Source organism: Arthrobacter sp. DMZ02-1R, assembly GCF_057747935.1.
Map to the genome: position 1 here is coordinate 3405084 of NZ_CM173230.1, position 115343 is coordinate 3520426.

The 115343-nt window shown below is 63.8% G+C and carries 93 protein-coding genes, 1 tRNA gene and 1 pseudogene (2 of these 95 cut by a window edge); 41 read left to right on the forward strand and 54 right to left on the reverse strand.

The annotated features are described in order from the left end of the window. Together AC3ANQ_RS16315 and AC3ANQ_RS16320 are read left to right on the forward strand one after the other, a co-directional pair. On the forward strand, positions 1 to 185 hold the final stretch of the coding sequence (locus AC3ANQ_RS16315; RefSeq protein ID WP_488301999.1) for a glycoside hydrolase family 32 protein. It extends 664 nt beyond the left edge of the window; only the last 185 of its 849 coding nucleotides appear in the window; the start codon falls outside the window, past its left edge; the stop codon is at positions 183 to 185. Positions 186 to 450: 265 nt separating this feature from the next. After that, the gene (locus AC3ANQ_RS16320; RefSeq protein WP_488302000.1) at positions 451 to 2199 is read left to right on the forward strand and encodes a phospho-sugar mutase; all 1749 of its coding nucleotides are present in this window, start codon (positions 451 to 453) and stop codon (positions 2197 to 2199) included. A 16-nt stretch (positions 2200 to 2215) separates the two neighbouring features. On the opposite strand, the gene nirD is transcribed toward AC3ANQ_RS16320, so the two are convergent. Then, positions 2216 to 2587, reverse strand: a complete 372-nt coding sequence (gene nirD / locus AC3ANQ_RS16325; RefSeq protein WP_488302001.1) for a nitrite reductase small subunit NirD — start codon at positions 2585 to 2587, stop codon at positions 2216 to 2218. A gap of 289 nt (positions 2588 to 2876) precedes the next feature. Here nirD and nirB point away from each other — a divergent pair, with 289 nt between their 5' ends. The 3 genes from nirB to AC3ANQ_RS16340 are packed head-to-tail and all read left to right on the forward strand — an operon-like array spanning position 2877 to position 7739. After that, positions 2877 to 5528, forward strand: coding sequence for a nitrite reductase large subunit NirB (gene nirB / locus AC3ANQ_RS16330; protein WP_488302002.1), 2652 nt, complete (start codon positions 2877 to 2879; stop codon positions 5526 to 5528). A 5-nt stretch (positions 5529 to 5533) separates the two neighbouring features. Continuing rightward, entirely contained in the window at positions 5534 to 6568 is a 1035-nt protein-coding gene (cobA, locus tag AC3ANQ_RS16335) for a uroporphyrinogen-III C-methyltransferase (protein ID WP_488305349.1), read from the forward strand. 10 nt (positions 6569 to 6578) lie between these two features. Then, positions 6579 to 7739: a uroporphyrinogen-III synthase gene (locus AC3ANQ_RS16340; protein WP_488302003.1), complete on the forward strand. Its 1161-nt coding sequence runs from the start codon at positions 6579 to 6581 to the stop codon at positions 7737 to 7739. Here AC3ANQ_RS16340 and AC3ANQ_RS16345 read toward each other — a convergent pair. Next, positions 7736 to 7903, reverse strand: coding sequence for a hypothetical protein (locus AC3ANQ_RS16345; protein WP_488305408.1), 168 nt, complete (start codon positions 7901 to 7903; stop codon positions 7736 to 7738). The genes AC3ANQ_RS16340 and AC3ANQ_RS16345 overlap by 4 nt on opposite strands. Positions 7904 to 7938: 35 nt before the next feature. Here AC3ANQ_RS16345 and AC3ANQ_RS16350 point away from each other — a divergent pair, with 35 nt between their 5' ends. From AC3ANQ_RS16350 to AC3ANQ_RS16365, 4 genes are all read left to right on the forward strand, one after another. Further along, positions 7939 to 8886 carry an acetoacetate decarboxylase family protein gene (locus AC3ANQ_RS16350; protein ID WP_488302004.1) on the forward strand — a complete coding sequence of 316 codons (948 nt, stop codon included), beginning with the start codon at positions 7939 to 7941 and terminating at the stop codon, positions 8884 to 8886. Between the two features lie 175 nt (positions 8887 to 9061). Further along, entirely contained in the window at positions 9062 to 9955 is an 894-nt protein-coding gene (locus tag AC3ANQ_RS16355; RefSeq protein ID WP_488302005.1) for an FAD-dependent oxidoreductase, read from the forward strand. Positions 9956 to 10089: 134 nt separating this feature from the next. Next, a complete protein-coding gene (gene deoC / locus AC3ANQ_RS16360) occupies positions 10090 to 10794 on the forward strand; it encodes a deoxyribose-phosphate aldolase (RefSeq protein ID WP_488302006.1) in 705 nt (234 codons plus the stop codon). 70 nt (positions 10795 to 10864) lie between these two features. Beyond that, positions 10865 to 11089 (forward strand): hypothetical protein, encoded by a 225-nt coding sequence (locus tag AC3ANQ_RS16365; RefSeq protein ID WP_488302007.1) that lies wholly within the window; start codon positions 10865 to 10867, stop codon positions 11087 to 11089. 150 nt (positions 11090 to 11239) lie between these two features. On the opposite strand, the gene AC3ANQ_RS16370 is transcribed toward AC3ANQ_RS16365, so the two are convergent. Continuing rightward, complete coding sequence (locus tag AC3ANQ_RS16370) at positions 11240 to 12472, reverse strand: multidrug effflux MFS transporter (protein ID WP_488302008.1); 1233 nt, start codon at positions 12470 to 12472, stop codon at positions 11240 to 11242. Positions 12473 to 12632: 160 nt separating this feature from the next. On the opposite strand from AC3ANQ_RS16370, the gene AC3ANQ_RS16375 reads away from it, so the two are divergent. The 5 genes from AC3ANQ_RS16375 to AC3ANQ_RS16395 all read left to right on the forward strand — a co-directional run bounded on the left by AC3ANQ_RS16375 (position 12633) and on the right by AC3ANQ_RS16395 (position 17208). Continuing rightward, on the forward strand, positions 12633 to 13532 hold the full coding sequence (locus AC3ANQ_RS16375; protein WP_488302009.1) for a helix-turn-helix transcriptional regulator: 900 nt from the start codon (positions 12633 to 12635) through the stop codon (positions 13530 to 13532). Positions 13533 to 13760: 228 nt separating this feature from the next. After that, positions 13761 to 14249: a hypothetical protein gene (locus tag AC3ANQ_RS16380; RefSeq protein ID WP_488302010.1), complete on the forward strand. Its 489-nt coding sequence runs from the start codon at positions 13761 to 13763 to the stop codon at positions 14247 to 14249. Positions 14250 to 14334: 85 nt separating this feature from the next. Next, positions 14335 to 15180: a COG1470 family protein gene (locus tag AC3ANQ_RS16385; protein WP_488302011.1), complete on the forward strand. Its 846-nt coding sequence runs from the start codon at positions 14335 to 14337 to the stop codon at positions 15178 to 15180. 16 nt (positions 15181 to 15196) lie between these two features. Further along, on the forward strand, positions 15197 to 15706 hold the full coding sequence (locus AC3ANQ_RS16390) for a hypothetical protein (protein WP_488302012.1): 510 nt from the start codon (positions 15197 to 15199) through the stop codon (positions 15704 to 15706). A gap of 53 nt (positions 15707 to 15759) precedes the next feature. Continuing rightward, the gene (locus AC3ANQ_RS16395) at positions 15760 to 17208 is read left to right on the forward strand and encodes an OmpL47-type beta-barrel domain-containing protein (RefSeq protein ID WP_488302013.1); all 1449 of its coding nucleotides are present in this window, start codon (positions 15760 to 15762) and stop codon (positions 17206 to 17208) included. Positions 17209 to 17217: 9 nt separating this feature from the next. Here the strand turns inward: AC3ANQ_RS16395 and AC3ANQ_RS16400 are convergent, their stop codons facing one another. Together AC3ANQ_RS16400 and mfd are read right to left on the reverse strand one after the other, a co-directional pair. After that, entirely contained in the window at positions 17218 to 18024 is an 807-nt protein-coding gene (locus tag AC3ANQ_RS16400) for a metal-dependent hydrolase (protein ID WP_488302014.1), read from the reverse strand. Between the two features lie 4 nt (positions 18025 to 18028). Further along, positions 18029 to 21733 (reverse strand): transcription-repair coupling factor, encoded by a 3705-nt coding sequence (gene mfd / locus AC3ANQ_RS16405; RefSeq protein ID WP_488302015.1) that lies wholly within the window; start codon positions 21731 to 21733, stop codon positions 18029 to 18031. A 145-nt stretch (positions 21734 to 21878) separates the two neighbouring features. Here mfd and AC3ANQ_RS16410 point away from each other — a divergent pair, with 145 nt between their 5' ends. From AC3ANQ_RS16410 to nhaA, 3 genes are all read left to right on the forward strand, one after another. After that, on the forward strand, positions 21879 to 22376 hold the full coding sequence (locus tag AC3ANQ_RS16410) for a DUF2505 domain-containing protein (protein ID WP_268023660.1): 498 nt from the start codon (positions 21879 to 21881) through the stop codon (positions 22374 to 22376). A gap of 1 nt (position 22377) precedes the next feature. Continuing rightward, complete coding sequence (locus AC3ANQ_RS16415) at positions 22378 to 22599, forward strand: SCO4848 family membrane protein (protein WP_488302016.1); 222 nt, start codon at positions 22378 to 22380, stop codon at positions 22597 to 22599. Between the two features lie 172 nt (positions 22600 to 22771). Beyond that, on the forward strand, positions 22772 to 24091 hold the full coding sequence (gene nhaA, locus AC3ANQ_RS16420) for a Na+/H+ antiporter NhaA (protein ID WP_488302017.1): 1320 nt from the start codon (positions 22772 to 22774) through the stop codon (positions 24089 to 24091). A 391-nt stretch (positions 24092 to 24482) separates the two neighbouring features. Here nhaA and AC3ANQ_RS16425 read toward each other — a convergent pair whose 3' ends face one another. The 4 genes from AC3ANQ_RS16425 to AC3ANQ_RS16440 all read right to left on the reverse strand — a co-directional run bounded on the left by AC3ANQ_RS16425 (position 24483) and on the right by AC3ANQ_RS16440 (position 29322). Beyond that, positions 24483 to 24620: a hypothetical protein gene (locus AC3ANQ_RS16425; protein ID WP_488302018.1), complete on the reverse strand. Its 138-nt coding sequence runs from the start codon at positions 24618 to 24620 to the stop codon at positions 24483 to 24485. A gap of 69 nt (positions 24621 to 24689) precedes the next feature. After that, complete coding sequence (gene sufU / locus AC3ANQ_RS16430; protein ID WP_488302019.1) at positions 24690 to 25187, reverse strand: Fe-S cluster assembly sulfur transfer protein SufU; 498 nt, start codon at positions 25185 to 25187, stop codon at positions 24690 to 24692. Next, the gene (locus AC3ANQ_RS16435; RefSeq protein WP_488302020.1) at positions 25184 to 26518 is read right to left on the reverse strand and encodes a SufS family cysteine desulfurase; all 1335 of its coding nucleotides are present in this window, start codon (positions 26516 to 26518) and stop codon (positions 25184 to 25186) included. The genes sufU and AC3ANQ_RS16435 overlap by 4 nt, the downstream gene beginning before the upstream one ends. A 122-nt stretch (positions 26519 to 26640) precedes the next feature. Next, entirely contained in the window at positions 26641 to 29322 is a 2682-nt protein-coding gene (locus tag AC3ANQ_RS16440) for a LuxR C-terminal-related transcriptional regulator (protein WP_488302021.1), read from the reverse strand. Between the two features lie 429 nt (positions 29323 to 29751). Here AC3ANQ_RS16440 and AC3ANQ_RS16445 point away from each other — a divergent pair, with 429 nt between their 5' ends. Beyond that, positions 29752 to 30852: a hypothetical protein gene (locus AC3ANQ_RS16445; RefSeq protein ID WP_488302022.1), complete on the forward strand. Its 1101-nt coding sequence runs from the start codon at positions 29752 to 29754 to the stop codon at positions 30850 to 30852. A 159-nt stretch (positions 30853 to 31011) separates the two neighbouring features. Here the strand turns inward: AC3ANQ_RS16445 and AC3ANQ_RS16450 are convergent, their stop codons facing one another. Together AC3ANQ_RS16450 and AC3ANQ_RS16455 are read right to left on the reverse strand one after the other, a co-directional pair. Next, complete coding sequence (locus tag AC3ANQ_RS16450; protein ID WP_488302023.1) at positions 31012 to 32391, reverse strand: glycosyltransferase family 2 protein; 1380 nt, start codon at positions 32389 to 32391, stop codon at positions 31012 to 31014. After that, positions 32388 to 33797, reverse strand: a complete 1410-nt coding sequence (locus AC3ANQ_RS16455; protein WP_488302024.1) for a polysaccharide deacetylase family protein — start codon at positions 33795 to 33797, stop codon at positions 32388 to 32390. The genes AC3ANQ_RS16450 and AC3ANQ_RS16455 overlap by 4 nt, the downstream gene beginning before the upstream one ends. A gap of 530 nt (positions 33798 to 34327) precedes the next feature. Here AC3ANQ_RS16455 and AC3ANQ_RS16460 point away from each other — a divergent pair. Then, complete coding sequence (locus AC3ANQ_RS16460; protein ID WP_488302025.1) at positions 34328 to 35491, forward strand: chitinase; 1164 nt, start codon at positions 34328 to 34330, stop codon at positions 35489 to 35491. A gap of 222 nt (positions 35492 to 35713) precedes the next feature. Here the strand turns inward: AC3ANQ_RS16460 and AC3ANQ_RS16465 are convergent, their stop codons facing one another. The 12 genes from AC3ANQ_RS16465 to AC3ANQ_RS16520 all read right to left on the reverse strand — a co-directional run bounded on the left by AC3ANQ_RS16465 (position 35714) and on the right by AC3ANQ_RS16520 (position 55129). Further along, positions 35714 to 36334 (reverse strand): hypothetical protein, encoded by a 621-nt coding sequence (locus tag AC3ANQ_RS16465; protein ID WP_488302026.1) that lies wholly within the window; start codon positions 36332 to 36334, stop codon positions 35714 to 35716. A 211-nt stretch (positions 36335 to 36545) separates the two neighbouring features. Next, positions 36546 to 37550 carry a dTDP-glucose 4,6-dehydratase gene (locus AC3ANQ_RS16470; RefSeq protein WP_488302027.1) on the reverse strand — a complete coding sequence of 335 codons (1005 nt, stop codon included), beginning with the start codon at positions 37548 to 37550 and terminating at the stop codon, positions 36546 to 36548. A 31-nt stretch (positions 37551 to 37581) separates the two neighbouring features. Continuing rightward, positions 37582 to 38967, reverse strand: a complete 1386-nt coding sequence (locus tag AC3ANQ_RS16475; RefSeq protein WP_488302028.1) for a nucleotide sugar dehydrogenase — start codon at positions 38965 to 38967, stop codon at positions 37582 to 37584. Between the two features lie 481 nt (positions 38968 to 39448). Continuing rightward, entirely contained in the window at positions 39449 to 42130 is a 2682-nt protein-coding gene (locus AC3ANQ_RS16480; RefSeq protein ID WP_488302029.1) for a LuxR C-terminal-related transcriptional regulator, read from the reverse strand. Then, entirely contained in the window at positions 42127 to 44913 is a 2787-nt protein-coding gene (locus tag AC3ANQ_RS16485) for a helix-turn-helix transcriptional regulator (protein ID WP_488302030.1), read from the reverse strand. Before AC3ANQ_RS16485 ends, AC3ANQ_RS16480 begins: the two co-directional genes overlap by 4 nt. 213 nt (positions 44914 to 45126) lie before the next feature. Next, positions 45127 to 47886 carry a helix-turn-helix transcriptional regulator gene (locus tag AC3ANQ_RS16490; RefSeq protein WP_488302031.1) on the reverse strand — a complete coding sequence of 920 codons (2760 nt, stop codon included), beginning with the start codon at positions 47884 to 47886 and terminating at the stop codon, positions 45127 to 45129. Next, on the reverse strand, positions 47864 to 50431 hold the full coding sequence (locus tag AC3ANQ_RS16495; protein WP_488302032.1) for a LuxR C-terminal-related transcriptional regulator: 2568 nt from the start codon (positions 50429 to 50431) through the stop codon (positions 47864 to 47866). The genes AC3ANQ_RS16490 and AC3ANQ_RS16495 overlap by 23 nt, the downstream gene beginning before the upstream one ends. 456 nt (positions 50432 to 50887) lie before the next feature. Then, entirely contained in the window at positions 50888 to 51472 is a 585-nt protein-coding gene (gene pth / locus AC3ANQ_RS16500; protein WP_488302033.1) for an aminoacyl-tRNA hydrolase, read from the reverse strand. A gap of 104 nt (positions 51473 to 51576) precedes the next feature. Further along, a complete protein-coding gene (locus tag AC3ANQ_RS16505) occupies positions 51577 to 52149 on the reverse strand; it encodes a 50S ribosomal protein L25/general stress protein Ctc (protein ID WP_488302034.1) in 573 nt (190 codons plus the stop codon). Between the two features lie 268 nt (positions 52150 to 52417). Continuing rightward, positions 52418 to 53398 (reverse strand): ribose-phosphate diphosphokinase, encoded by a 981-nt coding sequence (locus tag AC3ANQ_RS16510; RefSeq protein ID WP_028266439.1) that lies wholly within the window; start codon positions 53396 to 53398, stop codon positions 52418 to 52420. After that, positions 53395 to 54840: a bifunctional UDP-N-acetylglucosamine diphosphorylase/glucosamine-1-phosphate N-acetyltransferase GlmU gene (gene glmU, locus AC3ANQ_RS16515; protein WP_488305350.1), complete on the reverse strand. Its 1446-nt coding sequence runs from the start codon at positions 54838 to 54840 to the stop codon at positions 53395 to 53397. Before glmU ends, AC3ANQ_RS16510 begins: the two co-directional genes overlap by 4 nt. Positions 54841 to 55057: 217 nt before the next feature. Further along, positions 55058 to 55129: transfer RNA gene (locus AC3ANQ_RS16520), tRNA-Gln, on the reverse strand. 276 nt (positions 55130 to 55405) lie between these two features. Between AC3ANQ_RS16520 and AC3ANQ_RS16525 the strand changes: the two genes are divergently transcribed. Beyond that, entirely contained in the window at positions 55406 to 56005 is a 600-nt protein-coding gene (locus tag AC3ANQ_RS16525; protein ID WP_488305351.1) for a TetR/AcrR family transcriptional regulator, read from the forward strand. Positions 56006 to 56225: 220 nt separating this feature from the next. Here the strand turns inward: AC3ANQ_RS16525 and AC3ANQ_RS16530 are convergent, their stop codons facing one another. The 6 genes from AC3ANQ_RS16530 to AC3ANQ_RS16555 form a co-directional block, all read right to left on the reverse strand. Then, positions 56226 to 57620, reverse strand: coding sequence for an IS1380 family transposase (locus AC3ANQ_RS16530; protein WP_488302035.1), 1395 nt, complete (start codon positions 57618 to 57620; stop codon positions 56226 to 56228). A gap of 656 nt (positions 57621 to 58276) precedes the next feature. Further along, entirely contained in the window at positions 58277 to 60118 is a 1842-nt protein-coding gene (locus AC3ANQ_RS16535; RefSeq protein WP_488302036.1) for an ABC-F family ATP-binding cassette domain-containing protein, read from the reverse strand. Between the two features lie 70 nt (positions 60119 to 60188). Beyond that, on the reverse strand, positions 60189 to 61166 hold the full coding sequence (locus tag AC3ANQ_RS16540) for a 4-(cytidine 5'-diphospho)-2-C-methyl-D-erythritol kinase (RefSeq protein WP_488302037.1): 978 nt from the start codon (positions 61164 to 61166) through the stop codon (positions 60189 to 60191). Further along, the gene (rsmA, locus tag AC3ANQ_RS16545) at positions 61163 to 62044 is read right to left on the reverse strand and encodes a 16S rRNA (adenine(1518)-N(6)/adenine(1519)-N(6))-dimethyltransferase RsmA (RefSeq protein WP_488302038.1); all 882 of its coding nucleotides are present in this window, start codon (positions 62042 to 62044) and stop codon (positions 61163 to 61165) included. Before rsmA ends, AC3ANQ_RS16540 begins: the two co-directional genes overlap by 4 nt. A gap of 104 nt (positions 62045 to 62148) precedes the next feature. Continuing rightward, a complete protein-coding gene (locus tag AC3ANQ_RS16550; protein ID WP_488302039.1) occupies positions 62149 to 63297 on the reverse strand; it encodes a resuscitation-promoting factor in 1149 nt (382 codons plus the stop codon). A 267-nt stretch (positions 63298 to 63564) separates the two neighbouring features. Next, on the reverse strand, positions 63565 to 64449 hold the full coding sequence (locus AC3ANQ_RS16555) for a TatD family hydrolase (protein ID WP_488302040.1): 885 nt from the start codon (positions 64447 to 64449) through the stop codon (positions 63565 to 63567). Between the two features lie 197 nt (positions 64450 to 64646). On the opposite strand from AC3ANQ_RS16555, the gene AC3ANQ_RS16560 reads away from it, so the two are divergent. The 3 genes from AC3ANQ_RS16560 to AC3ANQ_RS16570 all read left to right on the forward strand — a co-directional run bounded on the left by AC3ANQ_RS16560 (position 64647) and on the right by AC3ANQ_RS16570 (position 69727). Then, positions 64647 to 65723 (forward strand): AAA family ATPase, encoded by a 1077-nt coding sequence (locus AC3ANQ_RS16560; protein ID WP_488302041.1) that lies wholly within the window; start codon positions 64647 to 64649, stop codon positions 65721 to 65723. 21 nt (positions 65724 to 65744) lie between these two features. Further along, complete coding sequence (locus AC3ANQ_RS16565) at positions 65745 to 67163, forward strand: DUF58 domain-containing protein (protein ID WP_488302042.1); 1419 nt, start codon at positions 65745 to 65747, stop codon at positions 67161 to 67163. Positions 67164 to 67300: 137 nt separating this feature from the next. Then, complete coding sequence (locus AC3ANQ_RS16570) at positions 67301 to 69727, forward strand: transglutaminase TgpA family protein (RefSeq protein ID WP_488302043.1); 2427 nt, start codon at positions 67301 to 67303, stop codon at positions 69725 to 69727. 168 nt (positions 69728 to 69895) lie between these two features. Here the strand turns inward: AC3ANQ_RS16570 and AC3ANQ_RS16575 are convergent, their stop codons facing one another. Further along, positions 69896 to 71377, reverse strand: coding sequence for an NAD-dependent succinate-semialdehyde dehydrogenase (locus tag AC3ANQ_RS16575; RefSeq protein WP_488302044.1), 1482 nt, complete (start codon positions 71375 to 71377; stop codon positions 69896 to 69898). A gap of 187 nt (positions 71378 to 71564) precedes the next feature. Further along, complete coding sequence (rsmI, locus tag AC3ANQ_RS16580; RefSeq protein WP_488305352.1) at positions 71565 to 72395, reverse strand: 16S rRNA (cytidine(1402)-2'-O)-methyltransferase; 831 nt, start codon at positions 72393 to 72395, stop codon at positions 71565 to 71567. A 230-nt stretch (positions 72396 to 72625) separates the two neighbouring features. Between rsmI and AC3ANQ_RS16585 the strand changes: the two genes are divergently transcribed. After that, positions 72626 to 74272: a dolichyl-phosphate-mannose--protein mannosyltransferase gene (locus AC3ANQ_RS16585; RefSeq protein WP_488302045.1), complete on the forward strand. Its 1647-nt coding sequence runs from the start codon at positions 72626 to 72628 to the stop codon at positions 74270 to 74272. Positions 74273 to 74275: 3 nt separating this feature from the next. Here the strand turns inward: AC3ANQ_RS16585 and AC3ANQ_RS16590 are convergent, their stop codons facing one another. Continuing rightward, the gene (locus tag AC3ANQ_RS16590; protein ID WP_488302046.1) at positions 74276 to 75385 is read right to left on the reverse strand and encodes a TIGR01906 family membrane protein; all 1110 of its coding nucleotides are present in this window, start codon (positions 75383 to 75385) and stop codon (positions 74276 to 74278) included. Positions 75386 to 75531: 146 nt separating this feature from the next. Continuing rightward, complete coding sequence (locus tag AC3ANQ_RS16595) at positions 75532 to 76524, reverse strand: stage II sporulation protein M (protein ID WP_488302047.1); 993 nt, start codon at positions 76522 to 76524, stop codon at positions 75532 to 75534. Positions 76525 to 76726: 202 nt separating this feature from the next. On the opposite strand from AC3ANQ_RS16595, the gene AC3ANQ_RS16600 reads away from it, so the two are divergent. After that, entirely contained in the window at positions 76727 to 77527 is an 801-nt protein-coding gene (locus AC3ANQ_RS16600) for an RDD family protein (RefSeq protein ID WP_488302048.1), read from the forward strand. Between the two features lie 72 nt (positions 77528 to 77599). On the opposite strand, the gene AC3ANQ_RS16605 is transcribed toward AC3ANQ_RS16600, so the two are convergent. From AC3ANQ_RS16605 to AC3ANQ_RS16620, 4 genes are all read right to left on the reverse strand, one after another. Further along, positions 77600 to 78796: a L,D-transpeptidase gene (locus tag AC3ANQ_RS16605; RefSeq protein WP_488305353.1), complete on the reverse strand. Its 1197-nt coding sequence runs from the start codon at positions 78794 to 78796 to the stop codon at positions 77600 to 77602. 250 nt (positions 78797 to 79046) lie between these two features. Further along, a complete protein-coding gene (gene ahcY / locus AC3ANQ_RS16610; protein ID WP_488302049.1) occupies positions 79047 to 80528 on the reverse strand; it encodes an adenosylhomocysteinase in 1482 nt (493 codons plus the stop codon). 42 nt (positions 80529 to 80570) lie between these two features. Further along, positions 80571 to 80795, reverse strand: coding sequence for a Trm112 family protein (locus tag AC3ANQ_RS16615; protein ID WP_488302050.1), 225 nt, complete (start codon positions 80793 to 80795; stop codon positions 80571 to 80573). Between the two features lie 155 nt (positions 80796 to 80950). After that, positions 80951 to 81325 (reverse strand): DUF3499 domain-containing protein, encoded by a 375-nt coding sequence (locus tag AC3ANQ_RS16620; RefSeq protein ID WP_488302051.1) that lies wholly within the window; start codon positions 81323 to 81325, stop codon positions 80951 to 80953. Between the two features lie 97 nt (positions 81326 to 81422). Here AC3ANQ_RS16620 and AC3ANQ_RS16625 point away from each other — a divergent pair, with 97 nt between their 5' ends. Beyond that, complete coding sequence (locus AC3ANQ_RS16625) at positions 81423 to 81941, forward strand: metallopeptidase family protein (RefSeq protein WP_488302052.1); 519 nt, start codon at positions 81423 to 81425, stop codon at positions 81939 to 81941. A gap of 36 nt (positions 81942 to 81977) precedes the next feature. On the opposite strand, the gene AC3ANQ_RS16630 is transcribed toward AC3ANQ_RS16625, so the two are convergent. Genes AC3ANQ_RS16630 through AC3ANQ_RS16640 form a run of 3 tightly spaced genes read right to left on the reverse strand, consistent with a single transcriptional unit; the run spans position 81978 to position 87527 of the window. Next, on the reverse strand, positions 81978 to 83651 hold the full coding sequence (locus tag AC3ANQ_RS16630; protein ID WP_488302053.1) for a DUF5719 family protein: 1674 nt from the start codon (positions 83649 to 83651) through the stop codon (positions 81978 to 81980). Further along, the gene (locus AC3ANQ_RS16635; RefSeq protein WP_488305354.1) at positions 83644 to 86982 is read right to left on the reverse strand and encodes a glycosyltransferase family 2 protein; all 3339 of its coding nucleotides are present in this window, start codon (positions 86980 to 86982) and stop codon (positions 83644 to 83646) included. Before AC3ANQ_RS16635 ends, AC3ANQ_RS16630 begins: the two co-directional genes overlap by 8 nt. Beyond that, complete coding sequence (locus tag AC3ANQ_RS16640; protein ID WP_488305355.1) at positions 86982 to 87527, reverse strand: WhiB family transcriptional regulator; 546 nt, start codon at positions 87525 to 87527, stop codon at positions 86982 to 86984. Before AC3ANQ_RS16640 ends, AC3ANQ_RS16635 begins: the two co-directional genes overlap by 1 nt. A 367-nt stretch (positions 87528 to 87894) precedes the next feature. Between AC3ANQ_RS16640 and AC3ANQ_RS16645 the strand changes: the two genes are divergently transcribed. Further along, the gene (locus AC3ANQ_RS16645; protein ID WP_488302054.1) at positions 87895 to 88593 is read left to right on the forward strand and encodes a TIGR03089 family protein; all 699 of its coding nucleotides are present in this window, start codon (positions 87895 to 87897) and stop codon (positions 88591 to 88593) included. Here AC3ANQ_RS16645 and AC3ANQ_RS16650 read toward each other — a convergent pair. Then, positions 88580 to 89170, reverse strand: a complete 591-nt coding sequence (locus tag AC3ANQ_RS16650; protein WP_488302055.1) for a GtrA family protein — start codon at positions 89168 to 89170, stop codon at positions 88580 to 88582. The genes AC3ANQ_RS16645 and AC3ANQ_RS16650 overlap by 14 nt on opposite strands. 185 nt (positions 89171 to 89355) lie before the next feature. Between AC3ANQ_RS16650 and AC3ANQ_RS16655 the strand changes: the two genes are divergently transcribed. The 4 genes from AC3ANQ_RS16655 to AC3ANQ_RS16670 all read left to right on the forward strand — a co-directional run bounded on the left by AC3ANQ_RS16655 (position 89356) and on the right by AC3ANQ_RS16670 (position 93462). Further along, positions 89356 to 90543: a 5-(carboxyamino)imidazole ribonucleotide synthase gene (locus AC3ANQ_RS16655; RefSeq protein WP_488302056.1), complete on the forward strand. Its 1188-nt coding sequence runs from the start codon at positions 89356 to 89358 to the stop codon at positions 90541 to 90543. Beyond that, on the forward strand, positions 90540 to 91118 hold the full coding sequence (gene purE / locus AC3ANQ_RS16660; RefSeq protein ID WP_488302057.1) for a 5-(carboxyamino)imidazole ribonucleotide mutase: 579 nt from the start codon (positions 90540 to 90542) through the stop codon (positions 91116 to 91118). The genes AC3ANQ_RS16655 and purE overlap by 4 nt, the downstream gene beginning before the upstream one ends. 154 nt (positions 91119 to 91272) lie before the next feature. Beyond that, positions 91273 to 92523: a mannose-6-phosphate isomerase, class I gene (gene manA, locus AC3ANQ_RS16665; protein ID WP_488302058.1), complete on the forward strand. Its 1251-nt coding sequence runs from the start codon at positions 91273 to 91275 to the stop codon at positions 92521 to 92523. Between the two features lie 3 nt (positions 92524 to 92526). Then, positions 92527 to 93462, forward strand: coding sequence for a lipid II:glycine glycyltransferase FemX (locus AC3ANQ_RS16670; RefSeq protein WP_488302059.1), 936 nt, complete (start codon positions 92527 to 92529; stop codon positions 93460 to 93462). A gap of 138 nt (positions 93463 to 93600) precedes the next feature. Here AC3ANQ_RS16670 and glpX read toward each other — a convergent pair whose 3' ends face one another. Then, a complete protein-coding gene (gene glpX, locus AC3ANQ_RS16675) occupies positions 93601 to 94620 on the reverse strand; it encodes a class II fructose-bisphosphatase (RefSeq protein WP_184736742.1) in 1020 nt (339 codons plus the stop codon). 204 nt (positions 94621 to 94824) lie between these two features. Between glpX and AC3ANQ_RS16680 the strand changes: the two genes are divergently transcribed. The 6 genes from AC3ANQ_RS16680 to AC3ANQ_RS16705 all read left to right on the forward strand — a co-directional run bounded on the left by AC3ANQ_RS16680 (position 94825) and on the right by AC3ANQ_RS16705 (position 100350). Beyond that, positions 94825 to 95553: a DUF4245 domain-containing protein gene (locus AC3ANQ_RS16680; protein ID WP_488302060.1), complete on the forward strand. Its 729-nt coding sequence runs from the start codon at positions 94825 to 94827 to the stop codon at positions 95551 to 95553. Positions 95554 to 95562: 9 nt separating this feature from the next. Continuing rightward, complete coding sequence (locus AC3ANQ_RS16685) at positions 95563 to 96177, forward strand: carbonic anhydrase (RefSeq protein WP_488302061.1); 615 nt, start codon at positions 95563 to 95565, stop codon at positions 96175 to 96177. A gap of 98 nt (positions 96178 to 96275) precedes the next feature. Then, positions 96276 to 97712, forward strand: coding sequence for a class II fumarate hydratase (locus tag AC3ANQ_RS16690; protein ID WP_488302062.1), 1437 nt, complete (start codon positions 96276 to 96278; stop codon positions 97710 to 97712). Positions 97713 to 97843: 131 nt separating this feature from the next. Beyond that, complete coding sequence (locus tag AC3ANQ_RS16695) at positions 97844 to 98512, forward strand: TetR/AcrR family transcriptional regulator (RefSeq protein ID WP_488302063.1); 669 nt, start codon at positions 97844 to 97846, stop codon at positions 98510 to 98512. Further along, a complete protein-coding gene (locus AC3ANQ_RS16700) occupies positions 98509 to 100173 on the forward strand; it encodes an MDR family MFS transporter (protein ID WP_488302064.1) in 1665 nt (554 codons plus the stop codon). The genes AC3ANQ_RS16695 and AC3ANQ_RS16700 overlap by 4 nt, the downstream gene beginning before the upstream one ends. Positions 100174 to 100182: 9 nt before the next feature. Further along, complete coding sequence (locus AC3ANQ_RS16705) at positions 100183 to 100350, forward strand: hypothetical protein (protein WP_488302065.1); 168 nt, start codon at positions 100183 to 100185, stop codon at positions 100348 to 100350. On the opposite strand, the gene AC3ANQ_RS16710 is transcribed toward AC3ANQ_RS16705, so the two are convergent. Together AC3ANQ_RS16710 and AC3ANQ_RS16715 are read right to left on the reverse strand one after the other, a co-directional pair. Further along, complete coding sequence (locus AC3ANQ_RS16710; protein WP_488302066.1) at positions 100338 to 100811, reverse strand: NUDIX hydrolase; 474 nt, start codon at positions 100809 to 100811, stop codon at positions 100338 to 100340. The two genes, AC3ANQ_RS16705 and AC3ANQ_RS16710, sit on opposite strands and share 13 nt — an antisense overlap. A gap of 162 nt (positions 100812 to 100973) precedes the next feature. Continuing rightward, positions 100974 to 101555 (reverse strand): prepilin peptidase, encoded by a 582-nt coding sequence (locus AC3ANQ_RS16715; RefSeq protein WP_488302067.1) that lies wholly within the window; start codon positions 101553 to 101555, stop codon positions 100974 to 100976. 59 nt (positions 101556 to 101614) lie between these two features. On the opposite strand from AC3ANQ_RS16715, the gene AC3ANQ_RS16720 reads away from it, so the two are divergent. Then, complete coding sequence (locus tag AC3ANQ_RS16720) at positions 101615 to 102385, forward strand: hypothetical protein (RefSeq protein ID WP_488302068.1); 771 nt, start codon at positions 101615 to 101617, stop codon at positions 102383 to 102385. A 306-nt stretch (positions 102386 to 102691) separates the two neighbouring features. Here the strand turns inward: AC3ANQ_RS16720 and phoH2 are convergent, their stop codons facing one another. Next, on the reverse strand, positions 102692 to 103999 hold the full coding sequence (gene phoH2, locus AC3ANQ_RS16725; RefSeq protein ID WP_488302069.1) for an RNA 5'-3' helicase PhoH2: 1308 nt from the start codon (positions 103997 to 103999) through the stop codon (positions 102692 to 102694). Between the two features lie 339 nt (positions 104000 to 104338). Beyond that, positions 104339 to 105100, reverse strand: a complete 762-nt coding sequence (locus AC3ANQ_RS16730; protein ID WP_488305356.1) for an isoprenyl transferase — start codon at positions 105098 to 105100, stop codon at positions 104339 to 104341. A gap of 243 nt (positions 105101 to 105343) precedes the next feature. Here AC3ANQ_RS16730 and trhA point away from each other — a divergent pair, with 243 nt between their 5' ends. Next, entirely contained in the window at positions 105344 to 105985 is a 642-nt protein-coding gene (gene trhA / locus AC3ANQ_RS16735; RefSeq protein WP_488302070.1) for a PAQR family membrane homeostasis protein TrhA, read from the forward strand. Between the two features lie 68 nt (positions 105986 to 106053). Here the strand turns inward: trhA and AC3ANQ_RS16740 are convergent, their stop codons facing one another. From AC3ANQ_RS16740 to mca, 3 genes are all read right to left on the reverse strand, one after another. Then, positions 106054 to 108282, reverse strand: coding sequence for a thioredoxin domain-containing protein (locus AC3ANQ_RS16740; RefSeq protein WP_488302071.1), 2229 nt, complete (start codon positions 108280 to 108282; stop codon positions 106054 to 106056). Then, on the reverse strand, positions 108260 to 108568 hold the full coding sequence (locus tag AC3ANQ_RS16745) for a hypothetical protein (RefSeq protein WP_488302072.1): 309 nt from the start codon (positions 108566 to 108568) through the stop codon (positions 108260 to 108262). Before AC3ANQ_RS16745 ends, AC3ANQ_RS16740 begins: the two co-directional genes overlap by 23 nt. A gap of 71 nt (positions 108569 to 108639) precedes the next feature. Continuing rightward, positions 108640 to 109545 (reverse strand): mycothiol conjugate amidase Mca, encoded by a 906-nt coding sequence (gene mca / locus AC3ANQ_RS16750; RefSeq protein ID WP_488302073.1) that lies wholly within the window; start codon positions 109543 to 109545, stop codon positions 108640 to 108642. A 113-nt stretch (positions 109546 to 109658) separates the two neighbouring features. On the opposite strand from mca, the gene AC3ANQ_RS16755 reads away from it, so the two are divergent. Together AC3ANQ_RS16755 and greA are read left to right on the forward strand one after the other, a co-directional pair. Further along, positions 109659 to 110117: a DUF4307 domain-containing protein gene (locus AC3ANQ_RS16755; protein ID WP_488302074.1), complete on the forward strand. Its 459-nt coding sequence runs from the start codon at positions 109659 to 109661 to the stop codon at positions 110115 to 110117. A gap of 153 nt (positions 110118 to 110270) precedes the next feature. Beyond that, positions 110271 to 110768 (forward strand): transcription elongation factor GreA, encoded by a 498-nt coding sequence (gene greA / locus AC3ANQ_RS16760; RefSeq protein ID WP_488302075.1) that lies wholly within the window; start codon positions 110271 to 110273, stop codon positions 110766 to 110768. A 180-nt stretch (positions 110769 to 110948) separates the two neighbouring features. Here the strand turns inward: greA and AC3ANQ_RS16765 are convergent, their stop codons facing one another. The 5 genes and pseudogenes from AC3ANQ_RS16765 to AC3ANQ_RS16785 all read right to left on the reverse strand — a co-directional run. Continuing rightward, a complete protein-coding gene (locus AC3ANQ_RS16765; RefSeq protein ID WP_488302076.1) occupies positions 110949 to 112208 on the reverse strand; it encodes a DDE-type integrase/transposase/recombinase in 1260 nt (419 codons plus the stop codon). 156 nt (positions 112209 to 112364) lie between these two features. Continuing rightward, positions 112365 to 112988: a rhomboid family intramembrane serine protease gene (locus tag AC3ANQ_RS16770; RefSeq protein ID WP_488302077.1), complete on the reverse strand. Its 624-nt coding sequence runs from the start codon at positions 112986 to 112988 to the stop codon at positions 112365 to 112367. A 12-nt stretch (positions 112989 to 113000) separates the two neighbouring features. Then, the gene (gene ilvA / locus AC3ANQ_RS16775; RefSeq protein ID WP_488302078.1) at positions 113001 to 114239 is read right to left on the reverse strand and encodes a threonine ammonia-lyase; all 1239 of its coding nucleotides are present in this window, start codon (positions 114237 to 114239) and stop codon (positions 113001 to 113003) included. Between the two features lie 3 nt (positions 114240 to 114242). After that, a pseudogene (locus AC3ANQ_RS16780) lies at positions 114243 to 114628 on the reverse strand (AI-2E family transporter); the annotation flags it as partial. A 103-nt stretch (positions 114629 to 114731) separates the two neighbouring features. After that, a protein-coding gene (locus tag AC3ANQ_RS16785; protein WP_488302079.1) for an aldose 1-epimerase family protein crosses the window boundary here: on the reverse strand, positions 114732 to 115343 show its 3' portion. It continues 339 nt past the right edge of the window; 612 of the gene's 951 nt are visible here — the last part of the coding sequence; its start codon lies beyond the right edge, outside the window; it ends in the stop codon at positions 114732 to 114734.

Here is a 115343-nt window from a genome sequence, read left to right on the forward strand (position 1 = left end):
TGAAGGACGGCAAGGTCCACGTCCGCATCCTCTTGGATTCCTCGTCCGCAGAGGTGTTTACGCAAGATGGATCGGTGGTCATCTCGGACATCTTCTTCCCGCAATGGGGCAACACAGGCGCGGCCGCCTTCAGCACGGGAGGCACCGCGAGCTTCAAACTCAGCAGCACGCGGCAACGACCCTGACGCCCGGCAGCCCCACTGTCCCCACCGCCACCCTCGCCTCGCAAGTCCCCACCGGCTCCCAGCCTTCGCAAGCTCAGGCCGGGGCCCTCGCCGGTGTGGCCCCACGGCCAGGGAACCCTGGCGGCGTGGGCCCCCGCAGTTGTTGTCGTTAACACGCGTCATAACGACAACTAATGCGAGTCAGTTGGGTGGGGCGGCAGGACTGTGACGGCTGACACAACCCCGTGCCTCGGCATCCCTGCTCTTTGACGATAGCTTTATCCCTATGACATCGAGCGATGCCGAACTTGAAAAGCTGATATCCGACGCCGGCGAGTGGGCAGCCCAGGACCCGGACCCGATCACGGCAGCAGCGCTGACCGAACTGGCCGGACTCGCCTCCAGCGGCGTCGCTGCAGCCCGCCAACAGCTTGAAGACAGTTTCAGTGGAACACTGCAGTTCGGTACCGCGGGACTCCGTGCCGCCCTCGGTCCGGGCCCCAACAGGATGAACCGCGTGGTGGTGCGGCGGGCAGCAGCGGGTTTGGCGGCTTTCCTGAAGGACGCCGTTGCGGCGGCCTCCCCCGGAATGCGGCCGCGCGCCGTCGTCGGCTATGACGCGAGGCACAACTCGGAGGTCTTCGCGGCAGAGTCAGCCGCGATCTTCACGGCGGCCGGAATCGACACTTTCCTGATGCCTTCGGCACTTCCTACCCCGCTGCTGGCTTACGCGGTCCGGGCCCTTGATTGCGACGGCGGCGTCATGGTCACTGCGAGCCACAACCCGCCGCAGGACAACGGTTACAAGGTGTACTTGGGCGGCAATGCCGTGGAGGAAAGCGGCCGGGGGTCCCAGATCGTGGCGCCCTACGATTCGCAGATCGCCGCAAGCATCGAATCAGTGGGCTCCCTGGACTCCATCGCCTTGGCTGAATCCGGCTGGACGGTGCTGCCCGGCTCCATCACGGGAGAGTACGAGGCCGCGATGGCTGGCCTTGCCGACCCCCTGAATTTCCCGGCGCGGGAGCTGAAGATTGTGTTGACTCCCATGCATGGCGTGGGCGGTGAAACCGCGGTCTCAGTTCTCAACGCGGCCGGCTTCACGGACGTCTCACTCGTGGTAGAGCAGGCAGAACCAGATCCGGACTTCCCCACGGTCAGCTTCCCCAATCCGGAAGAGCCCGGCGCACTGGACCTGGCTTTGGCGGCAGCGGCCCGCTCGGGTGCCGACATTGTGCTGGCCAACGACCCCGACGCCGACCGCGCGGCCGTGGCGGCAAAGGACCCTGATACGGGTGCTTGGCGGATGTTGCGGGGCGACGAAGTAGGCGCCCTTCTGGGCGCCCACGTGGTGGCCCGCCATGCCGCCGACGCCCGGCAAAGCGACGGCACCCGGGGCGTTTTTGCCAATTCGATCGTCTCCTCCCGGCTGCTCTCCCGCATCGCGGCGGCGGCCGGCTTCGCCCATGAAGAAACGCTGACGGGATTCAAGTGGATTTCGCGCGTGCCGGGACTAATCTACGGCTACGAGGAGGCCCTGGGCTACTGCGTGGCGCCGGAACTCGTCAGGGACAAGGACGGCATTTCCGCCTCCCTGCTCATCGCCGAACTGGCGGCGGCGGCCAAGGCTGAAGGGAAGACGATCTTCGACACCTTGGACGAGATCTATCTGGTGCACGGCCTGCATGCGAGCGACCAACTCAGCATCCGGGTGGCGGACCTCGGTTTGCTGGACGCCATGATGAACCGACTCCGGACAGACCCGCCCGAATCGTTCGGCGGCTCCGCCATCGAGACTTTTGTGGACCTGGCCGAGGGAAGCGAACAACTGCCGCCCACGGACGGCCTCCTCTACCTCACCAAAGACCAAAGCCGCGTCATCATCCGGCCGAGCGGCACCGAGCCAAAGCTCAAGTGCTACCTGGAGGTCATCAAGTCGGTCGGTTCCGCGGCGGAACTCGCAGAAACCCGGCACGCCGCACGGACCACCTTGGACCACATACTGGCCGACGTCCGCGAGGCGCTGGGGCTCTGAGGCCGTAACGCTAAGCCTAGACCTCGACTTCGATGAAGCCGTCAACCATGCGGGTCTTGAAAGCCGGAAGCCGGAGCTCGGGGTTGGAATAGCATTCGCCGGTCTGAAGATCGTAGACCTCCTTGTGCAACGGCGAGGCGATGGTGGGACGACTGCCCCGGGAACCGGTGATGCCGCGGGCCATGACGTTTGCCAAGGTCGCAGGGTCCTGCTGGGCAACTGCGTACACCTTTTCGGCGTCGATGCGGAAGAGCGCCACCTGCACACCGTCAATCAGGGCTGCCTCGCCCCAGGCCACCTCAAGCTCGTCCAACGGGCATACGCGGTGCCAGCCGGACGCCGCCGGCGCGCTCATCAGTTGTTCTTCCCGTTCCAGAATGACGGTCATGTCAACCCCTTTCACTGTGCCAGCGGCGGGACGAATGTTGTCCCGGCCTTTGTCCTTGCCTTCAGGCGTGGCCGACTAGCAGCCACACTCTCAAGGTAGGCGGGGAGTGTTTCACCGGAATGCAGCCAATGTGTCCGCTGCGTAAAAGAGACCTCACACTCAACGACATCCAATCGTGACCCAGAAGTTAAGACCACGAAACAAAAGGGAAACTGAGGCGAAACTGCCCGTCCGTAGTCTGAAGTGACAAGTTGCGGAGCACTTCTGCGGCGTATGCGAAAGGCCACCAGTGACCGGACACACTTCCAACCCAGAAAACCTGCGCCGTATTGTTGTCGCCGGTGGAGGCCCAGCGGCCCACCGTTTTGCCGACGCCATGCACACCCGCGGTCTTGAGGGTTGGCAGGTCACGGTCCTGACCGAGGAAGCCCACCTCCCGTACGACCGCGTCACGCTGAGCAAGGCCCTCACCGATGTGGACTATGACCTCACCTTGGGCGACATGTCCATGTGGGAGCACGAATCCATCTCCCTGCGCACCGGCGAGCGAGTGGTCAAGATCAACGCCGAAGCCAAGTCGGTGGAAACCGCGGCCGGCAACAGCTACCCCTACGACCACCTGGTAGTTGCCACCGGCTCGGACGCGGCACAACTCCCCTTCCCCGGCGGCGAGCTCGCCCATGTCTACCGCACCCTGGACGACGTCTGGGCCATCAACAAGGCCATTGCCGAACTCACGGAGAAGCTCGGCCGCACTGTCCGGACCGTGACCATCGGTGGCGGGCTCCTTGGCTTGGAAGCAGCGGCCGGCACCATGGAGCTCGGAGCACAAGCCACCGTCATCAACGGTTCACGCTGGCTAATGAACGCCCAGCTGGATGAAGGCGCAGGCCAGGCATTGGGCCGGCTCGTCACTGCCAAGGGGCTTGAAGTTCTTACGGGAACCTATCCCGCCGAAGTATTGTCCGACGACGACGGCCAGGTCACCGGTGTCCTCATGAAGGACGGCCGTATCGTCCCGGCTGACATGGTCATCGCGTCCATCGGCATCCGTCCCCGCGACGAGCTGTTCCGCGCCGGCGAGGATCCCGCTAACGGCAGCGAACCGCTTTTCGAACTGGGCAAGAAGGGTGGCGTGGTCATCAACGACCACTGTGCCACTCCAGTCCCCGGCATTTGGGCGATCGGTGAGGTGGCGAACTTCGACGGCATGTGCCTGGGGCTCGTGGCGCCGGCGAACACGATGGCCGAGATCGTGGCCGACCGGCTGCACGGCGGGCAGGCGACTTTCCCCGGCTTCGACACGGCCACCAAGCTCAAGCTCTCCGGCGTGGACGTGGCCAGCTTCGGCGACGCGTTCGCCAGGACCGAACACTCCCTGGAAATCGTGTACGCGGACCCGGCCCGGGGCGTGTACCAGAAGATCGTCACCACCGACGACGCCAAGACCCTGCTCGGCGGCATCTTCGTCGGCGACGCCACCCCCTACATGAGCCTGCGCCCCATGCTCGGCCGCGAACTGCCCGCCGAACCCGGCGCCTACCTCACCGCCGCCGGCGGCGGGGAAGCCCCCGAAACCGAACTGCCCGACGACGCGATCCTGTGCTCGTGCAACAACGTGCCCGCCGGGTCCATCCGGGACGCCATCAACGGCTGCGGCACCTGCGAGGGCAACGCCCCCGTCCAGGAACTCGGCGAACTGAAGACCTGCTCCCGGGCCGGCACCCAGTGCGGTTCCTGCGTGCCCATGCTCAAGAAGCTCCTCGAAGGGGAACTGAAGAAGTCCGGCATCGAGGTCTCCAAGGCCCTCTGCGAGCACTTCAGCCTCTCCCGCCAGGAACTCTTCGACGCCATCCGGGTCCTGGAACTGACCTCCTTCGAGGACATCCTGGCCAAATACGGCACCGGCGCGGGCTGCGACATCTGCAAACCCACCATCGCCTCCATCCTGGCCTCCCAGAACAGCGAATACGTCCTCGGCGCGGGCCGGGGCACCCTGCAGGACACCAACGACCGCGCCCTGGCCAACATGCAAAAAGACGGCACCTACTCCGTGGTCCCCCGCATCGCCGGCGGCGAAATCACCCCCAAGGGCCTGGGCGTCATTGCCCGCGTCGCCGAGAAATACGGCCTGTACACGAAGATCACGGGCGGGCAGCGCATCGACATGTTCGGCGCCCGCCTCGAGCAGCTCCCGGACATCTGGAAGGAACTGGTCGAGGCCGGCTTCGAGTCGGGCCAGGCGTACGGCAAGAGCCTGCGCACCGTGAAATCCTGCGTCGGCTCCACCTGGTGCCGCTTCGGCGTCCAGGACTCCGTGGCCATGGCCATCAACCTCGAACTGCGCTACCGGGGCCTGCGCAGTCCGCACAAACTCAAAATGGGCGTCTCCGGCTGCGCCCGCGAATGCGCCGAAGCCCGCGGCAAAGACGTCGGCGTGATCGCTACCGACAAGGGCTGGAACCTGTACGTTGGCGGCAACGGCGGCTTCCAGCCCGCCCACGCCCAGCTCCTGGCCCAGGACCTGGACGACGACACGCTGATCAAATACATCGACCGCTACCTCATGTACTACATCCGCACCGCGGACCGTCTCCAGCGCACCGCGCGCTGGCAGGAAGAACTCGACGGCGGCCTCCAACACATCCAGGACGTCATCATTCACGACTCCCTCGGCATCGCCGAAGACCTCGAAGCCGCCATCGCCCGGCACATCGACACCTACCAGGACGAATGGGCCGAAACCCTCAAAGACCCCGAACGGCTGCGCCGCTTCCGCTCCTTTGTCAACGCCCCCGACCAGAAAGACGAAGCCATCACCTTCGTCCCCGAACGCGGCCAGATCCGCCCCGCCACGAACGAGGAAAAGGGCGGCGTCCTCATTTCTTCAGCAAGCATCCCCGTCCGCTCCGGCAATGAATCCGCAGGTGAAGGGAAATGACAACCATGCAGCTCACCATTGATCCCACCGGCCGCGACGTGCTGGTCACCGGTTCGGCCCACGCCGCCCGGCAAGCCGTCCGCCGTTACGAAGCCGCCGGCGCCGTCGTCTACCGTCTCAGCACGCCGGACGGTGCCGAAGGTGACGGCCCGCTGCCGGAGCGCCCGTTCCTCGTCGCAGCCGTCGACGACGGCGAGCCCGGTTGGGAGCCGCTGCTCGCGCGTTGCCGGGAAGCCGGGATCCCCGTCGCCATCGAACCGGCCGCCGGGGAGCCTGGCCATGTCACGCTGGTCGGCGGCGGTCCCGGCGCCATGGACCTGCTCACCGTCGGCGCGGTCAACGCGCTGCGGGACGCCGACGTCGTTTTCTATGACCGTCTGGCCCCCTACCAGGAACTGGTGCGCCTTACTTCTGCGGAACTGGTGGACGTCGGCAAGCGCCCCGGCCATCACAAAGTGGCCCAGTGCGACATCGAGAAGCTCATGGTCGAGGCCGCCTTGGCAGGCAAGAACGTTGTCCGGCTCAAGGGCGGTGACCCCTACGTGTTCGGCCGCGGCGGCGAAGAAGTCGCCGCGTGCACCCAGGCAGGCGTCCCCGTCCGCGTCATCTCCGGTGTCACGAGCGCCATCTCGGTCCCCGCGGCCGCGGGCATTCCCGTCACGCACCGCGAGGTCAGCCACATGTTCACCGTGGTCTCCGGCCACGCCCCGTTGACCGAGAAGGAACATACCCATCTGGCCGGCCTCGGCGGGACCATCGTGGTGCTGATGGGCATCGGGACCCTGCCGCAACTGGCTGCCGGCCTGCGCCGGGCGGGAATGGATGCCGGAATGCCCGTGGCCGTCGTCGAGCGCGGCTACCGCCCCGGCCAGCGCACCACCATCGCCGAACTCGGCACCATCGAATCCGCAGCCTCCCGCTGCAGCAACCCGGCCGTCCTGGTCATCGGCGAGGTGGTCCGGGTGGCCGAAGCCAACCGCAATCATGCCGAAGCCTCCGCAGAGTTGAGCCGGCTCGCGGCTTCGCTCCTTGAAGCCTGAAGGAAACCCTATGACCACTCTGAACGCCCTTGATTCCGTTGATGCAGGCTCGCCGCTGGCCACCCCTGGACCAAACGACGATGCGCCACTGGACGGTTTCCGCATCGGAGTGACTTCCCACCGGCGGTCGCGCGACCTGATCGAGGCCCTCGAACGGCGCGGTGCCTCAGTGCTGCATGCCCCCGCATTGAAGATCGCACCGGTCCAGGAAGACATCACGCTCATCGAGGACACGAAGAAGATCATCGCGGCCAAGCCCGATATCTGCATCGCCACCACTGCCTACGGAATGCGGCGCTGGTGCGAGGCCGCGGACTCTTTCGGCATCGGCGAGCAGCTTCTCGATGTCTTGGCGGCCTGCCGCATGTTCGTGCGGGGACCGAAAGCCCGCGGTGCCGTCCGCGCGGCCGGCCTTGCCGACGTCGGAATCAGCAGTGACGAAACCACCGCCACACTGGTGGACATGCTCCTCCAGGAAGGCGTCCGGGGAAAGACCGTCGCCGTGCAATTGCACGGCTACACCGACGTCCGCCAGCTTGAGCGCCTCCGCATGTCCGGCGCGACGGTCCTCACCGTCACGCCGTACCGCTGGGTGAAGCCCGACGGCGAAGACAAGCTGCCGCGCCTGATCGAAGCCGTCTGCAGTGGAGACTTGGACGTGCTCACCTTCACGAGCGCGCCAGCAGTGGACGCCATGTGGAGCACGGCCCACGAAATGGGCCTGTACCGCCAGCTGATCGAGGCCCTCAAAACCCAGGTGACCGTTGCCGCCGTCGGCCCCGTCACTGCACAACCGCTGATCGACGCCGGGCTGTCCCCCCTCATCCCGGACCGCTACCGTATGGGTGCCCTTATCCGGCTCGTAACGGAGCATCTGGCCCTGAACCATGTGCGCCGGCTCGATACTCCTGCGGGGCATATTGAGCTGCGTGGCCGCTGCTTGAGGATCGATGGTTCCGTGGTGGAACTCGCTCCGGCTCCACTGCTGCTGCTGCGAGCCCTCATGGGGGCAGGCGGTGCCGTGCTGTCCCGCGATGCACTGTCCGACCTTTTGGAATTGCGCGGCTCGGTCCACGCCCTGGACATGACAGTGAGCCGCTTGCGGTCCTCCCTGCCGGACGGAACGCTCGTGGAAACCGTGGTGAAACGGGGCTACCGGCTCCGCGTCTAGGTCTGGTTCTTGCGCACCAGGTAGATGGCACCGGTGGTGACGTCTTCCTCGAGTGCCTCCAGGGTGCGGCCGCGGGTTTCGGGGACCTGCTTGACGACGAAGACCAGGCCCAGCGCCCCGACGACGGCGAATTCATGGACAGATTCCCGGCCCGGTGGGAACATGGCCGTACATTCGCTCTTGGTCCGGAGGAACGGCCATGAAAAACTTCGCACAGTTGCACGCGTCGATGCACAGGTCCCTCCGCAGATTGCTCCCCTCCCCGGTCCCACGCCGCCAGATCAAACTCAGCGGCCGGTACGCCAAAGTGGACGGCATCAATCACGTCATGCCGCTCAATTCGAACGACTCCCCCATGCTGATGGCGGCGTTTCCCATCAACAAACGCGCCGCCGCTGGACTGCTCCCAGGCAATGAAATGCGACCCTTCAGCCTCGGCGGCAAAGGCCTGCTTACAGTCATCGTGGTCAACCACACGTCCACGGACATCGGCAAAAACATCGAATATTCCCTGGCCATTGCCATCACCCACGGCAGCCGGCCCGTCCCGCCGCTTCTGCCGCTCATCTTCCAGAAATCGTTCAGGCTTGGCCAGTTTGTGGTGGACCTGCCCGTCAGCACCGAAATCTCGGTCAAGGGCGGCAAGGGAATCTGGGGCATGCCCAAGCACCAGGCCAACCTAGACTTCGTAGTCACGGACGCAACCGTCTCGGCCCAGTACGATCAGGACGGAATGCTGGGCTGCTTCATCGAAATCAAACAGCCTTCTCCGGTTGGGCTCCCGGTGAGGCTCGCGGTCGCCAACTACTGCGCCTTCCGTGGAATGCTCTGGAAGTCGGACACCTATGTCGAGGGCACGGCGAACGTCGCCTACGGCAGGCAGGCCAAGGCGCGGCTCGTCCTGGGCGACGCTCCCGGCGTCGCGCCCTTGAAAACCCTCCGCGTGGGACCCAAGCCCGTGTTCACCGCGTGGCTATCCGAAGCTCATAGCCTCCTGGACGACCACGTCGAAGCGTGGTTCCTCACGGCATCCACAGAAGCAGGTGCGGCCGCCCTCCGCGGCGAAGGCACGATGGACGGCGTAGTTGGGCTTGGCCAGAGTCAGGAGTGGTTGGCGCCTCCGGAACGCTCCCGCACGGCGCACTAGCCGCGCCGGGTTGATGCCCCGCCGGCCGCATGTGACCCAGCTCATTACCGGTGGGTAACCATCAGGGAACAGGAGCCTGCGAAATGGCAACAACGGGGAAACACCGCCGAAAAACCCAACGCCTAGGCTGGGCACAGGCACGTACCCAGAGGTTAATCCAGCGAAGGGACCCACCATGTCCATCACCCCGTCCGCAGGCTCCGTCCACCTCGTCATCGCAGGAGCCGGGCCCGCAGCCCAAGCCCTCGTTCGTCGGCTGGCGGGGGTCAGCGCAGCTTCGCAGCAGCCTGGAACCGCAGCCTTCCACGGCACCATCACCGTTCTGAGCAACCGCGACGATTGTTCCGATGCGCTCCTGGAGCTAGCTGCGCTCCCCCAGGTTTCCGTTCGCTTCGGCCAGGCGGCAAGTTTCATTGACGCCCAGGCACGCACAGTGACCACCACCGAGGGCATGGAGTTCCCGTACGACCAATTGGTTATCGCCACCGGCTCTGCCCCGATGTTTCCGCCGGTCGAGGGCGCTGCACGTGGCTTGAGCTACTCCACCATCGACGATGCTGAGCAGATCGGCACCGCGGTCAACGACATTACCCGGGTCCTGGGCCGTCGCCCCCTGGGAATCCTGGTGGGCACTGGACCTGCGGCCGGCCAGGCCGAGGCTGTGCTTCGGGCCCGCGGCGTCCGGCCAGTCCGCACCACCCTGCGCCCCGCGTCCGTCATGCCTTCCGTGGCCGGTTCGGTGTTCCCGGCCACCGGGATCGTCTTCGAAGACGGAAGCAGCATGAACGGCGATCTTGTGGTGCTCGCTGAGGAACGGCTCCCCCGCAACGAGCTCGCCGAAAGTGCCGGCCTGCAAACAGCTCCCGACGGCGGCATCGGGGTGGGGCGCGACTTCACCACTTCCGTGCCAGGCATCTGGGCGATCGGCGACGCCGCCTCCTGGGACGGCATGCGCTTGGGGCTCGTCTTGTCTTCCGATGCGGCAGCGGCCCGCTGCGCCGCCCGGCTTGAAGAAGACGCCAGCTTCCGCGCTCCGAGGGCCGGACGGACCGCCGTCGCCGCTGCCTGAGACGGCCCGGCACTCGGCATCCCCCCGGTTTCGGGGCAGCCTCCACGGCGGTCGAGCAGTGTGGCAAGATGGTCATTTGACGAGCCGCGACCCTTGCGGCACGAAGCCACCGGGCCCGCCACGGAAGGACCTCCATGAGCAACGAAGCCTCTACTGCACTGGACAATAGTGCAAGCATCGCTTCATACATCGACCACACTCTTCTCAAGCCGGAGGCCAGCGAGGCCGAGGTGCGCCAGCTCTGTGCGGAGGCAGCCGAGTACAAGTTCAAATCGGTGTGCGTCAATCCGATTTGGGTCAAGACCGTCACGAAGGCACTCAAGGGTTCCGGCGTGCTCACCTGCTCGGTGGTTGGTTTCCCGCTGGGTGCTACTCCCAGCGACGTCAAGGCTTTTGAAGCCCGTGGTGCTGTGCTGGACGGTGCGGATGAAATCGACATGGTGATCAACATCGCCGCAGCCCGGGCCGGGGACAAGGGCGCATTGGTGGATGACGTCACAGCGGTGGCGGAGGCGGTCCACGCAGGCGGGGCCATCCTGAAGGTCATCATCGAGACCGCGCTGCTGAATGACGAGCAGAAGGTCCTGGCTTGCGAGGCTTCCGTGGAGGCCGGGGCAGACTTCGTCAAGACATCAACCGGCTTCAACGGTGGCGGCGCCACGGTTGAAGACGTTGCGCTCATGCGCAAGACAGTTGGCCCTGACCTCGGCGTCAAGGCCTCCGGTGGAGTGCGTTCCCTGGCTGATGCACAGGCTATGATTGCTGCTGGTGCAACACGTATCGGTGCGAGCTCCGGGATTGCCATCGTCAAGGGTGAACAAGGTTCATCCGCGTACTGAATTTCCCCAGTACAGAATAGCCCCGCAGCCGCCAAAGTTTTTGAGCCCCGCAGGGGCCGAGGAGGAAAGTATGTCCCAGAACGCCAGCAAGCTCGTCGAAAAAGAGAACAACCTGGGCCAGAGCATTTTGATCTTCGCGGTCATCATGGTCCTGTTCCTCGGCGCACTGTATTCGCTGTCCTTCCTGACGCTTAGCAACCCGTGGCCCATGGCTGTGTGCCTCGGCCTCTTTGCCCTCGCGTTCTGGATTCCACAAACAATCCTCGGCCGCTCCAACTCGGCCGGCGAAAGCTAAGACTTAACCGCAAATGCTGTGGCCCTGGACCTGGTCCGGGGCCACAGCAATTTAAGTGTGGTTCCACCACTTTTGACCTCCTTTCAACGCGAACGACGGCGACTCGCCCCGAAAAAGGGCGTGTCGCCGTCGTTGTCGCACCAAAGAAGGTCAGAAGTGGTGATTGAGACGGTTCACTGCGCGCCTGCTGATCAATCCGATGCAAAGCGCAGCCGCTGCAGCCGAAACGAAGGCGACGACGCCGAAGGGAACCGGATTGTTGGCACCCGCGATGCCGACCAAGGGTGCAGCGAGGCCACCGAAAGCGAACCGAGCCAGACCAAGGAGCGAGGACGCCGTGCCTGCCAAGTCAGGGTAGTCCTTCAGTGCGAGCGACGTTGCCGGCGGGCTGGTCACGGCCACTCCGCTGACCATGGTGAAAAGGGACAGGACGATAGCGATCAAAGGCAGGTGCAGGAGTGCAGTGGCAAGGAGGCCGAGGGCGCCGGAGAGAGTCATGAACAGGCCCAGGACGAGGGTTGCCTTCTCAGACCAACGTTCAGCCAGGAGTCCGGCCATGAACCCAAAGACCATGAAGCCCAGGGAGTTCAGGCCGAAGGCGAGCGAGTAGCCCTGCGGGGAGAGCCCGTACATGCCTTGGAGGATGTAGGTTGCCCCGCTCAAGTAGGCAAAAATCGCTGAGTACGTGAAGCCTGTGATCAGAACGGCCCCAACGAACACCCGGTCCGCAAGGAGCCGGCGGAAGTCCCTGACCGTGTGGGAAAGACCTCCTGTGATGCGCCGGCTCCCCGGCAAGGTCTCCCGGAAAACGGCCAAGCAGGCCACAAGGATGGCAAGACCGATGGCTGCGAGGAACAGGAAGACACCCCGCCAGTCTGTGACTGCAGCGAGTTGGCCGCCAATCACTGGGCCGACAATCGCGGCCAGTCCTCCGAGCACCGTGAGGCGTCCGTAGTAGCGGAGCAGCTTACCGGCCGAATAGACATCCCGGCCAGCGGCTTGGGCAATCACGATGCCCACGGCGCCCGCCAGGCCCTGGACGAACCTCGCGGCGACGAGTGTTTCTACGGTCGGGGCGAGCGCACACAGGGCCGATGTCGCTGTGTAGGCGATTACTCCAATCAGCAGCGGCACTCGGCGTCCGAAACGGTCCGAAAGAGGCCCTGCGATTACTTGGCCTATGGCGAGGCCAAGAAGGCAAGCGGTGATTGTCAGCTGGGCCACCGACGTCGTGCTTTGAAGTTCGGCCGTGAGGGCTGGAAGGACAGGCAGGTACAGGTCCATGGAAATCGGACCGAAGATGGTGAGCAAGCCGAGCACCGCCGCGAGCGGACGGCCGACGATCTGTTCGCGCTCGGGCATCTGAGTGTGGATGGCAGTCACGCTGACTCCATTCTGGTGGTCAGGGCCCGGCCCAGGATTGTGGGCGGGCCTATGGTTCACTTTCAATGGAAGCGAAGGAATCCATCCCTAGCGAGAGCTCTGCTTATCCGGGTTCTGGCAGTACCTCCCTACGGCGCAAAGCCCGGTGTAGCGTGAATGAGTGGACAACAGGATGGCAGTGCGAGAATTCCTCGCCTCTCGGCGCGCCAAAATCACTCCCCAAATGGCCGGGCTCACGTTCATAGGGAGTCGACGCCGGGTCCCCGGCCTGCGCCGTGAAGAGGTCGCAATGCTCGCGGGGGTCAGCGTGGACTACTACACGAAGCTTGAGCGCGGGAACCTGGCCGGTACCTCCGAAAGCGTCCTCGAATCGATAGCCAGGGCATTGAAGCTTGACGACGCCGAGCGGGACCACCTCTACAACCTTGCCCGTGCCGCCAGCACTTCCGGCCAGGCTCGACGGCGCCCCCTCCAAAGCGGGACCGTCCGCCCGACTCTCCAATTCATGCTGGACTCCATCACCACGTCTCCGGCCTTCATCGGCAACGGCCACATGGACATCGTCGCGGCCAACCAACTCGGCTTTGCGCTTTATTCGGAGATGTACCGAGAACCTGCAAGGCCCGCCAATCATTCGCGGTTCATTTTCCTCGACCCCCGGGCCAGGGGGTTTTACCCCAATTGGGAGCTGGCAGCCGATACCAACGTGGCAATCCTGCGCACGCAGACCGGACGCAATCCTTTCGACAAACGTTTAGCAGACCTCGTCGGAGAATTGTCCATGCGCAGCGAAGAATTCCGAACCCGCTGGGCCGCCCACAACGTCCGGCGCCACTACGCCGGGACCAAGTATTTCCACCACCCGGTGGTAGGCGACCTCGAACTCGCCTACGAATCCATGGACCTCGCGGAAGACCCTGGCTTCAAACTTACGGTCTACCCGGCAGTACCTGGATCCCCGTCCGATGAACGCCTCCGCTTGCTTGCCAGCTGGGCCGCGACCGAGAGAATCCAGGATCTCGCCGGTACAACCCAGCCATTTGGCGTCCACCAGCCTTGAACGAGCAGACGGGCCCCATTGGCGATTTCCCACAGACGGATCGCAATCCAAGTAGTACCACTCGTTTTTGTTGGGAAAAACGGGTAGCACCACTCGTTGTTAGTTAAAGACTGCCCATGCCAGCATTTGGTCATCAAATGAATGGGCAGTCCAAGCAGGATTGGTATTTCCGAATTCCTTGCCGCCGTCGCCTGTTCCGGGGAATACCAATTAACAAGGAGTCTCACCATGCGTAAATTGAGCAAAAAAGGAAAAGTCTACGCGGCAGCAGCAACAGTTGCCCTCGTAGCGGCAAGCGGCGGAGCAGCCTTCGCCTACTGGACCAACACCGGTAGCGGTGTCGGCTCCGGAGCAACAGGTACAAACACCACGATCACGGTCTCGCAGACCAGCGTCGTCACCGGTCTGCAGCCGGGCGGCCTATCTCAGACCTTGAGCGGCACGTTCACCAACCCCAACACCAGCCCGGTTTATGTTGCCGACGTGACGGCGAGCATCGCGAGCGTGACCCAGGCCACCGGTGCAGTCGGGGCCTGCGACGCGAGCGACTTCACGCTCTTCCCAACCAACGGGGTAATGACCGTCGGCCACGAAGTGGCCAGCGGTCCGAGTGTGGGCAGCTGGGGCGGTGCGACGATCGCGTTCAACGACAAGATCGGCACCAACCAGGACGGCTGCAAGGGCGCCACTGTCAACCTCGCCTACGCCAGCCACTAGTCACAAAGCTGGTGGGCCCGCAACGGCCCACCGGCTTGTGCTGTCCCAAGAGAAACCATCTAGAACAAACCCAGAGGAGGAACCGGTGCCCCGCATTCCGGAGCTATTCCGATCGCCGATCCGCACCGTTCGCACGGGAGCCAAAATGCTCCTGGCAGGCCTCCTTTTGGTGATCCTCACGTCGGGCGTCGTGCTTGCCGCCGGTACTAATGGCAACGGCAACCAAAACGCTGCAAAAGGCATCACGCTGCAGCTTGCACCCACCAGCAGGTCCGTCACACAGGGGACCTCGGCAAGCTACAACGTCGTGGTCAAGCCTTCGGGCGGGTTTTCCGGGAATGTTTCGCTGTCAGTCTCGGGGCTGCCGGCAGGTGCCACGGCAACGTTTTCGCCCGCAAGCGTCGCCGTCGGGCCCGGGTCATCGCCAGCGACCCTCGACGTGTCCACTACTTCCGCCACACCTCTTGGGACCTACTCCCTAAGCCTCAAGGGCAACAGCGGGACGCTGCAGTCCGCCGTCGTCGTCGTTTCCTTGACCGTGACCGCAGGGCAGCACCAACCGTTCACCATCTCGGGCGGCCCCACCGGGCTTCTGGCACCGGGCAACGCCGTGTCGATTAATCTTCAATTGGCGAACCCGGGTAATTCCAGCCTCAATATAACGGGCCTTACCGTTTCCATCACGGGGGTCACCCGGACCGCGCAGGCTGTGGCGAATAACCGGCCATGCAATCCTTCGGACTATGCAGTGACACAATTCAGCGGCAGCTATCCGATCTCTGCCCCGCCAGGCAATTCCTCGCTCTCGACCGGCGGGATCCCGGCGGCTCGGTGGCCACAAATAAGAATGCTGGACACCTCGCTCAACCAGGACGGGTGCAAAGGCGCAACCCTCCAGCTTTCGTACTCCGGAACGGGACAGGGCAACTGAAATGCGGGCAGCTGACATGAAAGCGAACAGGTGGATGAAGGCCGGCACCTTGGCAACAGCCAAAGCGGCCGTGACGGCTGCCATGCTGAGCCTGGTCCTGGGAGTCGGATCGGCCTACGCCTATTGGTCTACCGTCGGGATCGGCAGCGGCTCGGCCGCCAGCGGCACCATGCAGACCGTGACCGTGGATGCCTTGGTGGCGGGTGACAGTCCCGCAACCACCCTCGTCCCGGGAGGTACCGCGGAAGTCATCGTGCGGGCGAGCAATCCAAATGCCTTCACGGTGCAGGTGTACAGCTTCATCGCCAACGCAGCCGCTACCGCGGATTCATCCCACCCGCTGTGCACCACCACGGGCGTAACGTTCAACGCCCCGGCCGCGCCTCTGACGCCAACGGTGTCCATCCCGGCAAATTCCTCCGTTCTGATCACCCTGCCCGCAGCTGCGTCAATGTCGACGGCTTCGCAATCCAGCTGCCAAGGCGCTGTATTCCACCTTCCAGTGACGATGGCGGTCCGCAAATGAACAAGCCCAAGCACTCTGCAGGCCGCGGATACAGGCATACACTCCGCCGTCGCGTGACGTGGACGCTACTGGCAGCGCTCTTCATCTCCTGGGGCGGCCCGGCGGCCAATGCCTTTTGGCAGTCGTTGAGCAGCAGCAATTTCGGCGCGGCCAAAGCAGACACCATGCCGCAGGGCGGCGCTCCGGTGGCCTCTCTGAACGGTGCAAATGCCACGGTCAACTGGGCGGCCGTAGCCACACCGGGCGGACACGCAGTAGCGGGCTACACCGTGGCCCGCTACTCGTCGCCCTCCGGCGGTACCAATATCGCCGCTGGAGGAGGCTGCGCAGGAACGGTTTCCGGCCTCAGCTGCGTGGAACAAAACCTGCCCGGCGGAACGTGGTACTACACAGTCACACCAGTCATCTCTTTGTGGACAGGTGCGGAGAGTGCGCGAAGCGCAGGCGTAACCATTGATACGACTCCGCCCACCGTCGGCGTGACTTCAATTTCCCCGGCGCCGAACGGCGCGGGCTGGAACAACTCCAGCCCGGTGACTGTGAACCTTAGTGCAGTGGACAACCCCGGCGGCTCGGGAGTCGCGTCCATCAAGTACACGGTCGACGGCGGCAGCACGGTGACCGTCAACGCAGCCACAGCCGCCGTGAGTGTCACCGGCAACGGCACCCACACCGTGTCCTTCTTCGCCACGGACGTCGCAGGGAATTCCAGCACTCCGCAGTCTCAAACGGTCAAGATCGACACCACTGCCCCGGTGGTGGGAGTCGCCTCAATCTCGCCAACGCCAAACTCCCTCGGCTACAACAGGACCAGCCCGGTGACAGTAAACCTCAGTGCGACGGACGTCGGCGGTTCGGGCGTCGCATCCATTAGCTACAAAGTGGACAGCCTCAGCCAGGTCACCGTCGCTGGCGCAACCGCCTCCGTGAACGTGACTGGGGAGGCAACCCACAGCATTTCCTACTTCGCTACCGATGCGGCCGGCAACTCCAGCAACAGCCAAATGCAGGCCATAACCATCGACACCACTGCGCCAACTGTCAGCTCCGTCACCATGGCCAACGGCGGCACCGCAAAGAAAGCCGACGCGGGAGACACGCTCACCATCGTCTTTTCGACAGACATGGACGCACACACTCTCTGCAGCGGCTGGGACTCCTCGTCCCCCAGCCAGACCGCCGGGGGGACCGCTAGCATCGGCACCGACGAAGTCCTGAGATTCACCAGCACCACCTGCGCGGAACCGTCATTCGGCAGCGTGGCCCTTGTGGGCGGCTACAACACAAGCAGCACGTCGCCCCTGAACTTCACAACGTCCACCATGACCTGGACCCAATCCACCGGGACACTGGTCATCACCCTCGGCGGGAGCGGTACAGGCGGCACAGCGGGAACGAACATCCAACCGAAGACGCCGACTTACAGCCCGGCGACAGGCGCTGCGGACAAAGCAGGCAACCCGATCGGTACCATCACCTCCGGGGGCGCATCGAAGTTCTGAGATCCACCGTCAACCGCCCAGGCCCAGCAAAAGGGCCTGGGCGGCTGGCCACTGGTTCCGCACCAGCGTCCAGGCCGCCAAGGCAAGGCCGACCATGGCGTAGCCGCTCACCGGAATCAGGACCAGCCACTCCCGCCGCGAACCGGCCTTGCCAAGCAGCGGGATGGAGAATGCGCCATTGGCCCGCCAGATCCCGCTGACCAAGGGCAGCTTGCGCCAGAACTTCGGCGGCTTGATGACAATCGGCCACAGCAGCGGCACTCCCCCGGTGGTGATCATGTCACCCACAATGTGGACCACGACGCCGGTCAGCATGGACAAAGGCAGCCAGCTCCACTGATGCGGAGCGAACCACGTGACCAGTCCGGCCATGGCTAGGGCGAAAACCCAGTTGGCGATCCAGCCGGTATTCGGGAACAGCTTGAGGGCCTTGGCCGCCAGGTTGATCATGAACATGCACAACAGCCCCGCGCCCACCGATAACCGGCCCACGGGGGTGTCCAGCTGGAACTGGGCAGCCATCGCCGCGAGCACCACAAAGGCCGAAGCGCCCAAAAGTGAATGGGTTCCCTGCCGGTGCCCTCCGCTGGCCTTCTCAATCCCGACGGCGATCACGTTGGACAGCGGCGGCAGCGAGTGGGCTATGGTGCTCGCGCGGTGGTCCCAATCGCACACCAAGGCAGTCCCCGCCGTCGTCATCGCTCCAATGAGGATTCCGGTGGCGTCCAAGGGGTACCAGCCCAAAGCGTACGGGCCGGTTGACGCAATAGCTATCCACGCCGCGGCCCCGGACGCGGCGTGGTGTCCTCCCATCATCGCCTTAGCCTGCGGTCTGCGAAGCGGTCGAAGCCGCGAAGATAGCTTCGATCACGGTGTTGGCCCACTCCAGGATCTCGGCGTCCTGCAGGTCGCGGCCACCGATCCTCGCCGTCTTGGGCTTCGGGATCAGCACGGCGTCGAGGGCCGGCTTGGTCTGCGAGCCCGGGTACATGCGGTTCAGGCGCATGACTTTGGACTCGGGTAGCTGGGCGGGCGAGAAGCGGATGAAGTTGCCCTGGAGCGCGACGTCGGACAACCCGGCTTCGCGGGCCCCCACCCGGAAGCGGGCGACGGCGATCAAGTTCTTCGCGGGCAGAGGCGGCTCACCGTAACGGTCCACGAGTTCCGCCAGGACCTCGTCGATGGCCTCGTTCGTGATGGCCGCGGCGAGTTTCCGATAGGCCTCGAGGCGCAGGCGTTCGCCCGGCACGTAGTCGTGCGGCAAATGAGCGTTGACGGGCAACTCGATCTTCATATCGGCGGCCTTCTCTTCGGCCTCCCCACGGTATTCGGCCACGGCTTCACCGACAAGGCGGATGTAGAGGTCGAAGCCAACGCCTTGGATGTGGCCGGATTGTTCCCCACCCAGCAGGTTGCCGGCGCCGCGGATTTCGAGGTCCTTCATGGCCAACTGCATGCCTGCGCCGAGCTCGTTGTGGGATGCGACGGCTTTGAGCCGTTCGAGGGCCACCTCGCCCAAGGGCTTCTCCGATGGGTACAGGAAATAGGCGTAGGCCCGTTCGCGGCCACGGCCCACGCGGCCACGCAACTGGTGGAGCTGGGAGAGGCCATACTTGTCCGCACCGTCCACAATCAAGGTGTTGGCGTTGGAAATATCCAAGCCGGTTTCGATGATCGTGGTGCAGACCAGGACGTCGAAGCGCTTCTCCCAGAAGTCCACGATGATCTTTTCCAGGCGGCTCTCGGACATTTGTCCGTGCGCCACTTCCACCCGGGCCTCCGGGACGAGTTCCCGGATCTGTGCCGCGATGCGCTCAATCGAGGACACGCGGTTGTGGACGAAGAACACCTGGCCTTCGCGCATGAGTTCACGCCGGATCGCCGCCGAGGTCTGCTTATTGGTGAACGGCCCCACGTACGTCAACACGGGGTGCCGCTCCTCCGGCGGAGTTGCCAGCGTGGACGTTTCGCGGATGCCTGTCAGCGACATCTCGAGCGTCCGCGGGATCGGCGTCGCACTCATGGCAAGGACGTCCACGTTGGTGCGCATCTTCTTGAGGGCTTCCTTGTGCTCCACCCCGAAGCGCTGCTCCTCGTCGACGATCACCAAGCCAAGGTCCTTGAACTCGAAGTCCTTGGACAGCAGGCGGTGCGTGCCGATGACCACATCCACGGAGCCGTTCTTGACCCCCTCTATGGTTTCCTTGGCTTCCTTCGCACCTTGGAACCGGGACAGCGGCTTGACGCGCAGGGGGAATCCGGAGAAGCGCTCGGTGAACGTTTCATAGTGTTGCTGGGCGAGCAGCGTGGTGGGAACCAGGACTGCCACCTGCTTGCCGTCCTGTACGGCCTTGAACGCGGCGCGGACGGCGATCTCGGTCTTTCCGTACCCGACATCGCCCGAGACCAGGCGGTCCATCGGGATCTCCCGTTCCATATCGGCCTTGACCTCGTTGATGGTGGTCAACTGGTCCGGCGTCTCCACGTACGGGAAAGCTTCCTCCAGCTCCCGCTGCCACGGGGTGTCCGGCGCGAAGGCGTGTCCGCGGGACGCCATGCGTGCCGAGTAGAGCCGGATGAGCTCGCCCGCGATTTCTTTGACGGCTTTGCGGGCCTTGGACTTGGTGCTCGCCCAGTCCGCCCCGCCCATCTTGCTCAACGACGGCGTGTCCCCGCCAACGTAGCGGGTCACCTGGTCCAGCTGGTCCGTCGGAACGAAAAGCCGGTCGCCGGGGGCGCCGCGCTTGGACGCCGCGTATTCAAGCACGAGGTACTCGCGAAGGCCGGCGTCTCCCCCGGAGGGACCAGCAGAGGAGCCCGCCACCTTGCGCTGGATCAGCTCCACGAACTTCCCGATTCCGTGCTGTTCATGGACCACGAAGTCGCCGGCGTGCAACTGAAGGGGATCAACGGCGTTGCGCCGTTTGGAGGGCATGCGTCGCATGTCCTTCGTAGACCCGGCCGATGTGCGGCCCAGGAGGTCCGCTTCCGTGAGCAGCCCCAGTTTGAGGCCATCCAGGACAAAACCGCGTCCGACGGCGGCCGTGGTCACCTCGATGATGCCGGCCTGGGGTTCGTGTGCCAGGGATTCGACGCGGGAACACGGGATGTCTGCATCATGGAACAACTCGGCCAGGCGCTGGGCTGGGCCCGGTCCGTCCGTGGCCACCACAATGCGCCACTGGTCGCGTACGTGGGAACCGATGAATTCGAGCATCTCCGCGACGTCGCCTTGGTAGCCGCGCGGTTCGCGGGCGTGCAGGTTCAGGACATCGATATCGAGAACCAACTCTTCGTCGGTCGCCAACGACGTGATGGACCACCATGAGACGCCGTGGGCCAGTGCTGCGCTCCGGGTGTCCGTCAGAGATTGGAAGCTGGCTGCGTGCAGATCGGCTGCGGCCTGCGAGGCCAGATCCAGCGGCGCGGTCCCGCCGTCGGACGCTGTGGACCATGCCGCCTCAAGGAACTCCTCGTTGGTGGCCGCGAGGTCGTGCGCGCGGGTACGGACCTTCTCCGGTTCGATGACCACACCGATCGAACCGGCCGGCAACTGGTCAACGAAAGGCACCATGGAGTCCACGAGGACGGGGGCCAGTGACTCCATGCCCTCGACGGCGATGCCGCCTGCGATCTTTTCCAGCATGTCCGCGGCTGCCGGCATGTCAGCCTTGAGCCTGGCGGCCCGGGACATGACCGACGGCGTGATGAGGATTTCCCGGCAGGGCGGGGCGTGCAGTTCGGTGGGGTGGTGCACGGCCGGACCGGAGAGCGAACGCTGGTCGGCCACTGCAAACCAGCGCATTTGGTCAACCTCGTCACCGAAGAATTCCACCCTGATCGGGTGGTCCTCGGTGGGCGGGAAAACGTCCAAAATACCGCCTCTGACGGCGAATTCACCCCGGTGGGTAACCATGTCCACGCGCGAATAGGCAGCGTCGGCAAGGCGCCGTACCACGTCGCTGAAGGGCATTTCCTGCCCTACCCTCAAGGTCACCGGGACCAGTTCTCCCAGGCCCGCCACGACCGGCTGGACCACGGCGCGGACCGGCGCCACGACCACGCGCAGGGGACCCGCCGTCGAGGTTTCCGGGTGGGCCAAGCGGCGCAGGACTGAGAGCCTGCGGCCCACCGTGTCCGAGCGGGGCGAGAGCCTTTCGTGCGGCAAGGTCTCCCAGCTCGGGAAGGCGACCACCGAATCCGCCGGAAGATAGGCCGCCAGTGCCGCGGTCAGATCCTCGGCTTCGCGGCCAGTGGCCGTCACGGCCAAAACCACCGCGCTGTCTTCAAGGCCTTGGGAGGCGAGGCCATCGGCCATCTCCGCCAGCAGCGCTGCCCTCAAGCCTGTGGGGGCGCTGATCTGGTAGTCAGAGCTGCGTTCGGTGAAGGCCCGCGAAGCCTCGGGCCTGACCCGTGCGAACGTCCGGTCCTCGCCCAGAGCGCGCCGCAATCCGTCAAGGGACGCAACAGTGCCAGGGTGGCTGATTCCGGAGTTAACCGCTGACGGTTGGCCTTTAGGGCTCATGGATGGCGCTCCTGGGATGGGGGAAGGCAACACGAAAACCCGAAATTCTCTCGAATCCCGGGGCGTTCCTAGCCTACCTCGCCCACACCGTAGGATGTTTGGGAGCCGCAAGAGCTCTCAACCGAGATATTCACGGAGGACCCCCATGGCCCTGAACGCATCCACCACCCTGCCCTACGGCGTCGACCGCGTAGCCGCTACTTTCATCGACGAAGACTTCCTGCGCCACACGAGCGAGTATGTCGGCGGCACTTTGGAATCATTCCAGATCGACGGCGATGTCGCCGGCGCCTTCACCACCATCACCGTCCGCACCCTGCCCACCACGCGCCTCCCGGAGATCGCCCGCAAGTTCGTGGGCGAGAAGCTCACCGTCACCCAGACCGAGAAGTGGGATGCCCCGACGGCCGATGGCTCCCGGACCAGCAACATCTCCCTGAAGATCTCCGGCGCCCCGCTCGATGTCACCGCGGTGCAGAACCTGGTGGCCGACGGCGGCAACACCCGCGTCGAGCTCGAAGGTGCCGTCACGTCGTCGGTTCCGTTCCTCGGCGGCAAGATCGCCGAAGCGGCCGAACCGATGGTTGGCAAGGCCTTGAACATCCAGTCCCAGCAGGCCCAGGCCTGGCTCGAAAGCCACTAGCGTGAAGCTGGCAGCTGGCCTGTCCATTGTGCTGATCGTCGCGGGGGCATGGTCCCTGATCGTTTGGCCGCAGTTCCTGCGCCGCGTCACGGCAGACTCGCGTGCCCGCGACGCCAATGGGAAAGCCACGAAGTTCCTCACCGTCCACGTCGTGCTGGTCACCATCTCCATGGTGCTCGGACTCGCGACGGCCGTCATCGGAGTAGCGGGCCTGCTCGCCTAACGTCCCTTCCGAGCCCAACTAGCTCGCATTTGTTGTCGTTATGAGGGCTTTTAACGACAACAAATGCGAGCTAGCTGGGGGCCTCGGCTAAAATGGAGTTCAGGTGCGCCGGGAAGTCTGGTCGGCAACAGTTTTGTCGACCCCAAGCTTCCCAACCTCCACAGGAGCCACCATGGCGAATCGCCCGCACCCTGGCGCCCGTCCCAGGGTTTTCAGCCGCTCCAGCTTCCCCGAATACCAACGAATCCTGGCCATCCTTCGCACCGAAACCGTTGGTGGTGCGCTCCTGCTCGCCGCCACAGTGGCCGCCCTCGTCTGGGCCAATTCACCCCTTGCCGATGGCTACTTCGCCCTGCGCGATGTCAACATCGGCTACGCCCCATGGCATCTGGAACTGAGCCTGGGACACTGGGCGTCCGACGGGCTCCTGGCCGTGTTCTTCTTCATCGCCGGGCTGGAGCTGAAGCGCGAATTCGTGGCCGGGGAATTGCGAAGGCCTGCAAAAGCGATCGTCCCGGTAGCGGCGGCAGTGGGCGGCGTGGCCCTTCCCGCGCTCATTTACGTGGTCCTCAATCTCGGTTCGGGCGCGGAAACGCTCAAGGGCTGGGCCATCCCCACGGCCACGGACATCGCCTTCGCCTTGGCCGTGCTTGCCGTCATCAATACGCATCTGCCAGCGGCCTTGAGAACCTTCTTGCTGACGCTGGCCGTGGTGGACGACTTGATCGCCATCGGTATCATCGCGTTCTTCTACTCGAGCGGCCTCGAGCCCCTCATGCTGCTGGCCGCCGCCGTGCCGCTTGCCCTCTTTGCCTTCCTCGTGAACAAGCCAGTCCAGAAACGCGTCCGCAGGTGGTACCTGCTGCTCCCCCTTGCCGCGGCCACTTGGGCCCTGGTCCATGCCTCGGGCATCCACGCCACCGTGGCCGGGGTCCTGCTGGCCTTCACCGTACCCGTGGGGGCCTCAGGCAGGGAGGGCGAGCCCGCGGCCGGACTCGCGGAAACCTTCGAACACCGGCTGCGTCCCTTGTCGGCGGGCTTTGCGGTGCCTGTGTTCGCCTTCTTTTCTGCCGGTGTGGCACTGGGCGGCGGCGAGGGACTGGGCGCTGCCTTGCGCGATCCGGTGGCGGTGGGCATCGTGCTCGCCCTCGTGGTGGGCAAGACGGCGGGCGTCTTCGGCACCACATTCCTCATCACCAAGACCACCCGCGCGCGCCTTGACGACGGCCTCGCGTGGATCGACGTCGCAGGGCTGGCCACGCTGGCGGGTGTCGGCTTTACCGTTTCCCTCCTGATCGCCGAACTCGGCTTCGGTACCGGTTCCCCGCACGACGACCACGCGAAAGTGGCCATCCTGGCCGGTTCCCTCGCCGCTGCGGTGCTTGCCGCCGTCGTGCTCAAAGCCCGTAACCGGCACTATCGCCACGTGGCGCGGGAGGAGCAGGCGGACGACGACGGCGACGGCGTGCCAGACGTCTTTACCCGCGCCTAGGGCACCCGGTCCGAATACGAGTAGCCGATATTTCAAATGGAGTAATGAGGCTTCCAAGTAGGGTGCTTGGCACGCTATTTGAGCGGTATCGGCAGGAATACCTTGCTGATATGGACGCGAATAGTATGGAACGAGTGTGGCATGGGGCCCACAGGAAAGCCCAAGAGAAGAACTGGTCATTGATCTTTGTTTGGGCGATTCTCGGTCTCATGTCGATTTCGGTGCTCATCGCAGCGGTACCCAAATGATGCGATGACTAGGCCAACGGTACAAAAAAGCTCGGGCCGGTTTTCACGGGTCCGAGCTTTTCTTTGTCTTCCACATTTCCAATATTGTGCGGCCGTGCCCAGCCGCCATCGCCGCAGCTTGACTGCGTTATGGCCTTCGACCTCTAACGCATCACGCCCATGAAGGCGGCAAGAATCGTCACCGCGACGAGGGCGAGCAATAATCCCACAACCACAAATTCCGCCCTGCGGACCCGATGCTGGCTCCGGCGCCATTCGCGCCTGCTCTCCAAGGTGATCATGGTTCGAGGCTAAATCCGGGCCAAGAGTCCAAAATAGAGTGGACGCTACTCGACCTGGGCCCGGCCGCGCTAGAGAATCGGGGACACCCCTTGGCCGGCCTCAGCCTGGCGTAGCGCGTCTTCCGCTGCCACCCACGCAAGCATGGCGCACTTTACCCGGGCCGGATACTTGGCAACCCCGGCCAGCGCGGCAGCATCCTGTAGGAGTTCCTCATCTGCTTCCAGCTTGCCGCGCGAGCGCATCAATTCGCGAAAATGATCGATGGTCCGTCGAAGGGACGCCGGGGACATCCCTGGTGCCATTTCACTGAGTATGGACGCTGACGCCATCGAAATGGCACAGCCATCGCCATTCCAGTGGATTTCAGTGACGCTCTGTCCGTCTCCGGCAGCACCGACACTGAGCCGCAGGGTGATTTCGTCCCCGCAGATGGGATTGAGCTGGTGACTCTGCCCCGTGCCGGCCGTACCCATCGGGGCGGCCGGCAGTTCAGCCAAGTCTCCCCCGCTGCGGGTCTTGGAGTGCTCCAGGATCAGCTGTTGGTACAAGGAGTCCAGACCACTCATGACTTGACTCCAGGCGCCGCTACTCCGAAGTATGGCCGAATCCCGGCAACCGCCCCAACCAGCAGGTCCACTTCCTCGGATGTGGTGTACAGGTAGGTACTGGCCCTGGTGGAGGCAGTCAGGCCCAGCCTGCGGTGCAGGGGCTGCGCACAATGGTGGCCGACCCGGACCGCGATGCCCAGATTATCGAGGTACTGCCCGACATCGTGGGCGTGCACTCCTGCGACGTCGAAGGCGGCAAGCCCGGTCCGTTCTTCTCCTGGCCCGGGTCCCAGCACGCGCACGCCGTCGATGGCGCTGAGGCCCGTGACAAGCCTTTGGCCAAGCTCCGCCTCACGAAGGGCCACCCGCTGCATCCCTGTTTCAGTCAGGTAGTTCACTGCCGCGGCCAGGGCCACAGCCTGCGAAATGGGCTGCGTTCCGGCCTCGAAACGCTGGGGTGCGGGCAAGTACTGGGCTTGTTCCATCGTCACCGTGGTGATCATGGAACCACCGGTCAGGAACGGTGGCATCGCGTTGAGCAGTTCGCCGCGGCCGTAGATCGCGCCGATTCCTGTAGGTCCAAGCATTTTGTGGCCGGAAAATACGGCGAAGTCAACGTCCAAGGCCTTGAAATCCAAGGGGAGGTGCGGCGCGGACTGGCAGGCGTCCAGGACCACCAGGGCACCCACTTCCCGGGCCATCCGGACCAATACGTCCACCGGGTTGATGTTGCCGAGTACGTTGGAAGTGTGGGTGAAGGCCAGGATCCTGGTGCGCGCGGTAACTAGGCGCGATGCTTCCTCAAGCCGCAGCGCACCGGCGTCGTCAATGGGAATGTACTTGAGGGTGGCGCCGGTCCGCCGGCACAGTTCCTGCCATGGGATCAGGTTGGCGTGGTGTTCCATTTCGGTGACAAGCACTTCGTCGCCAGGCTTGAGGGCAAAGCGGCCGGCCTCCGCACCTGACCGGCCCACGCTGGCGTTCGAAAACGAATAGGCCAGTAGGTTCAGCCCAGCGGTGGCGTTAGCCGTCCAGATCAGTTCATCATCCTGCACGCCCACAAAACGTGCCACGGTAGCCCGTGCGTCTTCGAAAGAGTCCGTTGCTTCGACGGCGAGGTGATGGGCACCCCGATGGACAGCGGAGTTTCGCTGCTCATAGAATTCCTGCTCCGCCTCCAGCACACTTCGAGGATTCTGCGAGGTGGCACCCGAATCCAGATAGACCAGCGGCTTGCCATTGATTTCCTGCTCAAGGACAGGGAAATCATTGCGGATGCGACGGACTTCATCGTCATCGAGTGCTGAAACCTGGGCATCTCCCCACGCGGGGGTGGAAACCATCGTCAAAACCGGTGCTCCTTGTTAGGAATACGTGGCAATCGCCAGCGGCTGACCGCCAGGAGTGGCGGCGTCACCTAGTAATTGTCCCACCATTTGGCTTCGCTGCCTCATCCGCGGAGCTGCCCGGCCTACTCCTCCGGCTTCGCCAACTCGTCCCACAGCTCCGAGAGCTTCTGCCGGCGTGAGACACCGAGCTTCCCGTAAACCCGCTGAAGGTGCGCATTGACAGTATTTACCGCGATACCCAAACGAGCGGCCACTTCTGCGCTGCTCAACCCGGAAGCGACCAAGGCAGTCACCTCGCGTTCGCGCTGGGAGAGCTTGACGATCCCGGGAAGAATAGAGGACCTGGACTCCGGACCTTCCAGTCCGGGTTCGTCGTGCGCAAACACCTCCTCTTGGTCAAAAGCCCGGTCTTGCTGAGGCCCACCCGTGCTCGCTTCTTCTTCCGTTCCCGGCCCTGGTCCCTGTCCCATTTCCTTTCCTCCTTCCTGTCCTGGCTGCACTCCGGACTCGACACTCCACACGACCTCGGACACCCCCGGACCCATCTGCCGGTAGCCGCGGCTGCCGGTACGCGCGGCCAAGCCCAGGTTCAGCATTTCGAGTGCCCGGTGTCCCTTCTTTGCGGCCGAACCCGCAAGCTGAAGGAGCTTCCTGTGTGAGTGTTCTGCACCAATCAGCACTGACCGTGCCGCGGATGAATAGCTTTCAGCAAGCTGCGATGCCAGGTAATTTCCCGAACTGCGGCGCGAATCGTAGGCCGCCAAGGCGCGACGCACCTGGTTGACATCGCCAAGCAACCACGCAGCTGCGGCAAGTCCACCGAGGGTCGGTGGCAGAAGCCCGTCGGGATCAGCTTCGTCCAGCCGGGCCTTGGCCTGGCGGAACTGTTCACAAGCCGGTTCCAGGCTCCCCTGCCTGGCAAGAACTAGCGCCCTGTAGAGGTGTGCCGCCCCGCCGAAATAGCTCATCCGGTTGCTGTAGCTGGAACTGCCGACGCAGAACATTTCGGAGCCGCCCCATTGCCCGCGCCAGATCAAATTCGATCCGTGGATGGTCAAGACGGTGGAGAGGAAGTCCACGGGGCACCGTGGCAGCCTCCCCAAAGCTTCGAGGGCCGACGTCGAGAGAGCGACGGCGTCAGAGAACCGCCCGCTGACGGCGAGCCCTTGGGAGACAAGCGCCATCAAAAGCACCGCGGCCTGGGTAGGCGGTGGCGGATGGTTCTCCGAACGCAGTCCAGGGTCGATCAATTGGCTGCGGCAAAGCCTTTGGAACAACTCGCTACCGGCTGAAGGCCAGCTTCCGTTCTCCGCATCCAGATACAGCTGGAGAACGTCCAGTTCGTCCCGGACGGCTGCCTGGCCAAGATAGGCCGGCTCGCCCGGCTGGACCCCGACGGCGGCAGCCTCCAGCCGCCGTCGGGCATCCCGTAGAACCGACTGCAGCACATTTGCCCCCGGCGAAGTCGGCAAGAGGGCACGCAACAGCAGCCACACGGCGTGGGCGAAGTCCGCGGTCAAGACGTCAGGGGTATTTGCGACCAAACCTTTCAGGACAGTGACAGCACCGGGGAAATCCCTTGTGTGATACAGGGCCCTTGCCAGCTCCACCCTTGCGACCAGTCCGAGTTCCGGCGCCCGCACCGCATCCGCAGACCGCCGGGCCCGCCGGTTATCGTGAATGTCGTTCGCCGCAATCGCCACGGCCAGAAGGTCGGCGTCGGCTACTGGCAAACCGCTTTCCTGTTCGAGCTCCACCCGGCGGAACAGCGTCCAGAGCGAGTCATCCGCAACCGGGACGGAGATCTCGTAAATGCTTCGCCGAAGTTCCAAGACCCGGGCTGGCCCCAGCTGCTGCCGGGCCAGCCTCCCCTCGTTGGCGTGGCTGAGGGAAGCCGTCTCCTGGTTGTCTTTCTGGACACGGACCGTTCCGTCGCCCATGAGTGCTTCTATGGCCCGCTTTTGGACAAGCTGTTCGAGAACGGTCATCGGTACCGGCTCCCCGGCCGCCAGGAGGTCCACAACCTGACGCTGCGGCACTGAATATCCCTCAAGCCGGTGCCGGGTCAGCTCGAGCGCCTGCGAACCGTCCAGGCGGATCGGTCCGGACAGCACCCAGGAATCAGCGTGCTCCACGATCTCGCCACGCGCTGCGGCTTCGTCCAAAAGCAACTTCGCGGCCTGCAGGTTTCCCCCGGTGGCGGCATGGATGTCCCGGACCAGGCCCTGCGCGGCGTGCCCTCCTAGACGGTCATCGAGGAATTCGCGAAGCTGGTCCTGCGTGGGATCGTCCAGGGTCACCACCGAAAGCTGCCGCGAAACGACGGATTCCATCAGTTCCATTCTCAGTGGCCGGTCTGAGCGGTGGGTCGCGATCATGCGGATGTCCGGTTCAACAAGGAGCTGGCTCAAGAGCCAAAGGGACATGTCGTCCAGGAAATCGATGTTGTCCAGCACCAGCAGGGCCGAGGATCCGGCTGTCGAAGCGTTGCGCACTGCTTTGCGGCAAGCCGCCACGATGGAACCCGGCCACACTTTGGAGCGGGCCAGCAGGTCCGGAACAAGGGCCATGGCGATTCCAAACGGAATGTCCGCGAATGACTCGGACACGTTGCGGGCGATCACGCTGAACGACTCGCGAAGCACTGAAGCCGCGGCGTCCAAGAGAGTAGTCATTCCCGAGCCGCTCGGGCCTGAGATGACGATCCCTGCAGGTTCCGGCCCTGCCAAGGCAATGACAATCTCTTGAAGCTCTGCTGCCCGAATGATCGGGGGCGAGGTGTGGGTCCCTTCAGTATCGTCCATGGTCCTGTCTCATCTTCGGGCCGCCGGACACGTGTTCCTGATGGCCGCGGCACGGACCGGTGTCATTTCCAAACGTTACCCGCGGGTTTCTGTCCTGGATTGAGTGGTAACTACTTGATTTTCCAGGCCTACTTGCACTGCATCCAGGCGCTCCACGCAGGCTTTCGAAGGGGAATCTTTGCTTGGCTTCGAGGCCGGATGTATAGCCTCTGTTACCGTCCTGTGATCTGACTGTGTAAGCTGGTGCCGCAAGAGTAAGTTCTGGCTGGCTACTTCTGGGGAGTCGAAGCGCAGCCTATTTTCGTAGCAACTCTGTCGCCACACACCATTTGGCCGTGTACGACTCTGCGGCATTTTTGCCTCCAGATCGCCCTATCGATTGCCTCGGTCTCATATGTCTATGTCCCCAACAGATATGTCACCCAAAATATGAAACACCTGTTCACAGCACTCATCGCCGTGGCGCTACTGGCCTTCGGCGGGCTGGCCACCATCTCCGCCGTCCAGTCGTCACACAAATCCTCCTACCAGGCAGACGACCGGGATTCGAGCACGAGTACAAGCCCCTCGCCTTCCGCTTCCTCCGCCCCCCAGCGCATTTCGACGACGACGCCGACGCCGACTCCGAGGCCCAGCAATGTTCCGGCCGAGACGCCGTCTAGCGCTCCCGCCCCGGCCGCCGCGGCGGCTGCGGCCCCGCCGGCTCCCGCAGCAACAGCCGCTAGTGCACCCGTTGCCGCGCCTGCTCCTTTGGCTGCCACGGGCGGGAACTACCCCCTGCACACCAACATCGTGAGCACCAGCTTCTGGGTCGGCGAAATCTTCAATGCCAGCCTCTCGGACGGCTCACAAGTCTGCTCCACTTTCAATGGCCAGTGGGCACTCCAGCACACCGGCGTTAACCTCGGGACCACCCCTGCAAGCGCCAGCGGCTGCCCGGGCAGCCCCTACGGCGGTTGCGATGGTGTCAGTTCCGGCACCGGCACGAGTTTCCAGTGCGTCACGGAAAAGCGCGTGGCCAGTAATGGATACTTCCCGCTGCACCAGCCCAAGCCTTTGCAGAACCCGTTCTACTTGGACCTGCCTTACGACGACGTCAATGACAGCGTCGCTTTCGCTGGGCGTTGCACGGTGATTCCGTGGGCGGCAGCAGACAACGCCGCAACGGGCGTCAACCATTGCGCGGACTCGAGCTACAGCTACATGAAGAACGCATGGGTTCAGATCACCGGCCCCAATGGCGGCGTTTGCTACGGGCAAGTTGAGGATGCGGGCCCTTCCAGCGGTTCCCTCTACCACGACTCCGCCTACGTGTTCGGAGCGAACAACGCCCGTCCCGCCAATAAGCAGTTCTCCGGCGACCCGAGCCAAGGCGCAGGCATGGATGTGTCCCCTGCCCTGAACGGCTGCTTGGGCTTCGCTGAATTGAACGGCGACAATGACCACGTTTCGTGGCGCTTCGTGGACCGCGCCAGCGTGCCCGCCGGACCGTGGCTCACCGTTGTCACCACCTCTGGAGTCACCGGCTAAGAGACAATCCGCTTCCACGGCCTTTTGGTCAGCGGGCCTTTTGGTCCGCAAAAGAGGGGCGATCCCTGGAACCGGGCGGACGCCCATGTCCCAGCCGTCATGGCTGCGTGGCATGGGCGTCCGCGTGTCCGGGACTTGTCACCTCGGCTGTCCGTAGCCCTAGCCGACCCGTGCCACCGGCGATCCGGCCGCGCCCATTTCCTGCGACGGGCGTTGGATCCTTCGAACCGGGCTGACCCAAACTCCCGACGAACGTGACGAGTACGCCCTTGGCAATACCTGAAGGCAAATGATTGCATCGAGGATCCGCATCAAGGGAAACAGGGGAGCCATCAGCAGGAGGCGCGGGCTACGCATCGAGACCGCGGCAAGGATTGTCAGGAAGAAGTCCGGCAGGAAGACTCCGATGAGGACGTCCTGGGGCCGCAGGACACCGGATAGGAAGACGAAAACCTCCGATCGATCGCCAAAGATCCAGACCTCGACGGCGGCGAGGAACGATAGCAGGAAAGCGGGCACCAGCAGCACGAAGAAAAGGGAACTGGCTACGAGCTCAACAATGTATAGCCCAAGGACGAACCAGAATCTGCTGAACTTCAGGCCGTGCCGCCTGACCGTCTGCCAGAAACCGAGGATCCACCGCCTCACCTGCTTGACGTAGTCCTTCAGATTGTCCGGATCCTGTGTGTACGCGACAGCGGCGGACGGATGGAATGCGATCCGTCCCAGCTTCTTCGCATGGATTTCAAAGGTCATGTTGAAGTCTTCAATCACCAGTCCCGGCGCGAGGACCTCTATTTTGGTGAGCGCGCTGGTTCTGTACATGCTGGCAAATCCCGGAACGATCGAAACGACATTGGTGCCCCGTGCTGCTTGGCCGTATTTGAGCAGCAGTTGGACCGCGATGTACAAGCGTTCCCGGTAGGCCACCAAGAAGCGGCCCATCGCCGTCGGGGATGGCGGAGTCATGATTGACCTGGCGCGTCCCGCGACGGCGACAACGGTGGGATCCGAAAACAGCGGCAACCCCGTTTCGAGATAATCCGGGGCCGGGCGGGTGTCCGCGTCCAGAAGCATGACCACCTTGAAACGCTTGCACAGGTCGAAATGGGCGATTCCCGCCGCGAGCGCGCCTGCCTTACCCCGGTTCGGTTCAAGCTCAAGGACTTTTATTCCTGCGGCCCGGGCAATAGCTGCGGTGTCGTCCGTGGACATGTCCGAAATGATGTGGATGTTGCGCCGAGGGACCAAGGCGGACGCGGCAAGAATTGTCTCTCTGATGACGAGCGCCTCATTGTGGGCGGCTACGAGGACTGCGACATTCGAAGGGTAGATTCGCGCTCCCTTTGAACGATGACGGCCCCGCTCACGCCGAAGGATCGGCGCCTTGCCGCTACTCAGCAAGGCGATCCACTCACGGATCCGGTAGGACAATCCGCGGGCCCGCCACGACTCCTCACCTGCCAGACGTACCAGCCCGGCAAGGGACCAGAAAATCGTGTTGACACCCAGAACCAAAAAGATCGAAAGGACTATCACGGCGATGGAGCTCCAACTGTGTCGTACATTGCGTAATCGTCGGTAACAAGTTGGCCATCGCTGAAAAGGTTCAAACCAAAGCTGATGGCTTCTGCACCGGGCGGAACGGGCGGTGTTTCCCAGATTGCCTGTTCGTAGCTGGTGTTTGGCGCAAACCATGGGCTGGCCGTCCAGTAGGTCCACGTGCCCAGCTTGTTGCGGTAATACAGTTCAAACTGCGTTTTCGCCGTGGACTGATACCACGCACGGAGTGAATATTTGTGGCCGGTAGTCACGCTCGGGGCACATGCCCCAAGATCGAGGACGGGAAGCAATTTGGCGTCACCGGACGAATATTCGGTCACGTCCAGACGACGGGCCACCGCACCAGTGTGGCCCGGGGTCAAGGTGCTCAGCACTGCCGTATTCTTGCCGTAGGACGAAACCTGCCAGCATTGCGGCAAACCGTACTTTCCGGCGATCTCCAGCCCGGGATTGCGCAGCGCGTTCTTGCCCGGTGCTGCCGGTGCCGCCACCGGACCGTTCACCGCTGGTTTCGCTACGCCGCCGATCACGTCATGCACCGTGCGTACAGCCATGGTCCCCTGTTGAGTCCTCGCAGCCAGCCAGGTGGCGAACTGTTCGAACAAAGCGGGATTGACGGAGCGGGGACTACCGCTGGTGTCGATGTCGTAGAAAGTCAGCTGCAACCATCCCCCCGCCTGTTCAGCTTGAACCACGGTTGCCTGGAGGGAGGCCAACGTCCAGTCGCTGCCGACCTCGGACGTTGCCCGGGTCCGGAACATGTTGGCCGGGCGGACCGTTTCTGCCTGGGCACAGGTGGCGCAGTCAAACGGACTGTGTATCTCACCGAGACCCCGGGCACTGTTGTAGCCGCACCCGGCAACGAGTTCCTCCGACTTCGCTGTTGAAGTCGCAAACGGATAGGCGAAGGAAGTGACCTTAAAGCCCCAATCCGTGAGGTTCGTCCGATCATTGCAGATCTGCCTCGAAGCTTCATCGGGTTCCACCGCAGTCACATCGGCAAGAGTGACTGTATGGCCTCCGATTTCATTTTGATCAGTGGCCAGACTGTGGAGATTCTCGATCGTCATGTAACCGGGTGCGCCCACAAATCCTGAATCGATGAAGAAAGTGCCGCGAAGTCCGTGGTCCTTGAGGATCCGGGCCGCCTCCATTTGATTTGCCCGGCCTGAATCAAACGTCAGGCTGACCGAAGAAAGCGGGGCGGCAGAAGCCGTGGCGTCAGGCTGGGAGGAGCCGGCCGGAGTCTGGTTTCCGTTGAGCAGCGACGTTGCGCCCGTCAACAGGAGCAACACCGAGACCCACGAGGCGGCCCACAAGCCCACCCGTTTCCTGGACGTGCGGACCGGGCCGGACGCGGAGTCCTTCCTCCCGGAGCTCATCGCCGAGCCTCAGTGAGTAGGTTCCTGAAGGGGCCGGTGGCGACTGGGGGAAGCCTCGGTCTCAAAGGCTTATTCACCACCGGCCCCCGCTCAGGGGCCCTCTCTATGAGGGCACGCTGCCGAGAAGCAGCGCCATCCTTTGGGGATGGATCTTTGGGAGGGAACGTGCTGGAAACCTCGACGACTGACTCGAACGCGAGCCAATCGCCTTCTCGGATCAACCTTTTGGGTTCTGATGCCGCTCGGACCAGAGCGTCCTTTTCCATTTTGAGACCCGTCTTTCCCCCGTTGCCCTCACCCAACTGACACCATCAGCCTATGGAGTCGGGAGACGACGGACACGAGTACGCTCTACCCGTCTTTACACTCAACCTTTGGCTTCTGAACAACGCCACTACTCGTGCGCCACGTACCGAATCCGCCGGATCAAACACCAATGCGGAAGCACAGGCGAATCCGATCTGTTCGTGGTCAAATGGTGCATCAAAGCAGTCGGGGTTTTCCGAGCGGGTATCAAGGATGGCGGAAGAGTGTCCAAGAAACGGGGAAGCGGCACCACCGTTGCGGCTGAGGCAGGCAACGTACGGGACGTCCGTCACTTGTCCGGCCGGCCCCGTGGACGTCGCAGCCGGCTGTCAAGCCTTGCACGGGTCTGGGTCGCTGTAGGCCTGGTCGTGGCCGGGGTCGGGGGCTTTCTGGCGTGGCGCGTAGCCACGGACGCAAACGGCGCGTTCCAGCCGCCATGGTTTTCCGGTTACGTTGACGTCACAGTAGTCCCTCAGTACCCGTTCGACGCACCCCTGGGCGAGGCCACCAAGAATGTCACGCTGGCGTTTGTGGTGGCAAACGCCGGACAGGCCTGCACGCCTAGCTGGGGTAGCACCTACAGCCTCGACGCCGCGAAAGCTTCGCTCAAGCTCGACGAACGCATCGCCAAGCTACGGTCAAACGGCGGCGCGATCGCGGTGTCCTTCGGCGGTTCGGTGAACAGTGAGCTCGCCAACTCCTGCCAGAACGTCGCGGAGCTGGAAAAGGCCTACCGGGCAGTCCTGGAGCGCTATAACCCTGCGACCATCGACTTTGACATCGAAGGCACCAATCTCGCCGACAGCGCCGCCTGGCAGCGCCGCGCCGCAGTTGTCGCCGCATTGCAGAAGGAGCGAAGCAAAGAGGGACACTCCCTCGCCGTCTGGCTGACGCTTCCAGTCACGCCGCAAGGATTGACCGACGGCGGAACCTCCGCTGTCGATCAAATGCTCGCCGCCGGCGTTCAGCTTGCTGGCGTCAACATCATGACGATGAACTACGGCTCAAGCCGAAGTGCGTCGCAGAGCATGCTTGATGCCGGGACGTCGGCAGCCCAGGCCACCCACGAGCAACTCAGCATCATCTATCAGCGTGCAGGAATGACCCTCAACGGCGAGCAGATCTGGAGCAAAATGGGGTTGACCCCGATGATCGGCTGGAACGATCTCCCGGGCGAAGTGTTTGACCTGGATGCGGCGCGCGGGTTGAACTCCTTTGCCCTCAGCAAGGGAGTGGCGCGGGTGTCCATGTGGTCCCTGAACCGGGACATGTCCTGCGCGCAGGCCACCTCGGAAGGACCGGCCAGCCACATATGCAGCGGGATCAACCAAGGAAGCCAACGCTTCTCTGATGTGTTGGGTGCAGGTTTCCAAGGCAAACTGCACTGAGCCTGCCGCTCAAGACCTGCCGCCCAACAAGGTTTCAGACGAGGCCCGGATGTTCGGATCCGGCCCTGTTTTTGGCTTCGGCCGGGCGGGCAAGGTGCCGGCCGTTACCGCGCCGAAAAAGCCTCTTAAGCCATTCCATGGATACCTCCAGTTTTCAAGGGATTGTTAGAGGGATTGCCCGGACCGGATTGTTTCGAATCTCCCCGGGCCCGGCCGCCTGGCCTACTTCACTTGGCTGACCGTGACGATGTCCAGCCACGGCCCCGAAGGAACCTGGTCCCGCGGCACGAACTGCCAATCGACTTTGTCCGATTCACCGTCGAGCTCGGAAAAGCCGAGACACCCGTTGAGCGCCGGCGAGACGTCCATGCCGGCCCCGTTGAACTTCGTGTTGACGGGCCGTGCGTCATTGGAGCCAAAAACGTAGTTCTTGTCGTGGTATTGGCCGGGACCGGCGTCTTCGATCTGTCCATAGCATTCATGGCCTCCCGTGCGGATCCTGACCCACTGGTTCTTCATGTAACTAAAGGAACGGTTCTTCTCGTTGCCCGCAAAGCCAGGATCGTTGGCCCAGGGAATCACACTGGCTCGTTCGGCAAAAGCCGTGGCATCGTTGACGTCGTCATAGGGAAGATCCAGGTAAAAAGGGTTCTGCTTCGGAGTCATGCTGGTCGGCGCAAATCCCTTGGCCGCTGTTCTCGCCTCGGTGGTGCAGCCGTTCTTGAGGACACCGTCACAACCTCCGTAGCTCTGCATCCACTGGGAGTCGTAGGTGGACATCACCTGACTGCCATCAGCCGCCTTGGGGTCGAAGATCTCCCCCACCCAAAAGGTTGTTGCCACGATTCCTGTGTGCCACGGGTATCGCCCGGCGGCCGTGGAGAAGGGACTCGGCGCTGGTGCCGGCCCAGAGCACGCTGCAGTCAGCAGGGCCAAGACCGCAAGAGCAGCCACTCCAGCGAGACCAGGGCGCCGGGGTCCGGATCCTGAGGGATTCACATCGTGCTCCTGGAGTGGGTTCGGCAGTACGGTGGAGGCCATCTTGCCCACTCGTTCAAGAGGCCAGGGTGACCTTCCAACCCGAAGGATCCAGGACTTTGGCCGGCTTGTAGTCAGCGGCGACGTTGAGGATGATTTCATCGATGGTGGTCTTCGGGTCGAAGCCAACAAGCTCGCGGGACCTGCTATTGTCCGGAACGCGCCGGCGCATGTCCTCGTACCCCTCGGAGTAAGCCTGCTGATAGGGAACCAGGGTGATGGGACTTTCGCTCCCGAGGAGTTCAACGATCCGTTGGGCCAGCGTCAGAATGGAAATCTCGTAGCTCCCACCGAGGTTGAACGCATTCCCGTAGGCCAGCGGTTCCTCGGAAATACGGGTGATGGCGGGAACGATGTCACCGACGTAGGAGAAGCACCTCGTCTGCTGGCCGTCTCCGTACACCGTCAGGGGCTCGCCGACGAGCGCCTGCCGCACAAGTCGCGGAACAACCATTCCATAGCGGCCTGTCTGGCGAGGTCCTACCGTGTTGAAGAGCCGCACGATAGCAACGGGCAAGCCGAATTGGCGCCAGTATGCGTGCGCAAATGCCTCGTCAATACCTTTGGCCGCAGCATAAGTCCACCTGGACTTGAGCGCGGATCCAAGGATGCGGTCTGCCTCCTCCGAAAGGCTGTCCGAGGTGTTCTTGCCGTAGATCTCGCTCGAGGATGCCAGCAGCAGCGAGGCACCCGACTCCAGGACAGAGTCCAGGACCACTTCGGTGCCATGGATATTCGTGCGGAGGCTCTCCAGAGGGTGGTCAACAATCAGATTCACGCCGACGGCGGCCGCCAGGTGGAAGACCCTGTCGGCACCCGCCGCAACTTTGTCCACGGCGTCCCGATCGAGAATGGTGCCCTCCACGAAGTGGAAGTTCCTGTGGCCGATCACACCCTTGAGATTCTCGAGGCGTCCCGTCGACAAGTTGTCCAAGACCGCGACCTCGTCGCCGGCCGCCAACAGATGCTCAACGAGGTGGCTGCCGATGAATCCGGCACCGCCGGTGACTGCTGTTTTCATTTCTCCTGCTTCCGTCTAAAACCTGGTGGATCTAGAGTCGGGTTACGTTGTCGGCTTTGGGCAAGCGGTACGTGGTGTCAAGCACTGCGGGTGCTCCGGCCAGCCAGTCAAGGTCCATCTGGCTGTGCCTCGTGTGCAGGATCACCAGGTCCGCCCCCCAGTCAGCAGGCGATTGCTCGGATTGGAGTGTCCCGCCACGGCCGTCGGGCGCCGTCCGGCACCAGGGATCGGAGTACGCGACTTCCGCTCCGTCGGCGATCAAGGCTGCGATGATCTCCAACGCCGGGGACTCCCGAAGATCTTCGACATCGGGTTTGTAGGCAACACCGAGGACCATCACGCGCGCGCCGGCGACACCGTGGTTTCGATCCGACAGGATGCGCCGGGCCTTTTCCACCACCTGGTGCGGCCTGCCCGCTATTCCTGCCATCGCTTGTTCGATCACTGGTGCCGTCAAGCGGGCTTTGCGCAATTGCCACAGCAAGTAGTGGGGGTCGCAAGGGATGCAATGTCCACCGACGCCGGGACCAGGTGTGAACGGCATGAATCCGTAGGGCTTGGTGGAGGCCGCATCGATGACGTCCATGACCTCCATGTTGAGTTCATGGCAGATGTCGGCGAACTCGTTCGCCAAGGCGATATTGACGGCCCGGAAGGTGTTTTCCACCAGCTTTGTCATTTCGGCGACGTCCGCCGACGGGACTACGTGGACCATCTTGGTGCTCGCGCTCAGCAGCCGCTCGGCAGCTTCACCGCAGGCCGGGGTCACGCCGCCAACTACCCGGGGAACGTCTTCGTGTGAGAACGAGTCCACTCCGGGATTGATGCGTTCCGGCGAGAATGCGACGAAAACGTCCCTGCCGGGGATGAGCCCCTTGGCAGCCAACGGCAAAGCCAGCAGGTCACGCGTGGATCCCACATACGTTGTGGAGGTCAGCATCAACAGCTGGCCCGTGGTGGCAAAGTCGACTACGGAGGCACAGGCGGCCCGGAGAATACCGAGGTCCGGGACCAAATACTCGTCAACAGGGGTCGGAACGCAAACGACCACAGCCGCCGCGCGGGCAAGCAATGACAGATCGCTGCTCAACATGAAGGTCGGGTCCAAAAGTGCGTTGCTGAGCCGCTCCTTGTCGGAATCCAGAAGATCTGCCCGCTGCTCGCGGATCACGGCCAGCCGGGCATCGGACACATCCAGGCCCAGGACGCGGCGGCCGGAGGCGTTGATGGCCAAGGCCGTGGGCAGGCCTACGTAGCCCATGCCCACGATAGCCACGTCGAAAGTGAATGCCTGGTCCTGCGTGGTTGTGGCCTGAGTTTCACCGCCCCCAGGCCATGCCGGTACCGGCGCGTGCACGGACTGGGACTTTCCGTTGACCTCTGTCTTGAGGGTCTTTACCTTCGTGTTCGGTGCCATGGTCAGCCGACCTCCCGGTGCCTGTTGTCTCCGGCGTGAAAAAAAACCGGCGACGAAACGGGATGTGCCCTGGTCTCAGAGGGCACGTGACCGCCCGCCGCCGGCTCGCTTTTGGGGGTACTCGCAGAGTGTGGGAGACCGGTCGCATTGGAGCTGATTTCTCGCCGGATTGCCGGTTGGTTTACCTGTAGCAAAGAATTCTTCCTGCGTTTCATCTCGAGGCCCACTTGTCCCCAATTGAGTGGCGGTTGCCATCAAGAAAGAGCGTATTAACCAACCCCTAGGGCAGGCGCGAGTGGGCTCTACCCGTCTTTGGATGCGCTATTCCGCCCAAATCCGAGGACTACCCGTCCGGGCATTCTTAACCACTCGATTCGGTACTCGCTTTGGTCCCCGCCCCTTGATATCCGAGCACGGACGACGGCGGAGGGAGACTACGCGGCAAACGTCCTCCGGGCCCAGTGGGCACCGGAGTTTACCGCTAGCCCAGGTTCTCCGTACCGTCGGCACCGTTCATCAGGTCTTCACGGTGGCTAATGCCGAGCTTGGCAAACATCCGGTAGAGGTGGCCTTCAACGGTGCGCAATGAGAGGCCCAAGCTGACCGCAATGTCCTTATTGCTTGATCCCGACCGCACAAGCGTTGCGATTTCCTGCTCTCGCCGGGTGAGCTTCTGGAGGTCGGGAGAGCTCCCCTCGCTAGCCGGACCTGCCTTGTCGAGGGCAGCGGTGCGGCGCTTGAGAAGTCGCTGTCCCTCAAGCTGGCGTGCTTTGTCCCCCCTGCTTTCCAGGATCCGAAGGGCGTGAACCGCGCAATCAGCTGCGGCGAGTTCCAGGCCCTCCCTGGACGCCAATTCGCTGAGCTCAATGAGTCGATCCGCGTCCTTGTGCGTGAGGGCCAGCCCAACGCTCAGGGCAAACTCCGCAGTGCGGCCTTCACTGCCCTCGGCTACCGCGGTCAGCCTCCGAGCCACGCTCGGGTCTCCCAGTCTGAGGACCAACATCAGGATGTCAATCTCAGCGCCTATTGCGCCGTCCGCGGCGGCGGAATCCGCAAGGGACATTAGCCGCGCGATCGCCACTTGCGAGCCGGTCTGTTCGGCTCTCGCCACTGCCGCATGGCCCTGAGCCAGCAGCGATGGATGCACCCCTTCCCGGATCATCGCGTCGTACTCGATTGAGTACGACGCAGCGGTGTCACGGCGTTTCAGGATCGACGCCGCGTACGCGGCGGCAGCAACGGCGTCGGGCAGGTCACTTCCCATGTCTGAGACCCGCAGCATGCTGACCGCTTGGCGAAGCCGTGGCAGCGCAAGCCCCAGGTCCCCCTTGCGCAAGTCCACTATTCCGGCTGCCAGGTGGAGCATCCCACCCGAATAGATCAGCGAGTTCGGTCCCTGGGAAACATGATTCCTGAGGAATGCGTCAAGAACGTCAAACTCACCCGCCTGTTGCAGGGCCAGGATGTAGCAGCGCATGACAAACCCCGCGTACTGGAGGCTCCAATCGCCGCTTGTGGCGACCATCTCCTGGATGCCCATCAGAATCTGGAGGGCAGAGACCGGCCGGCCCGTGACCGCCATGGCCTCCGCGAGGAGCGCGCCCGCCACCAGGTGGGACTCGTCGTCATCGGTTTCGTTCCAAATCTGGCGGAGCTCACGCTCTGTCTCGACATAGTGGCCTTCCGATTGGAGGCCTTGCAGCGAGAGGAGCCTGCTTCCCAGCTTTCCGCGTTCCAGTTCCCCGGGGTCAATGCCCTGCGGAGCCTCAGCGAGCCTTGCGAGGGCCGCCTCCCATTCGTAAGCTGCCTGCTTGATGGCGTTCGGCCCGACGCCTTGGCGTCCGGCAAGTTGGGCCGCCAACATCGATGCGTGCCGGAGCGTCCGCGGATCACTCGTCCGGTCCACAACCCCGGCAAGAGACGACACCGATCCCCGAATATCACCGCGGTACCATTTGGCCCGTGCCACCTCTACTTGGGCGGCGAGTCGCAGGGACGGATCCTTGATCGCGCCGGCCACTCGTTCCACGTAACTAGGGATGAACAGCCGATTTGCCAGTTGGGCCGCTTCCAGGATGTCGGCATCCGGGACCTTGGTGCCCGATTCCAGCCCCCATGAAACGTAGCGCAGCAGGCCGTCCATCGTCTGCGGTTTGGCACCCATCAGGTCCACGATGCGGCGTCGGATGGTCATGCTGTGGGCAGTGGGGACCAGCTGGCGGATCACTTCGCCGACCAGCGGCTGGGCCAGCCGGACATGCCGTGCGGGGTCGGACGCGATCTCTATGAAATGCAGCTCCTGCAATTCATCGACGGCGTTGGAGTAGCTTGCCTGTTGTACTACGTTCAGCGGAACGGGCTCTGCCAGCGCTACGGTCTCAAGGGTCTCTCGCTGTTCGGGTCCCAGGAGGAGGATCTGGTTTCTCACCAGGTCCATCAAACGCACGCTGGTTCCCCGAAGCTCACCCGAGAGCATCCAGGCGTCGTTACGGCAGACCAACTGGCCAAGTGACTTGGCGTGGTCAATGAGCTCCAGCAAAAACATCGGGTTTCCGCCGGAGTACTTGCAGAGGAGGGCGCTGGCGCCTTGGACCACGGGTCCGTCCAAGGCATGGGCGCAAAGTTGGTTTACTTCCTGCTCGTTGAGGGGATGCAAGTCGAATCGGTCCACGAGTCCCTCGGACCACATCGAGAAAACCTCTGCTGGCGGGGCAGGATAGGGACGGCACAAAAACACGACTTTGGCGGCTTCCGCTGCCGCCAGCTGCGCCAAGACAGCCACGCTGCTGTCGTCGATGTGATGCGCGTCCTCAACGATCAGAACGGCCGGTGCCGGGTGTGGCTGCCCTGCAGGGTTCAATGCTGCGACGACCGCCCTGAGGACGGACAACGGCTCGTTGATCTGGCCCGGGGTCAGTGCGGTCAGCAGTGGTGCCAAGGCCGCAAAGGGTACCGACGCCAGAGTCGGGCCGGCAAAGACCCTGAAGGGGCGCACTCGGTGGCCAAGTTCATGGACCGCCTCGTTAATCAGTGCAGTCTTGCCGATGCCTGCATCGCCGAAAAGCAGCACACCCGGACCGTTGACATCGAGAAGGCAATCTACGACGGCGGCCATGACGCTGAATCGTCCAACCAACGGTTCGGTGGAAACCACCTCAGTCATTGCGCACCACCTTCAACGCTGCCAAGGGCAAAGCTCAGTTCCGAGCGTTCTACGATCTTCAGCTTGCCGAAGATCTGGTAGAGGTGCCCCTCTACCGTGCGTACTGAAACGTGGAGCTTCGCTGCGATACCCTTGTTGCTTTCCCGTTTCGCCGCCAGCTTGGCAATCTCCAACTCGCGCGCAGTCAGCTTCAGTCCCTCTTGCTGGCCACTCTGCGGGGTGCGCAGGTGCTGCCTGCAGGTCTCCGCGAGCTGCCGTGCCTTCCGAAGGGCCGTCTTGTCCAACTGGACGTGTTCCAGATGCAACACGGTCTCGGCGATGTCGAAGGCGAACCTCTCGTTCTGCATGTCTTCGGCCAACTGTGCCGCTTCAAGAAGAAGCTCAGCGCTACCCGATATCATCGCTCTCGCGTACACGGCGCACAGTTCCGCGAATCGTCCCTGGCAACTGAGTGCCGAGTCCAGCAGCCGAGGAGCGGACGCCACCGCACCGAGGCGGACGGCTGAGCTAAGGCAAAATATCTCGTGACCGGGAGCACCCTCGTCCCGGTCGGCGTCGGCCAGGCCGAGAAGTTCGTCGATGGCGGTTGCAGGGCCTTCGAGGCGCTCCCGGGCCAACGCCGCGAGGTACTTTTGCGTCCGCTCCTTCCGCCACGTCGGCCTGCGCTGCTGGGTGGACGCTTCCTCCAAGTAGCGCAAGGCTTGGTCGGGCTCACCCTGCAATGCCGACGCGTAGGCGGCCGCAGTGCAGGCGATATCCAGCATGCCTTCGTTGTCCTGGACACGCAATTGGCTTATCACAGGAATGAGCGCTTCCATGCCGTCTTGGGCTCGTCCCTGAAGGCAAAGGAAGATCGCTTTGGGAAGATCAATGGCCGTCGGGAGTGCCTCGGCCGACGAGACCAGAACGTCGTCGTCCGGCTGGACCATTTCCCCTGCCTTATCCCACCTTCCGGCAAGCACGAAGGCGAAACTGAGGCGCGATGTCGCGCGGCGGGCCGCCGCGACCGAAACAGCAGGATCATGACAGTCCGCCATCAGCTGCTCGGCCAAGTCCGCCGCCTCGGATTGCCGCCCGGTCAAGGCCAAGGCCTCGCACAACCAGCTTCCAGCGAGCAGACGGAACTCCGTGCCGTGGGACTCAAAGTCTTGAAGTACCTCTTCCAGCTGGACTGCCATCTCGGCGTAGGAACCCGAATAGCTGGCTGCCTGCGATTCGGCCAGGACAAGTTCCTCCCGAAGTTCGGCGATATCCTGCCCTCCCCCGGCCGTCGCAGTTCCGTCGTCCAGGCGCCGTCGGACGTGTGCCAAGGTCTCACAAGCCTGGCCAGTGGTTTCGCGCCGGGCCAGAAGGACTGAGCTCTCGGCGAGTTTGAGCCGTACCCATTCAGACAGGGTGGCTTCATCCCCCGGTCCTTCGTGGTGTTGCTTCAAGACGTTCCGGGCACCGGTCACATCACCCAGTGTCATCAATGCGTGGGCTTCCTCGGCTACAGCCGCGGGCATCAGGGAGTGGTTTGGAATGGACCGGACCAAGCGCAAGGCCAGCCGCGCGTCAAGTTGCCGATTCGCAACGGCGGCAGCGTCAAGAGCTTCTTCCGTACCGAGTTCAGCTCCGCAGTCCAATGCCCAGGAAGCCATGTGCAGCAACATCAGGCGCTGGCCAAGGGACGGATTCGTCGCTTGGGCCAACATGTCCCGTAGTTCGTTGCTGCGGCCGGGAGGAACGTTCGCCCGGACCACGTCGCCCACGAGTTGGCTTTGCAGCCTGGCCATCCGCGGCAGCGAATCGTCCACCACAAGGACGCCCCTTTTCTCGAGGGAATCCACATCGTCCGGTGACGCCAGCGCCAGAAGGGATTCCAGGGGGACGGCCTTTGCCAATGAGAGGATCTCGAGGACTTTGCGCTCGCCGCTGCCCATCCGGCCAAGCCGGGTGGTGATGAGATCAGTGATTGCCCGGCCGTGCTGTTCGCTCCGTGACGTCAGGACCCAGACGCCGTCGCGCTTGAGAAGCGCTCCCGATTCGGCGAGCTCTGCCGCGAGCATCTTGAGGTAGTGGGGGTTGCCCCCGCTTGCTGCCCAAAGGGCGTGAGCGCCCGACGGTGAGACCTTCGCTCCAAGGCCGGCCTCGAGCCAGTCGTGTGATTCCTGGAAGGTAAGTGGTTTGAGGTCTATCCGGTGCAGGAAGCCGTCGCCGCAGAGCCTCGTGATCTCGCCACAGAGCCGCTGCGGATCAGTGCAGGTCAGGACAAGCTGTGCAGCGCCGTTCCGCGCGAGTTGGGCCACCGTCATGGCCGCCAGCTCATCCAGCTCGGCCGCATTTTCAATGACCAGGTACACCGGTTTTCCCTCGGCACGCTCACGGAGTAAAGCGGTGAGTGCTGACAACACCAGGACTGGATGGGCTAGGTACCCCGGGTCAAGATCGCTCAAGAGAATATTGAGGGCGCCGTAGGGTGATCCCGCCAGCGCGGCGCTGCCACGGATGACGACGACGAACGAACGCCCGCGAATTTCGTTCACCGCGCGGGTGGTCAAGTAGCTCTTGCCGCTCCCGGACGGCCCCGTAACGAGTACGCCACCCTTGGATGCCGCGAGCGCAAGTGCGATGTCGTCAACAGTGGCCCTAGGTCCAATCGGCGGCCACGCCATCGAGACTACCGACTTGCTCTCGCCGCACTCCTGCAGGGATGGAGACGAGGATGCGTCGAATGCCTGGTACCGCGACCCGTCTCCGGACCGAGCGCCGTGGACCGTAGATGCACTGCCTGCTGTCAACATTAGCGAGACCCCCAGTGATCGAGTGGTGACACCCCCCAATTAACCAGCTAGGCGTCAGCCCCACACCAGTAGTGAGTACTCGACTTTCATACGGCCCGATACTCGTATGCGGGTATGAGTACCCCTGCCACGCGTGGCGGCTACTCGGCGCCGACAGTGACGTTCCCCGCAAAACGAGAGTGCGCTACTAACGCTGTGCGTCCTTCTTCCGGTTCAGCCGGCGTCGGGCGTGCCCTGTACGACGGCGACAGCCCCGGCAAGTTCGTCCCTTCCGGTGATCCCCAATTTCGAGTAGCACCGGTACAGATGCCCTTCGACAGTGCGGACCGAGATAAGCAGCGTGTCCGCAATCTGCCGGTCGCTGAGGCCCTGGAGCGCCAGATTGACAATGTCCCATTCCCTCTTGGTCAGTCTTGGAGACACCGATTCGTGCTGTGATTCCTCGCCTCCCTGACCCAATTCTTCGTTACAGCGCGCCAGCCCCGCCCGTGCGAGCGCCGTGAGCTCTTTGGTGCGTCCACGATCCGGGGCATCCAGCGCCAGGCTGTAAGACCTCGCGGCCAGGTGGTAGACGGCGGCTGACTGAAGCTTCTCCCCCGCGGACAAATACCGGGCAGTACCCCCGAATTTGAGCGCCAGCCCGTACTCAGCGAGGGATTGGGCCCATGCGCCCTCAGTTGCGGCCGCAGTTTCGCAAAACCGGTCCAGCCTGTTGGTGTCCCCCAGGCCAAGCGCCAACTCCAGGGCATGTAGTTCAAGGAAGGTAGCGCCTTCTTTCGCTGCACCGTCAGCGTTGACATACAACCCTTCGACGCCGGAGCCGTCACCTTTGAGGAGTTCAATCCCGGCTTCGAAAAAGTTGCTTGCTTGGGCAGCGAGAAGATGCGTGCCATGTTGCCCCCAGGACTTGTAGTCCGCCCTGAACCGTTGAGCTTCAGGTAACCCGGCGCCGGCGGCCGCATAGAATGCGATGGCGGCGCACAGGCCGAAGAGATTCTGCGGGTCGCTGTCCCTCAAGGCTTCGAGGCCGGCAGTGAGCAGCGGCAAGGCTTCGCCGGACTTACCTTGCCTGATGGCAACATAGCCGAGCACCATGTAAGCTGCCCCGCCAAAAGAAGCCATGGCGACGCCTGAGGATTCGTAGTAACTGTCGAGGAGCTTTTGAGCGTCCGCCCAGTCCCCGGCAGCCAAGGCGCAAATGACGTGGCGGGCAGCGATGAACTCGGGGACGAAGAAGATGTCGTTCTCCTGGGGCTGTTTCACCGCGGCAGCTTCCAACGCAAGCAGCTTCCCCTGGCGCCCGAAGCCGAGGGCGCAGAGCCGCTCTGACTTCAGGGACAACGCCAAGGCCTTGATCAGGGCCGGAAAGGAACCTTCTACGGATCGATCCTGAAGGAGGACGCGCTCCAGGTCCGGGCCCATCCGCCGGTATTCACCGTCCAAGGAATCAGCAATCAGGCCCATGAGGGAAACGGCGAGTGGCACAACGGCTTTCACGTCCGGTGTTTGCTGCCCCTGGAGGCCCGGTTGCTGCTCGCCCCATTCACGGAAAGTCTCCGCATCGGCCAGGATCACGGAAGCGGGTTGCCCCACGGCGGCACGCGTAACGGCACGAAGCAGGTTGCCGAATATGAGGTGGGAGGGTCCGGCATTGCCGTCCAAGGTTTCCTGGGTCAGGACCGCGGAGGCCTCGTCCCGGCGGCCAAGATTGAAGTACGATCTGGCCATGATGGCCTGAGCAACCGCTTGCCACTGCATATCCTGCACGGCGGTCGCCATACGCAAAGCCGTCTCGCTTTGAAGGAGCCTCCCAGCAAGGACCGCCGCTCTGATCAAGAGACGGTCGGGCACGTCTGCCCCGCAGTCAAGGGACCACGTAACCATCCGCAGGAGCGAGTCCGGGTTGTCTTCCAAAACATCCATCCGGGAAATCAATTGCCGGTGCAGTTGCAGGCTCTGGGCAGCTGGGACGACGCTGCGAAGTACCTCTCCGTAGACGGGAGAGACGAGCCGGAGGGTTGGCAACCCATTGCCGGAGGGCTTGATCAAATGCTGATCCACTAACTCCTGCACGGCCGTTTCACCGGCGACAACGTTGATCAGCTTCTCGTCCACCGGCTCGGCCAGAGCGATCAAGCTCAGGGCATCCCTGCTCGCGGGCGAAATGCGCATCAGCTGAAGCTTGACCACAGCTTCCAGCTTCATAGTGTGGATGGGTGTTGCGACTGTCTTGAGCCAAACACCGTGCCGCTGAACAAGCGAACCCGAGCTTTCGGCTTCCCGAACAAGGGTCTTCAACAGCAGGGTGTTGCCTCCGGCCTCTGTCCAAAATTCATGACTAGTGCTGCTCAGCACGATTCCGCCCAACAATGCCTCGCACAGTTCGTGGCCTTGCTCAGCCGTCAGCGGCTCCAAGTCAAACCACTCAGCACTTCCCTCGTGCCACAGGCGCAGGAGGGGTCCCGGAACCCCAGGCCGGGGGACGCATGCGGCCACGATTTTGGCCCATCTTGCCTGAACAAGCTCAGTAAGCATCCCGCACGTGGCATCGTCCAGGTAGTGCGCATCATCGACCAGGAGCAAAGCCGGACCGGTACCCTTGCGGATGCTCTCAAGGTGAGCCCAAAGGGCGCGCAGTACCGCGACGCGGGAGGAAATGTCGGCAACTGAAAGATGCGCAAGATACGGGGCCAACACCCCATAAGGGACGGCAGTAAGTGACGGACTTCCATGAATCGGGACTACCGCAAAGTCCTTGCCAAAGATACTCCCGAGCTGGGCCAGAAGGGATGACGCACCGAGGCCTGAATCGCCCACGATGAAGACAGCCGAACAGTCGTCCGCACGGATTGCGGCCGTAATTCCGGGGAGCAAGTGTCCATAGTCCAGCCAAGGTTCAGGCGGACGCGGGCCGCTTTCTCCGGCAGGACCATGCACCGCCGCAGCGTTGTCATGCCTGCGCGGTTCCTTCAAGCTCGCTCCTTGATGAGATGCCCATTTTCGTAAAGATTTGATAGAGGTGGCCTTCAACTGTTCGAACCGAAACCTGAAGTTGGTTTGCCACCTCCTTGTTACTCAACCCTTGACTGGCCATCTTTGCAACCTGCCGTTCCCTTTCAGTCAGTTCGGGTCCGAAAGTATGTGGTGTCAGGGGCAGTACCGGAACGGTGCCGACCAGGCGGTCCAACCGTTGCTGGGCGAGCCTGGCGGATGACGAATCGCCAGCTTCCCGGGCGATGTCCAATGCGAGGACGGCGCAGCGCGACTCTACCGCATCCAACTTCAGCTCCTGGGCGACGGAGGCGGCAAGCAGCAAGGTTTTCGGGTCCTTCTTTCGGCTTCCTTCCGCCACCATCCGGTTCACGGCCGCCATTTTGCCTTGGCGGCGCGATGAAACCTGTTCCAAAAGCAAAAGCTCCTCGTCAGTACCGTGGACGGTGGCCCCGAAAAGGCTGATGGACGCCGTTGTGGTCCGTCCTTTCGCCAGGTCCCGGTTGGCAGACTCGATCAGGCTCTGCTTCGCTCCAGGATCCTTCAACCAGCGCCGCGCCATCTTCACGCAGAATTCGGCCATCCATGCGGGAAACCACGCCGTCTCCCCTTGCCCTTTTTCCGCCAATTCGAGAAACGTCCGGGATTCCTTCACGTCGCCGGCCTGCGCATAGGCAAAGGCCAACGCAGAATAGGCCAGTGCGGGGCCGTAGTAGTTGCGTCTGATCTCCAACTGCGCCTGGGCTCCCAGAAGGGTATCAATCGCCACTGCGGCCCGTCCGGCGTAGGTGTAGGAAACCCCCAAGGCAAGCTCGGCGGCGCCGCCGAGGTAGTGGATGTTCTTCGGCTGCTGGTCGAGTGTCGCCGTCAGCATCTGGGCCAATTCTTCCCACTGTCCGCTACACAGCAGGGCAGCAAACAGGCCTTCGGACAACCAGTTGTGCAAACGGGGCTGTGCCTGGGCGCGCTGTATTTTGTGCTTCAGCTCGCGCGCCAGTTCGATTGCCTCCATTTCCCTGCCTAGTACCGCCCAGGCCATCGTCAGCAGGCTGCCGCAACTCAACCTTTGTTGGAGGTCGCTGCCATCCCGGTATTCCTGCTCCAGGGCTTCAGCAACTTCCGAATACTCGCCCTGATGGACCTGAAGCTCAAAACGGGCGAGCTTGAGCATCCCGCGTGCTCGCTCAAGCTCGGCGGCATCAGTGTCGCCCGCTTGTGATCGGCGGGCAAGGTCCTCCTCCGCATCGGCGACCAGACCGGGAATTTGCAGGTGCCCGCCCGGAATCCACAACAGCGCGCTGCAGAGCTCCTGGACATAGTCTGCGTAGTCGTACGCCGACAGGCGCCGAAGTTGCTCGGGCGTCACGTCCTTCAAAGCGGCCACCGCAGCCTCGTGCTCGGCCATGATGACGTGGGAAACACATCGTTGCTGGGCCGCGGCCACCCACTCCTTGTCTTCCCGCCCAATCTGCCGGGAACATTCCAAGGCGAACCAAGGATCGAATTGCCTGTTCGCGGCCGTCGCAGCGGCCAGGGCCACCGTGGGTTCCAACGTTTCGCGTACGTTCAGCGTGGAGGAGGCAAACCCCAGGAGGGCCTCGGCGTCCAGATCCTGCGTAATGCCACCGATAACCCCGGCGGCTAGCCGGCGCAGTTCATTCCGTCGTGGCAGGTCCATCCAGCCTCGAATGACCTCACCCATGTACTCGTCCCGCAGCGCCACACGGCGGGAGCCAGACGTTTCGATGCGAAGATAACCGGACCACTCCATCTCCGCAACCACTTCAGCTTCCAAGACGTCCAACAGCACGGCGAGTGGGGCCGTCCGGATCAGGGCAAGCAACTCCAGCGCTTCCTGTACCGCTGGGCTCTCCCGGGCAAGTCGGGAACGGACCAGATCGGTCAGGACTTCCGCGGAAGAAAGATGGATTTCGCCTTTCATCGCCCAAACCTGTCCGGCAAGATGCAGGTTGCCCGAGCGAAGCTGCTCGGTGACAATGGCTTGCAGCACCAAAGGATTTCCACCGCTGGATGCATGCAGGGCACTTGCGGCAGTTGCGGTCACTCGTTTCCCAAGAACACCCGTGAGCAATTTGGCTACTTCCGCCCGGGAAAAAACCTGAAGCTGAACTTCGTGGAGCAGTCCGTCCTTCAGCAACCTGATCAGGTCTTCCGGCATGTCAGTGACTTGGCGGACAGTGACGAGGACTTTCGCGGTGCCACTAATTAGCAAGTGCACTAGTACGGCCGTGCTCATGGTGTCCATTCCAGGAAGTTCCGATAGGACCAACAGCACTTCGCGCCCCGAGGCGTCCGAACTTATCATTTGCGACATGCCGTGGATGATCGCCCCCGGGGAATCTCCAGCATCGGCGGGCAATCGCGCAACCAGATGTGCCAGCGCCCCAAAAGGAGTTGTGGTGTCCGCTGAACCGTGGAGGTGCAGTACGTGCGTCTTTGAAGCGAGCCGTGCCTCTACGGAGCGGGCGAACGTTGCTTTGCCAACGCCCGGTGCTCCAACTACCACCACTCCATAAGAAGATGGCTCGCCAAGCGCTTCAATAACCGCGTTCTGAAGATCCTGCCGGACCAGCGACGACCATTTCCGACGTTCTGCAGCGCCAAGGGCTTGCCGCTCCGTTGGGTGCCGCCCTACTTCAGATTCCGGTATTGCTCGCAATTTAGATCACGCTACCTTCGTAGCTCTGGCGGACGTGACGTTCAGCGGGTCGTTTGCATTCGTATTTCCCTTAGCCCCAGCAGTGATTTGCAAAGTATCATAGCGATCCCCCCGAATCAATTAGTCCGTCGGCGAGCCATCAGGGCACTTGTCAAACAGCGGAGCGAGGCAAGGGGGGCGGTGGGTGGGCCCACGCCGCCAGGGTTCCCTGGCCGAGCGAAGCGAGGTAAGGGAGGCGGTGGGTGGGCCCACGCCGCCAGGGTTCCCTGGCCGAGCGAAGCGAGGCAAGGGAGGCGGTGGGGACTAGGCCTTCACGGCGTGGAATCTCTGCTGGGCGGCAAGCAGACCCTCAGTCATCAACACTTCAACGGCGTCTGCCGCCTCATCCAGGAGGAATGGCAGTTCTTTCTTTTCCGAGGATCCAAAATCCCTGAGGACATAATCCGCCGTGTCCATCCGGCCAGGCGGCCTGCCGACGCCAACACGGACCCGCAAGTAGTCCTTGGTTGCCAAAGCCTTGGAGATATCCCGCAGGCCGTTGTGGCCGCCTTCTCCGCCGCCGATCTTCAACTTGACGGTGTTGAAGGGAATATCAATTTCGTCGTGCACCGCAATCACGTGGTCCGGAGCGATATCAAAGAACTTGGCGAGGCCGGAAACCGGTCCCCCGGAAACATTCATGTAGCTCATAGGCTTGGCCAGCACCACCCTCGGCCCCCCGATCCCGAGCCTGCCCTCCACGACGTGCGCCCGCGACTTGTGGGCCTTGAAACTTCCGCCCATGCGCGAAGCAAGTTCGTCCAGGACCATCTGGCCGACGTTGTGGCGGTTGTGGCTGTATTCACTGCCGGGATTGCCAAGGCCGACAATCAGCCAAGTGTCTGTCATGGAGTCATCCTAGGGAATCAAGGGGGTTGAACGAAAAGAAGTGGCCGGGACCCCTCAGGGACCCGGCCACTCGCAAAGGCTTGCGCCGCAGCTAGTCGCGAAGACTACTCAGCAGCAGGCGCTGCCTCTTCCTCGGCTTCCGAAGTGGCCTCCGAGATGTGGATGATGAGCGTCTCGGGATCGGTCAGCAGTTCCGAACCGTTCGGCAGGACGATGTCCGAGGCGTGGACGTGCTCGCCGGCCTTGCGCCCTTCGATGCTGATTTCCACGAACGTCGGCAGGTGCGTAGCCTCGGCTTCGAGCGAAACCGTGGTGGCTTCCTGGTTGGCGACAGCGCCGATGGCAGCTTCACCAATAACGTGCACGGAAACGTCAACGGTAACCTTTTCGCCCTTGCGGACGGTCAGGAGGTCGATGTGCTCGATGATCTGCTTGATCGGATCGCGCTGGATGTCCTTCACCAAGGCCAGGTGCTCCTCGCCGTTGATGTCCAGGGACAGCAGGGCGTTGGAAACGCGGACGGCCAGCGTGGTGGCGCGGCCAGGCAGGTTGATGTGCATGGGCTCTGCGCCGTGACCGTAGACGACGGCCGGGATCTGGCCGGCCGAACGGGCGCGGCGGGCGAAACCCTTGCCGAATTCGGTGCGCAGTTCTGCTGCGAGCTTCTGCTCAGACATGTGTACTCCTTGATTACTGTGGCGCCGGCACAATGCCAGGCAAGTCGATCAGCAAGGGCGGAGGTCTGTGGTGACCTTCCACGCCCAGCGGAATCCCAGCCGCAGGAGCAGCTGGTCCGCCTTCGTTGAAGGAGATTCAGACCCAGTCGATAACGGAGACCCGCAATCCGGAATCACGTAGAAACGCGATCCGGATGTGCTCTCCCTCGCCAAGGTATCCCCAAGAGTTTAGCAGTCCCGCCCCGATTGCCGAAAACCGAGGAAGCCGTTAAGCGTTGCCGTCGAAGAGGCTGGTGACAGAGCCGTCGTCGAACACTTCGCGGATGGCGCGTGCAATCAATGGTGCGATCGACAGCACGGTGAGCTGCGGGAAGCGCTTGTCTGCCGGAATGGGCAGCGTATTGGTGACAACAACCTCGCGGGCGCCGGAATCCGCCAAGCGCTGCGCCGCCGGTTCGGAGAACACAGCGTGCGTGCAGGCAATGATGACGTCCTTGGCACCGGCGTTCTTGAGGACCTGGACGGCGCCGGAGATCGTTCCACCGGTGTCGATCATGTCGTCGATCAAGACGCACGTGCGGCCTTCGATCTGCCCGACGACGGTCTTCGAGACTGCCTGGTTCGGCACCGTGAGGTCGCGGCTCTTGTGGACGAACGCCAAAGGCGCACCACCGAGGCGCTCGGCCCACTGTTCCGCCACGCGGACACGGCCGGTGTCCGGCGAAACTACGGTGATGTTGTCTGCTTCGACCCTGGTACGGATGTAGTCGGCCAGCAGCGGGATCGCCATGAGGTGATCCACCGGGCCGTCGAAGAACCCTTGGATCTGGGACGTGTGAAGGTCAACCGACATGATCCGGTCCGCACCGGCGGTCTTGTAGAGGTCCGCCACCAGGCGGGCGGAGATCGGCTCGCGACCACGGCCCTTCTTGTCCTGGCGGGCGTAGGGGTAGAACGGAGAAACGACGGTGATCCGCTTGGCCGAAGCGCGCTTCAGCGAGTCGATCATGATCAACTGCTCCATGAGCCAGTTGTTCAGTGGGGCCGGGTGTGCCTGGATGACAAAGGCATCGGTGCCGCGGACGCTCTCCGCCGATCGCACATAGATCTCACCGTTGGCGAAGTCGTAGGCGTCGATAGGCAGGAGTTCCGTTTCCAGCTCCTTGGCGATTTCCTGCGCCAGCTCGGGGTGCGCCCGTCCGGCAGCGAGAACTAGTTTCTTCTCGCCGTGTGCGGTAATTTCGCTCATGCCTGTATGCCCTCTTCTGTGATTGCCTGGGTACTTGATGAATCGGGGGTGGCGGCGGAGCCCAGCGCGGCTTGCGCAGCCTGCGCCAACCGGGCCGAGTTACTGCCCTGGCGGTTGGCTATGACCCAGCCTTCGGCGTTGCGCTGAGGTGCAACGCTCAGGGTGAGGGCTCCGGCGGGAACGTCCTTCCGGATGATAGCGCCGGCGCCGCTGTAGGCGCCGTCGCCAATCGTCACAGGAGCCACGAAGACCGTGTTGGAGCCGGTCCGCACACCGGAGCCGATCACCGTGCGGTGCTTCTTCTCGCCGTCGTAGTTTGCCGTAATGTTGCCGCAGCCGATGTTGGTGTCCTCGCCGATCTCGGCGTCGCCGGCATAGCCGAGGTGGGACAGCTTGGAGCCGCGGCCGATGGTCACGTTCTTGGTTTCGTAGAAAGCGCCGATCTTGCCGGTCTCCCCCAGGACCGTGCCCGGGCGCAGATACGTGAACGGACCCACACTGGCCCTGGCACCGATCGTGGATCCCGAGCCGTGGGTGCGGGTAACCTTCGCGCCTTCGCCCACAGAAACGTCGGAGAGGGTCGTGTCTGGCCCGACGACGGCGTCGCGCGCCACAGTGGTGGCACCGTGAAGCTGCGTGTTCGGCAGGAGGCGGACGTCTTCGTCCAGGGTGACGGTGGAATCGATCCAGGTGGTGGCCGGGTCAACGACCGTGACGCCGGCACGCATCCAGGCTTCGACGATCCGGCGGTTGTGCTCGGCCCCGAGCGCGGCCAACTGGACGCGGTCGTTGGCACCTTCCACCTGCCAGCGGTCCTTGGTGACGACGGCGGAAACCCGGCCTCCGGCGTCGCGCGCCAGTTCGAGGACGTCAGTGAGGTACTTTTCGCGCTGGATGTTCTCTGTGGTCACCTTGTGCAGCTGCGTGCGGAGAACCCGTGCGTCAAAAGCATAGATACCGGAGTTGACCTCGCGGATGGAGCGCTCGGCGTCGCTGGCGTCTTTGTGTTCGCGGATGCCCAGCACTGTGCCGTCCTCGCCACGAAGGATGCGGCCGTATCCATTGGCGTCGTCGAGGAGGGCGGTCAAGACCGTCACGGCGTTGCCCTCGGATTCGTGCGTGGCGACAAGCTCGGACAGGAGGGAACCGGACAGCAAAGGAACATCGCCGTACGTGACCACTACCGTTCCGGTAAGTTCGGCCTTCGCATCGAGGGCGTCAAAGGCTACCTCGACGGCACGGCCGGTTCCGGGAACATCGTCCTGGTCCACAATGACGGCGTCGGGATCGATCAGTTCAACGTGCGCGGCGACGAGGTCCCGTTCGTGGCGGACCACCAAGGCCAGCCGCTGGGGATCGATGGAACGTGCGGCAAGGATGGCATGCGCCACCATGGAACGTCCACCGATTTCGTGGAGAATTTTGGGAGTCCGCGACTTCATCCGCGTACCGGCTCCGGCAGCTAGGACGATTACAGCGGCGGGGCCAGTAGTATCGGGGCTCACGAAGTCGCTCTCCTTGCTCGGTTACGTCCGGGCGAACCCGGCTGCGGAATCTGCTCTATCCTACTCTTGCCGATTCACAGCCTTCCGCGCAGCCGATGGACAGCTTCGGGAGAGACAGTGCCTTCAGAGGCGGTGCCGGCAGATCACCGACAAGTTCCGCCCATAGGATTCGAACCTATACTCCACGGCTCCAAAGGCCGGGGTGCTGCCATTACACCAGGGCGGACCGTGTGCGCGTGGTCCTTAGCGGACGCACAGCCCGCGGGTTCCCGATTGACCGGGTCGCACACACAAGAATCTAGTTTGCCATGACCATTGCGGTGTTCGCGACTTGGCGCATCACCGAGTCCTTTCCGACCGTACTGTCGGGCCCTCCACGAGCCGCTTCACGCTTGACGTGAGGCATGATAGATGCGTGAGCAACAGCACAGGGCTTCCCCCGCGCTCGACGGGTTCCAGGGTGATCAACCACCGGCCCGCAGGCCAGGTTGTACGTGCCCGGATGACTGGATCCCAACGCCGTTCCCAGCTCATCGAGATAGGTCGGGGCCTCTTCGCGGCCCGCGGCCTTGATGCCACCACCATTGATGAAATCGCAGCGGCCGCAGGAGTGTCCAAGCCTGTCATTTACGAGCACTTCGGCTCGAAGGAAGGCCTCTACACGCAGGTGGTGGAGATCGAATTCCGCATCCTGTTGGACGCCATCAACGAGTCCCTGGCCGCCGAAGCCAAGCCCCGCGTCCTGGTTGAACAGGCGGCACTTGCCTTGCTTGGCTACATCGAAGAGCGGAGCGACGGCTTCCGGATCCTCATGCGGGACGCCCCGCCTTCCCAGCCCGAAGGCGCCTTCTCCACTCTGCTCTCCCATGTGGCGGACCGCGTGGAAAACCTGCTCGCCGACGAATTCTCCCGGCGCGCGTTCAGCGCGGCCGACGGCGCGATGTACGCACAGATGCTCGTAGGCATGGTGGCTATGACTGGCCAGTGGTGGCTGGACCACCGCGAGCCCGACAAACGCGCAGTAGCCGCGCACCTGGTTAACTTGGCGTGGAACGGCCTGACAGGCCTGCAAAAAGAACCGGAGCTGCGGAGCGAGGGCTAGGAGTTGTCGTTGCCGTCGCTTGTTTGCACCCGGTCACCTGCTCGGTTGCGTTTCCGTGGTTGCCTAAGCCTTGATCCACCGATCCGCGGTCGGTCCTGATTTCGTTTCGGGGCTGGCCGCGGTTTGTGTTTTTGGGCATGGCCCACGGACCGGCCTTGCCGCCGGGGTGTTCCACGGGAAGATCTGAATTGGGCCGTTGCCGGCTGGTGGGCGGGGGTATTTATGCTGCCGTGGGTGGTGCGTGGACGGTGGTGAAAAGTTGTTCCCACGCGGGTTGCCAGGGCCAGGCTTCCGGGAGGTGGAGCCGTATTTTCCGGGCACTGGAGGCGATCCTGGCCGGAACATGTATGAGTTTGCGACGCAAGGTCCCGGTTCTGGCTTTCCTGAAGGGTCCTGCGGCAAGGATCCCGGCGGTGCGTGTGAGGTTGTAGGCGATGACGGCGGCGACCAGCCAGGCCGAGTTCGCGGCGAAAACCCCCGAAGGCAAGTGGGCCAGAGCGCTGTCTTTGAGGTCGGCGTTGACCTGCTCAATGATGGCGTGTTGGCGGTGGGTTTTGTCCGCAGCGACCGTGTCCAGGACCCCGGCCGAAACGGTGGTGAAGAACGTGTGGAAGCGGTGGGTGTCGAACAAGGTTGGCTGCCCGTCGCCGGCTTTCCGGTTCAGTTCCGGGATGCGGCGAACCACCAGCCGGCCGGTGATTTGCTCGGCCTTCTTGCGGGAGCTGAACGCGGTGAACACCGTCTCGGCGACCTCGGCCCGGGACACCCACGTGTTGTTTTCCTCCTCGAAGATCGCATCGGTGTATTCGATGGTTTCCCACGCCGCCTCCGGGATCTCGGTGATGGCGCGTTTGACGGCCGGGTCCATCCGCACGGTCACGGACACCTCGGCGCCGCCTGCCAGTGCGGCGGCAACCGTGGCATGGCCGTAGTACGCCGAGTCGGCACGAACGATCACCTTCCCTCCAACACCGGTGCGCTTCAGGGTCGAGAGCGCATCGGTGAGAAGGCGCTTGGAACCGCGGGCCGAGTTCGCCGCGCCCTTGCGCAGGCGTTGGGCCAGGATGACCGGGGCCGTGTCCTTCGCGGAGACGGTGGCCAGCAGGGCGTTCATGCCGCGGACACCGGAATATCCGTACCCTGATCCCTGCTTCCGGTAGCCGTGGACCTCGATGATTGTGTCATCGAGGTCCACAAATACGGGTTCCTCCGGCGATGGTGATCCCAGCAGCGGGACACGGGCCGCGAGATTGGCCAGGAACCGGGAAGCGACCGCGTCCAGTTGCCTCACGTGCCCGAACGTGAAAGCCCGCAGGAACGAGCCCAGCGTCGAGGGCGCGTAACAGGCGTCGAAGATCCGCTTCATCCCGCCATGGCGCAGCAGGGCCAGGTCATCGATCGAGTCGGCACCGGCCACCATCCCGGCCACCAATGAGGCAACTTTCAGCCCGGCGTTCGCGCCTTTGTCCGTCGGGATGGAAAGCCACTTATCGGCCAGCTCATGCAGGCCGGCATCCCGGGCCAACATCATCACCGGGACGAGCCCGGCCGCCGACACGAGGTTCGGCTCGTCAAAGGAAACTGACACCGCGGCACGCCTGTGGGAAACTTGCATCTACGAGATGCCTCTCTTTTCGGTGGTCAATGTGCTCTAGACAAGCCACATTTTCCTTGAAAAGACAGGCATTCTCGGTTTAAACCGCCGTTAGTGCCCAGATCAACATCGGTGGATCAAGGCTAAGCGGAGCAGCGCCCGTACGCCGTCACTTAGCGCGAATGTTCCTTCCCAAAGGCCCACAGCACCGCTCTTGCCAATGTTCCGTTCTTAGTTCCGACACTGAAATTCCCTGCCGACACCCTAAATCCCTGTCGACACCCGAATCCGCGCGTCGGATTCCTCTTTCCGTGTCATGGGCAAATTTGGGTGTCGAAACAGGCTTGGGATTCACCGGGGGCACTCCATCAGGAACAACAGCCACTAACCAGCTCCGCTGGTTCCACGGGCTCGGGACCCTATGCCAAGTCGCACCTTCCGTCCCACATCCTCCCTGGCAGGTCCATGGAGATGGCACGCGGGGCGGCAGGCATCCGGCAGCGTGCGTCTAAGCGGAGCGGCCTGCAGTCAGGGTTCCCTAGCCGTGGGGCCACACCGGCGAGGGCCCCGGCCTGAGCTTGCGAAGGCTGGGAGCCGGTGGGGACTTGCGAGGTTAGGGGACGGCAGGGCAAGCGAGCGAGCACGCAGAGGATGCGTGCCGCTCCGCCCTAGCTGGCTCACTCCCCCAGTACCTCCGCCGCCTCGAGCCACTCGAGTTCCAGGACTTCCTTTTCTTCGAGGAGTTCCTGCAACTTGGTGTTCAGTTCGCCGAGTGCGTCGAAGTCGCCGGATTGGGACTTGGCGGCCATCTGGACGTGGAGCTTCTCTTCTTGCTGGGCGATCTTGCTTAGCTGCCGGTCGATCCTGTTCAGGTCCTTCCGGGCCTCACGCTTCTCTGCCTCGCTCGGCCCCGAAGCCGCAGCAGTCGAACCTGAGCCCGTTGCCGCCGTCGGGCGACTGCTCCCACTTGAGGCGCCGCCAGACACCGCACCGCTCGCAAGCGCGGCTTCGCGCAATTCCAAGTACTGGTCCACACCGCCAGGAAGCCCGCGCAGCTTACCGTCGCCCAGGAGTGCCATTTGGGAGTCGGTGACGCGTTCCAGAAGGTAGCGGTCGTGGCTGACGACGACGAGCGTACCGGGCCAGCCATCCAGGACGTCCTCGACGGCGGCCAGGGTATCGGTATCGAGGTCGTTGGTGGGTTCGTCGAGCATCAGGACGTTGGGCTCGCCCACCAGCAGGCGCAGGAGTTGCAGGCGGCGCCGCTCACCGCCGGAAAGGTCTGAGACCGGAGTCCACTGCTTCTCCTTCGTGAACCCGAGTTGCTCCACGAGCTGCCCGGCCGTGAACTCCTTGCCACCTACACTGAAGGAGCGCTTTTCGCGCTCGATGACCTCGATCACGCGAAGGTCGGATACGTCGTCGATCTCCTTGACGTCTTGGCTGAGCACCGCGGTGACAACGGTCTTGCCCCGCTTGACCTTGCCTGAACTCGGCGCGATCTCCCCGTTGAGCAGCCTCAGCAGCGTGGATTTTCCGGCACCGTTGACGCCCACCAGTCCAAGCCGCTGCCCAGGCGCGAGGCGCAGGGTGACGTTGTCGAAGAGCTTCCGGCCCGCGTTGTCGCCCTTGAAATCCAGGGAGACGCCCTCAAGGTCCAGCACGTCCTTGCCGAGCCGGGCGGTTGCCATCTTGCTCAAGGCCACGGAGTCCCGCGGATCGGGAACATCGGCGATCAGCTCGTTGGCGGCCTCAATACGGAACTTGGGCTTCGACGTGCGGGCCGGGGCGCCACGACGCAGCCACGCCAGCTCTTTCTTGACCAGCTGTTGCCGCTTGCTTTCGACGACGGATGCGCTGCGGTCACGCTCGGCGCGGGCCAGCACGTAGGCCGCATAGCCGCCGTCGAACGGGTCCACCATGGCGTCATGCACTTCCCAGGTCCGGTTGCAGACTTCGTCCAGGAACCAACGGTCGTGGGTCACCACGAGGAACGCGCCTTGGTTGGCCCGCCACCGGGTGTTCAGATGCCGGGAGAGCCAGGCCACGCCTTCCACATCGAGGTGGTTGGTGGGTTCGTCGAGCATGATGACGTCGTGGTCCTCGATCAGCAGCTTGGCCAAGGCCACTCGGCGCTTCTGCCCGCCGGAAAGTGCATGCACGTTGGCGTGCCAATCGACGTCGGCAACGAGGCCGCCCATGATTTCGCGGATTTTGGGGTTGGCGGCCCATTCGTGGTCCGCCTGGTCACCGACGATCGCCGCCCCCACGGTGAGGTCGCCGTCGAGCACATCGGACTGGTCGAGGTAACCGACATTCACGTCGCCGCGTTTAGTCACGCGACCGGAGTCCGGCGTCGATCGCAATGCCAGTAAGCGCATGAGCGTAGATTTGCCGTCACCGTTGCGCCCAACCATGCCGATCCTGTCGCCATCCTCCAAACCAAGGGTTACGCCGTCGAGGATAGTGCGGGTTGCGAACGAAACGGTGAGGTTTTCACCGCCGAGCAGGTGGGCCACTGGGTACTACTTTCTGGTGTGAACAATCAGGAAAATCGCTGGTTGTCGAAAAAATTGCCAAGTCGAGTTGTCATAGGAGGGTATCGGAGATGATCCGGGCGCCGGGAACCGGTCCGTGAACAGCAAGGGCGTTGTGCCCCAGATGCCGCAGGTCGTCGGCAAGTCCCTGGGCCGCAGAAGGGTTGTGCGCGAGCAATGCCACAGTGGGGCCCGAACCGGAAACAATCCCTGCGAGGGCGCCGTTCGACTCCCCTAGCCCGATGGTGTCCCGCAATTGCGGAGCCAGCTCGATCGAGGCGCGCTGGAGGTCGTTGATGAGGACCTTGCTCAGGGCGCCCGGATCTCCGTTGCGCAGCGCCTGCAGGATCTTGGCATCGACCTCGAGCGGTTCGGGGATGTCGAGCCCTTCGGCATTCCGGAGCCTGTCCAGCGCGTGGAAGACCTCGGGCGTGGAGAGTCCGTAGTCGGCGCAGACCAAGACCCAGTCCATTTGCGCTTTTGCGAGGGCCGGTGACAGTTCGTCGCCTACGCCAAGCCCGACGGCGGTGCCTCCAAGCAGCGAGAACGGCACGTCCGCGCCCAACTCAGCCGCAAGGTGGGCAAGTTCTTCGCGTGATAAGCCACTGTTCCAGAGGGCGTCACAGGCCAGCAGGGTGGCCGCCGCATCAGCTGAGCCGCCTCCCATGCCTCCCGCGACCGGGACGCGCTTGGTGATTTCCAAGTGCACACCGGTGGCCTTCTCCGAGACGTCCCTCATGATCGCGGCGGCCTTGTAGGCCAGGTTCCGCTCGTCCAGGGGTATGTCCACTCCGTCGAGGTCCAGGGTGCTTGACGGACTGATGCTGACCGTGATTTCCTGCCCCTCAGTGCTCGTGGCGGCGACTTCCTCATACAGGGACACCGCGAGATACACGCTGGCGACCGAGTGGTAGCCGTCTGGCCGCAACGGGCCAACGTTGAGGGAGACGTTCACCTTGCCGGGCGCCCGGACGCGAACCGTCCGTGCGACGAAGCGGGCGCGGTTCACACCGCTGATTGCCGGATTCATGCGTCCAGGGGGTGGCGGGCCTCGGCGATGCGGACGAACGCGTTGATATCGAGGACCTCTCCGCGGGCAGTCGGATCAACGCCGGCAGCCACAATGAAACGTTCGGCCTCGGCCGCGCTTCCTGCCCAGCCTGCCAGGGCCGCCCGGAGCGTCTTGCGGCGCTGGGCAAACGCGGCATCGATGACGGCGAAGACCTGCTCGCGGGTGGCATGTGTTGCCGGTGGCGCGCCGCGCGTAAAGGACACCAGTCCGGAATGGATCTTCGGGGCCGGCCAGAAGACATTCATGCCAATTACTCCGGCCTTGCGCATGTGGCCGTACCAAGCGGCCTTGACTGAAGGGACACCGTAGATTTTGGAACCCGGGCCCGCGGCCAGCCGGTCCGCCACCTCGTCCTGGACCATGACGAGCCCGTGCTGCAAGCTCGGGAAGTGCTGGAGGAGGTGCAGGACCACCGGCACCGCCACATTGTAGGGCAGATTGGCCACGAGGGCGGTGGGCTGCACAGGAAGCTCGGTGACCTTCATGGCGTCGGATAGGACAAGGTGGAAATCATCCACCGAGTCCGGGCGCCACGCCCGGACCGTGTCCGGCAGCTTGCCGGCCAGTACGGGATCGATTTCGACGGCGACAACTGTTTTGGCGGCGTCGAGCAGGCCGAGCGTCAACGAACCCAGCCCCGGCCCGACCTCCAGCACGGTTTCCTCGGGATCAATACCGGCGGCGGAGACGATCCTCCGGATGGTGTTGCCGTCAATGACAAAGTTCTGGCCCAGGGTTTTGGTTGGGCGGACACCGATTTCTTCGGCGAGCCGTCGGATATCCGCAGCCCCAAGAAGGGGTGCGACGGCGGCGTGTTCGGAATTCGGTTCAGTCACCTAGGTATCGTATCGTCTGCCCGACTCACGGCAGCGCCCCCTGCCATCTTCGCGTACGAAAAAGCCGGGCCCGGAGATTCGGGCCCGGCCAATTTCATCGATGTTTAGCGGGAAGCCGCCCAGCCACAGCCCCACGGTCCGAGGCCGCGCTGCGCGTAGACACGGTTGGCGATATCGATCTGCTGGGCCTTGCTGGCGGCGGCTGCGTTGGGAGCGTAGGCGCCACCGCCGGAGCCGATCCAGGTCTGGATGTCGAACTGCAGGCCGCCGTAGTAGCCGTTGCCCGTGTTGATGGCCCAGTTTCCACCGGACTCACACTGGGCAACCTTGTCCCACATGGCCTCGTTCGGTGCGCCAGTAGGTCCGGAGGCTGCCGCGGCGGCAGCAGGCTTGGGGCGCTCCTTGGTTCCGACGGTCACCTTCGCGGAAACAGGGTTGACGGTGACGTCCGAGGAGACCAGGGTCCGGGACGCTTCGCGACCATCCACCAGGATGAGCTTGAACTTCTTGCTGAGCAGCCCGAGGACACCTTCTTGGGTCACGGTCTTCTGGTCCGAGAACTGGGCCGGGTCTTGCGTGGTGACGGTATCGAAGGGAACGTTTTCCGTCTCAGTGGCGGTCTTGCTGGTGTCCACACGGGAAACCTTGATCACCATGTTCTGGACAACGGGGGCCGAGTTAGGCTGCGAAACACGGTCGTTCGGGCCGAGCACGACGCCGGCATCGCTGAGGACGGTGCCGACGTCAGCCGCCGTCGTGGTCTTTGCGGAGCTTTGACCATCCACGAGCAGGCTGATCGTCTTAGGGGTCATGATCGAGACGAACGATCCGGAAACTGCCAACTGGGTGTCTTTGGGCTGTGAGACAGCCGAAGCGCTCGCGACGCCGAGTTCGGAAACGAGACCCTCGACATTGGGCGCCGTGGTGTTGACCGTCCGCTGTGCGCCGTCAAGGCTGACGGTGACGGCCTTGGCCAGGTTGACGTTGATGATGGAACCGTTCTGCACCGAGGAGTCCAAAGCCGGGGAAACCCGGTCTTCAGCCTTCAGATCGACCTTGGCTGCCTTGACCACTTGGTCAACTGTGTTGCCGAAGGTCTGGACGGAACTCACTTTGCCGTCGACGTTGAGGGTGACTGACTTGTTGCTGCCTGTAAAAGCAACCACACCGAGCACTAGTGCCGAAAGCACCAGCAGCTGCGCACCGACTTTGACGAAACTGAACTTGCCGCCCGTGGTGAAGAACTTAACCATGTTTGCCCGTAACTTTTGGACCATCCGGGCACGGGGAAAAGCGCACAGGGGCCTCCTGCCGCGGCCCTTGAGTGCAGGCCGAAGCCATGCAGGAGGACTGCGGCGGAGTTGTGCGCCGCCACACTCAATTCAACTGAAACACCAATTGCGAACGGAGTTAGTTGTCCGAAGGCCTTCCCCGACCCCGGCTACTGGTTACCCACTGTAACCGAAGCGTTATAAAGTGACCAAGAATTTTACATACCGGGTATGCAGGGCTATTGCAGCTCAGTCCCACGATCCGTAAGTTGCCACGGTATTTTGGGCCAGTCGGGAACATAACGCGGAGAGCTCGGTTCCGGTAACTTCAGCCATGGAACGGACAGTGTAAGGCACCATGTAGCTCGCGTTGGGGCGACCCCGGTGGGGGTGCGGCGTCAGGAACGGGGAGTCGGTTTCTACGAGCACGAGTTCCGGATCTGCGATGGCGAGCGCGTCCCTCAGGTTTGCCGCGTTCTTGAAGGTCATGGTGCCGGCAAAGGACATATACCAGCCGTTCGTGTTGCAGATCCGCGCCAGTTCCGCATCACCCGAGAAGCAATGGAACACCACCCGCTCCGGGGCGCCCTCTTCCCGGAGGACCTGCACGACGTCGTCATGGGCGTCACGGTCGTGGATCTGGAGGGTGAGATCGAGCCTCTTCGCGATGTCGATGTGGCGGCGGAAAGAGTGGCGCTGGTGCACCAGGCCGTCGCCGTGGGTGCGGAAGAAATCAAGGCCGGTTTCGCCGATCGCGCGGACTCTCGGATGGGCCGCCAGTTCTTCGATCTCGGCGAGCGCTGATTCCAGCTCTCCGCGGCCAGCGTAGACAGGAGCGTCATTCGGGTGGATGGCGACTGCCCCGAGGAGACGCCGGTCCGAGTCCAGCGCTTGGACCGTGAACCGCGATGACTCGAGGTCGCAGCCCACTTGCACGGCCCCCTGGACCCCCACGGCTTCGGCGGCGTCCAAGGCATCCGCGACGGCTACTTCCAGCAGGCCGTGCCGGAAGTCGAGATGCGTGTGGTTGTCCATCACCGGGACCGGCAACGGCTCGGGAGCTGGCGGGTATTCCTTGCGGGAGTCGCCGGTTTCAGGCGCGCGGTAGGGAGCCGGTGGGAGGGAATTGCACATGCTCCCACCCTATCTTTCCTTCCTGGACCCCTCCTGGTCCTGCCTTGGTCCTGCCTTGGTCCTGCCTCTATCTCTTCCTCCTGAACGTCCCTCTGTCTGCGGCGGCCCTAGGCTGGGTAGTCTGGTACAAAAGGCGGTATATCCCGGCCAGGGCACCGCGGCCCGGCGGGGGTTCTGTCATGGCTGAGGGGTTGTCCATGGATTCAAAGCGACACGGTACCGTTGATGAGCCATTGCTGCGGGACGAGGCTGTTGTCGCCTTGCCTCCCGAACGCGAGACCCTCAACGGTCACAAGCTGCCGGTCATGGATCCCGCGCAATTCCACGCTGCGAGCGAGAAGATCCTGGCGGCAATCAACAAAGTCATCGACGGCAAAGCCGAAGCCGCCAAACTTGCCCTGACCGTGCTCCTCGCCCAGGGTCACCTGCTTGTGGAGGACGTGCCGGGCGTCGGCAAGACCCTGCTCGCCAAGACCCTTGCACGCACCATCGATTGCAAAGTCAGCCGGATCCAGTTCACCCCGGACCTTCTTCCTTCGGACGTCACGGGCGTCTCCATCTACAACCAGTCATCACGGCAGTTCGAATTCCGCATGGGCGCGGTGTTCGCCAACATCGTGATCGGGGACGAAATCAATCGGGCCTCGGCCAAAACCCAGTCCGCCCTGCTCGAATGCATGGAAGAACACCAGGTGACGGTGGACGGCCATTCCTACCAGCTGGCCGAGCCGTTCATGGTGGTTGCGACGCAGAACCCCATTGAGATGGAAGGCACGTATCCGCTGCCGGAGGCCCAGAGGGACCGCTTCATGGCTCGAATCTCCATGGGCTACCCGGACAAGCTTTCCGAGATCGAGATGCTCGAGACGCACCAGGCGGTCTCACCCCTCGCGAAAGTCACCCCCGTGGTCACTTCCTCGGATGTCGCCGCCATGATCGCGACGGTGCAGCAGGTCTTCGTCTCCCAAGCCGTCAAGGAATACACGGTTGCCTTGGGGCGGGCCACACGGGACAGCGCGCGCCTGCGTCTCGGAGCCAGCCCGCGGTCCCTGCTGCAACTGCTGCGGGCGGCCAAGGCGACCGCCGCACTTGACGGACGGGATTTCGTCCTTCCGGACGACGTCATTTCCGTGGCCGAATCGGTGTTGGCGCACCGCATCATCCTTGACCGCAAGGCCGCGAGTTCCGGTGACACTCCGCAGAGCATCATCCGGGCTATCCTGGCCTCCCTCCCCGTAAGCCAGGACGCTGGCGCGGAACGCCGCGGCAGCTAGGCGGATGTCCGGAGGGGGCACATGGCACTGATGGATCTACTTCCCAAGCACCAGTTCACCACCCGTGGCTGGGGACTGCTGGCCAGCGGCATTGGCGCCCTGCTCCTGGCCCAAATCATGGGCAGGCGAGACCTGCTGGCCCTCGGCATCCTGCTGATAGTGCTTCCGCTGATATCCCTTGCCGGGGTTCGCGTCCTCAAACCGCGCTTTCAGGTGTTCCGCGAATTCAATCCGTCTTCCGTGGAAACATCCTCCACGGCAACGGTGCGGCTGGCCGTGGCACGGACCGGCGCAGCCACGGGCCCGGTGATCATGGAAGAGCAATTGCCGCCGCGTTTCGGCGAACCTCCGGCCTTTCGGTTTCCCGCCCGGGCCGCTTCCGGCGGCACTAGCAGGTACGAATACCATCTGCGCTCGGGCAAGCGCGGCCAGTTCAGGATCGGTCCGGTCACCGCCGAGTTCTGCGATCCCTTCGGTTTGTCGCTGCACCGGCACGCGATCGACGACGGCGACATCCTCACCGTGACGCCTGCCGCCGTCGAGCTCCCCGCCACGAGCCTCGCGGGCGCACGCGGAAACGACGGCGTGACCGCCACCCGAATCCGTGCGAATCCCAGCGACGACGACGTCATGACCCGCGAATACCGTCATGGCGACCCCATGCGGCGCGTCCACTGGGCGGCGACCGCGCGGCACGGGGAACTCATGGTGCGGCAGGAAGAGTCCGTTACTACGCCCGAGGCGACCATCATCATGGACCAGCGTTATTCCGCCTTTGTTTCGGGTTCGGGGGCCACCTTCGGTCCGGCCCACGAAGACGCCTTTGAACTGGTCAGCAGCGACAACTTCGAGTGGGTCGTGACGGCGGCCATGTCGATCAGCGCCCACCTTGCCGATCGGAACTACTCGCTGAGGTTCCTCGACGCCGCCGGGAATCCGGCGTTCCGCAGCTCCCACTCGGCCCCGGATCCCGAAACCGAGGAATTCAGCGGCTTGGGCGGCCTGCAATCCATTGCCGAGAGCCTTGCCGCAATTCAGCTCACGGGTGCACGGCATGTCCATGGCGAGCGCCGCAAGGAGGCCGCCGGCGTCGTTGACGGTGTCGAGGCGCCCTTCGACGACCACCTGATGGACAAGCTGGCGGCACACCGCCTGCGTGGTCCCCTTCTCGCCTTGCTCGGCAATATGCCGCTCGCCGAGGCCCGTGCGTTGGCGCCCGCCGCCGGCTACGGAGCCAATGCCTTCGCGCTGGTGGTCACGGACCATCCCCGCCATGCCCAGCCGATCATCGAAGCCTTGAAGCTGGGCGGCTGGCGGGCCGTCGCCGTCAGTTCGAGAACTGATCTTCCCGCCGCATGGGCAGGCTTCGATCAAGGAGAGATTCTTGCGGCCGCTGCCGCAGCGATGGACGTCAGGCGCGGAGCGGCGGTGCCGCGATGACGACCACCTCCCGGCACGAGACTCCAGGACGGACCCCACGTCCTGCGTCGACGAGCACAGGCGAGGGAGGAGCTTCCTCCCGTCCGGGGAAGGTACCCCCGGCCCGAAAGCCGGGGCCGGGAGCCTACCCGTGGGCCATGTCCGCGGCCGTCGCCATCGCCGTACTCGGGACATCGCTCTCGCTCAACGGTGTCTTCAGGGGCTGGGCTTGGTTGGTTCCTGCGATCACCACGGCGTGTACCGTCGCAATGACGTTGGCTGTTCTCCGCGCATTAAGGGCGCATGCGCTGCTCATCACTTTGGGCGGGCTGGTCTCCTTGGCGTTCATCCTTACCTTCACCTTCTTCCGGCAACAAAGCATCGCGGGCTTCGTTCCGTCCGGTGAGACATATGCCCAGCTCGGCAAGTTCCTGAAACGCGCGGGCGAAACTGTCGTCTCGGAGACTGCTCCCGTGGCCCCGAACGCCGGAATCGTGTTTGTCGCGTGCGCGAGCCTGGGCCTGGTGGTTGTCCTCACCGATGCGTTGGCGGTTCCACTCGGAATGCCTGCCACAAGCGGTTTGGGTCTTCTAGCGGTCCTCGTCTTCCCGGCCACCATCAAGCCGCAAGGCGCAGGGCTGCTCGGATTCCTTGCCGCTGCTGTCGGTTTCATCCTGATCCTGGGGTGTAGCCAGTGGTTCGCGCCGGATTCGCGGCTACAGACAGACAATCCGCGGGGCACGGGGCAGCTCAAACGATCGGCGGTGATCGGTGCCGTGGCCCTGGTTGTCGGGCTGCTGCTGCCCTTGGCGATTCCAGGCTTCGAGCGCGGAACGTTTCCGGTGGGCTCGCGCCTGAACCCCTGGGGCGTCTCCAACGGCTTGAACCCGATGATCACGCTCGGCAACAGCCTGCGGAATCCCACCGGCGACGGCCGTATCACCTACGCCACGAGTTCCACTGCCCCCGTCTACTTGCGTTCTGTCACCATCGACAGGTTCGACGGCGATACTTGGGCGCCGGACGACCGGGAAGCTTCCCGACGCATCGGACCCGGCCGCGTGGCGCCGAACTATCCGCTCCCCTCCGATTTGGTGCGCCAGCTGACTGTGATCGATACCGGGCAGTTCACCAGCCCCTACCTGCCGGTTCCTTATGCTCCAACGGCCGTGAACGGGCTGAGCGGACGCTGGTCCTGGGATCCCGAAACCCTCAGCATCCGCGCCGAGGATACCAACACGAGGAACCAGCAATACACGGTATATTCGGCGCTGCCAGCCCTGACCTCCGCGACTTTAAGCCAGGACAACGCCCGGCCCACGTCGATCTCGCAGGATTTCATCCAGGTGCCAAACAACGTTCCGGACATTGTGAAGAACACGGCCAAGACCGTGACTGCCGGCGCCGCTGGCAACTACGCCAAGGCGATGGCGATCCAGAGCTATCTACGTTCGCCGCAGTTCAGCTACTCCCTGCAGGCTCCGGTCCAGGGCGGTTATGACGGCAACGGCTTGTCCGTGCTGGCGGATTTCCTCGAACAGAAGAGCGGCTACTGCGTCCACTTCGCGTCGGCCATGGCCGTCATGGCGAGGCTATCGGGAATCCCGAGCCGAATCGCCGTGGGCTACGCGCCGGGCCACTCCACCGGTGTCACCGTTGCCGTCGCAGGGCAGGAACCCTTGCCGGAGTTCGAGGTGGATGCCCGTGACGCCCATGCCTGGCCTGAACTCTATTTCGAAGGAGCGGGTTGGGTCGCCTTTGAACCGACCCCTTCACGCGGTGTGGTCCCACCCTATGCGGCCGAATCGGCGTCGGTGGGCGGCCCGAGCACCAACCTGCACGACGAAAACCTGACCCCGGGGTCCGTGACCCCCCAGCCGAGCACTTCGGCGGTCCCTCCGCTTGCGGGGCCCGGCGGCGGAGCGGGGACGTCCGCGGGCTTCGGAACGGCACTGTATGTCGTCGCCGGAGCACTCCTCCTGGCGGTGTTGTTCGCCTCCCCGCGGCTGGTCCGTTCCGGCATCAGGGCGCGCCGCCTGAAGCCGCCACGGGCCAGGCGGATCGGTTCCGGAGGTGGCACCGGGCCGGCCCCACCCCGGGACGGCCCAGTCCTGGCGTGGGCCGAGCTTCGGGACCTCGCCACCGACTACGGCGTGCCACCCGTGCCCAGTGAAACGCCACGGCACTTCGCGGCACGATTGCGCAACTCGGCTGCACTCGGATCGCCGGCTGCTTCGCCGTCGGGAGCCGCCGACGACGCCGGCCAGCAGGCGGTTGCATTACTCACCGTCGACTTCGAACGGCAGCGTTACGGTCCCCCGACGGATCCCGCGGCGGACGGCGCAACGGAGCAAGCAAACGCGACGGCTGCCGGCAGGATCGCCGCTGTCCGCGCCGCATTGCGGCGCAATGCCACGTGGTTCGCAGCCTTCCGCGCGGACTGGTTCCCGCCGTCCTTGATGTCCCGGTGGTTCCAACTCGTGTGGACGCCGTTCCGCTGGCTGGGTGGCATTTCAGTGGCGGCAGCACGCCGGGCGGCGGCATCCTGGAAAAGCCTCTTCGACTCCATCCGCTGGCGGCGTTGAGACCCCATCTGACTCGCAGTTGTTGTCGTATACAGGCCGCCAAGCGACACCTACTGCCAGCTAGTTAGGCTAAGAATGGTAAAGGCAGGGCACCGAAACCGTGGGGTTCCGGTGCCCTGCCTTTACTCAACGGCAAGTCCCCGTTGCGAGAGGTCCGCCGAAGTTTTACTAGTCCGCGTAAGGATCCGCGATGCCGACGTACTGCGTAGTGAGGTATTCCTCGATGCCTTCGAAGCCGCCTTCACGGCCCAGGCCGGACTGCTTCACGCCACCGAAAGGTGCTGCGGCGTTGGAGATGACGCCGGCGTTGAGGCCGAGCATGCCGGTCTCGATCTTTTCACTGACCCGCAGTCCACGGTTCAGGTCCTTGGTGTAGACGTAGGCGACCAGGCCGTATTCGGTGTTGTTGGCCAGCTTGATGGCTTCGTCTTCGCTCTTGAAGGTGATGATCGGGGCCACCGGTCCGAAGATCTCTTCCTTCAGGATGCGCGCGTCCGCGGATACGTTCTTGAGCACGGTCGGCTGGTAGAAGTAGCCCGGGCCGTCCACCGGGGCACCGCCGGTGACGGCGATCGCACCGTTGGCAACGGCGTCGGACACGAGGGCATGCACGCCGTTGCGGGCCTTGCCGTCGATCAACGGGCCAACCGTGGAGTCCGGCTCGGTGCCGCGGGCCGTGTGGAGTGCGGAGATCTTGGCGGCGAACTTCTCGGCGAAGGAATCGGCGATGGAGTCGTGCACGATGAAGCGGTTGGCTGCGGTGCAGGCCTCCCCCATGTTGCGCATCTTGGCTGCCACGGCGCCTTCGACGGCCTTGTCCAGGTCAGCGTCCTCGAACACCACGAACGGTGCGTTGCCGCCGAGTTCCATGGAGCTGCGCAGGACCTTGTCCGCGGCTTCGCGCATGAGGGACTGCCCGACGGCGGTGGAACCGGTGAAGGAGATCTTGCGCAGGCGGTGGTCCTTGATGAGGGGCCCGGTGACTGCGCCTGCCGTGGAGGTCTGGATGACGTTGAGCACGCCTGCGGGGAGGCCGGCTTCCTGCATGACTTGGGCGAAGAGCAGGCTGGTCAGCGGGGTCAGGTTGGCGGGCTTCAGTACCATCGTGCAGCCGGCCGCGACGGCGGGAGCAATCTTGCGGGTGGCCATGGCCAGCGGGAAGTTCCACGGGGTGATCAGCAGGCAGGGGCCTACCGGCTTCTTCTGGACCAGAATGCGGTTCTTGCCGTCCGGGGCTGCAGAGTAGCGTCCGCTGACGCGGACGGCTTCCTCGGAGAACCAGCGGAGGAATTCGGCGCCGTAGGCTACTTCACCGCGGGCTTCGGCCAAGGGCTTGCCCATTTCCAAGGTCATGAGCAGCGCGAAGTCTTCGGCCCGTGCCGTGACCAGCTCGAAGGCGCGGCGCAGGATTTCGCCACGTTCGCGCGGGGCGGTACGCGCCCAGGAGACCTGCGCGGCGGCGGCAGCGTCCAGTGCGGCGGCGCCGTCCTCTGCTCCGGCGTCGGCGATGCTTATGAGCACCTTGCCCGTGGCGGGATCCTCGACGTCGAACGTCTTGCCGGATGCCGCAGGCAGCCACTGGCCGTTGATGAGCAGCCCGGTGGGAACGGAGGCGAGCAGTTCGCTTTCGCGATCGGCGGTAACAGTCACAGTGACTCCTTCGTCAGTTGGTGCGCGTTGTAGGGATGCACCAACACTTGATTTTGTGGAATTACTGTCACGGTACTGCCCGCCGGGAAGCAGTGTCTACGCCTTCGCGCACTGCCGCAGGAGCATGGGTTTGTGCAGTTGCACAGCCCCGCCTCGAAGCGCAAGCTAGCGCGCGGAGAGCAACGCCCTAACGCGCGGCGAGCACAGCAGAGTACAACTCACGCTTGCTGATGCGGGCCTCTTCGGCCACGGCAGCCACTGCTTCCTTGAGCCTGACGCCCTTGGCCATGAGCTCGTTGACCGAGGCGACGTGGTCTTCAGGCTTGCCCGGCGCCTGTTCGGGCGCGCCTGCCACCACTACGGCAATCTCGCCGCGGACCTCGTTGTTTTCAGCCCATTCGAGCAGCTCCCGGACGGTTCCCCTGATAACTTCCTCATAGGTCTTGGTCAATTCGCGGCACACTGCGATGCGGCGATCCGCGCCGAACCGCTCGTGGAGGGCGCGGAGCATTGGCTCAAGCCGGTGCGGTGCCTCGAAGAACACCATCGTCCGGCGTTCGTTGCCAAGGTCCGCAAGCCGGGAACTGCGTTCGCCGGCTTTGCGTGGCAGGAAACCTTCAAAGCAGAACCGATCCGTGGGCAGCCCCGAAAGCGCCAGCGCCGTCAAGACGGCGGACGGCCCTGGAAAGGCGGTGACGAAGAGTCCGGCCGCCACCGCTCCCTCCACGAGGCGGAAGCCGGGGTCGGACACGGCAGGCATCCCGGCGTCGCTCACCATGATGATGGTCTTGCCCGCCCTGACGTAGTCCAGCAGTTCCTCGGTCTTGGCGGCCTCGTTGTGCTCGTGGTAGCTGATGACGCGGCCGGACACTGTAATACCGAGCGACTGGACCAGTCGGTGCAAGCGTCGGGTGTCCTCTGCGGCGACGATGTCGGCGGTCTGCAGCAGTTCGATGAGCCGACTGGAGGCATCGCCGACGTTGCCGATGGGAGTGGCGGCCAGTACGATCCGGCCCACGCCGTCGGGAAGTGTGGGAAGAGCCTGTGGCTCAACGGGAAGTGCGGTGGTGTCCGTGGACTCCGAGGGCTCCGCAGAGGCAGGATCGAGGGCTTCATCCGGGGAGCTCAGCTGTTCAGTCACCCGTCCAGCCTAGTGCCCCGGTGCCTCCTCGGCCCGTGCAGGGCTGCTCCGCCGGCCTCCCATGCCGCTTTCAGGGAGCTACCGGAGGCAAAAGGTAGCATGGCTGAGTGATCGATACCTCCGTGCCCCCCGCCCCGCAGACCTGGTTGACACGGCCCCGCGAAGCGTTCACCGCAGAGGCCCTGCGTACGCGGCTCCTTGGCGGCATCCAGAGTTGGCGCGACTATCCGGCGTCATTGAGACTGTGGTTCTGGCTAATCCCCACCATTACTGCCGTCATCGGCGGGATCCTGCGTTTTGTCCGCCTCGATGCCCCGCATAGCCTCGTGTTCGACGAGACCTACTATGTCAAGGACGCCTACTCCCTCCTGGTTAGCGGATACGAGCGGAGCTGGCCGGATAAAGCCAACGATGCCTTCAACGCTGGCAACCCCAACATCCTGCTCAACTCCCCCGAATACGTGGTGCATCCCCCGGTAGGAAAGTGGATGATCGCCTTCGGGATGTGGATCTTCGGTTCGGACAATTCCTTTGGCTGGCGATTCTCCGCAGCCCTGACGGGTACCCTCTCCATTTTCCTGATCGCCTTGATCGCCCTGAAGCTGTTCAGTTCCCACATCCTGGGCGCGGTCGCGGGGCTGCTGCTCGCCGTCGACGGCCACCACCTGGTCATGTCGCGCACTTCCCTGCTGGACATCTTCCTGATGTTTTGGCTGCTCGCGGCGTTTGGTGCCCTGCTGATGGACCGCGACGACGGCCGGCGCCGCCTCGCGGCACGGCTCGCCGCGCTTGCGGGCGCGTCGAAAGACGGCCGGCCAACGCTATCGCAACTCGCCTCTGGGCCGTGGCTTGGATTTCGATGGTGGCGATTGGCGGCCGGCGTTTGCCTCGGCCTGGCGGTCGGCACGAAATGGTCGGCACTGTTCTTCGTGGCCGGTTTCGGCTTGATGACGGTCTTCTGGGACATGAGCGCGCGGCGCATCGCAGGCATTCGAAGTTGGCCCAGCTCCGCGATCATCAAAGACGGCGTGCTGGCGTTCTTCACCATGATCCCGGTGGCCGGAGCCGTGTACTTGTCCACGTGGACCGGCTGGTTCCTTTCCAAGGACGCCTACTACCGCCAATGGGCCGAAACGAATCCTTCCGACACCTGGGGATGGATTCCCGGACCGTTGCGCTCACTTGCGTACTACCACATGGAGGCCTACAACTTCCATCAAGGCCTCAGCTCACCCCACCCTTATCAATCGAGTCCGTGGAGCTGGCTGGTCATGGGGCGGCCCACGTCGTTCTACTACGAGTCGCCCAAGCAGGGAACGGCCGGTTGCGACCTCTCCAGCTGCACCTCGGCAATCCTTTCCGTGGGCAATCCCGTGATCTGGTGGGGTGCGACGATTGCCCTCTTCGTGGTGCTTTTCTGGTGGGCCGGACGGCGCGACTGGCGGGCCGGAGCCATCCTGGCGGGGGTCGCCGCGGGGTATCTGCCGTGGTTCATGTATCCGGACCGCACGATGTTCTACTTTTACGCCCTCTCCTTCGAACCCTTCCTGGTCTTGGCTCTCGTCTACGGATTGGGGCTTGCTCTGGGCAAGACCAGCACTCCCCCGTGGCGCCGTCGCTCGGGACTCTACGTGGTGGGGCTGGTGGTGGTTCTTGCCGTGCTGCTGTCGGCATTCTTCTACCCGGTGTGGACGGCGGAAGTGATCAGCTACCAGGACTGGCGCATGCGTATGTGGATGCCGTCCTGGATCTAGCCGCTACTTTTCGAGCGGGCCGTCCCCTGCGGAGGTCGCCTTCGCGTCCGCGGGGTCTTCCGCAGCCGCGTCGTCCTTGACCAGCAGTCCGCGACGACGGCGGGTGGGCCAGGTGAAGATGAGCGTCAGCAGGGCGACGACGAAGACCAAAGCGCCGATCACTATTCCGGCGTCCATCCAGAACTGTCCAGGGAACAAACGGATCAAGGTGTCGTCGAGGGAAAATGTCCAGGTGCCGTTCGCGAAGAAGATCTGGTGGAACTCCGTGAAGAACTGTTGCCAGCCAAGGGCGGCAAGCGTGCCCAGCCCCAGGATGAGGACAAGAGTGACGATCGAACCTGCAAAAAGGCCGCGGCGGATTCCGCCAGTGCTGCGCTTACGCAGGCACAGCATGGCAATGATGCCAATGATGATCATGAGGGCGCCGGCACCGAATGCGGAGAGTATCACGGTCTTGACGTCGGCCATGTGGGAGACTTCTCCCTCCTTGAACAGCTTCTCGCCGTTCCGGTTGACCAGCTCGCCCAAGTAGCGCGGACCGGACCAGTTGCTGAGGTAGTCCACGGCATAGGAACCGTAGGTTATCCGGTCATCGGCATTGAAGCCATAGCCGTCGCCCGGGAACCCTGGCCGGTAGTACTCCACCCACAGAAACAACGGACTGGCCACGGCGCGGATTGCCAGCACCAGGAGGACCACCGGGTAAAAGACGGCCAGCAGGACCTGGAAAATGCGCGGGGCCACGGGTTTGGCGTTGGCGGCCTGCTCGCGCTCGTGGTTGCGGCGTTCCACCTCGGACTCCGGCGGGCGGACCTGAAGGGCCGACGTCGGCAGGGGCTCGGCGAAGAGCGCCGGTTCCGGCCCGGCTTCGGCCGCCTCGGCGGCCTTGCGGTCAGCCCGGCTCCCGGGCTGTCCGGACGCGGATTCAACCGCCGGCTTGCCCTCGGGCACCGACTTCGTAGAAGAGTCCTGGCCTCCGCCAGCAGCCATTGCCGTGCGTGTGTCCGGGGCCGCGGACTTGGGGGCGGGCTTCATCCAATCGAAGGCCGGCTCATCGCCGTCATCATGGATATTCGCGTCCGGGTCTTTGGGGATCGGGCTCTTCTCGGTCACTTCAATTTCACTTCCGTAGGATTCACATGCCGGTGCGGGAACAGTCCGCTGGCAATCTTCTCTGTCTTCGAGCCTACAGTCCGCCCTCGCGGAGGAACGAGGAGCCACCCCGGCGAACGCCGGATTGCGACCGGACCCACGTGCTGTTAAGCGGCTATCTCCCGGTAGCCGGCGTCGTTGCTGTCCAGGTCACCTGTGGCGCCGGCATGGAACGCCCGTCCGCCCAGCACGAGGGTATAGACCCAGTACGCCGCGAGAACGAGCGAACCGATCAGTATCTTTGCCCATACCGGGAGCGGGCTGGGGGTCACGAACGCCTCAACGAGTCCGGAAAGCAACAGGACGATCACCAGGCCAAGAGCCACGGTGATCAGTGAGCGGCCCTCGTCCGCCACGGCCTGCATCCTGCGGCGGGGGCCGGGCGAAACCATGGCCCAGAAAATGCGGAGACCGCCCGCGGACGCAATGAAGACGGCGGTCAGCTCCATGAGGCCGTGCGGAAGGATGTAACTGAAAAACACGTCCATCTTGCCGGTCGCGGCAAAGACACCAGCGGCGATCCCTACGCCCTGTGCGTTCGAGAACAGCATGTACGGCACCCAGAAGCCGGTGATGCCCAGAGCCACGGACTGCGCCGCAATCCAGGCATTGTTTGTCCAGACAGCCCCTGCGAAGGACGCAGCGGGGTTCTCCGAGTAATAGCCAACAAAATCTTGGTCGACGTATTGCTTGACGGCGCTGCTGCTTCCCAGCGCTCTCAACGCGTCCGTCGACGTCCCGATCCACAGTGTGTACGCCGCGGCTACAAGGCAAAAGAACGCCCCACAACACACCGTCAGCCAGCGCAAGCGGTAGAACGCGGCCGGTAAGGACACGACGAAAAAGCGCGCGAGGTCTTCCATGAAATTCGACCTCGCCCCGGTGAATCGGGTGCGGGCCTGGGCCAGGGCTGCCGACAAGGACGCGGACAGCGCGCTCTCCGGGGCCACGGATCGGATAAGGGACAGGTGTGATGACACCACTTGGTACAACCGCAACAGTTCATCGGCTTCGCCGCCGTCAAGGCGTCGTTTGTGCGCGAGCTCGTGCAAGCGGGACCATTTGGTGCCGTTCACGGCGGAGAAGGCGTCCATGTCCACGGCTCTACCCTAGTGCCAACAGTGCCAACACACGGCCAACACAGTCCCAACAGTCCCAACACAGTGCCAACGCTTCGAAAGCAGTGCCAACGTCCGCAGCAACCCCTGCTATACATCCGCCTCCACGGCTAGACTCGACCCAGCGGGAGCCGACCGGTCCCGCCCACATCGTGGGAGTACGTGGCAGTTTTTGGGGGACCGCTTGAGTTCGATCATTACTGGCGAGGCCGTGGTCCTCGAACTGCGGCCAGCATCGTTCGGGGCAAGAGCCCTCGGGCTCATGCTCGATGTCTTGGTGTATGTCCTGCTGCTTTTCGGGTTGCTGATTCTGCTGAGCGTAGCGGCGCCGGGCATGGACGAAGCCGCCAGCCGCGCTGTGGCCCTGTCCATCGTGGTGCTGTGCCTTGTGGTCGTCCCCGTGGCTGTGGAAACGCTGAGCCGTGGCCGCTCGCTGGGAAAGCTGGCTACCGGACTCAGGATCGTGCGCGACGACGGCGGCTCCATCCGCTTCCGGCATGCGCTGATCCGCGGGTTGATCGGCTTCCTGGAGATCTACGCGACGTTCGGCGGGCTGGCCATCGCCGTGGCCCTGTTCAACGACAAGTCGAAGAGGCTCGGAGATGTCGTGGCGGGAAGCTATTCCCTCAGGCAGCGCGTTCCCGCTGAACGGAAGATCCTCCCCTACACTCCGCCACACTTGCAGGCGTGGGTGGGAATCGCGGACATCGGCAGGGTGCCGGACGGCACGGCGCGGCGTGCCTCACAATTCATCCAGCAAGCGCCCCGGATGGCCCCGGAATCACGCACCAGGCTGGCTGGAGCCCTCGCCACCGAACTGGCAGCCCACGTTGCCCCGCCGCCGCCGCCCGGAACGACGCCGGAAGACTATTTGCACGCAGTGCTGTGCGAACGGCGGAACCGGGACCTCGAACGATTGCGCAGCGCAGAGCATCGCAGCGCCACGGTCGGCGCGCGACTCAACAGGCTCCCGTTCACGCGCTAGGCGAGCAGCCGGCGTCGTACGCTTCCGACGGCGGTTAGCCCAATGTGCCGGAGCGGCGCGTGCGGGGTCGACCTATCGTTTCGCGTACTGCGCCCAGGGGATGTTCCAGTCGCCAAAGCCGTCGTCGAAGTTGGCGTAATCGCCCTCGGTGTTGACCACTTGGACGACGTCTCCGGTTCCCATATTGTCGAAGACCCATTTCGCCCCGTCCGGGCCCAGGCCGATGCAACCATGCGAGAGGTTTGTGACGCCGACGTAAGGCATCGCCGAGTCCGTGGCCTGGTGGATGAACTCCCCGCTGGGCGTCAGGCGCGTGGCGTAGTTGACGTCAAGCTGTCCGTAGTAGGCAGGATCCCCTGGCTTGAGACCGATGGTGGAGGCGTCCATGTGCTCCACCCGGTACTTTTCCATGAGCACCAGGTAGCCGCGTGCGGAAGGGAACCTGGTGTCGCCCATGGTGTCCGGCCACTCGCCAACCTGCTGATCGTTGACGCTGACCGTGAAGGTGTGGGCGACCGCGTCAGCTATGGCAACCTTCTTGTCTCCGATTTTGAAGGAGTTCGTCTTGTTGAAGTTGCCGATCTGGCCGTTGCCGAAGTCCACCCCGAACAGTTTGAGATCCACGGTCACGGTGCTGTTCGCTGCCCAGAAGTTCTCCGGGCGGTAGCGCACCATGGTGTCGCTGAACCAGTGGAAGGCCCCGACTTGGCCTGATGTGGACGTGACCGTGATGGCCTTCTCGACGGCGGCCTTGTTGACCACGGGTTCACTGAAGGTGATCTGAAGCGGCTGCGCCACGCCTACTTTGGACCCCTCCAGGGGGTACATCGCGGCGTCGGCCTCGTTCTGGGTGGAAACCGTCGCGAAGGACTGGGTTTTCGACGTGGCACGGCCAGCCGAATCCGCCACGGTGTAGTTGAAAGTGTATGAAGTGTTGAATTCGAGGGGCGTGGTGGCCGTCCAGCTGAGGCCATCCGGGGTCAACCCGCCCTCAATGGTCTTTCCCTTAGTGCTCGTCAAGGAGACCCTGTCCAGGGTTCCGTCCTTGACGGCGATTGTGACGGGGGCGGCGGGGTTTACCTGTTTGGCCCCGCTCGCGGGTGAGGCGACCACCGTAGCGGGCTTCACGACCGGCAGCACGGCACCCGCCTCGCTGCGTTCACCGGATGATCCTTCGGACTCGATCGCCGCGCTGGCCGCATGCGGCGCCACGGCAGCGAAGGTGCCGCTGAGGGCGGCAATGAGGCAGACAACCACGATCCAGGCCATCTTCCGGAACCTGCTTCGCTTCGTGTCCACGGGCTCCGCCGCGTCCGGGTGATCGAAGGCGTCGGCATGCTCGAAGGCGTCCCAGCGCTCAGAAGCGTCCGCGTGCCCGCCGTCAGGATTATGACCCATGTTTGAATTCTCCAAAAACCTCGCGCCCCCCAAAAAACTCACGCCCCACAGCCGCATCCTAAGGGGCGTGGCTTGATATTGGCTGGGAGCTCGCCGGTCAGCGCGCTCCCAGCCCGTGTTCTCAGTACCGGTAGTGTTCGGGCTTGTACGGCCCGGCAACGTCAAGATCCAGGTATTCAGCCTGTTCCTTGCTGAGTTCGGTCAATTCCACACCCAAAGCATCCAAGTGGAGGCGAGCGACCTTCTCGTCGAGGATCTTCGGCAGCACGTAAACCTCGTTCGAGTATTCACGCTCGCCTTCGGGCTGATCCTTCTTGGTCCACAGCTCGATCTGGGCGATCGTCTGGTTGGCGAAGGAGTTGCTCATGACGAACGACGGGTGGCCGGTTGCGTTGCCAAGGTTCAGGAGCCGGCCTTCGGAAAGCACAATGATCGATCGCTCATTTCGGCCATCCGCTGCGGGGAACACCCATTCGTGGACCTGCGGCTTGATTTCGACCTTCTGGACGCCCGGAAGCTTTGCCAGTCCGGCCATGTCGATCTCGTTGTCGAAGTGGCCGATGTTGCCCACGATCGCTTTGTTCTTCATGCGGAGCATGTCGGAGGCCATGATGACGTCTTTGTTGCCCGTGGTGGTAATGAAGATATCGCCCTGTTCCAGCACCGATTCAAGTTTGGCCACCTGGTAGCCGTCCATGGCTGCCTGGAGTGCGCAGATGGGATCGATCTCGGTCACAATCACGCGTGAGCCCTGGCCGCGGAGTGCCTCGGCGGCGCCTTTGCCGACGTCACCGTAGCCGCAGACGACGGCGACCTTGCCGCCCATGAGGACATCCGTGGCACGGTTGATGCCGTCCGGCAGCGAGTGGCGGATGCCGTACTTGTTGTCGAATTTGCTCTTCGTCACAGAGTCGTTGACATTGATGGCCGGGAACAGGAGCTTGCCCTGTTCGGCGAGCTGGTAGAGGCGGTGCACTCCCGTGGTGGTTTCCTCGCTCACGCCACGGATGCCGGCAGCGATGCGGGTCCACTTCTTCGGGTCGACGGCCAGGCTCTTGCGCAGCACATCAAGGACGAGTGCGTACTCTTCGGGATCGTCATCCGTAGCCGTCGGCACCGCACCTGCGGCTTCGAACTCGACGCCCTTGTGGACCAGCATCGTGGCGTCGCCGCCGTCGTCGAGGATCATGTTGGGGCCCAACTCCGGGTTGGAATCCGCGCCTGGCCAGCTGAGGATCTGCTCGGCGGTCCACCAGTATTCCTCGAGGGTCTCGCCTTTCCAAGCGAACACAGGAACGCCTTGGGGGTCCCCGACCGTTCCCTGGCCGACCACGACGGCGGCAGCGGCCTCGTCCTGCGTGGAGAAGATGTTGCAGGAGGCCCAGCGGACCTCGGCGCCGAGGGCGGTGAGCGTCTCGATGAGAACTGCGGTCTGCACGGTCATGTGCAGGGAGCCGGCAATGCGGGCTCCCTTGAGCGGCTGGCTTGGACCGAACTCGGCGCGCAACGACATGAGGCCCGGCATTTCGTGCTCGGCCAAGCGGATCTGGTGGCGCCCGGCTTCGGCCAGGGAGATGTCGGCAACCTTGTAGTCGAAAGTCATGGAAGTCCTTAGAAGTACCGAATGGTTGAAGTCAGTTGGGGCTCAGGCGTGGCGGGGTCCGTCGTGCTGGTCCGAGGCAGCGGCATTGGCGGCGGCCAGCAGCTCCGGAGGCAGCAGCAAGGGGATTCCGTCCTGGATGGCGTAGCGGATCTTTTCACCCGAGGCGGCCGCCGCCGTCGAGACAAGTTCCTCGCCGTCCTGCTCCAGCGGGGACCCGGTGACCGGGCAACGCAGGATGGACAACAATTGAGGACTGACCTTTGGCATGGTTGAAGCTCCCTGGATGGCACCATCACAGGCGCCGCTTTGGACTGATATGCAGCTTCCAGAGTACAACCCGGCGGCACCGGGAACCTTGTCACAAAGGGAGCAGCGACACACGGAGTCAGACAGCGTGCGGTTCGTGCTGGACGCGAACGAGTTCAGGAAGGATCGCGCAGGATGCGCAGGTGGCGCCTTGCTGTTCCCTCGGCAGGGGCCGGTCCATCAAAGGGGGCGCGGGCAGTACGCTGTTCCGGCGCCGGGGCCGAGGCCGCTTCGCGCACGGCATTGGCCAGGGCGAGGAGATCATCCGGCCCGGGCTGCGGCGGCGAGGACGGCATGGCGAGTCGCATGACTTCCCAGCCCCTCGGTACCGTCAGCGATTCCGCATGTTGCGCGCACAGATCGTACGAATGGGGCTCGGCATACATAGCCAGAGGACCCAGCACCGCCGTCGATTCGGCGTAGACGTACGTCAAAGTGGCCACCGCGGATTGACGGCAAGCTGATCTGGAACACTGACGAATTGCACCCACAACATCCCAGATTAGCCGCACTTCGCCGCGGCGCGGTGCATTGCCTCTGAGAGGGCATTATGTCGCGTTGGCGTAGGCACGGGTCTAAAGTCGATATATGCAGTCACAGCACCACGTTCCGGGCTTCACAGTCCATTTGTCTGATACCGAGGACAGCCAGGAAACGACGACGGCGGGCACGTCCGTACGCGGCTTCAGGCAGCGCCGCAGAAACCGCCACGGGCGGGGGTTGCGCGGGGAAATCATGCTTCCCAACGTTCCCGGCTACAGGACGCGCGCGGAAAGGTTCGACGACCTCGTGCTGGATTCCGCCGAACGGCTGCAGGATATGTGGGGCAAACGGCTCGACGGCGTCTCGTTCGCCGTCGACGAGATCCCGCCAAACCTCGAGGAACTGGTAGCCCAAGGCACAGCGGCACCGTTGGGCTCATACACCCCGGCAGCCCACGGCGCAGGACCCGTCATCACCATCTATCGGCGTGTCGTAGAGCACACCACCGGGGGCCGCGAGGACCTCCAGGACCTGGTGCACGACGTCGTCGTCGAATACACCGCCGAGATGCTCGGCGTCCCGCCGGAGACCCTGGACCCTGTCTACCGCCGTCGTTATCAGTAAGCCGCGGCGGCAGAGCAGTACACCGTAAACCGCCGCTCAGTAACCCAAGGTGACCTGTACTTTTTCGCGGCCCGCCGCGCCATCTTGAATGGTCAGGACCGAAACTCCGGATTGATCGCCCTGGCCGAGCACGAGCGCGCCGTACGCCGCGTCTCCTGCCGCCGACACGATATAGCCGGAAATCGTGGCGCCGTCGGATTTCTCCGGAACCCCGATGACCGAGGTGGTTCCCCCGGCGATCTCCACAGTCTCCGTCTTGTGCACCTTGCCGTCCGAAGTGACGGGCGTGTAGCTCACCGTGGCGCGGCCTGCCGGTACGCCGAAGCTGAGGAAACGCGAGCCTCCCTGAGGCACCGCAATCACATGCTGGCTGCCCAAACGGACCGCGGCCGGAGACCAGGCGAAGTCCACGGGATCCTCAGCCTTGAGTCCTCGTGTTACGCGGGTGGACGCGGCGAAGGGAACGTCCGAGGTAGCGCTGACTGTGTACATGCCGGCGGGGACTCCCGTGAGCGGCACTTGGGTGACCGAACCCGCTTTGGCAGTGACCGCTCCCCCGCTGGGCAGCGCGCGCTGCCCGTTCGGCCCGAACAACCGAACATCAAGCACGGCATCCGCGGGACCGGGGACCGTGATCTGCAGCGCCGGAACGACGTCGGAAAAACCGGCCTTGTCAGCAAGCGACTTCACGGCGGCCGGGTCCTGGATGTCCACCCCCGTCATGACCTGGGAGTCGGCGGCAGCAGCGCCCGGGGTAATCAGTTCGACACCCCCCGCCGTCAGGCCGCGGAGAACGCTTTGCTGGATGCTTGCCGCAACCGGCCCGCCGCCGCTGCGCAGGTGCACCGAGAGTTGGCCCTCGTTCGGGGCCAGCCCGGCCAAGTTGATGGATCGCGTAGTTCCCGGCGAAACCAGCAAGCCGCGGCTGTCCGAGGCCTGAATCTGGCCACGGGCACCGTACAGGTCAAGGTTGACGGTGGCTGGTGTGCCCGAAGCATTGCTGATGTTCAAAACCGCTGTTCGTCCCAGTGCGGTGCTGGCGCCTAGGAGCCAGGCATCGTTGCCCGGTTGCTGGCAGGGTGCCGCCGCAAGGCCTCGGAGATCGCCGTCGCTGGCCGTGTAGCTTATCAGGCCCGCCACGGCGGCCTTTTGGCCACTGATGGGATCTGCACCCAACACGGTTACTTCTCCCGCTGGCCGTTGGGCAACGACGCCTGCGCTAAGGACGGGAGGACCTGGCGCGGGGGTCTGCACGGCGGCAGGAGGCTTGGCGATTTCGGCTATCGCGGACCCGCCCAGGGAGGCGAGGCTGCTTCCGGGAACAGAGCCGGCGGCGTCACTGAGCACTAGCGCATCCAGAAAACTCTTGGCTGAACGCGAAATGGGGCTGAATTGAGTGTCGGTGCCCGCGGCGGTTCCCTCAGGGAGACGGGGAGGCGCCGGACACACGGCGGTCGCTTTGCCCGCGGGGACATCGGCAAGGGACATGTCCAAGGTCTTGCTCCCTGACGGAGCCGGGACTATGGATGCCGCAGAGACCATGCCTGCCCCTGCCGCAAGCAGCAGCGCCGCGGAGAGCGCGCCCAACACAATGCCCTTGTTCTTGTTCCCTGCTTTGCGCTGGCCGCGATCCCTTGTCTCTCCGATGCCAGGTTCCGCGCTACGCCTCCGGGCGGGCGTTCCTGGCCTAGGGTCTTGGTTGTCAGACACTGCTGTATTCCTTACGGAGAGTTTTTTGTTCCTTCAGGAGGCCGGTCTTCGGCCTGCGGGCAGGCATGGGAATGGCCAGCAGGACGGTCAAACCAATCACTACGGCCTGCAGAATGCCGAGCCAAGGCTCCCAAACAGTGGTGTAACGGATCTCGATCTTGCCGCTTGCAGGCGGCAAGATGAACGCTTGGGCCCATCCGGAGGTGGTCGGGCTCAGCCGACGGCCATCCAGCCAAGCGCTCCAGCCGGCATCTGCCCGCTCAGCGAGCACTACCAGGCGGCCATCCCCGCCAGCCGGGATGCCCCCCTCAGCAGAGGTTCCGAGGGATGGAAGGAGGGCAACAACAGCTCCCTTGGCATCCACCACCCTGACCCGGTGCGCCGTTTCGGCATCGGCTGCAGCAGCCCGGTTCAGCGGCGTGACACGCCACAGCCACCCGGATTCGGTCTTTCCCACAGCCACCAAGCCAGGAACGGAATCTATCCGGTTGGCGGTCAGCTGGGCAGCAGGGTCGGCTGACTTCAGAACAACGAATCCGGCCCCGAGTTGCTCAAGGTTCGGCCGCGGGTCTACGCCCGTTCCCGCGACAATAGTGGCTACCGCGTTCCGGATGGACGCAGTCGCGTCGTCGTCGGCCGCGAGACGCTCCTGGCCGGGTGAACCCATGATCGAACCGGCGGCGGCCACGGTGGAGAGCGAGTCCAGCGTGGTACCGGCCCCACGCATCAGGGATGACGTGTAGCCGCCGTTCTCACCGGCCGTGATGACCAGCGTGCGGGTCTGCTCTGGCCCTTGGCCGTGGTCGACGGCGGTAGCCGGAAGCGTGTTCTTGCCTGCCGGCTGGACCAGGCGCGGGGTGCCGAGGGCACCACTGGCCGACGGCACGGTATCCGCATTGGTCATAACGTTCTGGGTTGCCCATACACCCATGCTGGCCAGGGGTCCGGCAACCAGGAGAAGGGTTGTCACAGCAGAGAGGGCTCGCACAGCGGCGCGCCTTACCGGCCTGCCATCCTCCGCCTTGGCCGTGAGTTGGAGGAGGTTTTCGGCTCCAATCAGCGCGGCTCCAAGTACGGCGAAACCGGCGGCGGAAACTGCCGACCCCGCGAAGGGTGCTACGAGCATGTTGCCGTTGGCGGCTGTGGCCAAGTGCCCGACGAGCCAGCCCCAGGCCAGGAGCAGGAGGGCACCCGCCCAAAGGAAACGTGTGACGCGAGAGCGCCGTCCAGGCACAAACAGGGCCGCCACGGACAAGAGGAAGACCGGCGCGCCAACCAGGACAGCAAGCAACAGCGCCCAAGGCACGCCCGAAGGGCCAAAGAGTGCCAAGCCGGCCAATCCGCCGTTGACGTCGAATTTCAGGGGTTGGCCCAGCAATTGTTGCCACAACGGTGCGGATTCGAACCCGAGCGGGAGGCCCGGATCGGCCAGCATGGCGCGGGGCCGCTCCAGGGCCGAGAGCACATACGGCGCAAAAAGCGCCGCGCTCGGAAGCAATGACCACCAGACAGTCCGCCCGCGCCGCCCCAGGGCGATGCCGCAAAAGACAACGAGGACGGCAATGGGGGGCAGCAGGGACGGCGCAGAGGCGGTCACTACCGCCAGCGCCAGTCCGGCCGCGGCAGCAGCGGTCCAGGACGGCGTGCCGTTGTTGCCCGGTTTCCCCGGCAACGGTTTGGCTGAGGTAGCGCCGGACGGCTGATGCTGAAGCTGGTTGGACGTGGCGCCCCGACCGAGTGCCGATCCCGTGGCCCGCAAGAGTGCCAGGACCAGCAAAGGCATCACCACGTGGGCCAGGAGGGCCCCAAGCCTTCCTTGGTTCACAGAGACCTGGAGAACCGGCGCTCCCGCCCACACCAGTGCGGCAATGAATCGGTAACGGCGCAGCTTGGTCAACGCGCCGGCGGCAAACCAGGCACCTAGTCCGGACACGGGCATGGCCAGCAACAACAGCCACACGATGGCTGCGTTAGAGTCGCCTGCCCCGAGCATCGACGCGAGCCACAGTATGTAGGCGAAGGGATCCCCGTGCCCAGGCAGTCCTGCGCCCAAGCTGATCCACCAACTGGAGGCTGAGCGCCAGATGTCAGCGGCGGTGGCCACCGGCAGCAGCCCGCCGCCGGTCGCCCCGCCCGCGCCCAGGAATCCCAGCAGGCCTACGAAGGAGGCGGCCAGGGCAACGAATCCGGCCGCTACTGCACCAGTGCCGATCCACCCTCGCTCATTCGTAGCGAGGGCTGCGAAATCGTCGCCAGCATCGCCGCTCGGTTCCGGAGCCAGGGAATCCAGCGTTTCCTGGAAATCGTCTGCACCAATCGCTTCTACAAGGGAGCGGCGGTGGGCCCAAACCTCGCGCCGCGGAGTCTGCAGGCCCTTGATCACGGAGCGCCGCACCCGCCGCGTCCGGGCGGCATTCCTCCTGGCACGCCAAATCGCCCTGGGACGGCCAAGGGCCGCCAGGGTGGCGCCGAGCTGGGATATTCCGTGGGCGGGCTCCTTGACCAGAATGCTCAAGGCCAGCCGCAACAGGCCGCCGAGCAAGGCGCCGATCACGTGCAGCGGAACCTTCCATGGCGAGGCATGCGTGAGCCTCAGATGGACCTGGCTCTTGCGGGCGGCAGCAGGCGTCGACAGGCTGTGGGGCCGGTTCACGACGTGGAACATGCGTGCCGCCGGGACCACCACAACCCTGTTGCCCGCAAGCCAGTTGCGCCAGCAGAAATCGACGTCGTCTCCTACACCCGGTAGCGCCGGGTCAAAGCCGCCCAGCTGCTCCCACGCGTCGCGCCGGATCAGCATGCCCGCGGAGTTCACGGCGAACGTGTCGGTACGGCCGTCGTACTGACCTTGGTCCAGTTCGTCGGCCTCGATGAGCGTGAGCCTTTCGGCCCAGCGGCTCGTGGACAGGCCGGCGTCGATGAGCTTGCGTTCCGCGTCCCAGGCCAGCTGCTTGCAACCAGCCACCGTGACCGAGGGAGCACGCTCGACTGCCTGAAGCAGTTCGGCGAGGGCCTCCGGGGCGGGGGCGGCGTCGTCGTGCAGCAGCCAGATCCATTCGGTGGTGCCCGGTTCCTTCGACGGAGCCGAACGGGCCAGGCCAGCCATGACGGCTGCGCCGAAGCCTATTTTGGATTCGCCTGTGCTGGTGACCTTGCCCTCGCCGAGCGCCCGCCGCAGCAACGCTGCGGACTTGTCGCGGGAGCCCGTATCAATGCCAATGGCGGCATCTACCGGACGCGTCTGGTCCAGCAGAGCCGCCAGGGTTCTGGGGAGATAGTTACCGCCGTCATGCGAGACGACGACGGCGGTAACGTGTACTGCCTTGAGAATCAGACCGCTCGCTTCCTCAGCCTGCGGCGCTCGCGCTCGGAGAGCCCGCCCCAGATACCAAAACGTTCATCATTGGCGAGTGCGTACTCAAGGCATTGCGAACGTACATTGCACGCACCGCAAACCTTCTTGGCATCCCGCGTGGAGCCCCCCTTTTCGGGGAAGAAGGCCTCGGGGTCCGTCTGGGCGCACAAGGCGTCCGTCTGCCAACCGAGTTCGCCTTCGTCGTCGAAGTCCCCCTTGCCAGGGAGCCCGATCCACACCGGCTGGGCCGGGTTGTCGAATGGCCGTCGCAGCTCCATGGGAGGATCGTCAAGATCGTCCTCCGGATCTACCGGTATGTCCCCCACGAGGGCCTCGTGTGCCGCCAGAAGGGCTGTTGCCTGATCTTCCAACGACTCGCGAGCGGTCTCGATATAACGGTCCGCCGCTTGCGGATCTGCCGGGTCAACATACCAATCCCCCGGAACTTCCCGCGATCGGTACTTGACCGACGCATATTCCGCGACGACTGCATCTTCCTGGATACGCAACGCTTGCCCCATGGCGTCCCTTCCTGATGTTGCAGATACTGCCGTGCTCATTCGGTACTCGGTTATGTTCCCGATACTCCCGCAGCGGCGTTCGATATCTAATTACACGCGTGTAACTACCAAGCCGTCAAGCCGCTCCGGGATAATAATCAACTTTCCGCACTAACTGGTGCCACGCCACGCCCGTGGATTTTTCCGCGTCACCCGTGAGCCCCGGCGAAAAACGGAAGCCCTGAATCACTTAATATGCATTTTCGTTGAATTTCAGGGAAATCATGCAGCCCGCCGGATCGTCGCGCGAACCATCCTGTTCGGCCCCATGTGGCACAACTCACATACTCCCCGCGGCTGCGCGAGCGCCCCGTGGCAAGATGTAGCCATGATCACCCCCGCGATGAACCTGATGGCAGCCCTGCGTTCCGGGCACGCCACGTCACCCCGCCTGACTTGGTACGGACCGGATGCCGAACGGGTGGAGCTTTCAGGCCGGGTTCTGGACAATTGGGTCGCCAAGACCAGCAACCTGCTCCAGGACGAGTTCGACGCCGAGCCGGGCATGAGCCTGCGCCTGGACCTGCCGGCCCATTGGAAGTCCCTTGTGTGGGCGCTGGCCGGCTGGCAATTGGGCATGGAATTGGTACTCGACGGCGGCAGCGCCGATCTTCTCGTGACGGACACCCCCGACGCCGGTGCTGGCGCGGACTTTGATGCGGTCGTCGCCGTGCCCCTGGCGGCACTCGCGATGCGTTGGCCCGGCGAACTGCCGGTCGGCGTCGTGGACTACGCAGCAGAGGTCCGCTCCCACGGCGACGTGTTCATGGCACACGCCGAACCGGACCCCGCGCTACCCGCCCTGCGCCGCCCTGAAACCGGACACGCGCACAATGAATTGCTGGACGGCTTTGCCAAGGAACACGAGACCGGCGTTCGGCTGCTGGTCCGTGCGGCCGACGGCTTGGAATCAGCGCTGGCGGAGGCGCTCGGCGCATGGAAGAAAGACGGCTCAGTGGTGCTGGTCCACCCCGACGTTGAAGTCACCCAGCACCTGCTGGACAACGAGCGCGTTAGCGGCGCTTGACCGCTTCCTCGCCCTCATCGGAGCCGGCGCCGGCGTCGGCGTCGGGACGAGCATCGGCACTAGCGGCGTGGATAGCCTTGGCCTTGTGATGGGCTTCGATGAGCTCGTGGTCATGCGAGAAGGCCGGCTCTTCGTCCAGTTCCTTGTTGAACACGAGGAAGCGGTAGGCGAAGAAGCGCACAACGGTGGCAACTAGGATGCCGATCACGCCGGCGCCGAAGAGGATGTTCTTATCCTGGATATTCATGCCGTATTTGGCGATGGCGGTGAGGCCGGTGGAAATACCGATGCCAATGCCGTTGATGATGATGAACATCACGAACTCGCGCACCACGTTGTCCTGGCGGCGGTGGCGGAACGTCCAGAAGCGGTTGGCAATCCATGAGAACACCGTGGCCACAGTGGCCCCGACGAAACGGGCCTTGGCCTCGCTGTCCGACATCGGACCGTGCATGAGATAGTAGGTCAGGCCGTTATCTATGACGAACGCAACACCGCCGACAGCGCCGAACTTGGCTACTTCGCGCCAAAAGAGCGAGGCAAGTCCGCGGATGCGATCTGCAAGTGTGTTGATCATGACCCTCCATGGCCGTTGTTCTAGGGGGCCGATGGGCCGAAGTCTCCATTTTAGCGCCGAATCCTTGAAGCTTGCCCAATTGTTCCGCGCCGACGGCCCAGCACGGGAACCCTTTCGGTAGCCGTGCAGGGCAACGATGGCGGCAGAATCCAGGAACGGGCTGCTGGTTCGGTAGGCTGAACCTTGTGACTTTTCCTGTAATAGGCGTGGTGGGCGGCGGCCAGCTCGCACGAATGATGGCTCCGGCCGCGACCGCTCTTGGCTTTGAACTCCGTGTCCTTGCCGAAGGTGAGGACGTTTCTGCCGTCCAGGCCGTGGCGACGGCTCCAGTGGGCGACTACAAGGACCTCGCGGCCTTGCTCGAGTTCTCCAAGGGATTGGACGTCATGACGTTCGACCACGAGCACGTCCCCACCGAGCACCTTCGTGCCTTGATCGAGGCCGGCGTCAATGTCCAGCCGGGTCCGGATGCCCTCGTCCACGCGCAGGACAAACTGGTGATGCGTGCAGCGATCGACCGCCTCGGGCTGCCCAACCCGGAGTGGGCAGCCGTCCACGGCGTCGAAGACCTTGTGGCTTTCGGTGAGCAGATCGGCTGGCCGATCGTCTTGAAGACTCCGCGCGGCGGCTATGACGGCAAGGGCGTGCGAATGGTTCACTCTGCCGACGACGCCCGGACCACCACGGGCTGGTTCACGGCCATGAGCCCGCTGCTCGCCGAGGCGAAGGTTGAGTTCAGCCGCGAACTGTCCGCGCTCGTCGCAAGAACTCCCGACGGCGAATCGCGCGCCTGGCCGGTTGTCCACACTGTCCAGGTGGACGGCGTCTGCGACGAAGTCATTGCGCCTGCCCAGAACATTCCCGTGGAGGTCGCCGCCGCCGCCGAAGAGGCAGCGCTGCGGATCGCTAATGAACTCGGCGTCACGGGCGTCATGGCGGCAGAACTCTTCGAGACTCCCGGCGTCGGGGTTGGTTTCCTGGTCAACGAACTCGCCATGCGTCCGCACAACACGGGCCACTGGACACAGGACGGCTCCGTCACCAGCCAGTTTGAGCAGCACTTGCGCGCAGTCCTCAACCTCCCCCTCGGCGCCACCGACGCCTTGGGCGCGGTGGTGGTCATGAAGAACTTCCTGGGTGGCGCCAACCAGGATCTCTTCAGCGCCTACCCCAAGGCCCTCGCCTATGAGCCCGCCGCGAAGATCCACTGCTACGGCAAATCCGTGCGTGCCGGCCGCAAGATCGGCCACGTGAACCTCGTCGGCAACTCCACAGCCGACGTCGATTCCATCCGGCACCGCGCCACCGTCGTGGCCGACATCATCCGTGACGGCCGCATGCCGGCAGAAACCACCACCGAGGAGACCGCATGAGTGCAGAAAAGACGGGTGCCGGGAAAGCCGCCCCGATCGTAGGCCTGGTCATGGGCTCCGATTCCGACTGGCCGGTCATGGAAGCTGCGGCGGACGCCCTGGCTGAATTCGGCATCCCCTTCGAAGCCGATGTGGTCTCCGCCCACCGCATGCCCACGGAAATGATCCGCTACGGGCAGAGTGCCCATGAACGCGGCATCCGCGTCATCATCGCCGGAGCGGGTGGCGCCGCCCATTTGCCGGGCATGCTCGCATCCGTCACCCCGCTGCCCGTGATCGGCGTCCCGGTCCCGCTGAAGACCCTGGATGGCATGGATTCCCTGCTGTCCATCGTTCAGATGCCCGCAGGCGTACCAGTGGCGACCGTGTCGATCGGGGGCGCCCGCAACGCCGGACTCCTGGCCGTGCGCATGCTTGCTTCCGGAACCGATGAACTGGCCGTCAGGCTTCATGGCGATCTGCTCGAGTTTGCCCAGGAGCTCAACAACACCGCTACTGAAAAAGGGGCCAGGCTCCGCGACAAGGTGGCCGAAGTGTTCTCCACGGCCAACGTCTCCGCTCGGAGCAGCCGCTAAGAGGGCGTTGCGGTGTCTCCAATAGCCGGCCCGCTCGGAACCAGCCCAGAACGAACCTGATGGATCCCGGCAACGGGCTATGCAGACCGTTGTAGGCTGGCAAGCGCCCGAATTATCCGAACGTACCGCCTCGTAATGACAAGGATCCCCTGCCGTGTACCTGCTTGAGAACGTTCTGCGACCGTATGCATGGGGATCGACGACGGCGATCTCCACCCTCCTGGGAAGGCCCGCCTCGGGCGGACCCGAGGCGGAGTTGTGGATCGGAGCGCACCCCGACTCGCCGTCTTTGGCCACGCGCCCCGATGGATCCTCCGTTGCCTTGGACGCCCTGATCAACGCAGATCCCGCCCATTTCCTGGGCGAATCCAGCCTGGCCGAATTCGGTCCCCGGCTGCCGTTCCTTACCAAGCTTCTTGCGGCGGACAAGCCCCTGTCCTTGCAGGTCCACCCTCGCTTGCAGCAGGCCCGCGACGGTTTCGCGAAGGAAAATGCCGCCGGCGTGGCAGCGGATTCCCCCGGGCGCAACTACCGGGACGACAACCACAAGCCAGAGATGATCTTCGCGCTGACCCCGTTTGAGGCGCTTTGCGGTTTCCGTCCAGCCGCCGAGTCGCAGCGCGTTTTCCAGCACCTCGCGACTCTCCTGGACCTGGCCGCCGTCGACGTCCCGGAGGTCATCACGGGGGTCATCGCAGACCTGTCCGTCCCTGACGAGTCTGCCGCTCTCAAGGCTGCGTTCACCCGCCTGATCACCGGCGGGGATGCCGTCTCGGCGGCAACGGAGCAGGTGGTCTCAGTCTTGAAATCGGGCGCGCCGATGGGGATCCACACAGCGGAACTCACCACGTTGGTTGGCATTAACAATGAGTTCCCGGGCGATCCGGGTGTCCTGATTTCCCTGCTCTTGAATCTGGTCTTCCTGGCACCGGGGGAATCCGTCTACCTGCCGGGCGGAAACGTCCACGCTTATTTGAAGGGCCTCGGCGTGGAGGTCATGGCGGCCTCGGACAACGTGCTCCGCGGTGGCCTCACTCCCAAGCACATCGATGTTCCCGAACTCCTGAAGACCATCGAGTTCGCTTCCCTCGGGGTGCCGCGCATCGCGCCGCGAACCTCCGGATTTGGCCAGGATCTCTATGTGCCGCCGTTCCGGGAGTTCCAACTCCAGCGCATCGAGTTGGCTCCCGGAGCGGAACCGGTGCCGCTGGCGCAAGTCGGTCCCGCCGTCGTCGTGGTCGTGTCGGGTTCCGTCGTGCTCGACTCCCCCAAGAGCGAACTCGCCGTCGCGCGTGGCGGAAGTGCGTTCATCCCGGCGGCCGAAGAGCCCGTCATGGTGCACCCGGCTTCGGGTGCAGCGGGAACGAGCGTTGCGTTCGCCGTGACAACGGGGCTGGGGAACTAGGCCGTGGAGTATTTCCTGCAGACGCCCGCTTGGGCGTCCTTCCAGCGTTCCCTCGGACGTACTGTGCACGAGGAGTCCGGCCCCGGGTGGCGTCTCCTTGCTGTGGAGGAAACGAACCCCGCCGGCAAGGTGATCTACACGCCGTACGGACCTGTGGCCGATTCGCTGGAGGCCTTTGACGCGGCTGTAGGGGCACTCGTGGACATCGCGCGTCGCAGCAGGGCAGTGTTTGTCCGGATGGAACCAGTCACCGCCGGGTTCGAAACGGCCGACGCCGACGCGGTACTTCGGGCTCGCGGCCTGCAGCCGGCGCCGTCCAACCAGCAGCCGGAACTGAGCTGGATTGTGGACCTCGACGGCGATTTCAAGGACGTCCTTGCGGCCATGAAACCCACCAACCGGAACCTGTACCGCAACATCCACAAGAAGGGCGTTACGTTCCGGTCTTCGCAGGATCCTGAAGAGATCTCGGTACTTCTCAACTTCCTGCACATGACTGCGGCACGCAACGGTTTCAAACCCCAGAGCGACGACTACTTGAGTTCGGTAGCCCGTTCCCTCATGCCTGCCGGCGCCGGCACCCTGTTCATCGCCGAACTGGAAGGCGAGCCCATTGCCGCCGCCTTGGCGTACGACTCCGCAGACACGCGTACCTACGCCCATGCGGCGCTCGATGACACGCACCGCAAGCTCAGCGCGGGCATTCCGTTGCTCGTGACGCTCATGGCCGATGCAAAGGACAAGGGACTCAAGCACGTTGACCTGTGGGGTGTTGCCCCGGAAGGCGATCCCGACCATAAGTGGGCCGGATTTACTGCCTTCAAGAAGTCCTTCGGCGGCCGCGAAATCGCCTACCCAGGCACGTGGGACCTTCCCGTCAAGAAGCTCCGATACGGCGCCTACCAGCTTGCACGCAAGCTGCGCGAAAAGCTCCGCTGACGCTCTTTCCCAATTAGCCCGACGGAAGTCCGCGGGCACGCAAAAGGGCGGTGGGATCGCGACAGCGGCGTCAGAATCGACGAGGAACGAGGAGATAGCCGCCGAGCGATCGTGCCGCCCTTTTGCCTAAGCCAGGATTTACTTGCGGGCGTAGCCTTCCCACTTGCTGGCCTGGTGCTCGCCTTCGACGAAGCGGATGGTGCCGGACTTGGACCGCATCACGATGGACTGGGTCAGGACTTTGTCTTTGGAGTAGCGGACGCCCTTGAGGAGGTCGCCGTCGGTGATGCCCGTAGCTGCGAAGTAGCAGTTGTCGCTCGTCACGAGGTCGTTGGTGGACAGCACGCGCTCGAGGTCGTGACCGGCGTCGATGGCCTTTTGCTTCTCGTCGTCGCTGGTGGGCCAGAGGCGGCCCTGGATGACACCGCCGAGGGACTTGATGGCACAGGCGGCTACGATGCCTTCCGGGGTGCCACCGATACCCATCAGGGCGTCGACGCCGGTGCCGGAACGTGCGGCGGCGATAGCGCCAGCGACGTCGCCGTCCATGATGAACTTGGTGCGGGCGCCGGCTTCGCGGATTTCCTCCACCAGCGGGCGGTGGCGGTCGCGGTCGAGGATCATGACGTTGAGCTGGTTGACCTTGACGCCCTTGGCCTTGGCGATCAGGTGCAGGTTCTGCTTCACCGGCAGACGCAGGTCCACCATGTCAGCTGCTTCGGGACCCGTGACGAGCTTCTCCATGTAGAACACGGCCGAGGGATCGAACATGGTGCCGCGTTCGGCCACTGCAAGCACGGCAAGGGCGTTGTTGATGCCCAGGGCAGTCAGGCGGGTTCCATCGATGGGGTCGACGGCGACGTCGCACTCCGGCCCGGTACCGTCGCCGACGTGCTCGCCGTTGAAGAGCATGGGGGCTTCGTCCTTCTCACCCTCGCCAATGACAACGACGCCGTTGAAGTGGACGGTGTGGAGGAACGAGCGCATGGCGTCAACCGCGGCGCCGTCGGCCTTGTTCTTGTCGCCGAAACCAACCCAGTGACCGCCGGCAATGGCCGCGGCCTCGGTGACACGGACAAGTTCGAGGGCCAGGTTGCGGTCCGGCTCATCGGTCCCGACGGCGAGCGCCGGCGAAATCGTGGAATACTTCTGGGACATTGGCGCTGGAGACACGTGAACCTCTTCTTCGATGATGCGATTCGTGGGACCAGGAACGGCCACGCTTGGCGGCCTGGATCATTCCTCTACAAGAGATCATAGTCGGGGCCGGGCAGACGGGTCATGGGATGACCGACTCTCGAAATACCCCTTGCGCGAATTGCCCGATGTGTATTAGCCGCTTGGATAAGGGACTATTGAAGCGTGAGTGATACGCAGGACAAAGCAATTGCCGCCTTCCCGTCAAGCAATGGCAATGATGGCAGCAGTGGCGCCCCCGGCACCGACGAGGCCAGCCAACCGATCGTCAAGCCCGTCATCCCGGCAAAAGCAGCCAAACGCGCCAACGCCTCGGTGATCGGCATGCTCATCGCGTTGCTCCTCTGCGTGGTGGCATTCCTGCCAATCGTTCTCATGAACCCGGCGCCGAAGAGCGATGGCTACCGGCCCAACGTCAATGTGGCAGCAACCGCCGCCAATGCCAAAGATGTGGCGGGTTTCACACCCGTGGCGCCCGATACCGGCGACACATTTAGTCCAAACTACGCCCGCTGGGTATCCGGGACTGGCGACGGCGTACCCACTTGGGAGGTCGGGTACCTCACTCCCAAGCAAGCGTTCATCGGAATTGTCCAGACCCGCAAGGCCAATCCCACGTGGATTTTCCAGCAGACCGGCAGTGCCCCGGTCACCGGCACGCGCAACGCGGGCGGCCACGACTGGGAACTCCATGACACGGCCAAGGGCAACCGCAGCATGGTCCTGAACTACCGCGGCACCACGATCATCCTGAGTGGCAGCGCAGGATTGGACGAGTTCTCCACCTTAGCCGCAGCCGTGGTGAAGGCAGTGGACGCAGCTCCGGCAGCTTCCCCGGACGCAACCACGAAGCCTGGCGAAACAGTTTCGCAGCCTGCCACCTCCAAGCCGTAAAGTAGCGCCGTGGCCACCTATCTGACTCCTGCACTTGCCTGGCGCCGTTTGCGCGAAGGAAATGAACGTTTTGTCGCCGGCGAGTCCATGCACCCCAACCAGGACGCCTCGCGCCGGAACTCCCTTGTTGAAGACCAACATCCCTTCGCCGTGATTTTCGGTTGCTCGGATTCCCGCCTGGCCGCTGAGATCATTTTCGACCTCGGCCTCGGCGATGCCTTCGTGGTCCGCACCGCCGGCCAGGTGATCGACGACGCGGTCCTCGGTTCGCTTGAATACAGCATTTCCGAACTTCACGTCCCCCTCATCGTGATCCTTGGACACGACAACTGCGGAGCCGTGGAGGCAACTAAGAACGCAGTGGAGACGGGTGAGATGCCAGTCGGTTTCATCCGCTCCCTGGTGGAGCGCATCACGCCGTCCGTCCTGACCGCAGTGCGCAACGAGCAGACGGACGTCAACGACATGGTGGTGGAGCACGTCAAGCAAACGGCCCGTCGATTGGCGGACAGTTCCCGTGTGATTTCCGCCGCGATCGACGACGGCCGCGCCGCCGTCGTCGGGCTTTCCTACAAACTGGACGAAGGCCGCGCGGCGCTGGTTTCCGGCATCGGCAAGCTTTAGGCCCGGCCCTGCAACGCCGTCGATCGGGCGGCAAACAACAGCCGTAGCTTTGCATCGTCGGTTTTCGGTCAAGCGGTTGCTCGCCATAAGCTAGCCCCATGACTTCCACTCAAGAATCCAACACGGCCGAGTTCCGTATTGAACATGACACGATGGGCGAAGTTCGCGTTCCGGTGAACGCCCTATACCGCGCCCAGACGCAGCGCGCCGTGGAGAACTTCCCGATCTCCGGCAAGACGCTTGAGCGCGCACACATCGAGGCCCTGGCCCGCGTCAAGAAGGCCGCGGCCCTGGCGAACGCTGAACTGGGAGTGCTCGATGGTGAGCTCGCCGAGGCGATTGCCAACGCTGCCGATGAGGTTGCCGCCGGAAAGTACGACGGCGACTTCCCTATCGACGTCTTCCAGACCGGTTCGGGCACGTCGTCCAACATGAACACCAACGAGGTCATCGCGGAACTGGCAACGCGCGCCCTCGCCGCCGCCGGGAGCGACAAAGTTGTCCACCCGAACGACCACGTCAACGCCTCCCAGTCCTCCAACGACGTCTTCCCGACGTCCGTCCACGTCGCCGCGACATCGGCGCTGATCAACGATTTGATCCCGGCCCTCGAATACCTGGCTGCTTCCCTGGACCGCAAGGCCGTGGAGTTCAAGGACGTCGTCAAGTCCGGCCGCACCCACCTCATGGACGCCACCCCGGTGACTTTGGGCCAGGAGTTCGGCGGCTATGCCGCGCAAGTCCGCTACGGCATCGAACGCATCAACGCCGCCCTCCCCCGCGTTGCCGAGGTCCCCCTGGGCGGGACCGCCGTCGGCACCGGCATCAACACCCCGGAAGGCTTCCCGGAGCGCGTCATCGAGCTGCTCGCCGCCGACACCGGCCTGCCGCTCACCGAGGCGCGCGACCACTTCGAGGCGCAGGCCAACCGCGACGGCCTCATCGAAGGCTCCAGCCAGCTGCGCAACATCGCGATCTCCTTCATGAAGATCAACAACGACCTCCGCTGGATGGGATCCGGCCCCAACACGGGGCTTGGCGAAATCTCCATCCCGGACCTCCAGCCGGGCTCTTCGATCATGCCCGGCAAGGTCAACCCGGTCATCTGCGAAGCCTCGATCATGGTCTGCGCGCAGGTCATCGGCAACGACACCGCCATCGCTTGGTCCGGCACCAACGGCGCCTTCGAGCTCAACGTCGGCATCCCCGTCATGGCCGCCAACCTGCTCGAATCCATCCGGCTGCTTGCCAACACCAGCCGCGTCATGGCCGACAAGATGATCGACGGCATCACCGCCAACGTTGAGCGCGCCCGGTTCCTGGCTGAGGCATCTCCGTCCATCGTGACCCCACTGAACAAGTTCATCGGTTACGAAGCAGCGGCAAAGATCGCCAAGAAGGCTGTTGCCGAAGGCCTCACAATCCGTGAAGCGGTGGTCTCCCTCGGCTACCTAGAACGCGGCGAACTGACCGAGGAGCAGCTGGACAAGGCTCTCGACGTCACAACCATGACCCGCCCGGCCCACAAGGCCTAGCCTCCATCTAGTCCAACTAGCCAGCCCGACGGCGGCCGGCATCTTCCACACGGAAGGTGCCGGCCGCCGTCGTCGTTTTCGCCTCAAGAGCATTTTTGCACTTTGCCTAGAAAAGTGCAAAACTTCACTTTGTGGAGAATAGTGCAACTAACGACGGCGGACTTCGGGAGCGCAAGCGCGCACAGACCCGCGCGGCGATCACCGCCGTCGCACGGTCTTTGACAGCCCAGCACGGCCTCAACGGTTTCACCGTCGAGGAGGCGTGCGAACAGGCCGGGATATCGCGGAGGACGTTCTTCAACTACTTCCATACCAAGGAAGACGCGGTGATCGGCTCGTTCTCCGACGAACTTCCCGGAGTGGCGTTGGAGGCCTTCAGCCGCAACCCGGCCCCCTCAGCCGGTTCGATCTCCAACTCGTTGCTGTCCGCCCTGCGCCAGTTCACCCTGGCAGTCCTTGAGGGGTCCACAGTCAGCCCGTCCGAGATCCGGCAGCTTATCGCTGCCGTCACCGCCGAGCCCCAGCTCCTGGGCCGTTTGACGCGTGAAGGGGAAGTCCGCGAGCGCCAGTTCGTCGAACTCATCGCAGCACGCGAAGGCCTCACCGCAGACCACCCCGAGATCATCATGGCCGCCGCGGTCTTCGGCGCCGTCACCAAGAAGACAAGCCAGCAGTTCTTTTCCGAAGAGAACTCCCGGCCCTACCGCGAATTATTGGATCAGAACCTCAACGCGGCACGAGCGCTCTTCGCCCAACCGCTGGACACCAACCCCGTCGAACCCCAGAAGGACCAATCGTGAGTACCACTCTCAAGACCAAAGCGGCTGCACCGCTGCTCTTGACCCAGAGAAGGATCTGGATCATTTTCTCGGCGCTCATCGCCGGAATGCTGCTCTCCAGCCTGGACCAGACCATCGTGTCCACGGCCATGCCAACCATCGTCGGCAAGCTCGGCGGCGTGGAGAACCAGGCGTGGATCACCACCGCCTATCTTCTGGCCACCACCATCGTCATGCCGATCTATGGCAAGTTCGGTGACATCCTGGGCCGGCGCAACCTCTTCCTGATCGCCATCGGTTTGTTCACGGCTGCTTCGATCGGTTGTGCCTTCGCCACCGACTTCTGGGGCTTCGTAATCTTCCGCGCCATCCAGGGCTTGGGCGGCGGCGGCCTGATGATCCTGTCCCAGGCCATCATCGCCGACATCGTACCGGCCAAGGAACGTGGCAAGTACATGGGTCCCTTGGGCGCCATCTTCGGCCTCTCCGCCGTTGCCGGTCCACTCCTGGGCGGTTTCTTCGTCGATCACTTGACGTGGGAGTGGGCTTTCTACATCAACATCCCGGTCGGCATCGCGGCGTTCGCCATCGCCTGGTTCACGCTCACCCTCCCGAACAAGAAGGCCGAAAAGCGCATCGATGTCCTGGGCGTGCTGCTGCTGTCCGCCGCCACGGCCTGCCTGATCTTCTTCACTGACTTTGGCGGCAAGAAGGACCAGGGCTGGGATTCGCCGCTCACCTGGGCTTTCGGCGCCGGTATGGTGCTCGCCGCGTTCCTCTTCGTTCTCGTGGAGCGCAAGGCCGAGGACCCCATCATTCCGCTGAGCCTCTTCAAGAACCGGATCTTCATCAACGCAACGGCCATCGGCTTCACCCTGGGCCTGGGCATGTTCGCGGCTATCGCCTTCGTGCCGACGTTCCTGCAAATGTCCTCCGGGACGTCAGCCGCCGTCTCCGGCCTGCTTATGCTGCCCATGATGGTGGGACTTATGGGTACCTCGATCTATTCCGGTGTCCGCATCTCCAAGACCGGCAATTACAAGATGTTCCCGATCCTCGGAGCGAGCCTCACAATCGTTGCCATGCTGTGGCTCACCACGCTCACTGCGGCAACTCCGATCTGGGTCATCTGCATCCAGCTGTTCATCTTCGGGGCTGGCCTGGGCTTGATCATGCAGGTCATTGTTCTGGTGGTGCAGAACGCAGTTCCGGTCGAGCAAATCGGCACGGCCACGAGCACCAACAACTACTTCCGCGAAGTCGGAGCTTCGTTGGGCGTCGCGGTCTTCGGCTCGATCTTCACCACGCGGCTGGCAGAGTCCCTCACCAAAGCCTTCACAGGAGCTGGCGCTTCCGCTGCACAAGCTGCACAGTCCACCAGCAAGCTCGATCCCCAGACGCTGGCCCAGTTGCCGGCCCAGGTCAAGGACGCCATCATCAACGCCTATGCCGATTCGCTGGCACCGGTGTTCTGGTACCTGATCCCGTTCATCGCCGTCGCGCTCCTGCTCGCCATCACCCTCAAGCAGATCCCGCTCTCCGATACCGCCGGCATGGTGGCCCGGGGCGAGGCTGTTGGGGGCGAGGAGGCGGAACGCCTCGAAGCCGAACGGCTCGGAGCGTCCGCCGACGGGACCGCTGGGAACGTTGAGGACCACGACGGCGAGCTCACCAGGCGCTGAGGCTACGACATGCCCGGCCTTGGCTCGGACCAGTGGACATATGGGGAATATGCCCAGGGCACGGATGCAAAGCCGGGCATGTCCATCGGGCAGAACGTCCGACCCGCCGACGTGGTCAACAGGGGCGCCGCAATCTTCGGGGTTGCGGCGATCCTCGCGGCCCGTCAATCGCGCTGATACGCGACGGCGGTGCCCGGTTCCAGCGCGAGCCTGATGGTTTCGCGGTGACCGGCACTGATTTCAGGCAACTCGTCCAGGGCAAACCAGCCGACGGCGATTGATTCGTCGTCGTTGACGCGGGCCTCGCCGGAGACGTAACGGCATTTGAAGGCAATATCCAGGAAGTCGCAGACGTCCCCGTTGGGATACGTGACCGGGCCGATCACCCCTACCGCCAGGATCCGCTCCGTCTCGGCCACCACGGCGGTTTCCTCGAAGATCTCCCGGATCAATCCCGGCGCCGGGTGCTCACCTGGTTCCAGCATCCCCGTAATCAAGGTCCAACGGCCGTTGTCGGCACGTTGGCATAGAAGGACCCGGTTCTCGTCGTCCAAAACCACACCCCGCACGCCAGGCAGCCACAGCGGATCATTGCCGATCTTCTCGCGGATTTGCAGGATGAATTCCGGAACCGCCACTGCCTTAGCCCGCTTTCGTTGAATCCGTTATCACCGGCAAGAGCATCGGTTCCGCTTCCGGATCGGCTCCGCCGGTACGGCGAGTATCCCATTGGCGAAGCCCGAATGACAGCGGGCGGGGCTGTTCGGGCGGATGCCTTCGCGTCACTGGGACGGCTGTCCTCAGGCCGGCAGGGCGAGCATCACCGCCGCGGCACCGGCCAGCATGAAGGGCCCGAAGGGTATTGCTGATTTGAGTGTGCCGCGCCGGGCGATCAGGACGCCAAGGCTCCACAGGCCGCCGAAGAGGAACGCAGCAAACGTTCCCGCGAAGACATGCGCCCAACCGAGATAGCCAAGGTACAGCCCTAGAACTCCGGCCAGTTTGACGTCGCCGAAGCCCATCCCCGGCGGATACACCAAACGCAGGACGAAGTAGAAAAGCCACAGCACAACTCCCCCGGCCACGATTCCCAAGGCGGGCACACCCAGGAACGATGCGCCGCCGTCGGGCACGTATCCGGCCGAACCGCCGGGGAGGGTTCCTGCCGCTCCGCTGCCCAAGGCGACCGCGATCGCTGCGCCGAGCAACAACACTCCCGCGATGGCGTAGGAGGGGAACACGATCCGGTTGGGCAGCAAGTGGTGCCGGACGTCAATGACTGTGAGGCGGGCAGCCATGATCGCAAAGTACACACATGCTGCAAGAAGCAGCCAGAAGGCCGGGAAACTGGTCCCCCACAATTCGCCGAGTCGTCGGATCACCCTCGGATGCTATCGGGTTTCTGAAACACTCGCCGGTCACGCACCCTTAGACTGTGGATATGGGGCGCTACAGTGCAGAAATCCAAGGCAATCCGGACGCCGACATGTCCTCCACCTTCCGAAACCTCTGCCGTTCCTCGCCCTGGAAATGGACCAGCCTGAGGTTCGAATACCTGGACCAGCCGGGAAACACGGGAGACACAGTACGCGCCTGGTTGCGTCGGCCGGGAGCGCTTCGGCTCGAAACCATGGATGGCACACTGCTGCACAGCACTACGGGCATTAACGACTCCCGCGACGGGCTTTACCTTGGTTCCAAGCGCAAGTCCTGGCTCTTGCCGGCCCATTTGGTGACCCCCGTTTATGACTCCGGCGGTTTGGTCCGTCGACGCCCGGAGGCGGCATACGGTGAGCCGTCCTTCGGTAACGGAAGGCTGGCGGCCGCCCTGGATCCCGTGGAACTCACGGGGAACGCGCCAGTTCCCATGGAATTTCCCGAATCCAATCGGGTGGCCCTCGGCCCCATCCGGGAAGTCGATCACGAGGGCCGACCGGCTCTCGAAACCATCGCGACTCCGGGACACAGTTATGTCGCGTCGGATGTCGCCAAGCCGCTCTGTTTTCCCGGACGCACGCTCTTGCGGGTGGACTCGGGAACGGGCGTGTGCGTTTCGAGCCAATCGCTCGACGGCGATACTACCGGTCAGGGGCATTGGATGCGGATCCTGGGAGTGGACGAGTACATGCTGGACGATCTGTTCCTCGCCGAATCGATGAACCTCACGGATGTCCGGAAGCACATCAGCTGGGACATCGGCCCCCGCGCCTGAGAGCGGACGGGCGAACCCTGCCAGCTTCGGCGAGAACGCTCGCTCACCTATCAGCCCCTCCCACCAAACGCTCGCTCACCTATCAGCCCCTCCCACCAAACGCTCGCTCACCTATCAGCCCCTCCCACCAAACGCTCGCTCACCTATTGTGAGCGAGCGTCAGCGGGAAACACGACATAAGTGAGCGAGCGTCAGCGGGAAACACGACATAAGTGAGCGAGCGTCGTCCTTCCAGCCAAGAACGAGCGAAGCCCTACGTCCTGCCCAAAAGGCGAGCCGCTCTCTCCGGGCAACACCGAGTCGCGCTTAGATTTCAGCCCCTTCGAGGAGTTCCGTCACAAGCGCGGCGATCGGCGAGCGCTCGGAGCGGGTCAGGGTGATGTGGCCGAACAGCGGGTGGCCCTTGAGGGTCTCGACGACTGCGGCAACGCCGTCGTGCCGGCCGACCCGGAGGTTGTCCCGCTGTGCGACGTCGTGGGTCAGGACGATCTTGGAGTTCTGTCCGATGCGGCTCATCACGGTGAGGAGCACGTTCTTTTCGAGCGACTGGGCTTCGTCCACGATCACGAAGGCGTCATGGAGGGAGCGTCCGCGGATGTGGGTCAGCGGCATGACCTCGAGCATTCCCCGGTCCATGACTTCTTCCACGACTTCCTGGCTTACGAGTGCACCGAGGGTATCGAAGACCGCCTGCGCCCAGGGGTTCATCTTCTCTGCCTCGGAACCCGGCAGGTAGCCGAGTTCCTGTCCACCCACCGCGTACAACGGCCGGAAAACGATCACTTTGCGGTGTTCGCGGCGTTCCAGGACTGCTTCGAGCCCCGCACACAAGGCGAGCGCCGACTTTCCAGTGCCCGCCCGGCCGCCAATCGAAACGATTCCGACGCTGGGATCCATGAGCAGATCAATGGCAAGCCGCTGCTCCGCCGAGCGGCCGTGCAGTCCGAAAACATCACGGTCACCCTTGACCAGGCGTACCTGCTTGTCCGCGCCAACGCGTCCCAAGGCCGAGCCCCGGTTCGAGAGCAGCACCAGGCCTGTGTTGACCGGCAGTTCGGCTGCGGCCGGAATGAAGACCGGTTCGTGGCCGTAGAGGGTGGTGATTTCGTCCTCGCTGGCCTCGATCTCTGCGATGCCGGTCCATCCGGAGTCCTTGACGAGTTCGTTACGGTACTCGTCTGCCAACAGCCCCATGGCGGAGGCTTTGACGCGCATGGGGAGGTCTTTGGAGACAACCGTGACGTTGTGGCCCTCGTTGGCGAGATTCTTGGCGACCGCCAGAATGCGGCTGTCGTTGTCGGCCCCACGGAATCCGGCAGGCAGGACTTCGGTGGAGACGTGGTTCATCTCCACACGCAGTGTGCCGCCGTCAGATCCGATCGGGATGGGCTGATTCAACCCGCCATGCTCAATGCGCAGGTCATCCAGGAGCCTGAGCGCCTTGCGGGCGAAGTAGCCCAACTCGGGATCGTGGCGTTTCCCTTCCAATTCAGTGATGACCACGATCGGGACAATGACTTCGTGCTCTGCGAAGCGCAACAGGGCGTGCGGATCGGAAAGCAACACGGAGGTGTCAATCACATAGCTTCGACCAGTCGGGGTGTTGGACGTCACAGTCCCACCGCCTTTGGCCCGCTTGGTGCGAGAGGTAGCTGAACTTTCCCCGTCGGAAACGATTACGGGCAGTTGCTCAGAAATAGCCACATCGACTCCAGCCCCGGGCGTACCCGGCTTATTCGTGAGGCGGCTCGGCCGGAAGGCCGGGCGCGGCCCCCCACGTAACTGGTGCGATGATTCGCTCCATCTACTGGCCTCCCCGATCAGTAGGCGGTTTGCCTACTGATGGGATTAACGTATTCCCGTGCCATTACATTTCCGGTCACCTCAAACGGCGATTCGTGTAGACAAAATGTGAACTTCCCGTAAACGGGAGCGCACCGAGAAGAAACCGTGTCAGGAACCGAAGCGGCGCTGGCGGCCGGCGTAGTCCCGAAGGGCCCTTAGGAAATCAACCTTGCGGAACGCAGGCCAGAGTGCCTCGCAAAAGTAGAACTCGCTGTAGGCGCTTTGCCACATGAGGAACCCGGACAAGCGCTGTTCACCTGATGTGCGGATCACGAGATCGGGGTCGGGCTGGCCGCGCGTGTAGAGGAAACGTGAGATGTCGTCCACTGAGAGTTCATCGGCCAGCTCGGTGATGTCGCGGCCGTGCGCGACGGCGTCGTGCAGCAGTTCCCGCACGGCGTCAACGATCTCGCGCCGTCCGCCGTAGCCGACGGCCACGTTCACGTGCAGCCGCTCGCGGATCGGGGTGCGGGCCGTGAGCTTGTTCAGCCGCTCAGCGAGATAATCCGGAAGGAGTTCTGGCGCACCCATGGCGTGGACCGAGATATTGGCGTCGTCATCCAAGCGATCGAGGGTGTTGGCGATGATTCCCATGAGCAGCTCGAGCTCTTCACCGGAGCGGTTCATGTTGTCCGTCGAGAGCATGTACAGCGTGACGACTTTGACTCCGAGTTCCTGGCACCAGCCGAGGAATTCGTGGATCTTGTCCGCGCCCGCTTGATGGCCTTCGCTGGTGGGAGCGTTGAATTGGCGCGCCCAACGACGGTTGCCATCCACCATGACGCCGATGTGCCGGGGAATCTTCCCCTGCTCGAGTGAACGGAGCAGTTTGCGCTCGTAGAAGCCGTAGAGGAAGCCGGGCCACTCCATCCGGACACTCACCTGACTTCCTTTGAACAGCACGTGATAAGCAACACAACGACGACGGCGGCTGGCCCGGTTGGCAGCCGATCTTCAGCCAAACAAACTGTCGGCGCCTCCGGACTGCTGCCGTAGGCGCACCACCAAGGCTACCTTCCCAAGCCGGGCAGTCGGCACACCTGAGCAGCAGAAAACGATCGCAAAACCCGCTACTCCGCAGTAACTTATCCGGGCGCGGGTTACGCTTTAACGATGTCGGAGCTGCTCACAACCAAGCCAAGGTGGCGCGGCTGGATACATGCTGTGGCCACGCCTTTCGCCGTCGCGGCTGGGATCATGCTGGTGACGTTGGCATCTACGACAGATCGCAAAATCGCCTCCGCCATCTACGCTATTACCGGTGCACTGCTCTTCGGCGTGTCCGCGGTCTACCACCGCGGCAATTGGAAGCCGAAGACCAGGATGGTCCTCAAGCGCCTTGACCACACCAACATCATGTTGGTGATCGCGGGCAGCTACACACCCCTCGCTTGGTCGCTGCTGGAGCGCCCCAAGGCTGTGCTCCTGCTGTGGGTGATCTGGTCCGGAGCACTGCTGGGAGTACTCTTCCGGGTTCTTTGGACCGGCGCTCCACGTTGGCTCTACGTGCCCATCTACGTTGCACTGGGCTGCGGGGCGTTGTTCTACTTGCCGGAGTTCTTCGCGGCGAACGTTCCAGCCGCGATCCTGATCTGTGTGGGCGGGGCCCTCTACATCGCCGGCGCGGTTTTCTACGGAATCAAGAAACCAAACTTCAGCCCCCGAAACTTCGGTTTCCATGAACTCTTCCACGCCCTCACGGTGCTGGCCTTCGCAGCGCATTTTGCCGCAATCATGATTGCGGTTCTGAGCTAGGCGCGGTGCTGGGCTAGTTGCGGTCCTGGGCTAGCTGGGGTCCTGGGCTAGCCCCGGCGGAGCGAGTCTCAGTTCTCCGTCATCGCCGCAAGGCGCTGCCCCAGTTCTTCAACCGAGCGTAGCGGCAGGTCGCAGACCATCCCCCGGCACAAGTAAACCTGCGGTGAGCCGTCTGCGGCAGCCACCCGGGCCTCAAGCAGTGGCACATTCGGTTCCACTACGCGGGTCTCCGGGCGCGCGCCGTCGTCGGCCGCCTCTTCGCTAGCTTCCCCGCTCTGCACGGCCACCACCATTCCCGGGCTCGGAGAGGCCAGTAGGGCACGGTGGAGTTCCCGCTGGATGGGGCCAGCGGGGCCGGATACGGCTGCCTCCACGGGGCCAGCCACGGCCGCTTGAGCGGTCGCAAGCAGCCAGCCCGCCGCCCGCGGTGCCCGGCCGGCTATTGGAGGCAGGAGGGACAAGATGTTGCTTGCCATGACCCTGTGCTCATGCGAACCCGAGTACGCAGCGTAACTCAGCAGCACACCGGCAAATGCCGCTGTTCCGCTGGGCGCCGCATTGTCGAAGGGGTCCAACCCGGGGTGCTGCCCTTGCGCGTTGAACACCTGGGCGGACTCCCCCACGGAGTCGGACAACTTGCCGTCCACCACGAAGCGCGCGCAAGCTCCGCGGATCAATTCTTCCGCGAACCGGTACCAGCGCAGGTGGCCGGTCACGGCGTAGAGGGCCAGGAATCCTTCGGCGCAGAACGCGTAATCTTCCAACAGACCACTGATCCCTCGGGCAACGCCACCGTGCGAAACTCTGATCAGCACCCTCGCATCCGGTCTAGACGCACCGGAACCAGACGCCGGACGCCAATGTACGCGTACCAAGTATGCGGCCACGCTTTCCGCGGCGGCGATCAGTTCAGGCCTGTCCAAGACCGCCCCGGCTTCGGCAAGCGCTGCGATGGCCAGGCCGTTCCATCCCGCCACTACCTTGTCGTCCCGGGCCGGCTGGGGGCGCGCAGACCGGGCAGCACGCAGTGCGGGCCGGACACGGTTCCACAACCGCGTTTCCGCCCCGGTCAGTTGGCGCCCAGGATGGAGCGGGGATCCAAGCGCCGAGACTGTGCCCGATGCCCCGACATTCATCAGCCTTGCCACGGCCGCGCCATCACCTGGGCCCAGCTCCGCTTCGAGGCTTTCAGGGGTCCACAGATAGGACGCCCCTTCGTGATGCACACCGTCCACCACGGCATCGGCGTCGAGCGAGGACGCAAGCCCTCCCGGGGCTGCGGGATCGCCCAGGCCAAGCGAATCCAGCATCCAGTCCGCCACCCGCGAAGACACCGTCGCTGCCTCGCCTGCCGGCATGACCCAGTCACCGCGCAGCCTGACCCAATGGATATAGGCGCGAAGAAGCTGGGCATTGTCGTAGAGCATTTTCTCGAAATGCGGCACGGACCAATCGGCGGTCACGGAATACCGGGCGAAGCCCCCGTCGAGCTGGTCGCACAGTGCGGAACGGGCCATTGCCGCGAGTGTGCGCCCGGCCATGTCGCGCCCGGCGTCGGACGTGTCCGACGGCACGGCAGCGTGCCGGATCAAGAACTCAAGAACGGCCGACGGCGGGAACTTGGGTGCGCCGCCGAAGCCACCGCCGTCGGGGTCCTCCGAACGGGCGAGAACACGCACTGCTTCGGACAGCAGGCTTCTGTCAAGGATTTCAGGTGGCCTGTCCAAGGACACTGCCGTGGCGAGTTGGGCATCGGCCATGCCGGAGGCGAGCCCCCGGGCATTTTGCTCGACGGCGTCGCGGCGTTCCAGCCATGCCTCGTGGACCGCCTCAAGCACCTGCCGGAAGGACGGCCGCCCGGGCTGGGGCGCCGGTGGGAAATAGGTGCCCGCATGGAAGGCCAGGCCCTCGGGCGTCAGGAAAACGGACATTGGCCAACCGCCCTCGCCACTGATGGCCTGGGTGGCTGCCATGTAGATCGAATCCACGTCGGGGCGTTCTTCGCGATCCACTTTGATGGCTACGAAGTGGGCGTTCAAGTAGTCTGCCGTGTCTTGGTCTTCGAAGGACTCGTGGGCCATGACGTGGCACCAATGGCACGCGGCGTAGCCGATGGAAAGAAAGACGGGAACATCGCGGGCCGCCGCGAACGCGAAGGCCTCGTCCCCGAACGGCCGCCAGTGCACCGGGTTGTGCGCGTGTTGGCGCAGATAAGCGGACGGTTCGGAGCCGAGGGCATTTGATGCCCCCGGCCATTCCCGGGTGGTGCCCGGGTCAGCGGGCTCCGGAGCCGGCATCGCCGTCGGAGTCTTCCGCGTTCGGCTTGCCCGGGGCAACGCCGCCGTCATCGGCGCCGCCGGTTTCCGCGACCAGCTGGGCTTCTTCAACCTGCGCACGGTAGCGGACCCGGCGGATACGACGGACCATGTCCACGATCAGGAAGGTCGTGAGCACCACGATGAAGGCAGTCAGGACGAAACCCCAGGTTCCCGGGGTCACCTGGTCTTCCGACAGGCCGGGGCGCAGCGACGGGGTCGGGGTAGGCGACGGAGTCGTGGCCAGGGCGATGAGAAAGTGGTGCATGGTTCAAACCTTCTATGGGAGTTTCCAGCCGGTTGGCGACTTCTACACGTGATAGAAATCGCCAGGCGATCCTATCTTAGCCCTGCGAACAGGTCCTTTTCGGGCAGTTGGGCCGAGATCTGGGAGTGGACCAGCGTGAAGTCTTCCCAGGGCCACGCCCTGCGCTGCATCTCCGGGGACACAGCGAAAAAGAAGCCGAGCGGATCAACCTGGGTTCGGTGGGCCCGAAGGGCATCGTCACGAGCCTCGAAGTAGTCCCCGCAATCCACCTGCGTGGTGGTCTGGTGCATCGGCCTCGGCGGAGTATGTCCTTCAGCGTCGGCTTCGAGCCAGGAAGCCAACCGTTCCGCGTAGGGCGATTGCAGGCCGGCTTCTTCGAGCGCGAAATGCAAGGCACGGAAGCGGTCAGGGCTGAAGGCGCGATCGTAATACAGTTTGCTGGGCTCCCAGCTTTCGCCGGTCCCGGGATAGCGCGTTGGATCTCCGGCAGCATGGAACGCTTCGACGGCAACCTTGTGGGCCATGATGTGGTCCGGATGCGGGTAGCCACCGTTTTCGTCGTAGCTCACCACAACGTGCGGCTTGAAATCACGGATCAAGCGGACCAGGGGCGCCGCCGCGCGCTCAAGGGGCTGAAGCGCGAAGCAACCCTCAGGCAGGGGCGGCAACGGATCGCCGTCGGGCAGCCCGGAATCCACGAAACCCAACCAACGCTGTTTGACTCCCAGCACGGCGGCCGCTTCCTTCATTTCCAGGCGACGCGCGCCCGCCATGTCCCGCTTCGGGTGCGGAGCCGATTCCATGGCCGGATTCTGGATGTCGCCCCGCGAACCGTCAGTGCACGTGGCCACCATGACCTCGACGCCGGATGCCGCGTACATCGCCATGGTTGCCGCGCCCTTGCTTGATTCGTCGTCCGGATGCGCGTGGACGGCGAGCAGCCGGAGCTGCGTGTCGGGGCTGCTGGATGTGCTCATCCGGTACGGTTCCTCTTTCCGGGTAATACTCTTTTGGGTTGCTGATGGCTGGTTACTGCTCAGGCGTTTCCGCTGTGTGCAACGAGGTGCCGGAAGCCCACTAAACTAGGTGGGTGACTTCGGAGGACCCATCGGGCACGGCGCTGCCGGCAACTAACAGCCTAGCCAATCGCTACGGCAGCCAAAAGCGCGCCTTCGGCGGGAAAACCAAACGCAACATCGTGATCGCCGCCCTCGTCCTTGGAATCGGGTTCCTGGCTTGGGTCACCACGTCTTCCTCGCAATCGTCTGTGTCGTATAAGGATCTCGGCTACAGCTCCACGGACGCCACCCAGTCCGAGGTCGATTTCCAGGTCACCAAGAACCCTGACGCCACGGCAAAGTGCGCCGTCAAGGCCATGGACTCGAAGTTCGCGGTGGTCGGCTGGAAAGTCGTCCAGATTGGTCCGAATGCCCCGAAGGACGGCGCCGACGGCGGCCAGACAACTGTCCAAAGGACTATCCTGCACACCGAGTCCGGGGCCGTGTCCGCCGTCGTGGACAACTGCTGGATTGTCGACACCGGCAAATAACAAACGTGTGACCCGCGACTCAGCGAGCTTGGGTTTGTCCACAGGATTGACTACACTGGATCAATACCTTAACCCCGCTGAGTTGGTTGCTGAGTTCCACGAGTGGCCTGCACCGGCGGGGTCTTTGCTTGTCAGATCCATAAGGAGAAGTCCGTGTCGACCACCAACAGCGCGCCTGCAGCTTGGCTTACCCAGGACGCATTTGACCGCCTGAAGGCAGAGCTGGACCACCTTTCCGGCCCCGGCCGTGCGGAGATCGTACAGAAGATCGAAGCCGCCCGTCAGGAAGGCGACCTCAAGGAAAACGGCGGTTACCACGCCGCGAAGGAAGAGCAGGGCAAGATCGAGGCCCGCATACGCCAACTGACCGCGCTCCTGCGCGATGCCCAGGTTGGCGAGGCTCCGGCCGACGACGGAATCGTCGAGCAGGGCATGCTCGTCGTAGCTCGCATCGCCGGTGACGAAGAGACTTTCCTGCTCGGATCCCGCGAAATCGCCGGTGATTCCGATCTCAACGTCTTCAGCGAGAAGTCTCCGCTGGGCGTGGCGATCATGGGCCACAAGGAAGGCGACAAGATCAGCTACGTCGCCCCCAACGGCAAGGAAATCCCCGTGGAAATTGTTTCCGCCAAGCCGTACGCTGGCCGATAGTCCCGCGAAACAACGACGCCGGCCCTCCCCTTGGCGGGGAGGGCCGGCGTTTTGCTTTTGCTTTCCCAAGTCACTCGCATTTGCTGTCGTTATCAGGCCTTGTCATGTCTCAGGACCTCGTGGACAGTTCATGTCTCATGACCTTGTGGACAGTTGATGTCTCAGGACTTCGTGGACACTTCATCCGTCGGTGGTTTGAGGCGCGGGTAGCGTGTTCTTTTCCGGCGCGCTCCGGCGGGGTCTGCTGCGATGCCTGAGGGTTTGCCGTTGCCGACGTAGCGGGTGCCTTTGACGGGCCGGGGGTGGGTGGTGATCTCGGTGCCGCGGGCGTCGAAGAACATGATCGCGGCGTGGTCGTAGACGATGTGCACGGTGCTCCCGGCCAGGTCCTGGCCCATGTTGAACGCTGTCCCCAGCACGGTGACGCGGCCATCGTTCCTGACGATCCGTTGCATGCTCCGGGCCGGTGCCGGAACGGTCATGGCGGGGGGCCGGGAGGGCCGGTGCGGGTGTTTTCGGGGTCGCGTCCCAGGCTTCCTGCGGGGTCAGGGTGCCGGGCAGGGCCTGGTGTTCGCGTTCGCTGTTGTAGTAGCGGTCGAAGGCATCGATCTGGGCTTGCAGGACGGGAATCGACGCGGCCGCCGGTTGGCGGTGCAGGTACTGGTGCAGGGTGCGGTGGAAGCGTTCGTTCTTGCCCTGGGTGGTGGGTTTGCCTGGTCTGCCGGTGATCGGTTCCACCCCGCGGGATTTGAGGAACTCCACGAGCGCGCCGGTGCGTCCGCGGCGGGTCGGGTTCAGTGCCGCGCCGTTGTCGGAGAGGAATTTCTCCGGCACGCCGTGGCGTTCGATGGCCAGGGCGACGACGGCGATCGCGGCCTCGCTCGTTTCCCCGGTGGCCACCAGGGATGCCAGGGCCAGGCGGGAGTGGTCATCGAGGAGCTGGAAGACCGCCACGGTCTTCCCGTCGGCCAGCCGCCACTCGGTCGCGTCGATCTGCCAGCACGCGTTCGGCTGCGCGTAGACGAACCGCTGGTAGGCGCTGCGCGGCTTCTTCCGCGGCTCGGGCACCACGACACCGGCCCGGGAGAAGATTCTGGCCACCGTCGCCCGGGACGGCGGGGCGAAGCCTTGCCGGGACAGCTTCGCGATCACCGACAACGGGCCATGATCCAGGCCCTTGGCCTCAAGATCCGCCCGGGTGGCCAGGAGGAGTTCGACCATCGCCGGGGCCGTGGCTTTCGGGCTGGTCAACGGCACCGGGGCCTTGGTCTCCAGGGCCTTCACCGGCCCGGCGCTTCCGGCCGCCGCGCGGACCTTGTAGAACCAGGCACGCGAGACGCCGTGCTTGCTGCAGAACGCGCTCACTGCACCGCGCGGCGCATCGGCCGGCCACGTAGCCACGGCATGACGGACGGTGATCTTCGGGGCGGGTTTGCTCATGAACCAGAGCAAACCCGCCCCGAGTGTCTACACAGCCCTGAGACACACTGTCCACGAAGTCATGAGACATAAGTGTCTATTAAGTCATGAGACTCCACAGTCGTTATCAGGCCTCTTAGCGACAACAAATGCCAGTCAGTTGGCCTGCGCCAGCGCTTAGTCGGACTGCGCCAGGGCACGGGGGCGCGGGCGCAGCAGCACAGCGGCCGCCACTCCCCCGATGGCCCCGCCGAGGTGCGCTTGCCACGAGACGAAACCCATCACGGTGGGCAGCACGCCGAACAAGATGCTGCCGTAGGCCAGGAACAGCACCACCGAGAGCAGGATCTGCCACCAGCTGCGGTTGAAGAAGCCTCGCACCAGCAGGAAGGCAAAGAGTCCGAAGACCAGGCCCGAGGCGCCCACGGTGACGCCTCCCCCGCCGATCAACCACACCGCAAGGCCTGAACCCAGCCAACTGAACGCCAATGCCGTCAGGAATACCCGGAGACCTGAGAGGAACACCAGGAAACCGAAGATGACCAGCGGCAACGCATTGGACAGGAGATGTCCGAAATTGGCGTGGAGCAGCGGGAACGTCAGGATGTCGAAAACGCTATCCAGGCTCCGGGAGCGCAGCCCGAAGACGCTGTTGAGGCTGTGCAACATCAGGGTGTTGACCAACTCGATCACAGCGAGCAGCACTACGAAGCCACCCATGAACAGCAACCCGCCCCGGGCTCGGGTGGCCAGGGAGTCCCTTGCCGGTGCCCGCCCGTCTCCGCTGGTGTTGAGCGCCATATCAGCTGCCCGTCAGTGCACCACGATCGGGTGGAAGCCTTCGGCGCGCAGTGCCGCCAGGACCTGCTCGCTGTGCTCGTGGCCCTTGGTTTCCAGGTTGACGGTGATGGAGACGTCGCCCATGCTGATCGCGCCGCCCACGCGGGTGTGGTCCAAGCCGGTCACATTGGCATCGTTTTCGGCGATGATACGGGCGATCGTGGCCAGGGAACCCGGCCTGTCGTCCAGCATCATTCGGACGGTCATGTAGCGTCCCGCCGCTGAGAGGCCGCGCTGGATCACCTTGAGCATGAGCATGGGGTCGATGTTGCCGCCGGAGAGGATGACGGCAGTGGTTCCCGGGTTTTCGATCTTGCCATCCATGAGCGCAGCGACGCCGACCGCACCGGCGGGCTCAACCACCATCTTGGCCCGCTCCAGCAGGAAGATGAGTGCGCGCGCCAAGGAGTCCTCGCTGACGGTGACGACGTCGTCTACGAGTTCGCGGATGATGCTGAAGGGCAGCTGGCCAGGCCGTCCGACGGCGATGCCGTCCGCCATGGTGGAAACCTTCTTGAGCGGCACCAGGGCATCGGCGGCCAGCGACGGCGGGTAGGCTGCGGCATTCTCGGCCTGCACGCCGATGATCCGGATCTCCCGTCCCAGTTCCTTGGCCCTCGCTTTCATGGCGACGGCGACGCCGGCCAGCAGTCCGCCACCGCCCACACCCATAAGGACGGTGTCGACGTTGGGAACCTGGTCAAGGATTTCGAGCCCAACGGTGCCTTGGCCAGCCACGACGTCGACGTTGTCGAAGGGGTGGACGAAGACGGCGCCCGTCTCATTTGCGTAGCGTTGTGCTTCGGCGAGTGCCTCGTCCACATTGTGTCCATGGAGGATCACTTCGGCCCCGTGGCTGCGGGTCGCGGCGAGCTTCGGAAGCGCGACGCCGAGCGGCATGTAGATGCGCGCCTTGATTCCCAGGCTTTTCGCCGCCACCGCAACGCCTTGGGCGTGGTTGCCTGCCGAAGCCGCGACGACGCCGCGCTTCTTTTCTTCGGGAGACAGGCGTGCCATCCGGACGTAGGCTCCGCGGACCTTGAAGGAACCGGCTCGTTGGAGGTTCTCGCATTTGAAGAAGACCTCGCCGCCTACCATCGCTCCCAGAGCCCGTGAGGACTCGATGGGTGTCTTGGTAATGATGCCCTCGAGCAGCTCCTGCGCCTTAAGGACATCGTCCAGCGTGACGGGCAGGGTATCGAGGGTATTCACGGGTTATTCTCCTTTGTTGGTGTGGTCTGCGGCATCCTTGGGGGAAGTCCGTTCCGCAGCCGCGTTCTGGCTGGCGGCACCTTTGCCGCTGTTGGACAGCACGCCGGTCATGGCGCCGGGAAAGTGGATTTCCTTGATGGTGGGATCCCCATCGGAGTCCGGTGTTACGGTCCCCGCGCTGGCGTACGCCGTCGTCAGTCCTCCATCATGTTCCCACGTCCGGGCGGCAATATAGCGAATCGCCGTATTTGCTACGGCGAGGAGCGGGACGGCAGAGAGCGCTCCCGGGATTCCAGCAAGGTAGGAACCTGCGGCAACGGACAGGATCACGGCAACGGGTGCGGCGATACAGCCTCGCCCATCACAAGCGGCTGCAGGATGTGGCTCTCAGGGCAAGGACCATGCCGGCGGCAATATGCACTTCCTGGCATGGCGTCCGGTGCTGGCGTCATTCCCCCATAATTCCCAGGGCGCGCCGGATAAGAAACCTGGCTACAGCGCACCCGCAATTCCCCACTTCATGGTGAAGGCCTCCCCTGGTTCAAGCCAACGGAGGCCCTCGCCGGAGTTGAAGGCGTTTGCAGGGCCGGTCATGGGCTCGATCGCAACGGCTTTCGAACGGCCAGGAAAGGTGTCGGTGACGAAAACATGGACATAGGCGCAGTTTTCGTCCTGCTCCAAGCTGACGCTCCGCCCATCGGGCGCTGACAGCGTTTGGCGGGCAACGCCGCCGTCGAACTCCAGATCCTTGAACGCCACATCGATATCGAGGCTGCCCACGGTCCGGCCGCCGCCAAGATCAAAATCGCCGTCGACCGGCACCGAGCCGCGTGGGATCAGCCGCTGGTCGGCCACGAGCCTGGTGCCCGCGCGAACCGTCAGCACCATCTCTTCAGGTGGAACGTCTCCAACGCGCAGATAGGGGTGCGCTCCCAGCACGAATGGTGCGGGGGCCGCCGAATCATTGATGAGCGTCTGGGATACGCGCAGCGCGAGCTCGGCATCAATCCCGTACCGGACCTGATGGCGGGCCAGGAACGGGTAGCCGTGCTGCGGGAAGATCACCGCTTCGAGGGTCACGGAGAATTCGTCTTCTTCCACGAG

Bases quoted from the DNA above. Each gene is read 5' to 3' on its own strand.
- AC3ANQ_RS16320 (WP_488302000.1), top strand. From the start codon at position 451: ATGACATCGAGCGATGCCGAACTTGAAAAGCTGATATCCGACGCCGGC.
- nirD (WP_488302001.1), bottom strand. From the start codon at position 2,587: ATGACCGTCATTCTGGAACGGGAAGAACAACTGATGAGCGCGCCGGCG.
- cobA (WP_488305349.1), top strand. From the start codon at position 5,534: ATGCAGCTCACCATTGATCCCACCGGCCGCGACGTGCTGGTCACCGGT.
- AC3ANQ_RS16340 (WP_488302003.1), top strand. From the start codon at position 6,579: ATGACCACTCTGAACGCCCTTGATTCCGTTGATGCAGGCTCGCCGCTG.
- AC3ANQ_RS16345 (WP_488305408.1), bottom strand. From the start codon at position 7,903: ATGTTCCCACCGGGCCGGGAATCTGTCCATGAATTCGCCGTCGTCGGG.
- AC3ANQ_RS16350 (WP_488302004.1), top strand. From the start codon at position 7,939: ATGAAAAACTTCGCACAGTTGCACGCGTCGATGCACAGGTCCCTCCGC.
- AC3ANQ_RS16355 (WP_488302005.1), top strand. From the start codon at position 9,062: ATGTCCATCACCCCGTCCGCAGGCTCCGTCCACCTCGTCATCGCAGGA.
- deoC (WP_488302006.1), top strand. From the start codon at position 10,090: ATGAGCAACGAAGCCTCTACTGCACTGGACAATAGTGCAAGCATCGCT.
- AC3ANQ_RS16365 (WP_488302007.1), top strand. From the start codon at position 10,865: ATGTCCCAGAACGCCAGCAAGCTCGTCGAAAAAGAGAACAACCTGGGC.
- AC3ANQ_RS16380 (WP_488302010.1), top strand. From the start codon at position 13,761: ATGCGTAAATTGAGCAAAAAAGGAAAAGTCTACGCGGCAGCAGCAACA.
- AC3ANQ_RS16390 (WP_488302012.1), top strand. From the start codon at position 15,197: ATGAAAGCGAACAGGTGGATGAAGGCCGGCACCTTGGCAACAGCCAAA.
- AC3ANQ_RS16400 (WP_488302014.1), bottom strand. From the start codon at position 18,024: ATGATGGGAGGACACCACGCCGCGTCCGGGGCCGCGGCGTGGATAGCT.
- mfd (WP_488302015.1), bottom strand. From the start codon at position 21,733: ATGAGCCCTAAAGGCCAACCGTCAGCGGTTAACTCCGGAATCAGCCAC.
- AC3ANQ_RS16410 (WP_268023660.1), top strand. From the start codon at position 21,879: ATGGCCCTGAACGCATCCACCACCCTGCCCTACGGCGTCGACCGCGTA.
- nhaA (WP_488302017.1), top strand. From the start codon at position 22,772: ATGGCGAATCGCCCGCACCCTGGCGCCCGTCCCAGGGTTTTCAGCCGC.
- AC3ANQ_RS16425 (WP_488302018.1), bottom strand. From the start codon at position 24,620: ATGATCACCTTGGAGAGCAGGCGCGAATGGCGCCGGAGCCAGCATCGG.
- sufU (WP_488302019.1), bottom strand. From the start codon at position 25,187: ATGAGTGGTCTGGACTCCTTGTACCAACAGCTGATCCTGGAGCACTCC.
- AC3ANQ_RS16440 (WP_488302021.1), bottom strand. From the start codon at position 29,322: ATGGACGATACTGAAGGGACCCACACCTCGCCCCCGATCATTCGGGCA.
- AC3ANQ_RS16445 (WP_488302022.1), top strand. From the start codon at position 29,752: ATGAAACACCTGTTCACAGCACTCATCGCCGTGGCGCTACTGGCCTTC.
- AC3ANQ_RS16455 (WP_488302024.1), bottom strand. From the start codon at position 33,797: ATGAGCTCCGGGAGGAAGGACTCCGCGTCCGGCCCGGTCCGCACGTCC.
- AC3ANQ_RS16470 (WP_488302027.1), bottom strand. From the start codon at position 37,550: ATGAAAACAGCAGTCACCGGCGGTGCCGGATTCATCGGCAGCCACCTC.
- AC3ANQ_RS16475 (WP_488302028.1), bottom strand. From the start codon at position 38,967: ATGGCACCGAACACGAAGGTAAAGACCCTCAAGACAGAGGTCAACGGA.
- AC3ANQ_RS16480 (WP_488302029.1), bottom strand. From the start codon at position 42,130: ATGACTGAGGTGGTTTCCACCGAACCGTTGGTTGGACGATTCAGCGTC.
- AC3ANQ_RS16485 (WP_488302030.1), bottom strand. From the start codon at position 44,913: ATGTTGACAGCAGGCAGTGCATCTACGGTCCACGGCGCTCGGTCCGGA.
- pth (WP_488302033.1), bottom strand. From the start codon at position 51,472: ATGACAGACACTTGGCTGATTGTCGGCCTTGGCAATCCCGGCAGTGAA.
- AC3ANQ_RS16505 (WP_488302034.1), bottom strand. From the start codon at position 52,149: ATGTCTGAGCAGAAGCTCGCAGCAGAACTGCGCACCGAATTCGGCAAG.
- AC3ANQ_RS16510 (WP_028266439.1), bottom strand. From the start codon at position 53,398: ATGAGCGAAATTACCGCACACGGCGAGAAGAAACTAGTTCTCGCTGCC.
- glmU (WP_488305350.1), bottom strand. From the start codon at position 54,840: ATGAAGTCGCGGACTCCCAAAATTCTCCACGAAATCGGTGGACGTTCC.
- AC3ANQ_RS16525 (WP_488305351.1), top strand. From the start codon at position 55,406: ATGACTGGATCCCAACGCCGTTCCCAGCTCATCGAGATAGGTCGGGGC.
- AC3ANQ_RS16530 (WP_488302035.1), bottom strand. From the start codon at position 57,620: ATGCAAGTTTCCCACAGGCGTGCCGCGGTGTCAGTTTCCTTTGACGAG.
- AC3ANQ_RS16540 (WP_488302037.1), bottom strand. From the start codon at position 61,166: ATGAATCCGGCAATCAGCGGTGTGAACCGCGCCCGCTTCGTCGCACGG.
- AC3ANQ_RS16550 (WP_488302039.1), bottom strand. From the start codon at position 63,297: ATGGTTAAGTTCTTCACCACGGGCGGCAAGTTCAGTTTCGTCAAAGTC.
- AC3ANQ_RS16555 (WP_488302040.1), bottom strand. From the start codon at position 64,449: ATGTGCAATTCCCTCCCACCGGCTCCCTACCGCGCGCCTGAAACCGGC.
- AC3ANQ_RS16560 (WP_488302041.1), top strand. From the start codon at position 64,647: ATGGATTCAAAGCGACACGGTACCGTTGATGAGCCATTGCTGCGGGAC.
- AC3ANQ_RS16565 (WP_488302042.1), top strand. From the start codon at position 65,745: ATGGCACTGATGGATCTACTTCCCAAGCACCAGTTCACCACCCGTGGC.
- AC3ANQ_RS16570 (WP_488302043.1), top strand. From the start codon at position 67,301: ATGTCCGCGGCCGTCGCCATCGCCGTACTCGGGACATCGCTCTCGCTC.
- AC3ANQ_RS16605 (WP_488305353.1), bottom strand. From the start codon at position 78,796: ATGGCCTGGATCGTGGTTGTCTGCCTCATTGCCGCCCTCAGCGGCACC.
- ahcY (WP_488302049.1), bottom strand. From the start codon at position 80,528: ATGACTTTCGACTACAAGGTTGCCGACATCTCCCTGGCCGAAGCCGGG.
- AC3ANQ_RS16615 (WP_488302050.1), bottom strand. From the start codon at position 80,795: ATGCCAAAGGTCAGTCCTCAATTGTTGTCCATCCTGCGTTGCCCGGTC.
- AC3ANQ_RS16625 (WP_488302052.1), top strand. From the start codon at position 81,423: ATGCAGTCACAGCACCACGTTCCGGGCTTCACAGTCCATTTGTCTGAT.
- AC3ANQ_RS16640 (WP_488305355.1), bottom strand. From the start codon at position 87,527: ATGGGGCAAGCGTTGCGTATCCAGGAAGATGCAGTCGTCGCGGAATAT.
- AC3ANQ_RS16645 (WP_488302054.1), top strand. From the start codon at position 87,895: ATGATCACCCCCGCGATGAACCTGATGGCAGCCCTGCGTTCCGGGCAC.
- AC3ANQ_RS16650 (WP_488302055.1), bottom strand. From the start codon at position 89,170: ATGATCAACACACTTGCAGATCGCATCCGCGGACTTGCCTCGCTCTTT.
- purE (WP_488302057.1), top strand. From the start codon at position 90,540: ATGAGTGCAGAAAAGACGGGTGCCGGGAAAGCCGCCCCGATCGTAGGC.
- glpX (WP_184736742.1), bottom strand. From the start codon at position 94,620: ATGTCCCAGAAGTATTCCACGATTTCGCCGGCGCTCGCCGTCGGGACC.
- AC3ANQ_RS16690 (WP_488302062.1), top strand. From the start codon at position 96,276: ATGACTTCCACTCAAGAATCCAACACGGCCGAGTTCCGTATTGAACAT.
- AC3ANQ_RS16705 (WP_488302065.1), top strand. From the start codon at position 100,183: ATGCCCGGCCTTGGCTCGGACCAGTGGACATATGGGGAATATGCCCAG.
- AC3ANQ_RS16720 (WP_488302068.1), top strand. From the start codon at position 101,615: ATGGGGCGCTACAGTGCAGAAATCCAAGGCAATCCGGACGCCGACATG.
- AC3ANQ_RS16730 (WP_488305356.1), bottom strand. From the start codon at position 105,100: ATGGAGTGGCCCGGCTTCCTCTACGGCTTCTACGAGCGCAAACTGCTC.
- trhA (WP_488302070.1), top strand. From the start codon at position 105,344: ATGTCGGAGCTGCTCACAACCAAGCCAAGGTGGCGCGGCTGGATACAT.
- AC3ANQ_RS16740 (WP_488302071.1), bottom strand. From the start codon at position 108,282: ATGCCGGCTCCGGAGCCCGCTGACCCGGGCACCACCCGGGAATGGCCG.
- AC3ANQ_RS16745 (WP_488302072.1), bottom strand. From the start codon at position 108,568: ATGCACCACTTTCTCATCGCCCTGGCCACGACTCCGTCGCCTACCCCG.
- mca (WP_488302073.1), bottom strand. From the start codon at position 109,545: ATGAGCACATCCAGCAGCCCCGACACGCAGCTCCGGCTGCTCGCCGTC.
- AC3ANQ_RS16765 (WP_488302076.1), bottom strand. From the start codon at position 112,208: ATGAGCAAACCCGCCCCGAAGATCACCGTCCGTCATGCCGTGGCTACG.
- AC3ANQ_RS16770 (WP_488302077.1), bottom strand. From the start codon at position 112,988: ATGGCGCTCAACACCAGCGGAGACGGGCGGGCACCGGCAAGGGACTCC.